Source organism: Enterococcus sp. AZ101 (assembly GCF_050499005.1).
Taxonomy (GTDB): Bacteria; Bacillota; Bacilli; order Lactobacillales; family Enterococcaceae; genus Enterococcus_L; species Enterococcus_L ureilyticus.
Genome location: NZ_JBMHEZ010000001.1, coordinates 749,730 through 865,072, shown reverse-complemented (window position 1 = coordinate 865,072; position 115,343 = coordinate 749,730). Strand labels below are relative to the sequence as shown.

At 36.5% G+C, this 115,343-nt stretch carries 108 protein-coding genes, 1 tRNA gene, 2 rRNA genes, 1 pseudogene and 1 riboswitch (1 of these 113 only partly in view); of the genes and pseudogenes, 13 read left to right on the top strand and 99 right to left on the bottom strand.

What is annotated here, in order from left to right; genetic code table 11:
- Positions 1 to 1,147 precede the first annotated feature (1,147 nt).
- The gene (locus tag IGJ50_RS04020; RefSeq protein ID WP_429949005.1) at positions 1,148 to 1,441 is read left to right on the top strand and encodes a hypothetical protein; all 294 of its coding nucleotides are present in this window, start codon (positions 1,148 to 1,150) and stop codon (positions 1,439 to 1,441) included.
- Positions 1,442 to 1,595: 154 nt separating this feature from the next.
- On the opposite strand, the gene IGJ50_RS04015 is transcribed toward IGJ50_RS04020, so the two are convergent.
- Positions 1,596 to 2,834 carry a chloride channel protein gene (locus IGJ50_RS04015; RefSeq protein WP_429949003.1) on the bottom strand — a complete coding sequence of 413 codons (1,239 nt, stop codon included), beginning with the start codon at positions 2,832 to 2,834 and terminating at the stop codon, positions 1,596 to 1,598.
- 220 nt (positions 2,835 to 3,054) lie between these two features.
- On the opposite strand from IGJ50_RS04015, the gene IGJ50_RS04010 reads away from it, so the two are divergent.
- Both IGJ50_RS04010 and IGJ50_RS04005 read left to right on the top strand, forming a co-directional pair.
- On the top strand, positions 3,055 to 3,813 hold the full coding sequence (locus tag IGJ50_RS04010) for an exodeoxyribonuclease III (protein WP_429949001.1): 759 nt from the start codon (positions 3,055 to 3,057) through the stop codon (positions 3,811 to 3,813).
- A gap of 285 nt (positions 3,814 to 4,098) precedes the next feature.
- Positions 4,099 to 4,632 carry a 3'-5' exonuclease gene (locus tag IGJ50_RS04005; RefSeq protein WP_111248188.1) on the top strand — a complete coding sequence of 178 codons (534 nt, stop codon included), beginning with the start codon at positions 4,099 to 4,101 and terminating at the stop codon, positions 4,630 to 4,632.
- Between the two features lie 47 nt (positions 4,633 to 4,679).
- Here the strand turns inward: IGJ50_RS04005 and IGJ50_RS04000 are convergent, their stop codons facing one another.
- From IGJ50_RS04000 to IGJ50_RS03905, 20 genes and pseudogenes are all read right to left on the bottom strand, one after another.
- A complete protein-coding gene (locus tag IGJ50_RS04000) occupies positions 4,680 to 6,368 on the bottom strand; it encodes an FAD-dependent oxidoreductase (protein WP_429948999.1) in 1,689 nt (562 codons plus the stop codon).
- A 95-nt stretch (positions 6,369 to 6,463) separates the two neighbouring features.
- Entirely contained in the window at positions 6,464 to 7,027 is a 564-nt protein-coding gene (ahpC, locus tag IGJ50_RS03995) for an alkyl hydroperoxide reductase subunit C (RefSeq protein ID WP_010760552.1), read from the bottom strand.
- 272 nt (positions 7,028 to 7,299) lie between these two features.
- Positions 7,300 to 8,145: an alpha/beta hydrolase gene (locus tag IGJ50_RS03990; RefSeq protein WP_429948997.1), complete on the bottom strand. Its 846-nt coding sequence runs from the start codon at positions 8,143 to 8,145 to the stop codon at positions 7,300 to 7,302.
- Positions 8,146 to 8,228: 83 nt separating this feature from the next.
- Entirely contained in the window at positions 8,229 to 8,855 is a 627-nt protein-coding gene (locus IGJ50_RS03985; protein ID WP_429948995.1) for an endonuclease III domain-containing protein, read from the bottom strand.
- Between the two features lie 75 nt (positions 8,856 to 8,930).
- Positions 8,931 to 9,611, bottom strand: a complete 681-nt coding sequence (locus IGJ50_RS03980) for an O-methyltransferase (protein WP_429950022.1) — start codon at positions 9,609 to 9,611, stop codon at positions 8,931 to 8,933.
- 210 nt (positions 9,612 to 9,821) lie between these two features.
- Positions 9,822 to 10,700, bottom strand: a complete 879-nt coding sequence (locus tag IGJ50_RS03975) for a phytoene/squalene synthase family protein (protein ID WP_206838230.1) — start codon at positions 10,698 to 10,700, stop codon at positions 9,822 to 9,824.
- Positions 10,681 to 12,177 (bottom strand): phytoene desaturase family protein, encoded by a 1,497-nt coding sequence (locus IGJ50_RS03970; RefSeq protein WP_429948993.1) that lies wholly within the window; start codon positions 12,175 to 12,177, stop codon positions 10,681 to 10,683. The genes IGJ50_RS03975 and IGJ50_RS03970 overlap by 20 nt, the downstream gene beginning before the upstream one ends.
- Before the next feature lie 215 nt (positions 12,178 to 12,392).
- A complete protein-coding gene (locus IGJ50_RS03965; protein WP_429948991.1) occupies positions 12,393 to 13,397 on the bottom strand; it encodes a lipoate--protein ligase in 1,005 nt (334 codons plus the stop codon).
- A gap of 12 nt (positions 13,398 to 13,409) precedes the next feature.
- Complete coding sequence (locus IGJ50_RS03960) at positions 13,410 to 14,150, bottom strand: MBL fold metallo-hydrolase (RefSeq protein ID WP_069641071.1); 741 nt, start codon at positions 14,148 to 14,150, stop codon at positions 13,410 to 13,412.
- Between the two features lie 144 nt (positions 14,151 to 14,294).
- Positions 14,295 to 15,185: pseudogene (locus IGJ50_RS03955) on the bottom strand (IS3 family transposase); the annotation flags it as partial.
- A complete protein-coding gene (locus IGJ50_RS03950; RefSeq protein ID WP_429948989.1) occupies positions 15,173 to 15,703 on the bottom strand; it encodes a helix-turn-helix domain-containing protein in 531 nt (176 codons plus the stop codon). The pseudogene IGJ50_RS03955 and the gene IGJ50_RS03950, both read right to left, overlap by 13 nt.
- Positions 15,704 to 15,958: 255 nt before the next feature.
- A complete protein-coding gene (locus tag IGJ50_RS03945; RefSeq protein WP_429948987.1) occupies positions 15,959 to 16,756 on the bottom strand; it encodes a DUF975 family protein in 798 nt (265 codons plus the stop codon).
- A gap of 21 nt (positions 16,757 to 16,777) precedes the next feature.
- Positions 16,778 to 17,860 carry a M42 family metallopeptidase gene (locus IGJ50_RS03940; RefSeq protein WP_429948986.1) on the bottom strand — a complete coding sequence of 361 codons (1,083 nt, stop codon included), beginning with the start codon at positions 17,858 to 17,860 and terminating at the stop codon, positions 16,778 to 16,780.
- 413 nt (positions 17,861 to 18,273) lie between these two features.
- Positions 18,274 to 19,542 (bottom strand): D-alanyl-lipoteichoic acid biosynthesis protein DltD, encoded by a 1,269-nt coding sequence (gene dltD, locus IGJ50_RS03935; protein ID WP_429948984.1) that lies wholly within the window; start codon positions 19,540 to 19,542, stop codon positions 18,274 to 18,276.
- Complete coding sequence (gene dltC, locus IGJ50_RS03930; RefSeq protein ID WP_069640965.1) at positions 19,542 to 19,778, bottom strand: D-alanine--poly(phosphoribitol) ligase subunit DltC; 237 nt, start codon at positions 19,776 to 19,778, stop codon at positions 19,542 to 19,544. The genes dltD and dltC overlap by 1 nt, the downstream gene beginning before the upstream one ends.
- A gap of 49 nt (positions 19,779 to 19,827) precedes the next feature.
- On the bottom strand, positions 19,828 to 21,033 hold the full coding sequence (gene dltB / locus IGJ50_RS03925; protein WP_069640964.1) for a D-alanyl-lipoteichoic acid biosynthesis protein DltB: 1,206 nt from the start codon (positions 21,031 to 21,033) through the stop codon (positions 19,828 to 19,830).
- Complete coding sequence (dltA, locus tag IGJ50_RS03920) at positions 21,030 to 22,547, bottom strand: D-alanine--poly(phosphoribitol) ligase subunit DltA (protein WP_429948981.1); 1,518 nt, start codon at positions 22,545 to 22,547, stop codon at positions 21,030 to 21,032. Before dltA ends, dltB begins: the two co-directional genes overlap by 4 nt.
- Positions 22,548 to 22,561: 14 nt before the next feature.
- Positions 22,562 to 22,711, bottom strand: a complete 150-nt coding sequence (locus IGJ50_RS03915) for a teichoic acid D-Ala incorporation-associated protein DltX (RefSeq protein ID WP_069640962.1) — start codon at positions 22,709 to 22,711, stop codon at positions 22,562 to 22,564.
- A 363-nt stretch (positions 22,712 to 23,074) separates the two neighbouring features.
- Positions 23,075 to 25,153: an FtsX-like permease family protein gene (locus IGJ50_RS03910; protein ID WP_429948979.1), complete on the bottom strand. Its 2,079-nt coding sequence runs from the start codon at positions 25,151 to 25,153 to the stop codon at positions 23,075 to 23,077.
- Positions 25,143 to 25,910: an ABC transporter ATP-binding protein gene (locus tag IGJ50_RS03905; protein ID WP_069640960.1), complete on the bottom strand. Its 768-nt coding sequence runs from the start codon at positions 25,908 to 25,910 to the stop codon at positions 25,143 to 25,145. Before IGJ50_RS03905 ends, IGJ50_RS03910 begins: the two co-directional genes overlap by 11 nt.
- 309 nt (positions 25,911 to 26,219) lie before the next feature.
- Between IGJ50_RS03905 and nrdD the strand changes: the two genes are divergently transcribed.
- From nrdD to IGJ50_RS03890, 3 genes are all read left to right on the top strand, one after another.
- Positions 26,220 to 28,412 carry an anaerobic ribonucleoside-triphosphate reductase gene (nrdD, locus tag IGJ50_RS03900; RefSeq protein ID WP_429948977.1) on the top strand — a complete coding sequence of 731 codons (2,193 nt, stop codon included), beginning with the start codon at positions 26,220 to 26,222 and terminating at the stop codon, positions 28,410 to 28,412.
- 218 nt (positions 28,413 to 28,630) lie between these two features.
- Complete coding sequence (gene nrdG / locus IGJ50_RS03895) at positions 28,631 to 29,233, top strand: anaerobic ribonucleoside-triphosphate reductase activating protein (RefSeq protein ID WP_429948975.1); 603 nt, start codon at positions 28,631 to 28,633, stop codon at positions 29,231 to 29,233.
- A gap of 198 nt (positions 29,234 to 29,431) precedes the next feature.
- Positions 29,432 to 30,220 (top strand): SDR family oxidoreductase, encoded by a 789-nt coding sequence (locus tag IGJ50_RS03890; RefSeq protein ID WP_429948973.1) that lies wholly within the window; start codon positions 29,432 to 29,434, stop codon positions 30,218 to 30,220.
- Positions 30,221 to 30,285: 65 nt separating this feature from the next.
- Here the strand turns inward: IGJ50_RS03890 and IGJ50_RS03885 are convergent, their stop codons facing one another.
- The 11 genes from IGJ50_RS03885 to tmk form a co-directional block, all read right to left on the bottom strand.
- Positions 30,286 to 31,704, bottom strand: a complete 1,419-nt coding sequence (locus IGJ50_RS03885; protein WP_069640956.1) for a cryptochrome/photolyase family protein — start codon at positions 31,702 to 31,704, stop codon at positions 30,286 to 30,288.
- A 102-nt stretch (positions 31,705 to 31,806) separates the two neighbouring features.
- Positions 31,807 to 32,946, bottom strand: a complete 1,140-nt coding sequence (dinB, locus tag IGJ50_RS03880) for a DNA polymerase IV (RefSeq protein ID WP_069640955.1) — start codon at positions 32,944 to 32,946, stop codon at positions 31,807 to 31,809.
- A gap of 43 nt (positions 32,947 to 32,989) precedes the next feature.
- Entirely contained in the window at positions 32,990 to 33,967 is a 978-nt protein-coding gene (locus tag IGJ50_RS03875; RefSeq protein WP_069640954.1) for an HD domain-containing protein, read from the bottom strand.
- A 125-nt stretch (positions 33,968 to 34,092) separates the two neighbouring features.
- A complete protein-coding gene (locus tag IGJ50_RS03870; protein WP_429948970.1) occupies positions 34,093 to 34,437 on the bottom strand; it encodes a P-II family nitrogen regulator in 345 nt (114 codons plus the stop codon).
- An 11-nt stretch (positions 34,438 to 34,448) separates the two neighbouring features.
- Positions 34,449 to 35,666, bottom strand: coding sequence for an ammonium transporter (locus tag IGJ50_RS03865; RefSeq protein WP_429948968.1), 1,218 nt, complete (start codon positions 35,664 to 35,666; stop codon positions 34,449 to 34,451).
- Between the two features lie 336 nt (positions 35,667 to 36,002).
- The gene (gene rsmI / locus IGJ50_RS03860; RefSeq protein ID WP_069640951.1) at positions 36,003 to 36,869 is read right to left on the bottom strand and encodes a 16S rRNA (cytidine(1402)-2'-O)-methyltransferase; all 867 of its coding nucleotides are present in this window, start codon (positions 36,867 to 36,869) and stop codon (positions 36,003 to 36,005) included.
- Positions 36,870 to 36,949: 80 nt separating this feature from the next.
- The gene (locus tag IGJ50_RS03855; protein ID WP_010773302.1) at positions 36,950 to 37,297 is read right to left on the bottom strand and encodes a DNA replication initiation control protein YabA; all 348 of its coding nucleotides are present in this window, start codon (positions 37,295 to 37,297) and stop codon (positions 36,950 to 36,952) included.
- Positions 37,290 to 38,129 carry a PSP1 domain-containing protein gene (locus IGJ50_RS03850; protein ID WP_069640950.1) on the bottom strand — a complete coding sequence of 280 codons (840 nt, stop codon included), beginning with the start codon at positions 38,127 to 38,129 and terminating at the stop codon, positions 37,290 to 37,292. The genes IGJ50_RS03855 and IGJ50_RS03850 overlap by 8 nt, the downstream gene beginning before the upstream one ends.
- Positions 38,130 to 38,143: 14 nt before the next feature.
- Positions 38,144 to 39,094, bottom strand: coding sequence for a DNA polymerase III subunit delta' (gene holB / locus IGJ50_RS03845; protein ID WP_069640949.1), 951 nt, complete (start codon positions 39,092 to 39,094; stop codon positions 38,144 to 38,146).
- Position 39,095: 1 nt separating this feature from the next.
- Positions 39,096 to 39,425, bottom strand: a complete 330-nt coding sequence (locus tag IGJ50_RS03840; RefSeq protein ID WP_069640948.1) for a cyclic-di-AMP receptor — start codon at positions 39,423 to 39,425, stop codon at positions 39,096 to 39,098.
- 14 nt (positions 39,426 to 39,439) lie between these two features.
- Positions 39,440 to 40,084, bottom strand: coding sequence for a dTMP kinase (gene tmk, locus IGJ50_RS03835; protein ID WP_069640947.1), 645 nt, complete (start codon positions 40,082 to 40,084; stop codon positions 39,440 to 39,442).
- Positions 40,085 to 40,494: 410 nt separating this feature from the next.
- Here tmk and IGJ50_RS03830 point away from each other — a divergent pair, with 410 nt between their 5' ends.
- On the top strand, positions 40,495 to 41,160 hold the full coding sequence (locus IGJ50_RS03830; protein WP_429948965.1) for an O-methyltransferase: 666 nt from the start codon (positions 40,495 to 40,497) through the stop codon (positions 41,158 to 41,160).
- A 77-nt stretch (positions 41,161 to 41,237) separates the two neighbouring features.
- Here IGJ50_RS03830 and recR read toward each other — a convergent pair whose 3' ends face one another.
- Positions 41,238 to 41,834 carry a recombination mediator RecR gene (gene recR, locus IGJ50_RS03825; protein WP_429948963.1) on the bottom strand — a complete coding sequence of 199 codons (597 nt, stop codon included), beginning with the start codon at positions 41,832 to 41,834 and terminating at the stop codon, positions 41,238 to 41,240.
- A gap of 501 nt (positions 41,835 to 42,335) precedes the next feature.
- Here recR and IGJ50_RS03820 point away from each other — a divergent pair.
- Entirely contained in the window at positions 42,336 to 43,451 is a 1,116-nt protein-coding gene (locus IGJ50_RS03820; protein WP_429948961.1) for an LPXTG cell wall anchor domain-containing protein, read from the top strand.
- A gap of 192 nt (positions 43,452 to 43,643) precedes the next feature.
- Here the strand turns inward: IGJ50_RS03820 and IGJ50_RS03815 are convergent, their stop codons facing one another.
- From IGJ50_RS03815 to IGJ50_RS03800, 4 genes are all read right to left on the bottom strand, one after another.
- Positions 43,644 to 43,958 carry a YbaB/EbfC family nucleoid-associated protein gene (locus IGJ50_RS03815; RefSeq protein ID WP_069640910.1) on the bottom strand — a complete coding sequence of 105 codons (315 nt, stop codon included), beginning with the start codon at positions 43,956 to 43,958 and terminating at the stop codon, positions 43,644 to 43,646.
- Between the two features lie 15 nt (positions 43,959 to 43,973).
- Positions 43,974 to 45,725, bottom strand: a complete 1,752-nt coding sequence (gene dnaX, locus IGJ50_RS03810; protein WP_429948960.1) for a DNA polymerase III subunit gamma/tau — start codon at positions 45,723 to 45,725, stop codon at positions 43,974 to 43,976.
- A 203-nt stretch (positions 45,726 to 45,928) separates the two neighbouring features.
- Entirely contained in the window at positions 45,929 to 46,207 is a 279-nt protein-coding gene (locus tag IGJ50_RS03805; RefSeq protein ID WP_069640908.1) for a YiaA/YiaB family inner membrane protein, read from the bottom strand.
- A gap of 118 nt (positions 46,208 to 46,325) precedes the next feature.
- The gene (locus tag IGJ50_RS03800) at positions 46,326 to 47,819 is read right to left on the bottom strand and encodes a helix-turn-helix domain-containing protein (RefSeq protein ID WP_429948959.1); all 1,494 of its coding nucleotides are present in this window, start codon (positions 47,817 to 47,819) and stop codon (positions 46,326 to 46,328) included.
- Between the two features lie 242 nt (positions 47,820 to 48,061).
- On the opposite strand from IGJ50_RS03800, the gene IGJ50_RS03795 reads away from it, so the two are divergent.
- Positions 48,062 to 49,066 carry an immunoglobulin-like domain-containing protein gene (locus tag IGJ50_RS03795; RefSeq protein WP_429948957.1) on the top strand — a complete coding sequence of 335 codons (1,005 nt, stop codon included), beginning with the start codon at positions 48,062 to 48,064 and terminating at the stop codon, positions 49,064 to 49,066.
- Positions 49,067 to 49,088: 22 nt separating this feature from the next.
- Here IGJ50_RS03795 and IGJ50_RS03790 read toward each other — a convergent pair whose 3' ends face one another.
- The 4 genes from IGJ50_RS03790 to IGJ50_RS03775 form a co-directional block, all read right to left on the bottom strand.
- Complete coding sequence (locus tag IGJ50_RS03790; protein WP_069640905.1) at positions 49,089 to 50,075, bottom strand: LacI family DNA-binding transcriptional regulator; 987 nt, start codon at positions 50,073 to 50,075, stop codon at positions 49,089 to 49,091.
- Positions 50,076 to 50,079: 4 nt separating this feature from the next.
- Positions 50,080 to 51,573 carry a UDP-glucose--hexose-1-phosphate uridylyltransferase gene (gene galT, locus IGJ50_RS03785; RefSeq protein WP_207121189.1) on the bottom strand — a complete coding sequence of 498 codons (1,494 nt, stop codon included), beginning with the start codon at positions 51,571 to 51,573 and terminating at the stop codon, positions 50,080 to 50,082.
- 137 nt (positions 51,574 to 51,710) lie between these two features.
- Positions 51,711 to 52,697: a UDP-glucose 4-epimerase GalE gene (galE, locus tag IGJ50_RS03780; RefSeq protein WP_069640903.1), complete on the bottom strand. Its 987-nt coding sequence runs from the start codon at positions 52,695 to 52,697 to the stop codon at positions 51,711 to 51,713.
- 58 nt (positions 52,698 to 52,755) lie between these two features.
- On the bottom strand, positions 52,756 to 53,916 hold the full coding sequence (locus IGJ50_RS03775; RefSeq protein WP_429948955.1) for a galactokinase: 1,161 nt from the start codon (positions 53,914 to 53,916) through the stop codon (positions 52,756 to 52,758).
- A 159-nt stretch (positions 53,917 to 54,075) separates the two neighbouring features.
- On the opposite strand from IGJ50_RS03775, the gene IGJ50_RS03770 reads away from it, so the two are divergent.
- The gene (locus IGJ50_RS03770) at positions 54,076 to 54,243 is read left to right on the top strand and encodes a DUF3042 family protein (protein ID WP_010760505.1); all 168 of its coding nucleotides are present in this window, start codon (positions 54,076 to 54,078) and stop codon (positions 54,241 to 54,243) included.
- A 467-nt stretch (positions 54,244 to 54,710) separates the two neighbouring features.
- Here IGJ50_RS03770 and IGJ50_RS03765 read toward each other — a convergent pair whose 3' ends face one another.
- The 16 genes from IGJ50_RS03765 to IGJ50_RS03690 all read right to left on the bottom strand — a co-directional run bounded on the left by IGJ50_RS03765 (position 54,711) and on the right by IGJ50_RS03690 (position 72,377).
- Positions 54,711 to 55,154 carry a hypothetical protein gene (locus IGJ50_RS03765; RefSeq protein WP_429948953.1) on the bottom strand — a complete coding sequence of 148 codons (444 nt, stop codon included), beginning with the start codon at positions 55,152 to 55,154 and terminating at the stop codon, positions 54,711 to 54,713.
- A 234-nt stretch (positions 55,155 to 55,388) separates the two neighbouring features.
- A complete protein-coding gene (locus IGJ50_RS03760) occupies positions 55,389 to 57,227 on the bottom strand; it encodes an FAD/NAD(P)-binding protein (RefSeq protein ID WP_207121598.1) in 1,839 nt (612 codons plus the stop codon).
- Positions 57,228 to 57,253: 26 nt separating this feature from the next.
- Entirely contained in the window at positions 57,254 to 57,622 is a 369-nt protein-coding gene (locus IGJ50_RS03755) for a DUF488 domain-containing protein (protein ID WP_429948951.1), read from the bottom strand.
- Between the two features lie 137 nt (positions 57,623 to 57,759).
- On the bottom strand, positions 57,760 to 58,158 hold the full coding sequence (locus IGJ50_RS03750; RefSeq protein WP_069640899.1) for a rhodanese-like domain-containing protein: 399 nt from the start codon (positions 58,156 to 58,158) through the stop codon (positions 57,760 to 57,762).
- 15 nt (positions 58,159 to 58,173) lie between these two features.
- Positions 58,174 to 59,145, bottom strand: coding sequence for an ROK family glucokinase (locus tag IGJ50_RS03745; protein WP_069640898.1), 972 nt, complete (start codon positions 59,143 to 59,145; stop codon positions 58,174 to 58,176).
- Positions 59,146 to 59,364: a YqgQ family protein gene (locus IGJ50_RS03740; RefSeq protein ID WP_069640897.1), complete on the bottom strand. Its 219-nt coding sequence runs from the start codon at positions 59,362 to 59,364 to the stop codon at positions 59,146 to 59,148.
- A 17-nt stretch (positions 59,365 to 59,381) separates the two neighbouring features.
- Positions 59,382 to 60,092, bottom strand: a complete 711-nt coding sequence (locus IGJ50_RS03735) for a rhomboid family intramembrane serine protease (RefSeq protein ID WP_207121597.1) — start codon at positions 60,090 to 60,092, stop codon at positions 59,382 to 59,384.
- Positions 60,093 to 60,101: 9 nt separating this feature from the next.
- The gene (locus tag IGJ50_RS03730; protein ID WP_429948948.1) at positions 60,102 to 60,641 is read right to left on the bottom strand and encodes a 5-formyltetrahydrofolate cyclo-ligase; all 540 of its coding nucleotides are present in this window, start codon (positions 60,639 to 60,641) and stop codon (positions 60,102 to 60,104) included.
- 223 nt (positions 60,642 to 60,864) lie between these two features.
- Complete coding sequence (locus tag IGJ50_RS03725; RefSeq protein WP_429948947.1) at positions 60,865 to 61,797, bottom strand: alpha/beta fold hydrolase; 933 nt, start codon at positions 61,795 to 61,797, stop codon at positions 60,865 to 60,867.
- Between the two features lie 290 nt (positions 61,798 to 62,087).
- The gene (locus tag IGJ50_RS03720; protein ID WP_207121596.1) at positions 62,088 to 63,821 is read right to left on the bottom strand and encodes a Na/Pi symporter; all 1,734 of its coding nucleotides are present in this window, start codon (positions 63,819 to 63,821) and stop codon (positions 62,088 to 62,090) included.
- 280 nt (positions 63,822 to 64,101) lie between these two features.
- Entirely contained in the window at positions 64,102 to 64,821 is a 720-nt protein-coding gene (locus IGJ50_RS03715) for an MIP/aquaporin family protein (protein WP_429948946.1), read from the bottom strand.
- A gap of 1 nt (position 64,822) precedes the next feature.
- A complete protein-coding gene (gene glpO, locus IGJ50_RS03710) occupies positions 64,823 to 66,658 on the bottom strand; it encodes a type 1 glycerol-3-phosphate oxidase (RefSeq protein WP_429948944.1) in 1,836 nt (611 codons plus the stop codon).
- Positions 66,659 to 66,675: 17 nt separating this feature from the next.
- Positions 66,676 to 68,184 (bottom strand): glycerol kinase GlpK, encoded by a 1,509-nt coding sequence (gene glpK / locus IGJ50_RS03705; protein WP_069640890.1) that lies wholly within the window; start codon positions 68,182 to 68,184, stop codon positions 66,676 to 66,678.
- 313 nt (positions 68,185 to 68,497) lie between these two features.
- The gene (locus tag IGJ50_RS03700; protein ID WP_429948942.1) at positions 68,498 to 69,970 is read right to left on the bottom strand and encodes a helix-turn-helix domain-containing protein; all 1,473 of its coding nucleotides are present in this window, start codon (positions 69,968 to 69,970) and stop codon (positions 68,498 to 68,500) included.
- Positions 69,960 to 71,294: an FAD-dependent oxidoreductase gene (locus tag IGJ50_RS03695; RefSeq protein ID WP_429948940.1), complete on the bottom strand. Its 1,335-nt coding sequence runs from the start codon at positions 71,292 to 71,294 to the stop codon at positions 69,960 to 69,962. The genes IGJ50_RS03700 and IGJ50_RS03695 overlap by 11 nt, the downstream gene beginning before the upstream one ends.
- 168 nt (positions 71,295 to 71,462) lie before the next feature.
- Complete coding sequence (locus IGJ50_RS03690; protein WP_069640886.1) at positions 71,463 to 72,377, bottom strand: LCP family protein; 915 nt, start codon at positions 72,375 to 72,377, stop codon at positions 71,463 to 71,465.
- Between the two features lie 150 nt (positions 72,378 to 72,527).
- Positions 72,528 to 72,697: riboswitch (M-box (ykoK) riboswitch) on the bottom strand.
- A gap of 251 nt (positions 72,698 to 72,948) precedes the next feature.
- On the opposite strand from IGJ50_RS03690, the gene IGJ50_RS03685 reads away from it, so the two are divergent.
- Positions 72,949 to 73,446: a DUF4303 domain-containing protein gene (locus IGJ50_RS03685; RefSeq protein WP_429948938.1), complete on the top strand. Its 498-nt coding sequence runs from the start codon at positions 72,949 to 72,951 to the stop codon at positions 73,444 to 73,446.
- A 181-nt stretch (positions 73,447 to 73,627) separates the two neighbouring features.
- On the opposite strand, the gene IGJ50_RS03680 is transcribed toward IGJ50_RS03685, so the two are convergent.
- The 9 genes from IGJ50_RS03680 to IGJ50_RS03640 all read right to left on the bottom strand — a co-directional run bounded on the left by IGJ50_RS03680 (position 73,628) and on the right by IGJ50_RS03640 (position 84,701).
- Positions 73,628 to 74,020, bottom strand: coding sequence for a DUF4809 family protein (locus IGJ50_RS03680; RefSeq protein ID WP_207121592.1), 393 nt, complete (start codon positions 74,018 to 74,020; stop codon positions 73,628 to 73,630).
- 349 nt (positions 74,021 to 74,369) lie between these two features.
- Entirely contained in the window at positions 74,370 to 75,131 is a 762-nt protein-coding gene (locus tag IGJ50_RS03675; RefSeq protein WP_069640883.1) for an alpha/beta fold hydrolase, read from the bottom strand.
- 95 nt (positions 75,132 to 75,226) lie between these two features.
- Positions 75,227 to 76,144 carry a hypothetical protein gene (locus tag IGJ50_RS03670; RefSeq protein ID WP_069640882.1) on the bottom strand — a complete coding sequence of 306 codons (918 nt, stop codon included), beginning with the start codon at positions 76,142 to 76,144 and terminating at the stop codon, positions 75,227 to 75,229.
- Positions 76,145 to 76,392: 248 nt separating this feature from the next.
- A complete protein-coding gene (rpmG, locus tag IGJ50_RS03665; RefSeq protein ID WP_002296119.1) occupies positions 76,393 to 76,542 on the bottom strand; it encodes a 50S ribosomal protein L33 in 150 nt (49 codons plus the stop codon).
- Positions 76,543 to 76,668: 126 nt separating this feature from the next.
- Positions 76,669 to 78,786 carry a penicillin-binding transpeptidase domain-containing protein gene (locus IGJ50_RS03660; RefSeq protein ID WP_069640881.1) on the bottom strand — a complete coding sequence of 706 codons (2,118 nt, stop codon included), beginning with the start codon at positions 78,784 to 78,786 and terminating at the stop codon, positions 76,669 to 76,671.
- Between the two features lie 350 nt (positions 78,787 to 79,136).
- Positions 79,137 to 81,077 (bottom strand): threonine--tRNA ligase, encoded by a 1,941-nt coding sequence (gene thrS, locus IGJ50_RS03655; protein ID WP_069640112.1) that lies wholly within the window; start codon positions 81,075 to 81,077, stop codon positions 79,137 to 79,139.
- A gap of 372 nt (positions 81,078 to 81,449) precedes the next feature.
- Positions 81,450 to 81,629, bottom strand: coding sequence for a 2-hydroxymuconate tautomerase (locus tag IGJ50_RS03650; protein ID WP_069640111.1), 180 nt, complete (start codon positions 81,627 to 81,629; stop codon positions 81,450 to 81,452).
- A 328-nt stretch (positions 81,630 to 81,957) separates the two neighbouring features.
- A complete protein-coding gene (locus IGJ50_RS03645; RefSeq protein ID WP_069640110.1) occupies positions 81,958 to 83,430 on the bottom strand; it encodes a L,D-transpeptidase family protein in 1,473 nt (490 codons plus the stop codon).
- A 395-nt stretch (positions 83,431 to 83,825) separates the two neighbouring features.
- On the bottom strand, positions 83,826 to 84,701 hold the full coding sequence (locus IGJ50_RS03640) for an aminoglycoside 6-adenylyltransferase (protein WP_069640109.1): 876 nt from the start codon (positions 84,699 to 84,701) through the stop codon (positions 83,826 to 83,828).
- 162 nt (positions 84,702 to 84,863) lie between these two features.
- Between IGJ50_RS03640 and IGJ50_RS03635 the strand changes: the two genes are divergently transcribed.
- On the top strand, positions 84,864 to 85,445 hold the full coding sequence (locus tag IGJ50_RS03635; RefSeq protein ID WP_069640108.1) for a YdcF family protein: 582 nt from the start codon (positions 84,864 to 84,866) through the stop codon (positions 85,443 to 85,445).
- Positions 85,446 to 86,076: 631 nt separating this feature from the next.
- Here the strand turns inward: IGJ50_RS03635 and IGJ50_RS03630 are convergent.
- From IGJ50_RS03630 to IGJ50_RS03565, 14 genes are all read right to left on the bottom strand, one after another.
- Positions 86,077 to 87,552 carry a glycoside hydrolase family 32 protein gene (locus tag IGJ50_RS03630; protein WP_069640107.1) on the bottom strand — a complete coding sequence of 492 codons (1,476 nt, stop codon included), beginning with the start codon at positions 87,550 to 87,552 and terminating at the stop codon, positions 86,077 to 86,079.
- A gap of 10 nt (positions 87,553 to 87,562) precedes the next feature.
- Positions 87,563 to 88,411 carry a carbohydrate ABC transporter permease gene (locus IGJ50_RS03625; RefSeq protein ID WP_207121210.1) on the bottom strand — a complete coding sequence of 283 codons (849 nt, stop codon included), beginning with the start codon at positions 88,409 to 88,411 and terminating at the stop codon, positions 87,563 to 87,565.
- Positions 88,408 to 89,292: a carbohydrate ABC transporter permease gene (locus tag IGJ50_RS03620; RefSeq protein ID WP_069640105.1), complete on the bottom strand. Its 885-nt coding sequence runs from the start codon at positions 89,290 to 89,292 to the stop codon at positions 88,408 to 88,410. The genes IGJ50_RS03625 and IGJ50_RS03620 overlap by 4 nt, the downstream gene beginning before the upstream one ends.
- A 16-nt stretch (positions 89,293 to 89,308) precedes the next feature.
- A complete protein-coding gene (locus IGJ50_RS03615) occupies positions 89,309 to 90,628 on the bottom strand; it encodes an ABC transporter substrate-binding protein (protein ID WP_242551036.1) in 1,320 nt (439 codons plus the stop codon).
- Between the two features lie 197 nt (positions 90,629 to 90,825).
- Positions 90,826 to 91,818 carry a LacI family DNA-binding transcriptional regulator gene (locus IGJ50_RS03610; RefSeq protein ID WP_069640104.1) on the bottom strand — a complete coding sequence of 331 codons (993 nt, stop codon included), beginning with the start codon at positions 91,816 to 91,818 and terminating at the stop codon, positions 90,826 to 90,828.
- A 185-nt stretch (positions 91,819 to 92,003) separates the two neighbouring features.
- Positions 92,004 to 92,720, bottom strand: coding sequence for a YebC/PmpR family DNA-binding transcriptional regulator (locus IGJ50_RS03605; RefSeq protein WP_069640103.1), 717 nt, complete (start codon positions 92,718 to 92,720; stop codon positions 92,004 to 92,006).
- A 94-nt stretch (positions 92,721 to 92,814) separates the two neighbouring features.
- Complete coding sequence (locus tag IGJ50_RS03600; RefSeq protein ID WP_429948933.1) at positions 92,815 to 93,984, bottom strand: nucleotidyltransferase; 1,170 nt, start codon at positions 93,982 to 93,984, stop codon at positions 92,815 to 92,817.
- 114 nt (positions 93,985 to 94,098) lie between these two features.
- Entirely contained in the window at positions 94,099 to 94,836 is a 738-nt protein-coding gene (locus IGJ50_RS03595) for a class I SAM-dependent DNA methyltransferase (RefSeq protein ID WP_069640101.1), read from the bottom strand.
- A gap of 1 nt (position 94,837) precedes the next feature.
- Positions 94,838 to 95,176 carry a ribosome silencing factor gene (rsfS, locus tag IGJ50_RS03590; RefSeq protein ID WP_069640100.1) on the bottom strand — a complete coding sequence of 113 codons (339 nt, stop codon included), beginning with the start codon at positions 95,174 to 95,176 and terminating at the stop codon, positions 94,838 to 94,840.
- 172 nt (positions 95,177 to 95,348) lie between these two features.
- A complete protein-coding gene (gene yqeK / locus IGJ50_RS03585; RefSeq protein WP_429948931.1) occupies positions 95,349 to 95,942 on the bottom strand; it encodes a bis(5'-nucleosyl)-tetraphosphatase (symmetrical) YqeK in 594 nt (197 codons plus the stop codon).
- Positions 95,932 to 96,576, bottom strand: coding sequence for a nicotinate-nucleotide adenylyltransferase (locus IGJ50_RS03580; protein WP_207121214.1), 645 nt, complete (start codon positions 96,574 to 96,576; stop codon positions 95,932 to 95,934). The genes yqeK and IGJ50_RS03580 overlap by 11 nt, the downstream gene beginning before the upstream one ends.
- A gap of 18 nt (positions 96,577 to 96,594) precedes the next feature.
- Positions 96,595 to 96,906 (bottom strand): ribosome assembly RNA-binding protein YhbY, encoded by a 312-nt coding sequence (yhbY, locus tag IGJ50_RS03575; RefSeq protein ID WP_069640097.1) that lies wholly within the window; start codon positions 96,904 to 96,906, stop codon positions 96,595 to 96,597.
- 32 nt (positions 96,907 to 96,938) lie between these two features.
- Complete coding sequence (gene yqeH / locus IGJ50_RS03570) at positions 96,939 to 98,054, bottom strand: ribosome biogenesis GTPase YqeH (protein WP_069640096.1); 1,116 nt, start codon at positions 98,052 to 98,054, stop codon at positions 96,939 to 96,941.
- Positions 98,051 to 98,578, bottom strand: a complete 528-nt coding sequence (locus tag IGJ50_RS03565) for a YqeG family HAD IIIA-type phosphatase (RefSeq protein WP_207121215.1) — start codon at positions 98,576 to 98,578, stop codon at positions 98,051 to 98,053. The genes yqeH and IGJ50_RS03565 overlap by 4 nt, the downstream gene beginning before the upstream one ends.
- Before the next feature lie 222 nt (positions 98,579 to 98,800).
- Here IGJ50_RS03565 and IGJ50_RS03560 point away from each other — a divergent pair, with 222 nt between their 5' ends.
- Positions 98,801 to 99,193, top strand: a complete 393-nt coding sequence (locus IGJ50_RS03560; protein ID WP_429948928.1) for a VOC family protein — start codon at positions 98,801 to 98,803, stop codon at positions 99,191 to 99,193.
- 44 nt (positions 99,194 to 99,237) lie between these two features.
- Here IGJ50_RS03560 and IGJ50_RS03555 read toward each other — a convergent pair whose 3' ends face one another.
- The 19 genes from IGJ50_RS03555 to IGJ50_RS03465 all read right to left on the bottom strand — a co-directional run.
- Positions 99,238 to 100,023 carry an acetyl-CoA carboxylase carboxyl transferase subunit alpha gene (locus IGJ50_RS03555; protein ID WP_242551037.1) on the bottom strand — a complete coding sequence of 262 codons (786 nt, stop codon included), beginning with the start codon at positions 100,021 to 100,023 and terminating at the stop codon, positions 99,238 to 99,240.
- 2 nt (positions 100,024 to 100,025) lie between these two features.
- Positions 100,026 to 100,892 (bottom strand): acetyl-CoA carboxylase, carboxyltransferase subunit beta, encoded by an 867-nt coding sequence (gene accD, locus IGJ50_RS03550; RefSeq protein WP_207121217.1) that lies wholly within the window; start codon positions 100,890 to 100,892, stop codon positions 100,026 to 100,028.
- 14 nt (positions 100,893 to 100,906) lie between these two features.
- Positions 100,907 to 102,277 (bottom strand): acetyl-CoA carboxylase biotin carboxylase subunit, encoded by a 1,371-nt coding sequence (locus tag IGJ50_RS03545; RefSeq protein ID WP_429948926.1) that lies wholly within the window; start codon positions 102,275 to 102,277, stop codon positions 100,907 to 100,909.
- Between the two features lie 7 nt (positions 102,278 to 102,284).
- On the bottom strand, positions 102,285 to 102,704 hold the full coding sequence (gene fabZ / locus IGJ50_RS03540) for a 3-hydroxyacyl-ACP dehydratase FabZ (protein ID WP_010760451.1): 420 nt from the start codon (positions 102,702 to 102,704) through the stop codon (positions 102,285 to 102,287).
- Between the two features lie 2 nt (positions 102,705 to 102,706).
- Complete coding sequence (accB, locus tag IGJ50_RS03535; protein WP_069640090.1) at positions 102,707 to 103,198, bottom strand: acetyl-CoA carboxylase biotin carboxyl carrier protein; 492 nt, start codon at positions 103,196 to 103,198, stop codon at positions 102,707 to 102,709.
- A gap of 1 nt (position 103,199) precedes the next feature.
- On the bottom strand, positions 103,200 to 104,435 hold the full coding sequence (gene fabF, locus IGJ50_RS03530; protein WP_069640089.1) for a beta-ketoacyl-ACP synthase II: 1,236 nt from the start codon (positions 104,433 to 104,435) through the stop codon (positions 103,200 to 103,202).
- 26 nt (positions 104,436 to 104,461) lie between these two features.
- Complete coding sequence (fabG, locus tag IGJ50_RS03525) at positions 104,462 to 105,199, bottom strand: 3-oxoacyl-[acyl-carrier-protein] reductase (protein WP_069640088.1); 738 nt, start codon at positions 105,197 to 105,199, stop codon at positions 104,462 to 104,464.
- Between the two features lie 3 nt (positions 105,200 to 105,202).
- On the bottom strand, positions 105,203 to 106,132 hold the full coding sequence (fabD, locus tag IGJ50_RS03520) for an ACP S-malonyltransferase (protein WP_429948923.1): 930 nt from the start codon (positions 106,130 to 106,132) through the stop codon (positions 105,203 to 105,205).
- A 24-nt stretch (positions 106,133 to 106,156) separates the two neighbouring features.
- The gene (gene fabK / locus IGJ50_RS03515) at positions 106,157 to 107,116 is read right to left on the bottom strand and encodes an enoyl-[acyl-carrier-protein] reductase FabK (protein ID WP_069640086.1); all 960 of its coding nucleotides are present in this window, start codon (positions 107,114 to 107,116) and stop codon (positions 106,157 to 106,159) included.
- Between the two features lie 182 nt (positions 107,117 to 107,298).
- Positions 107,299 to 107,526: an acyl carrier protein gene (locus IGJ50_RS03510; protein WP_025873142.1), complete on the bottom strand. Its 228-nt coding sequence runs from the start codon at positions 107,524 to 107,526 to the stop codon at positions 107,299 to 107,301.
- 50 nt (positions 107,527 to 107,576) lie between these two features.
- Positions 107,577 to 108,536, bottom strand: a complete 960-nt coding sequence (locus IGJ50_RS03505) for a beta-ketoacyl-ACP synthase III (RefSeq protein WP_069640085.1) — start codon at positions 108,534 to 108,536, stop codon at positions 107,577 to 107,579.
- 14 nt (positions 108,537 to 108,550) lie between these two features.
- Positions 108,551 to 108,991 (bottom strand): fatty acid biosynthesis transcriptional regulator FabT, encoded by a 441-nt coding sequence (gene fabT, locus IGJ50_RS03500; protein ID WP_069640084.1) that lies wholly within the window; start codon positions 108,989 to 108,991, stop codon positions 108,551 to 108,553.
- Positions 108,992 to 109,414: 423 nt separating this feature from the next.
- A complete protein-coding gene (locus tag IGJ50_RS03495; RefSeq protein ID WP_010773374.1) occupies positions 109,415 to 109,645 on the bottom strand; it encodes a YkuJ family protein in 231 nt (76 codons plus the stop codon).
- 100 nt (positions 109,646 to 109,745) lie between these two features.
- Positions 109,746 to 110,636, bottom strand: coding sequence for an NAD(P)-dependent oxidoreductase (locus tag IGJ50_RS03490; RefSeq protein ID WP_069640083.1), 891 nt, complete (start codon positions 110,634 to 110,636; stop codon positions 109,746 to 109,748).
- 72 nt (positions 110,637 to 110,708) lie between these two features.
- Positions 110,709 to 111,932 carry a glycosyltransferase family 4 protein gene (locus IGJ50_RS03485; RefSeq protein ID WP_429948919.1) on the bottom strand — a complete coding sequence of 408 codons (1,224 nt, stop codon included), beginning with the start codon at positions 111,930 to 111,932 and terminating at the stop codon, positions 110,709 to 110,711.
- 21 nt (positions 111,933 to 111,953) lie between these two features.
- On the bottom strand, positions 111,954 to 113,000 hold the full coding sequence (locus tag IGJ50_RS03480; RefSeq protein WP_069640081.1) for a glycosyltransferase: 1,047 nt from the start codon (positions 112,998 to 113,000) through the stop codon (positions 111,954 to 111,956).
- Between the two features lie 280 nt (positions 113,001 to 113,280).
- Positions 113,281 to 113,354: transfer RNA gene (locus IGJ50_RS03475), tRNA-Asn, on the bottom strand.
- A 7-nt stretch (positions 113,355 to 113,361) separates the two neighbouring features.
- Positions 113,362 to 113,477 (bottom strand): 5S ribosomal RNA (gene rrf, locus IGJ50_RS03470).
- A 97-nt stretch (positions 113,478 to 113,574) separates the two neighbouring features.
- A 23S ribosomal RNA gene (locus tag IGJ50_RS03465) occupies positions 113,575 to 115,343 on the bottom strand (it continues 1,143 nt past the right edge of the window).

Genomic DNA, 115,343 nt, shown 5'->3' with positions numbered 1-115,343 from the left:
GAAATAAAAATAATTTTCTGTTATTTTATCTTATATATAAGGAAACGATTTTTCGTGTTATTTAATGGCGTTTAAGAGGAAAATTAGGTTGCGTGTTCGCCTTCTTTTCGTATATACTTAGAAGGTAGAATAGAACAAAGAAAACAGCCCATCTATAAATGAGCTGTTCAAATCAGAATATAAAATAAATTGGCACTTCATTAATTGGCGACAACCAAATAATCGAAGCCTTGTAACGACAGCGAACACTGCCCAAACAAGTTGCCAATAGTGCTAGTAACATGTACTAGCTTCTTTCTTATACCTAAAGTTTACCTATTTTGCCATAGGTTTGTTAACTTTTGGGCTATTTTAGAAGAAGTGGTAGATGATTTTTAGAGACTATTGTTGACGATATTGGGAAATTTCCTGATATCGTTTTTTCTATTCTACAAATTCAAGTAAAGGAGGTTCACTTCAAATTAAAACAAATGATCAATTATAGATATAAGACAAGGAGACAACGTTCACTTCGTTCACCTTGTACTTTGCATCATCCACTCTGCCCTTTGGTCAGTCGTGGTCCTTCAATTCTTAGAGCTTTAGCTCTTAGAAATTGATGAGATCGAAGTGGAATGTAGTGGTGCAAAGCAAAAAGGCACTTCATCACTTGGCGACAACCAACTGATGAAGCCTTGCATAGACAGCGAACACTATCTATACAAGTTGCCAATTGCTAGCACAAAGTCCTAGCATTCTTTATTGTACCTAATTTTACTGGAATTTTCTAGTCTGTCTGGAAACTTTTTGTTAAAATCATGTACTTAATAAAGTCTGCATACTTTTTCTAGATAATTGATGGCGGTATTGGTAGTTTTAAGATGATAAAAAGTCATTAAGTTTTGAACAACTGGACTAAAAAGGAATCCATGCACTTTTCGGATTGAGGTATTTTTAGAACGTTGTTGAAAAAATAGCTTTTTCTCACTGACTGCTCCAATAGCGTTTTTTGTTTTATCCCAAAAAAAGCGATAGAAATTCTACCAGACTGACAATGATCATCCACAAGTCATTTCTACCGCTAATATAATAAGTTGCCTAAGTCAATGCGTACATTAAGAAGCGCTGAAGTACGAAATTCAGTGCTTCAAAAAAGGAGAGAACCATTATGAAAAACGAGCTACATACCCTAAAAGCAATCCCCTATCAAGATATTACTGATTTACAAGATTTACTAGATCATTTTGACTCATGGCAAGAACCTCTTGCCGTATTGGATCATTTCTTCCAATTCCGAACGGGTCCAATCAACAAGAAAAAAGTTATCAAAGAATATTATGCTTGTGGTCATTTGTTCCACGCTTTTTTCACAGAATTTATCCGTTTGGTGGAAGCTGAACAAATCAAAATTAAGAAGTTAGATCGTGAAAGAAAAGTAACTACTCATTTTGTTAAGAAGTAAAAATGAGGAGGTGTCCATTTAGTGGCATCTCCCTTAATAATAAGTAAGGTATGCTTGGATAAGGGTACACAAGTAAATATGCTTTTTGCACGATATTTATAAAATCGATAACGCCTATTTACATAATAATAATCTTAGTACGATACATGATATGTTATTCTATTTTTTGATTCACTGTTTTCTTTTGGATGAATCGATTTGACCCTTTTTTGGCGAAAAATAAAATAATTGCTACCGCTAAAATAATTGGGCTTAGATTTAGTGGGAAAAATAACATCATAAACACACCTACTGGAAACGGTGAATTTATGATTGCAATTGCAATACTGGTACTCACGATTGCAACAATCAACAAACGATCCGTTTGGGTAAATAACTGTGATACAGCAAATCCTTGAATGATTGCCGCAAATACAATAGGAAAAATATCGCCACCGATCCAACCTGTATTAAGGCATAGTTGCAAGAATACTAATTTGATCAACGCAATCATCGTTAACACTAAAAATGAAGCTTGACTTCCAACAAATGGTGCCAATGAAAGCGATAGTTGCCCTGAAAAAAGTAAATTAGGTAGAAAAACACCTATTAGAAAAATTGCGATAGATCCAATCAATGCTTTACGAATCGGAAACTCTTGCCAAAAATCTAACCGTTTCTTTAGAAAGATTTTAAACAGAAGATAACATTTTCCAACTATTACCCCAAAAAGCATCAACGGCAAGCCTATCCACAGCTCTTTCCCTATCCAATTTGATTCGCCCATTTTAGAAACAAAAGAAGGTTGTCCTGTCAGTTTCATTAAAAGGAAAAAAGTGATCAAGCCATTAATAATAAATAGCAGATAAAAAAACTTTTTCTTCGACTTTTGGCCTGTATCAGCAGCTCTTTTTTCATCATACGTCAACAAATAGTTTTTAGGATGAATCAGACGTGCAATCTGCTCTTTTAGAGACAACTCTTTCAATTCATTAAAGTGAAAGTAGTAATAGCGCAGTTTATCCGCCTGCCATACAGATAAATAAATAACCGCACTTAGTAACCCCGCTTCTGGTCCTACGCCTGCACCAAAAATCAATACGACAAGAGCTATCAACAAACTACGGAAAACACTACTATGATCGAGTGTTTTTGTTTGCTTTAATTCTGTTACAGAATCATGAACTGTATGAGGTAAATTCCCCCATCTTGCTCGTAAAAACCCTAGTAAAACGCCACCTGTTAACGTAAGCCCTAAAATATAGAACACACGTAAAGGAGTATCCGGCGAAACTAAATTCCAAAGTAATTCAGAACCTATTCCTTCCACTCTTAAAAAGATAAACGATATAACCCCAATCATACTGCTTAGTACCACGCCATAAACCAGCAACCCAATTTCTTTTGTATTCAATTTGATAGTTCCTTTCAGTTCAAAATATTTATAGTGTTTTCCATGACTTCCCTTTCACTTTATCATAAATCTAAATACCTGAATACAAAAATGATACTTGTTGATTTCAATCAGAAAGTCGACACAGAATACCAAAATCTGGATTATGTATGTTAAACTAATCTAAAGTCTCAGTTACAAAAATCAATAAATCGCGTCAATTTTGAAGGAGGTCCTCAAGATGAAATGTATTTCGTGGAATGTTAACGGCTTACGTGCCGTTGTTAAAAAGAACTTTATGGAAGTTTTCAACGAATTAGATGCAGATTTTTTCTGTCTGCAAGAAACTAAATTACAAGAAGGTCAAATTGACTTAGAGTTGCCAGGTTACCATCAATACTGGAATTATGCTGAGAAAAAAGGGTATTCAGGGACTGCCATTTTTGCCAAAGAAGAAGCACTCAGCGTACGATACGGCATGGGACTTGAAGAACATGATCAAGAAGGTCGTTTGATCACATTGGAATATCCAAACTTCTTTATGATTACTTGTTATACACCTAATTCGCAAAATGAACTGAAACGATTGGATTATCGTATGACATGGGAAGATGCTTTTCGTGCCTACTTAAATGAGTTGAGCAAAGAAAAACCAGTGATTTTATGTGGTGATTTGAATGTTGCTCATCAAAATATCGATTTGAAAAACTGGAAAACCAATCAAAAAAATGCTGGCTTTACACCAGAAGAACGTGGAAAATTTACAGAATTATTGGATAGTGGCTTTATTGATACTTATCGCTATTTCTATCCTGACCAAGAAGGCGTTTATTCTTGGTGGAGTTATCGTTTTAATGCACGGAAAAATAATGCTGGGTGGAGAATCGATTACTTTGTTGTTTCTGATGGATTGAAAGAGGCTTTAACAAGTGCGAAAATTCATACGGAAATTACTGGCAGTGATCATTGTCCAGTAGAGGTTGATTTAACGATTGCTTAGTGAGCGGGATAAACGGTGGGAGCAGAAGCAATCCCTTCGGAAATAAGCTGAAATTGCTGTAAAACACAACAAAGAACGAGTTGATGTTGCACAGTACCTACTTGGTCACAAAAATTTGAAGAACAATTTTCGTGAATTTCAGCTTATTTCTCGGGGTTTAACACTTCTGTCCCATCCTCTTTTTATTTAATTTCTGTTAATATTACTGAATGGGACTTACCCTGTATCTATTATTTTGTTATACTGCATGTATGAATTAATTTTGAACCGAAAGGGATAATGACTATGAATTTTTATTCCATAGACTTTGAAACAGCCAGTTACGCTAAACATAGCGCTTGTTCTGTTGCTTTAGTAAAAGTAGAGAATAGCCGCATCGTTGATGAATATTACTCACTAATTAAACCAGAAACCGACTTTTTCTGGAAAAATATCCAAATTCATGGAATCAAACCAGAAGATGTGGCGGATGCCCCTAAATTTCCTGATGTTTGGAAGCAGATCCAAGCCTGTTTTAAACCCAATAGTTTAGTGGTTGCTCATAATGCCCCTTTTGACTGTGGTGTTTTAGCTGGGTCCTTGGATTATTATGGGATCGAACAACCGAATTATCTTTCATTGTGTACAGTTAAAACGAGTCGCAAGTTATTTCCAGAGTTGCCGAATCATAAATTAAACACGATTTGTGATAATCTAGATATCCAGTTGAACAATCATCATGATGCACTAGAAGACAGCCGAGCTTGCGCTGAAATTTTACTGTATCAGGAAAAACATTTTGGTGTTGAACCGTTGAAAAAACTTGTTACAATCAAATAGAAAAAGCCGAATCAAGAACAATTCGTTCTTTTGATTCGGCTTTTTCTTTATTTTTCTAAAATCTCAATGATCTCATCCATATTTTTAGAACCAAAAACAATGTCTTTATCATCAATGATCATCGCAGGAACACTCATGATTTTCTTCTCTGTTTTCAATTCTGGGAAAACACCAATATCGATCATTTCTGCTTCAACATTATGATTAATAGAAGCAATTCGTTGACACGCTGCCACGACATCTGGACAGTAATGACAGGTTAATGAAACGAAAATCTGAACTTTCTTTTTCGGTAATTCTTTGATTTTATTCACTACTGGCTCTTCAATTGGCTGTCCAGCACTTCCTACATTATAGACAGCTAAAACGATTGAATTGACTTCATGCCCACTTGGAATACCGCTAAATTTGATTCCTGTGTACTCGCCTTGATCATTTAAGACAACAACACTTGGTAATTTATCAATGCCATATTTCGCTTCTACATCAGAGTCCGCACCTTTTTGAACAGTTTCCAACAAAATTTTATCACTTAATGAGGCAAATTCCGTTAGGAAAGAATTCAATTCAAGGGATTTCTCTTCGCTGCTATCCATCACTTGTAATAAGGTTACATTTTTCGTTAATTTACCAAAAATACCACCCAATTGTTCTCTCATTGCATCTGGGAACCATGTGTTATTTCCACTTGTTGCTTTAGCAGGTTTCTTTTCTGCTTTTGGTTGTGTTTCTTTATTGTCAGCATGTTGCTTCGCTAAACGTTTTTCCATCCGTTCATTGACGATTGATAGGCCTGCTTTTGTTTTTTCTTCGGTGATGTATTTTTGCGCATTCGTTGCGGCAATTGCACCATCAGCAACTGCTGTAACGATTTGACGTAATTCTTTGATACGTAGGTCTCCGGCAGCATAAACACCAGGAACATTGGTTTCCATGTTTTCATTGGTTGGGACATAACCACGATCTAATTCGACTTTTCCTTCAAAAATTTCTGTACTTGGTTTATTTCCAGCAAACACAAACATCCCAAATGTACTGTCAGTTGGTGCTTCGTAAGTCGTTTCTTCGCCTGTTTCATTATTGACAAAGACCGCTTTACGAACAAAATCATCACCTGTAATTTCTTTGACTTCTGTATTGTAGATGATCTTGATTTCTGGATGCTGTTTGGCTGCTTCTGCTGTTAATTTGGCACAAGTAAAATCAGGTTCACGAATGATCATTGTGACTGATTTACCGTAACGAGTTAAATAAACCGCTTCTTCTGCCGCCGCATAGCCACCACCAAGTACAAAAATATCTAAACCTTGGAAGAATTCACCGTCACAAGTTGAACAGTACGCAATGCCACGTCCTGTAAATTCAACTTCCCCTGGAAAGCCGATTTTTCGTGCTGATGCACCTGTTGCGATGATCACCGCATACGCTTGATAGGTTTTAGTCGCGGATTTGACTGTTTTGACCGTTTGGCTTAAATCGACATCAATGATTTCATCAGTTGTAAATTCAACCCCAAAATCTAGCGCTTGTAAACGCATATCTTCCATTAATTCAGGACCGGTAGTTGCTCGAATCGCTGGGTAATTCACGATTTCAGAAGTTGTGGTTACTTGTCCGCCAATCTTATCTTTTTCGATGATCAATGTATCTAACATCGCACGACCTGCATAAATTCCTGCTGATAATGCCGCTGATCCGCCACCAATTACGATCAAATCATATATTTCTTGGCTCATGTATGTTCTCCTTTTTGTCTATCTCATTATTTTGCTCTGTAAATTTTAAGAAAGACTTCCCATAAAGGAAGTCTCAAGGTTGTCTATTCAAACGTTTAGATTTTACCAACTAAGTCTAAACTTGGTGCAATTGTTTCTTCGCCTGGTTTCCAGTTTGCTGGACAAACTTTATCGCCATGTTTTGCTACGAATTGAGATGCTTCTAATTTACGAACTAGCTCATCTGCATTACGGCCGATTCCCATATCATTGATTTCGTATGATTTGATTTCGCCTTCTGGGCTAACGATAAATGTTCCACGGTATGCTTGACCTAAATCTTCATTTAAAACGCCGAAGAAACGAGCAATTTTTCCATTTGGATCAGCTAACATTGGGTATTTGATTTTACCGATTGTATCTGTCGCATCTGCCCAAGCTTTATGAACAAAATGGCTATCTTCTGATACTGAGTATACTTCACAGTTCAACTCTTTTAGGTGATCATAATGATCTTGCATGTCGCCAAGTTCTGTTGGACAAACAAATGAAAAGTCAGCTGGGTAGAAGAAGAAAATACTCCATTTACCTAATACATCTGCTGTTGATACTTTGATGAAGTCTCCATCTTGATAGGCGTCACATTCGAAATCTAATAGTTTTGTGTTAATTAAGTTCATCTACATATTCCTCCTAATTTTTAAAAGCTAGCCTGTGTAGCTAGACATTTTTCTACACTCTTAGCGTATCAATTTAAAATTATTATGTCAATAGAATTATTATAGTTTAGTTATTTTATTTTTGCTATTTTCGGCTTTTCTTTGAGAAAATAGCTCTTTCATTCTCATTAAGCTAAAAACCAATCGTTTTTACTTGTCTGATTATACTTACATCATAAAATGAAAACAGAACAAAGACAAGAGTCTTTATCCTATTTCATTTTCATTCTATTCTACCAAAAAAAATCTTTCAATAATTGAACGACTTTCTGATTTTCAACTAACTCGCTGTGACTTGTATTTTCTCCTTCGATCAACACTTCCTGATACTCCGCTACTTGATCCTGATAAATGTACCTTCCAGAAAAGACGCTTTGCACAGGAACGGTATTATCAGATGCCGTATCATCAACCTCTCCAGCAATATTCAACATCTCAATTGTATCAGGGATATTTTCTAGATTCGTTAAATAGCCTTTAAGCAGGTCGCTAGTTTCTTTTAGTTGGGTAAATGAAGTCACCGCTTCATTATATTTTTTTGACGTATCATTATAAGGCGTTCCTAGTGTGATTAGTTTGGCTAATTCAGGGTCACCAGTTTGTTGAAATTCTTCCAGATAAGAGGTAATGACTAATCCGCCATTGGAGTGCCCTAAGTAATTGTATGTTTCAAATGAGTATTTTTCTTGGATATAATGTAATGCTAATTGATACCATTTTCCTTGAACGGGTAGTGTCTCATCACTACTGTCTTCAAACGCGATCACGATGATAGGATGTTCTGCGGTACTTGTTAATTTTCCTTTAGAGGAAACCGTTCCGTCTGTTGCTACGGTCACTTTTAACACGTCAGCTTTTGAATCTAAGGCTTTGATCAAGCCATTGAATCGATTCACTGTCCCATTTGTGCCTGGAACAAAAATCGTTGGCGTTTGAATTGCCACGGGGGCACTTGTTGATGTAAATTTTTCGGCGAATGCCGTTAAGCTTTTTTGAAATAGAAGAAAGAGCATTAGAATAACACCTACAATCAAAAGTATTTTAGGAATCTTTCTTTTTATGTTTTTAGTAGTATTCATGACGTTTCCCTCCTCTCATAGAGAAAGTGTACGCCTTGAAACTTAAACGAACATTAAACACAATCGAAAGAAGGAAACTAAGCTTAGGAGATTAAAAATGATTCATCCATATTCTTGTCTTTGCCAAAATGCTTACCATGAACATCAATTACTGCATGCCATTCTTTACATAAATCATGAAGAATTCCATCCGTCAAATGATTGAAGTCTTTCCGCATTTCTTCGTACGTCTTATAGGGACCAAAACCCAAACGATTAAACAAACGAATGGCATATTGATCCGCGATAAAAACATTTCGTTCAAAAATATAAAGGAGCATCGCATCTGCTGTTTCTGAGCCAACACCTTTGATCGTTAACAGCTCTTTTCTTAACGCTTCAGTAGAGTAAGCACGAAATTTATCAAAATCACTATCATGGGAAATAAACCAACTGATCAATGCTTTGATATAGTTACTTTTTTGAGTGAAAAATCCTGCTGGACGGATCAGTTCTTGAAGTGTTTCTAATTCCATTTCATGAAGACTTTCTACTGTTAGATAAGGTTCCAAATTAGCCAATGCTTTATGCGCATTTTTTTCAGTCGTCTGCTGGATCAAGATCATCGAAACCCAATCAGAAATCCGATTTTCATTTTCCCACCAATATTGAAAACCGTAATGTGCAACCAAATTATTTAACACTTGAAGCTTTTCTTTATCTGATTTCAACTTTATCTACTCCTTTATCGTCACATAAAAAACTCAGATCAAAATAATTAAATCCTGACCCAAGTTGTCTATTCGTTATTCAGTTAGTTCTCTTTCTTTTGTGATCATGATCACGCCATCACCTAACGGCAATAATGTTGAGGTCAAATCTGGATGGGTCATAACTGTCTCTAAAAATTGATTCAATTTTCTATGAATCGTTCTTTGGCTACGAGGAATTTCTTCGATTGGGTCTAAAATCGTGCCTGCTTGAAAGACATCATCCACCATCAACACACCGCCAACGCGTAATAAGCGTAAGCATTCTGGTAGAAATTCGATATATTTAGATTTTGCACTGTCCATAAAAATAAAGTCATAAGGACCACTTAGTGTCGGCAAAATTTCCGCCGCTTGTCCTTCTAATAAAGTTACTTTGTCCGTTAGACCTAAACGTTCATAGGTTACTTTCGCTTTTCTGATCATTACATCAAATCGATCGATCGTCGTAACATGTCCGTCTTCCCCGACACATTGCGTCATAAGGCTAGAAGAAAAGCCGATTGCTGTCCCTATTTCTAAAATGTTCTTAGGTTTGATTTGACCTAAGAAAAATTGCAAGAACACTACTGTTTCATGGGGAATGATCGGTACTCCCGCTTCGTGAGCTTCTTCTTCGATTACGCCAAGTTCACCTTGGATTTTTTTTTGTTTATTTCGCATAAATTCAACAAGTTCTGGTTTCACAACTGGTCGATGCATCATTTCGTTGCGCACGTTATTCATCCTTCCAAAAGTCAATCATTTCTAGTTTTCACTACTAGTAATATAGCAGAAATCATTTTCGGTTAATAGCCTTTTTTAGCTGTTTTGAGAAAATAGTTTCGTTCATGTCTTTTAACAACGATGCATTCTTTTTAATCTACTACGATTTTACTAGACTTAAACTAAAAACAATCATGAAACATTTAAAGGGTATCCATTATCCTATAATGTTTTCAAATAGTTTTTTGCTTTTTGGTACAATTCAAGTTGCTGACTTTTCTTCACGAAGTTTCTCTTATTAAAACATTGATAGTTGCTTTGCCTAACTGAATTTAAAATACCTTTGTAAAAATAGATAGATAGTAACAGTGCTTCTTGACAATCTTTGTGGATAGAAGCTAGCATTGTTTGGGCTTTTGAGTATAGTTGCTCAGCTCTTGTTGCCTCGTATTCCCATAATTCTATAAAAGAATCATTGATGATGCCTTTTTCCAACGAATCAAGTGAAACATCAAATCTTTCCATGATTTCCTTTGGAAGATAGATTCGCTGATTATTGTAGTCTTCTCCGATATCTCTTAAAATATTCGTGATTTGCATGGCTTCACCTAATTGGATTGCTTGGCTTCTTATTTCATCAGGACGATCAGAAAGAATTGGCAACAACATCAATCCGACTGATCCTGCAACATAGTAAGAATATTCTTCTAATTCAGTCTGTGTTTCAGGTTGTTGAAACGTCCAATCCATCTCTTGCCCCAATAACATATCATAAAAAGACTGTTGATTCATTTCATAGGTTTCGAATACTGGCACTAAGGCTCTCCAAAAATAACGATCTGGAATTTTCCCTGCTAAAAAGTCATCTAATTCACGTTTTAATTTGTTTAAACGATCCACATCACGGTATACATCAATGCTATCATCTGCTTCACGACAAAAAGAATAAATAGCAAAAATACTTAGTGCTTTTTGCTTTGGAAGTTTAGAAAAGGCTTTATAAAAACTTTTTGAATGATTGCGAATCGTTTCCTCACACAAAGCGAAATCTGATTCATACATTGAAAATAGTTTTGTTACGTCATCTTTTCTTTTTATCATCTTTCAACAACTCCTCCGCAGCTAACTTAGCGCTTGTTAAAACAATCGGAACTCCCGCCCCTGGATGTGTACTACTACCGCAAAAATAAAGGTTATCTGCATAATCGAATTTATTATGAGGACGATAATAGTTACTTTGTTTTAAGGTCGGTTTCAGTCCGAATGTTGCACCATTATAAGCATTAAAATTTTGCTTGAACTCTTTAGGTGTATAGAGAGATTCATAAACGATATGTTCTTCTATATCAGAGAAAATAGTTTCTTTTTTGACTAAATCGAGAACGTTTTGTCGAAATGCCTGCGTTGTTGATTCGTTCCAATCCACTCCTTGTGAGAGTTCAGGAACAGGCACCAAAATATAAACTCCTTCATGCCCTTCTGGCGCTAAACTTTCATCGATTGAAGACGGAACATAAATATAAAATGAAGGGTCATCTGGTAATTTTCCATCTTCAAAAATATCATTAATATTTTTTTCAAAATCTTCAGCAAATCGAATCGTATGAAGTGAATCCACTGGATATTTTTTATCCAGACCAAGATAAAGAATGAAACATGAACAGGAATAATCCAACTTATCAATTTTTTTATCGGTATATTTTCCTCTAGTCTTTTCATCTGGTAACAATGACTTCATTGCATAAGGAAAATCAGCATTACACACGACGTAATCACTCGGGATAATGCCCTCTTCTGTCCTGATTCCTGTTGCTTGTTTATTTTCTATGATGATTTCTTTAACAGGTGTATTAAGGTGTATCGTACCACCAAGCTCTTCAAAAGCTTTGACCATTCCTGTAGCCAAGGTATACATCCCACCTTCAATAAACCAGATGCCATAAATTAGTTCAATCATAGGAATAATTGTATAAAGAGAAGGACCATTATAAGGAGAAACCCCTATGTAAAGAGTTTGGAAGGCTAATGCTTTCCGTAATCTTTCGTCTTTTACAAATTTTGAAATAGAACTATAGGCATCATTAAATGTGTGTAATCTAAACCCATCAATCAATGATCTCGGATTATAAAAATCCCAAAAAGAACGAAATGATTTCATGATGAAAGCCTTTTTCGCTATTTGATACCGTTTATAAATACTTGCTAAATATTCTAGATATCCTTGCATATCCTCTTCTGAAATACCTTCTAAAAGTGACGTTAAAGACACTAGATCCGAAGACATGTTCAACGTTTCTTCATTTGGAAAGTTCAAGGATAACATGGGATCAACTTTTTTCATCGGTATATATTGATCTGGGTCTTTCCCACATTGTTCAAAAACTTCACGATAAATTTCAGGCATCATTACGATGGTCGGACCTACGTCAAAAGTAAATCCTTGTTCTTTTATTTGGTACATTTTACCACCGACTTGTTCATTTTTCTCGTACAAATGAACATTATACCCTTCGTGTTGCAGACGAATAGCTGCTGCTAATCCTGCAGCTCCTGCACCAATTACTATAACTTTTTTCACTATTATACACCACCAACTCGTTTTTTTAAGTATATCCTTATCAATTGATAATGTAAATTATTTAGATTTTTTAGGAAAAAATCTAAATAAATGAGATAAAACGAAACATCCTATCCTAGTGCCTTATAATCTGAATGAGTGAGGTAAAAATAGAAGCGCGCATTGCTTGTTTTTAAATAAAAACAAGCAATGCGCGCTTTTCACTATTCTTTCGTTTAATACAATAAGTTTACCAAGTCTTCTTTTTCAATGTTACCAAAATATTTTTTGATATCAATCTGATCAACTGCTGCTTCGATTGCTGATTTTTTATATTTTGTACCAGTCAAAATATCTTCTACATCTTTGATTTCACCGAGTCCAAAGAAATCGCCAAAGATTTTGATTTCTTTGATTATTCCCTCTTCTACATTCATCTGAGCATCGATGGAACCAATCGGAAAACGCTGATGACGTTCTAAGTTAAACGCTGGTGACTTGCCATAATTCCAATCCCAATTACGATAGTATTCATCGGAAATTTTGTTGATTTTTTCCCAGTCTTCATCCGTTAATTCGTATGTTTTTACTTGATCAACGTCGTTTACACCAAATATTTTCAATAAAATATCTTCACGAAACTCTTCTGTCGTCATTTCTTGCTTATCCGCTGGTAAAAACGGTTTGATGTTTGTCACTCGAGAACGGACAGATTTAATCCCTTTTGATTCTATTTTATCTTTGCGAACTTTTAATGTGTTCACTACCTCATTGATATCACTATCAAACATCAAAGTACCATGCGCAAACATTCTCCCTGCCGTTGCATACATCGCATTTCCAGAGAACTTCATTCCATCAATAACTAAATCGTTGCGCCCTTTTAATTCAGCACCCGAAACACCTAGCTCATGGAGTGCTTGAATAATTGGTTGAGTCACTTTTGCAAAATCACGGAAAGAATTTCCATCATCTGGCATGATAAAACTAAAGTTCAAGTTTCCATGATCATGATAAACAGCTCCACCACCACTTAAACGGCGAACAACATGAATGCCATGTTCATCTACATATTCTTTGTTGATCTCAGCAATCGTATTTTGGTTGCGTCCAATAATAATGGAGGGATCATTAATATAGAATAGGAGAATCGGTTCATCTAACGATTTTTCTTTTAATAAATACGTTTCAATTGCTAAGTTGATTCTTGGATCATTATTTTCATTTGGAACAAAAATCATGTTTACCACTCCTTAAATTTTAATCACTAAATTTTTCTTTGCTAAACTAACGGACACATGGCTACCAGCGGCATTTTCAGCTTGTCTTCTTAGTTCTTCTAATGAACCATGTTGCGGTAAATGGGTCAGAATAAGATTTTGGACATGCGCTGCTTTGGCGATTTCTCCAGACTCTTTGGCAGTAAAATGAGCATGGTGGTGTTCGTTTCCTTCAAACAAATAAGTATCTGCTAAAAAAACATCTGCATCTTTCGCAAAATCAACAAAACTTTCCAAATAGCCCGAATCACCAGTGAAAACAAACACTTTACCTGTTTTTTCCTCTACAAAACGCATCGCATAACAAGGAACTGGATGAATGGTTTTCATGAAGGTTATGAGAAAGGGGCCTAATTTTAATTCCTCTGCTTCAAAATAAGGGACGGCTTTTGATACCCCAGACATATTCAACGATTCAAAATGAACAGCATCATCTGTATGTCCATAAATTGGCAATATAGGTGTTGGTTCCATCACTGGATATAATTGACGGTAATACTGCAGCACACCAAGATCAGCAATATGATCGTAATGATAATGGGACAAAATCACGGCATCTAGCTTTAAGGGATCAAGATGCTCCTCTAAATTGACTAAGGTTGTGCTTCCAGCATCTAACAACAGCTTAAAATCATCTGATTCTATCAGGTAAGAACTGGTTCCTTCTCCTTTATACGGATAAGCGCCTAAGCAGCCCAAAATGGTTATTTTCAATTTCATCTACCTCCTTGATTCGTCTTCACCTAATGGTAACACAAAAAAGGAAATCATTGACAGAAACAAACATGATAAATCAAAAAAAGAGTCTGGGACATAACTCTACGAGTTATGATGTGCGCCCTAAAAGTTGTACGTAGATTAACCTGTCATTCGACTGGTATGAATTCGGTATTGAACCGGACTCATACCAGTCAATTTTGCTTTTATCCGATGATGATTGTAATAATCAATATAATTTGTAACTGCTCGTTTTAATTCCTCAAAGCTAGAAAAACTACGGCCATAATACATTTCTTGTTTCATTAGACCAAAGAAATTTTCCATTAATGCATTGTCCAAACAATTTCCTTTTCGTGACATACTCTGGTATAACTTTGCTTGCTTCAATTGTCTAACATACTGTTGATTTTGGTAATGCCACCCTTGATCGGAATGGATTGTTGTTCGAACGTTGGTCTTTTTACTTTCTTTAATGGTTGTTTTTAAAGGAATCAATACGCAATCCAACGTTGGTTTTTGCTGAAATTGATAGGCAATGATTTCTCCATTAAAACCATCAAGAAAAGGACTGAGATAGGCTTTTCTTTTTAGTTTAATTCCTTCGGAATTTCGTTCAGTATAGTGGAATTCTGAAATATCTGTAAAGATTTTTTGTTTTGGAATCGTGCTAAAGAAGCGGCGATTCACCTTGTTTTTAGCCAAGGTTCCCACCAAACCTTTGTAAGATCGATACCTTCTTGAACGACGTGTAAAGCTTATACATACTAAGTTATATTTCTTCATAATTCGTCTGATTTTCTTATGATTGATTTGATAGCCCCTATTCACTAAAGCCAACTTGATTCGACGATAGCCATAATTGCGATCATTCTCTTCAAAAATTGTTTGAATCAATTTCTCTATGTGAGTCATTTTTTCTTCGCTCATTATCTTTTTCCAGTAATTGAAGGTAGAACGCGGTAGCTTAATCGCTTGTAATACATGATCTTGACGATACTTTCCAATAAGTTCTATGGCTATTCTGGTTTGAACTCGTCTTTTCGCTTCGCCATAATAGTCTGTTGGAAAGTCCGTAGCTTTTTTAAATACTCGACCTCGATTCGCAAACGTTCATTCTCACGCTCTAATTCCTTTTCACGAGATAGTTTGCTTGTTTCTTGCTGTTTTTTTGTTGGTTTGTTCATCCTTTTTTTGGGTCTCCCTTTTTGATTGGACAGAGCAGTTTGACCACCAGCGATGTATTTCCTTTGCCAACGAGAAATCATCGACCCATTAGGTAGCTTGAATTGTCTTGCTACTTCACCGAAAGAAGCATCTGTCGTTTCTATAAAGTGTAATACATCTCGCTTAAATTCACTAGTATATTTTGTCAGCGAACGGCGTCTTTTGAGCCCTTCTTTCCCAAATAATTGATAGGAGTGTTTCCAATTGTAAATTAAGGCATTTGATGGGAGTCCGTATTTTTTAGCCAAGGCTCGTCCGCCCAGAGGGCCTTCTAGGTACTCTTTCACTAGCTTTAATTTGAATTCTACCTCATAATAACTCATAAAAAATAACCTCCAAAAATTGTATTTTTCACGTACAACTTTTGGGGGTCACATCATTATCTCTCAGACTCAAGGAATTCGTATAAACGGTGCGAGCAGAAGTAATTCCTTCTTATTTCTCGGGATTAAACACTCCTGTCCCAACCTCTTTACTTTCTTACAAAGCACTTAGACTAAAGCTGTTGAACCAACGGTCGTTTGCTATTTTAATCTACTAAAGATATATTTTTCAATTATCGATAAGTTACTAAATACTTATTCTACAACTGCCGGTGCCCCTTTTTCTTCACGAGCTGTATCGTAAAAACTTGCGATAGCAACGTCATGATAAGGAAACACCCAAAACAAACCGATTCCAAAAACTAAAGCACCGATAATGAACCAGCCGATAAAAGAAATTTGTAAAAGTAAATATTGACCAAAACGGCCTTTCATCAAGAATAATGCGTATTTAAGAGTATCCCCGACAGATAGCTCTGGATCATCCATTTTTACCCAAATAGCAAATTGGAAGACCCCACTAATAAAGACCCCAATTAAAATCATTAAAAATCCAAAACCAATTAGCAGTAAACCCAAAAAGATATCTCCACCCATTTCAGATTGAATGTGATCAACAGAAACGGTGTTAAACATCAAGCCAAAATACAGTGTGACTCCTGAGAAGATAAGGACTGGTAATAACAAAATTAAATTCATCACTAATTCAACAAGGTATTGGATAAGATTGATCAGCAACATTGGAAGATAAAACTTGCCTTGAAAAATAGTTGTTAACATGCCCGACTGAACTTTTTTACCACGTAATACTTGTAACGCACAATAATAAGTACCATAGGTAATCGCAAAAAAGAGAAAGTTATTTAGCAAAAATGACATAACATTACTTCCAGCACTCTCTTTCGGTAGATTGGCAATACCGCCAACTACTGAACCAATCATAAAACGAATAAAGGCAGCTAAAAAGGTAATCCAGGCCATCGTTCCCCATTGATCTTTTAATGATATTCGAGCTTGCTCTCGATGCATTGCATTTGTAATTTGACTCTTCATGTGAAAATTCCCCTTTTTAGTTTAATAACTGCGAAGCTTATCTACAGTTTCTTTATCTAGTCGTTTCACTACTTCTGTTACTAATTTGACGGTATTTAAATAATCGTCTTCATGGATTATTGATGTGTGAGAATGTAAATAACGAACTGGAACTGTGATTGCTAATGATGGTACGCCATTTTTAGTTAGATGCATTCTACCCGCATCGGTACCACCACCTGTAATGACAGTGTATTGGAACGGAATATTATTTTCTTGTGCCACTTGGATCACAAAATCGCGTAATTTTTTATGTGGAATCATCGACGCATCGAAAATCAAGATTTGTGGGCCTTTTCCTAATTCAGAGTCTGCTTCTTTAGGCGTCATGCCTGGCGTGTCCCCTGCTGTTCCAGTATCAAGTGCAAAGGCAATATCTGGGTCAACTAAATGCGTACTTGTTTGTGCACCGCGTAAACCAACTTCTTCTTGTACATCACTTCCTGCAAATAAGATGTTCGGATGTCCTTGTGCGGCTAGATTTTCCAATACTCTTAGTGATACCGCCGTACCAATACGATTGTCCCATGCTTTGGCTAAGATAAACTTGGTCCCATTCATCCGACGATATTCAATGTAAGGCGTGATCATATCTCCTGGTTTGATGCCCCACTCTGCGACTTGTTTGTCACTAGATGCACCAATATCGATAAACATATCTGCAACATCATAAGGTTGTTTTCTCGCTTCTGCTGTCAAAACATGTGGTGGTTTGGAGCCGATCACACCATGAAATAAATCTCCTTTGCCTGTTTTGATTTGAACTTGTTGTGCCAGCATTACTTGTCCCCACCAGCCACCCAGTGTTTGGAATTTAATAAACCCTTGTTCTGTGATTTGAGTCACCATAAAACCAACTTCATCTAAATGTCCTGAGAAGAAAATTTTTGGTCCTTCTTTATCACCGACACGTTTTGCAATGATACTGCCTAAACCATCATACATGATTTTATCTGCAAAAGGTTCAGCATATTTTTTAAATAGCTCTCTGACTTCTTCTTCGTTGCCTGGTACTCCTTTAGCAGTGGTCAAGTCTATTAATAAACGTTCTTCTTTTTGATCCAAAATATTCCCTCCTAAATTTAAAAGTTGAACGAGCTCGTTCAGCCTTGGTCCGACTCAATTATCATTAATCGTATTATATCACTTCTTACCATTCTTGAAAAACTAACTGAATAATGAAAAAAGTGATAGAAACAGCCTCCAACTGAGGAGCTTCTATCACTATTTGGCTTTCACTAAAAAATTATCTTTTCTCTATTTTTTTCCAATTGAAGTTTCAGACGTTCCCTCTGATATTAACGGTTCAACCAGACTGATTACAGGAACCAAACTATTAGTAACCATGAAAAACATTACCAACACTACTAAAAATTTAATTTAAATAAGACTCAAGGAATCCGTATAAACGGTGGGAGCAGAAGCAATCCCTTCTTATTTCTCGGGATTAAACACTCCTGTCCCAACCTTGCTTTTAATTATTTTATCTTTGAAGGTTCTTTTAGTTGCCATTCTTTTGAATAATATGATGGATCGAGCTGATAACTTGGTTTTTTAGCTGACTCTTTTTCAAGAAAAGGTTGAATTCGTTGATCCGCAGCGAGCCAACCACGCCAACCTAAATGAATCGTATCTGCCATAAAATATTGCGTATCACAATCTTTAGTAAAATCTGCAATATTGGTGAATCCTTGACTAGTCAATTGATATTTGACCTTTTTTGCGAATTCTTGCAACATTTCTTGAGAAAGTCCTGTAAAATCCGACCAATGCTTGTTCACGGGTGGGATAATAAACAATACTTCAGCATTCTCCTGAGCCAACTGGCTTAACACTAGTTGTAAATCTGAGAACTCAGGCGAGAAACGATAATCATATTTCACCTGTGAATTTTCTAAATGATTTAATTTCTTTTTTAGTCGTTTATTATAAAAGGAATTAGAAATTTCAAAAGAATTATTACTAGTAGCCTTTTGACCAATCTCTGTCGCTAAGTGGTCTAATTCATTAATATTATATTCATTAGGTAATTTTTGTTCAGCTTTTTCAATCGCTTTATCTTTGCTTACCATACCAATTTTTCCAAATAATTCATCTTCATGGGAAAACATATTGATCATCAAATCAATGTACTGCTTGTCTGATTTACTTGGTAATCGTTCTGAGATAATATCGTTTAAAGCACTATCTAAACGTTTATCTTCTTTTACTTTTGGAAAATCCTTTAAGCGCTTAGCTAGATAAATATCATCTATCGTTATCTTTTTCAAATCACTGACCCACTGATAGGTTTGTAACTCAGAATAATAGGCATTGAAGTAATCATTGGTTACGCCGTCTTTCACAAACCACTGAGGTGAGAGAATAAAAACTACTTTTTTATGCGAAAGGTTCTCCCCCATGGATTGCATCATCAACGCCTGTGTTAAAGATTGTGTACCAGGAGCACCTAATAAAAACGGGCGATAATTCCGATCATATTTTTCTGCTAAAACAGAAGGATGAAACGGACTAATCCGACTCAATTCAGATGAGCCAAAGAATGGAATATAATCCTTTGAACCTATTGCCTTATTTTTGATTGCATTTCCTCTTAATACATTCGTTGCCATAGAAGTGGAAGCATTCGATAAAACACGTTTACTCCCCATATCAATTTTAAACGGTGCAAAGAAAAAAATGACTAACAGAACCGCAGAAATCAAGATTGGCCCAAAGATTCCAAAGATTTTTTTCTTCATGCTCATTATTGTAATGCTTTCACTTGTTCGATAACTTTATTAGGGGTGTTCCACAAATCGCGGTCAAATTCTGAAACTGGTACTTGTACACCTAATTGTCCATCGATTTCAACTAACAGCTGAACTGTTGCCAGCGAATCCATCAACCCTTCTTCAAATAAATCAACCTCTCTATTTTCTTTTACTTCATCTGTTCCCGCAATTTCTTCTAAAATATCTAAAACTGTTTCTTCTATATTCATGTGTTATTCTCCTTCATTGTACAGCTGTTAACTGTAAGTTATTTTGTTTTTATTTAAAGAATAATGTATCTAAAAATCCTGAAAAAATCAAGAAACTAAAGCAAACTGCATTAAACGTTAAGAAAATCGCAAACGCATGGGTGAATTTATTCGAAGGAATCTGTTTCTTATGTTTCTTTTTAAAACGCAGCCACGCATCTGTCAAACAAATCAGTGCGGCATGGTATAATCCGTAAGCCAGATAATACCATGTTAGCCCATGCCAGACACCCATTAACAAGAATAAGGCAAAATAACCAACATTTGAAGCAACGATTCTACTTTTAAAGACTTTTTTCTTGATCAAAGTAAACATTAAGCGCATATACACATAATCGCGGAACCAAAAAGATAAAGTCATATGCCAACGATTCCAAAATTCCTTGATATTCCAACTCAAGAAAGGTTTGTTAAAGTTAATGGGTGTATCGTACCCCATCAAATAACTTGTACCAACTGCAAACAAACTGTAACCAGCAAAATCAAAAAACAAATACATGCTGTAAATATACATATAAGCAACTAATTCCCAAGAGAAACCACCTGTCTTTATAGCCATCTTCGCTACAACTGGCATCAATACTTGGCCAAAATAATAGCCAATAATAAATTTATATAAAAATCCTAGAAAAAAATTATGAATTCCTTTTCCTAGAAAGTCGACATATTTTTCAGGTGTCGGCGGATTTTCCACATCTTTTTCAAAACGTCGGTAGCGGTCGATTGGACCCGACGAAATTGTTGGAAAGAATAATAGGAATTCAATATAACGAAAAATATTATATTCTTTGATCGAACCATCACGCATTTCCATAATGATTTGTACCGATTTAAACGTTAGATAAGAAATTCCTAAAAAGCCTAAAAGTGACGCATGACCTGAAACAAAAGGTACAACTTTTACTAAGGTCAGCGGCAAAATGGCTAAAAATACAGCTAAATAAAAAATTAGACTTGCATTTTTCTTTTGACGATAATGAAAGTAAAACCAGACTAGAATCGTCTGCCAAATAACATAAACGATCAACGCTACGCCTTGTTTCCAGTCCTCACCGCCAAAACTCATATATAAAAATAATAACGTGATCAACACTTGATACCATGCCCAGCGTTTTCCTTTGATCAATAAGGTGAGAATCATTGGTGCTAGAGCGATCAGTAAGTAAATAAAATAAATTGGATTCGCATAAGGAATCATATGGGGAAAGTCGATCATGTTGCGTTCACCTCATTTGTCAATCCTTTGCGGTCGATCTTTCCATTAGCTGTCAGTGGCAATTGTTCTACGTAAATAAATTTCTGTGGAATCATGTAATCCATTACAGATAAACTTAATTCTGCTTTGATGGCTTTTGTTAGCTTAAATTCCTTTTCAAACTCATGTGGATGGGCAACTACAAAAGCGACTAGTTGCTGAACTTTATGATTTTGGTATTTTGCCACGACTGCTGCCTGTTTCACATAAGACACACTCGCCAAATGATGATCGATATCTTCAAGTTCGATGCGATAGCCATGTAGTTTCACTTGAAAATCGATCCGTCCATCATAAATCAACATACCTTCTTGTAATTTTCCAGCATCACCCGTACGATACGCTGATTGACCTTGATACTCAAAAAAAGCATCTGCCGTTTTTTCTGGATTATGCAAATACCCTTTAGAAACGCTTGGCCCTGCGATCACGATTTCGCCTACTTCTCCAGCAGAAACTTCCTTTTTCCCATCCATGATATAAACAGTCGTATCCTCTTTTACATGGCCGATTGGTACACGATTATATTCGTTCAAAAGTTCTTGTGTGATCTTTACACTAGAGATAGCAACAGTGGCTTCTGTTGGTCCATACGTATTAAAAATATGTGCTTTAGGGAAACGTTCCAATAATTTCTGAGCCGTTGCTTTAGGCAACTCTTCTCCGCAAAACAGAAATAGCTTCAAACTATCAACATGTCCTCCATCAAATGTCGGTTCCATCAAACAAATATCTACAAACGATGGTGTCGAAACCCAAACTTCGATTTCTAAAGTCGGCAATACAGTAAACAATTGCTTAAAGTCGTTGATAATTTCTTTTCCCATCGGCGTCAACGAACCGCCAGAAGTCAAGGCAGGATATAAATCCATTACAGATAAATCAAATGAGTAAGGTGCCTGTGATAAAAAGCGCATCCCTTCAGTGATGCCAAAATCAGTCAGTTCCCAATTCACAAAACTTAAAAGGTTCATATGGCTAATTTGGACGCCTTTTGGGACACCTGTTGTGCCAGAGGTAAAAATAATATAATAGGTTTCTGTTTCCAGCACTGGTTTTAGAGCTGATTCAAGCGTCCACGTCTTAGCGTAAATAGTGTGAAGTTGTTCTAACGAAATGATTTCAGCATTCGTCTCCACCTTAGGCCATTCTCTAACAGAAAAGATCACTGCAGGATCTGCGACATCCAGTATCATTTCAACTCTTTCCTTTGGTGTATGTGCTTCAATTGGGATATAGGCGTGACCAGCTTTTGACGCCCCTAAAAAACACGCGACCATTTCATATTCTAATTCACCGTAAACGACTACTGGTCGAGATCGTTCTATGTTTTTTTGTAAATATGCAGCAATTGCATCGGAGTCTTTCTTCAATTCTCCGTAAGTATACGTTCGATTGTTTTCAATATAAACGGGGCGGTTTGGCTCCTTCATCCCCCAACGATCGATTGTTTCAATAATATTTAAAATCGTCATGAAGTATTTCCTCCCTAAAACTCATTGTAAATAAATGAGCCACCATCAATATTTTTGTAATGGTATAAATAAATCAACATGAGAAGTATTCCAAAATAGAAGACGGTCTTTAAAAAGAACTTCCCCCAGTATTGCACATTAGGTTGCTTAAAAAAATTCTTCATTCTATTTAATGCCTCCAAAATTCCACATATTCATCATTTTTGTACTGCTATTGTAATCAAAACAAGCTCGAAAAGAAACTAAATTCGTAAATAAACCCTAATTTTCTACTAACAGTTTTGTCACCTGTACATAAAATGAGGGCTAGAACAAAAGGAAAAAATTTTGTTCCACCCTCTTTTAAAGAAAAGAAAATACAAAAAAAGATTTTTCTCAAATGATTTTACTCTTCAAACCGCAACCTAATAAGACGCAATAATGGCTGTCTATAAATTTAAAGAGTTCATACACTGATGACCGCAAAATCCAGCTCACTATTTGTTTACTTTGCAAGCTTTAATTCTTTTTAAGAAAAGTTTAAGCTGTTATCTGTCTTTCCCTTGAATGATACTGGAATAAATCGCTGATGTTAAAAAGTAATACGCCAGATAAATCAAAATCAGTAAGCCACAAGAGAGATAGGCCAGCCAGTATCCAGAACTCGTGATAAATTTACTAAACACATAAATCGCAAAGGCAGCATGTAAGACACCGATAATCATTGGTGGAAAAAAGATGATACTATTTTGTTGATAAACTAACTTAGTGATTTCCTGTTTAGGAACACCCATTTTTTTTAATAGATCATAGCGTTCTTTTTCCCTTTCGGCTTCTGAAAATTGCTGCAGCATCAAGATACTGCCTGTAATGATCAGCGCTAAGACTCCTAAAAACATGGCAACATAAATAAATAATCCCATTTCTCGCCTCTCGTAGCTTAGCTCTGAGAAACGACTGGTATAATTCAACTGCCAATATTCCTGTTCGCTCTCTTCAGAAAACTCTTGATCTTTCTCAGCCTGTTGGCTGGTACTTGACGTGTAACCTTCCAACTGGTTATCACGCCATTGATATTGATAAAAAATAGGAGATATCCATTTGGGTTTTACACTTTCTGATAATTTATTTGCCAATGCTTCTTCATCTTTGGCCGTAATATTGAAAGCCATTAATTTATAACTTATGCCTGAATGGATCTCATCAAATTGCTCATCAGATAAAACGACTGTAGGAAAATTATACCTTAATAACTCTTGTCCTAAATAATCTGGACGAACATCTGAAACATTAAGCTTTATGCCATCTGGTAATAAAAATTCAGAACCATATTGAATAAAGCCACCTAATATATTTTGAATACTGTCTAAAATAACAATATCTTGCTTATTTGCTAAGTCAATCGTTTTCAAATAAGGATTTATTTTTTGAAATTCACGATAATTTGAAAGTGACAATATATTTATTGGACTGACATTATTTTCGTTTACTTCCTGTCCAATTTTAAGATGAAATTGACTACCCGTCAACTTATAATTCAATGTGACTGACGAATTAATTGATGTATCCGGTTCCTTTTCAATGACTTGGGTCACTTTTTTGAAATCCATTTCAGCGACAATAAAATCGGTTGGGGCTGTAATATTCACAGAATTCATCCCAATCGTATAAAGCGATGCTGCACCTCCGATCATTCCTAATGCAATCGCAATAAAAATAGTCACAAATGATAAGGTCGTTCCCACTCTTTTAATATGTACCTTCGTATTGCCCAATGCCAACATATTTAAGTTTCGATAATAATTTGATTTACTTTTCCCCAATAAATAGACAACTAAATACATTGTGTACTTAAAAAATAAATAGGTACCTAACATGCAGATAAACATGATTGCTATTGGTGCAATCAAAAAACCAGCAAAACCAAAAGCTGTCCGCATCAAAAATGTGGCGAAAGGGATCACATTATACGACAAAATATAGCCTATAAGGATCAATACTACGCCCAAAATACCCAAACAAATACTTAGAGTTGACACTTTATCTATCTCAGCTGTCTTTTTCCTTTTTTTGCTAAGTAAATCTGACACTTGATAACGATAAATCAACCAGCTACTTCGCAAAGATACTGCTAATAACATAAAAGCAAACGCAATACTTGTTTGAATCATCGAAGGGATCGAAATATAAAACAGACTTTCCACTTGTAAAAACATCGCCTTCGCTAAGATCATTGAGAATAGCTTTGAAAAAATAATCCCCAAAATAATCCCAGTGATCAAAGAAAGAGCCCCTAAAATCACCGTTTCGATAAAAAATAAAAAGGAAATTTGCTCTTTTCGCATGCCAATCAACTGATATAAACCTATTTCTTTCCCTCGTTTTAATAAGAAGAAATGATTTGCTGCAAACATAAAGCCTAAAATCATAATCACAACTAAAATACCGCCTAAATTCATGGCACCATCAATATGAATCTCTTGTTCTACTCTATTAGTTAAATTCCTGTTATACGTAATCGCACTAAAACAATAATAAACCACGACTGCAAAGGTCATGCTGACAAAATAAACAAGATAATTAAGAAATTGTCCCTTAAAGTTTTTCCAAGACAGATTAAAAATCATTGACCCGACCACCTCCGCCGATCGTCGCTTGCATATCGATTACTCGATTGAAAAATTCTTTCCTAGATCCTTGACGAACCACTTCTGAAAAAATCGCACCATCTTTGATAAACAAAATCCGATTGCAATAACTTGCTGTATACGGATCATGCGTAACCATCATGATCGTCGCGTCATCTTGTAGATTCATATTCGTCATATATTGTAGTAACTCAGCGGCTGATTTAGAATCCAACGATCCAGTCGGTTCATCTGCAAAAATAATTGTAGGTTTTGTGATAAGGGCACGTGCTGCCGCCACTCGTTGTTTTTGTCCTACTGAAATGGCATTAGGATAGTCTGTCAATAACTGATCGATTCCTAAAATACTAGTAACGTGCATCAAGCGTTTTTCCATCTCTGCCAGAGGCATCCGGTCTACTGCCAAGGGTAATAAGATATTATCTTTTACATTTAGGGTCTCCATTAAATTGAAGTTTTGGAATATAAAGCCTAATTTTTTTCGGCGAAAATCACTGATTTGATTGCCACGCATTTTCAATATATCTTGTCCATCGATCCTCACAGTTCCAGTCGTTGGTAAAGTAATAGTTGAGATGGCATTCAGTAACGTCGACTTTCCAGCACCGCTTGGACCCATAATGCCGACAAATTCTCCTTGATCAACAGAAAAAGAAATATTATTTAATACTTGTACTTTATTACTTCGGTAACCATATGTTTGACTTAGATGATTTACTTCTAAAATTTTTTTCATACGTTTCGCTCCAGTTTTTTCATTGTCCTTATTCTACCAATATTTTGTGTAACTGAACATCGTTTTCCCTTACAATTAAGTAATAATATAAAAAGATTCATCAATCATTTATTTTTCAAGTCCAAAATGTTGTGACAATTTCCACAAACCTTTTAGGTAGTTGTTTTCATTATTTTTTCATTTCTCATAAACACTATATGTAGTTGTAAAACAGGAATAAAAATTAAATTTCACACTACATATAGTTGAAAGATTCATTGAATTGATTTATGATAAGGATGGAATAAATCTATGAGGAGATGGGTAGTAATGATGGAAATGAAGTACACAAATAATCAAGAGGGTTCTACTGATTCGACCTTGCACACGATGAAAATAGTGAAAAGAGATGGACGGTTAGTTGATTTTGATGATCAAAAAATCTATGACGCTTTGATCAAAGCTGAACAAAAGATTCGTGGTTCTTTAGACCCTCTTGCCCATGAACGTATTCAAGAAATCGTCGAAAGAATCGATCAAGAAATTTCTGACCGTTTCACTGAAGATGTGAAAATCTATGAGATCCAAAATATCGTCGAACATATTTTACTCGCTAGAAACGAATATGAATTGGCAGAAGAATATATCAATTACCGAACTCGTCGTGATTTTGAGCGGAGTAAAGCAACCGATATCAATTTTACCATCAGTAAATTAATCAATAAAGATCAATCTGTCGTCAATGAGAATGCAAACAAAGATAGTGATGTTTTTAATACTCAACGAGATTTGACTGCCGGAATCGTTGGTAAATCAATTGGCCTTAAAATGTTGCCAGCTCATGTTGCAAATGCTCACCAAAAAGGTGACATTCATTATCATGACTTGGATTACCATCCATATACTCCAATGACTAACTGCTGCTTAATTGATTTTAAAGGGATGCTGAATAATGGATTCAAAATCGGTAATGCTGAAGTTGAAGCGCCAAAATCGATCCAAACAGCTACTGCCCAAATTTCTCAAATCATTGCAAATGTTGCTTCAAGTCAATATGGTGGCTGTTCAGCAGACCGTGTAGATGAATTGTTAGCCCCCTTTGCTGAATTAAATTATCAAAAACATTTAGCTGATGCAAAAGAATGGATCGAAGGTTCTGAACGGCAAGAAGCTTATGCTAAAAGCAAAACAAAAAAAGATATTTACGATGCCATGCAAAGTTTAGAATATGAAATCAATACATTATTTACCTCAAACGGTCAAACTCCATTTACTTCTTTAGGATTTGGATTAGGCTTGAATTGGTTTGAACGCGAGATTCAACGTGCCATCTTGCAAATTCGGATCAATGGTTTGGGTAGTGAACACCGAACAGCTATCTTCCCTAAATTGATTTTCACCTTGAAACGTGGCGTCAATCTAAATGAAACAGATCCAAATTACGATGTAAAACAACTTGCCTTAGAATGTGCCACAAAACGCATGTACCCTGACGTTTTAAATTACGATCGTTTAGTTGAGCTTACTGGTAGTTTTAAAGTTCCAATGGGTTGCCGCTCTTTTTTACAAGGGTGGAAAGATGAACAGGGTGAAGAAATCAACGTGGGCCGTATGAATTTAGGTGTCGTCACATTGAATTTACCTAGAATCGCTATGGAAGCTCACGGTGATAAGTCAAAATTCTGGACCCTTTTGGCAGAACGTTTAGAAACAATGAAAGATGCTCTAGTTTATCGCGTTGAACGCTGTAAAGAAGCTACGCCAGCTAATGCACCAATTCTGTATATGTATGGTGCTTTTGGAAAACGATTATCGAAAAAAGAATCTGTCAATGAACTCTTCAAAAACAAACGGGCTACTGTTTCACTAGGCTATATCGGGCTATATGAAGTCGCTTCTGCCTTTTATGGTGGTGATTGGGAACAAAATCCTGAAGCAAAAGACTTTACGATTGCGATCTTAAAAGATTTGAAGGCTCAGGCAGATGCTTGGGGCAACGATTATGGCTATCATTTTAGTGTTTACTCAACCCCTAGTGAAAGTTTAACTGACCGTTTCTGCCGTTTAGATTCAGAGAAATTTGGGATTGTTGAAAATATTACAGATAAAGAGTATTACACGAATAGTTTTCATTATGATGTTCGTAAAAATCCAACTCCTTTTGAAAAATTAGATTTTGAAAAAGATTATCCACAATATTGCTCAGGCGGTTTCATCCACTATTGCGAATACCCAGTTTTACAACAAAATCCTAAAGCTTTAGAAGCTGTTTGGGATTACGCATATGACCGCGTTGGTTATCTGGGTACTAATACACCGATCGATCATTGCTATGAATGCGGCTTTGAAGGCGACTTTCATCCAACTGAGCGAGGGTTTGAATGTCCCCAATGCGGCAATCATGATCCCAAATCATGCGATGTTGTCAAACGTACCTGCGGCTACCTAGGCAACCCGCAAGCACGCCCTATGGTTCACGGAAGACATAAAGAAATCTCATCAAGAGTAAAACATATGAAATAAAAAGGGGATCAAACCGGTAACTCTGACTGAAAAATAGGATCAATTGATTGTGACGCTTTTTGACACTAGCAATTGTTATCTTTTTTCCGAAGAGTTGCTTTGTGTAGCTAGATTCAATAAAAAGTGGATCAAACCAATCACTTTAATGAAATCCAGAAAAAACGATGCCCCCTGTGGCTCTATACAGGCATCGTTTTTCTTTGAAAGAAGGATTAGAAATGAGAAATCCCAAACCACAGGAATGGTTAGCAACAGAGCTAAGTCAAAATTATATCGCCGATTATAAAGCGTTTAATTTTGTAGATGGTGAAGGTGTGCGAAATAGCTTATATGTCAGCGGCTGTTTATTTGCGTGTGAAGGTTGTTTTAATCAAGCCGTCCAAAACTTCCGCTATGGCAAACCATTTACCAAAAAACTAGAGGAAAAAATTATCGAAGACTTAGCACATGATTACGTGCAAGGGTTGACTTTGCTAGGTGGCGAACCTTTTTTAAATACAGAAGTTTGTTTGACTATAGTTGATCGAGTTCATCAAGAATTTGGACATAAGAAGGATATCTGGTCTTGGTCTGGCTACACCTTTGAGGAGCTGTTAGTAGAATCAGCTGATAAACTTGAGCTACTAAACAAAATTGATATTTTAGTTGATGGCCGCTTTGAATTGTCAAAAAGAAACTTGAATCTACAATTCAGAGGTAGTAGCAATCAACGAATCATTGATGTAAAAAAATCTTTGGCTTGCGGGCAAGCTGTTGTCTGGGAAAAATGTCATGATGCCGAACAATCTTATGAACAAATTGAAAAAGCTAAATTGATTTAAAGACTATCCTTAGGTACTATTATTATCATTTAGTCCATAACTTAACCAATGGGGCCACAAGATTTCTCTTGTGGCCCCATTGGCTTTAGTTTGTCCTCCTATCAAATCATTCGCTCATCTTCTAAATGTATATTACAATAAAATAAACACTTACTTAATGATTAAAATCAATTAAAAATTTAGGAGGATAAACTTATTATGATATCAACTCTGTCTAACTCTTCAAAAAAGGCGATCATCACTGGTGCTGCTTCTGGAATTGGGTATGCTACAGCTAAACTATTCATTGAAAAAGGGTTTATCGTTGGCTTGATCGATGCTGATAAAAAGCGCCTAGCATCTATTTCGGAAGAATTTAAACAGGATACCGATGCCTGTTTTTACCGTAGCGTTGATGTAACGAATGAAGTTTCTTTAAAAAAAGCGATCGATGAGCTGACCGATAGTTTGGGTGGACTCGATATTTTTTTCAGTAATGCCGGAATCAATGGAACGTGGGCTCCAATTGAAACGCTAAGTATTAGTGAATGGGACCAAACAATAAATACAAATTTACGTAGTACCTTTTTATGTACAAAATTTGCCATTCCACACATGAAGAAAAACGGCGGCTCAATTATTATCACTAGTTCTATCAATGGTACGCGAATTTTTAATAATTTTGGAGCTTCCGCTTACAGTGCATCAAAGGCTGGACAAGTAGCCTTTACAAAGATGGCAGCTTTAGAGCTGGCCCGTTATAACATTCGTGTAAATGCAATTTGTCCTGGAGCAATCGACACTGCGATCAATGAAAAAACAACTTACTCTGATGCCTTAAAAGAAGTTGAAATCAAGGTAGAGTTTCCAGAAGGCGATCGCCCATTAAAAAATGACACTGGAACAAGTGAACAAGTTGCTCAATCTGTTTTGTTTTTAGCAACTGACGCATCCGCAAATATTTCTGGCACAGAGCTTTATGTAGATGGCGCAGAATCTTTACTATAAAATACAATTCGATAAAAAAAGTGGGGAGCTCAACCTAAAAACGGTTTTGTCTCCCCACTTGCTTTTTAAGTAATACTTGCCTTAAAAAAATCAAGAACCTCTGAACGAATTTTGCTGTGCTCTACAATTGGCTCTGGATAATCCTTTCCAATTGAAAGGCCATTTTTTTCTTGAAGAGCTAATGGCATCTTATTTGGTTCATGGATATATTCATTAGGTACATGTTTTAGCTCAGGGATAAACTGACGAATAAAGTCCCCATGATGATCAAATTTTTCACTTTGTCTCGTAGGATTGAAGATTCGAAAATAAGGCACTGCATCTGTACCTGTTGAAGCGGCCCATTGCCAACCACCAATATTACTTGCTGAATCATAATCAATCAACTTTTGTTGAAAATATTTTTCGCCCCAACGCCAATCGATCATTAAATCTTTCGTCAAAAAAGATGCGACGATCATTCGTAAGCGGTTATGCATCCAGCCGGTTTGATTTAGTTGTCTCATTGCTGCATCGACGATTGGAAAACCTGTCTGACCGTTTTTCCATCGTTCAAACAACTCTTGATTATCCTGCCATTTTAGTTGTCGATATTGTTCTTTGATTTCCTGCGTTTTTTGGATCGGATTCTCAAAATAAATCATATTGTAAAAATCACGCCAGCAAAGCTCAGAAATAAAAGTTTGGCGCCCGTCTGATTCTGGTTCAGCATTCAGAGCATGCCAAATTTTGCGAATCGAGATTTCCCCTGTTCTCAAAAATCTTGATAATTTGCTTGTCTGATCTAATGCAGGGTAATCTCTGGCTTTTTGGTAATCCTGTAAATGCTTACTTATAAATTCTTTTAACACATTTTCCGCTACATCCTCTCCGCATTCGTAATCGAATGGTAAAGCTATTTTTTCAACAATTTTTCTAAACTCTTTTTCGCCACGATGAAATAAAGGATGCGTAAGCGTTACAAATGATTGAGAATGCTTAGACATTTTCTCATAAGGACGTTTAGGCATTTGCATCCATTTTTTATAGTAAGGGGTAAATACTTTATAGCTTTCATTTGTTGGCTTTTTGATTTCCTCTACACCATGTAAATGACTATCTTGATACGCATTAACTTGAATAGCCATACTTTCAAAAGAATCAAGCATCTGTTGATCCCGCTCTCTGCCGAAGCCGCGTTCATCTTTATTAAAATAAATTGTACGCCAATCGGGATAAGCCTTTTTAAGTTCTGAAAAGGATTCTGCTACATTTCCATATAAAAAATGAAGGGTGATATGATGTGTTTTAAGATGTTCATAAAAATTACTTAAACTACAGAAAAAAGCCTCTTGATTGTAACTATTTTCTAAAAATTGTAATGGGTTTAATTGAAAAATACAGATAAGTTCCTCGGTCTTTTTGCTCTGTTCAATCATTTTATTAAAAGCTGTATTATCATCTAAACGAAGGTCTTTGCGAAACCACATAATTGTTTTACTCATTGTGTTTTTCCTTTCGTAACGATTAATCTCCTTTAATAGTAGCACAGATTTCACGAGACAACGAATAATCAGGGTTAGCGTCTTATATTACCCAAAATCAATCTAGTCTTCACCATTCTCATTTTTTTGTTTTTCCCATAAAGGTAATATCATATTCTCATACGACATGGGATCCAGGTTTGTCAACGTTATTCCTAATAATCGGATTCCTTGTTCAAGTCCTAGAATTTCTTCCCAGATCAAGTTTGCTTGATAGTACAATTCTTCTTTTTTAGAAATATATTCCGGTAGGGTTCGACGCTTTGTCACTGTTTTATAATCCGCATAGCGCACTTTTAAAACAACCGTTTTGCCATGTTTTTGGACTCGTTCTAAAGACTCCTCTACTCGCTGCGCCAATTGTCTTAGTTGAGCTGTCACTTGCGCCTCTGTAGTTAGTGGAGTTCCATATGTATGTTCTTTGCCTACTGATTTACGATCTCTTGTGATACTTACAGGTGAGTCATGAATTCCTCGAACTTTTCGGTAGAGAGAATACCCCATTTTACCAAAATGACGGATTAGTTCCATTTCATCTTGTTTATACAAATCCTCACCAGTATAAATACCTAAATCATGCATTTTAGGAACCGTTTTTTTCCCAACACCATGAAAAGCCTCGATCGGTAAAGCTTTCAAAAAAGTTTCGGCGTCTTCTGGCTTCACAACCGTTAGGCCTTTAGGTTTTTGAAAATCAGAAGCTAATTTAGCTAAAAATTTATTATAACTAACACCTGCTGAACAGGTTAAATGCAACTCATTCCAGATATCATACTGAATCAATTTAGCAACTTTAATCGCTGATTTGCTATTGATTTTATTAGCAGTTACATCTAAATAGGCCTCGTCGATTGAAACTGGCTCGATAATATCTGTGTAGCGTCGAAAAATTTCTCTAATTTGCTGAGAAATCTCAGAATATTTCTCGTAATTTCCTGGTTTAAAGATAGCTTCCGGACATAATTCATAGGCTTTTTGGGCACTCATTGCAGAATGAATCCCGAATTTCCGAGCTTCATAATTGGCTGTCGTTACCACACCCTTTCCACCTGTATCACTTGGGTGCCTTGCAATCACTAAGGGGTGACCGACGAGTTCAGGATGGTCTCGTTCTTCCACAGAAGCAAAAAAGGCATCCATGTCGATATGGATAATTTTGCGAGAAATGTCCTTTTTCAACGGAAAACGCAGTTCACCGATCATTTTGCCAGCCTCCTTCAAAACTTGATGTGATGATCTCTCACTCTTAATGAAATTTAAGAAAAATTCCTGTTTTACTATCATTGAGCAGGTTTTCAATCTTAGTTTGTGCAATTGTGGAAAGTGTAGAAACTGGAACTGTTCTATCGATTGTTTGAACAAGTGGATCGACAAATCTTATTTTCTTTTTTTGCCAGATATCATAATTGTCTTCACTTGAACAAATGCTATATTTTAGTGGCTGGCTCATGTTAGTCAACAGTTGAAGAATTTCAATCGAATTACTTGCTTGTAATCTCATCAAAAATGCTGAATCTGTCAACAATAAATCCTGAGGGGTAATATCCTGACTTTCTAACCCAAGCTGGATTGCCTTGGCCATCCATTCATAACTACATATATTTCGAGGATCATAAAAAAAGTCGATCACTATTTTTTTATATTGATCCATAAACCAAATAGCCCATTCCGATGACTCTAAAACAATTTTTTCATCGACAATGTTGATTGCAGTCAGAAATTGTTGAATTTCCTGTAATGGAACTGAAAAATAGCGATGAATTTCCCTCAATGTATAATCGATCCTGTCACAACATAATAATGGTGCTTCTTGTTCCAATAATTGCCATTGGGCATCATTAAATAAAATCTGCTGATAATCAAAACCAAATTGCTTCAAAATTGCTGGAATCGCAGATTCTTCGATCATTTGTTCTTTGATTTGCTCGTGATAATCATCTTGTTTATTGGCTAAAGCCAAATCAATGACATGAGAGAATGCTGTATGTGATACATCATGCAGTAATCCTGCAACTTGCTCTTCCAAGGAACCACCAAGCTTTCTGATCAACAACATAACGCCAACAGAATGTTCATATCTAGTTTCATTCCAAAAGGGATTGATCAGAAATGCTGGCCCCGCCATATGAACATCCTTTAATCGTTCCATCTCTTTCGATAAGAGTAAGGCTTTTAGAACCTCTTCTACTTCAAACGAACCATATAAGGGATCTTCAACAATCATTGCTTTCACTCCTAAATCGTTTACTCGCTTTTACACATATTATATACGAACGTTTGTTCATTTACAACTGATTATGGCTAAAATAAAAGAAGCAGTACTTTTTCAGTACTACTCCGCCTATGAGACTATCTTATCGCAGCTGATCCCCGTTCACCGGTTCTGATACGAATCGCCTCTTCTACATTGTACACAAATATTTTGCCATCCCCTACTTCTCCAGTCTGACAAATCGTTAAAATCAAGACAATCACAGCTTCTACATCGTTATCCAAAACAATCATACTAATTTTGACTTTAGGAAGTAATGTGGTGATAATTTCTTGACCACGTATGTATTCCTTTAACCCCTTTTGATTTCCAAAGCCTAACACTTGGCTCACGGTCAGTCCAATCGTTTCAAAATTGTCAGTCATTGTTGTTTTCAGCTCTTCTAATTTTTCTTGTTGAATGATTGCTTCTATTTTTTTCATCCATTTTCCTCCTAAGAATCTAGTCCCATAAATGTTGGATAAGCAGTTTCATCATGCTCGATTCTATCTAATCCCAAAGCTTCTTCTTTGGCGGATACCCTGATCGGTATAAACAATTGAATCCCTTTGATGATTATAAAACTAGCAACACCAGCAAAAAGAATCGTAAACACGATGCTAGCAACTTGAGCGATGAACAGCTCTGTTCCACCATATAATAGCCCAACTTTTCCACCTACAGCTGGATCTGCAAAAACACCTGTCATGATTCCGCCAAAAATTCCGCCTACACCATGACAACCAAAAGCATCTAATGCATCATCATAACCAATTTTATGTTTAACAAATGAAATAAAATAGTAACAAAACGGACTTACTAAAGCACCTAGTACAAAAGAACTCCAAAGAGAAACAAATCCTGCACCTGGCGTAATCGCTACTAAACCTACAACAGCACCAGTACAAGCACCCACAACAGTTGGTTTACCAAGCGCTAACTTTTCGATCAACATCCATGAAAGCATGCCACTAGCCGCTGCTGTATTGGTTGTCAACATAGCATGAATTGCTAGACCATCTGCCGCTAGTGCGGAGCCTGAGTTAAAACCAAACCAGCCAAACCAAAGTAAGCCAGCACCTAACACTACAAATGGAATGTTGTGGGGACGGTATTCTGTTTGTCGATATTCACGACGCTGTCCTAAAACAATCGCCAATACAAGACCTGAAATTCCTGAACTAATATGGACGACATTGCCACCAGCAAAATCGATCGATCCTATTTTATCTAAAAATCCACTGCCCCAAACCATGTGAGCCATCGGATAATAAACCACGATCGACCAAGTAGCGATAAACAAAAAGATGGCGGAAAACCGCATACGACCAACTACAGCACCTGTGATGATAGCAGTGGTAATTAAGGCAAACATCATTTGAAACCCTGCAAACAAGCCTTCAGGTATCGTATCTCCTTTGGTCATTGATACATGCTCAAAAAATAATTTATCTAGGTTACCGACAAATAGATTATCTCCACTAAAAGACATCGAATAGCCTAATATAATCCAAAGAACAGAAGCCAATCCCATTACACAGATCACCATCATCATTGTATTGAGAATATTTTTCCTTCGTTCTAACCCACCGTAAAAAAAGGCTAAAGCTGGTGTCATCAATAAAACCATTGCAGAACAAATCAAAATAAATGCACTATTTCCTGTTTCCATAAAACCCCTCCAATTTCCAAATTAAGCCAACCTTCATTTTAGCTTTGTCGGTTATTTTAGCATCGTTTATTAATTTATCCTAGCAAAAATCACTTAATCAACTAAAATAATTTCATTTTTCTGACAATTTACGTTATAAAAAATAACATCTATACCAATATAGCGTTTCCAATTAAAAATAAGGAATACTTTAGTGAACCAATAAAAAACGCGAAACAAAAACTAAAGGTCAGTTTTGTTTCGCGCTCTAAATCTCCGAAAATGGCAAGGCAAAAGCAACTCCTTTTTATTTCTCTGAGCTAAACGCTTTTCTCTCATCCTTTTTCACTATTCAATTCATTCGACATGAAATTCTTTATACACCTCTTGCTTTTTCAAGCCCCGCAACTTCGCTACTTCTTTAATTGCTTCTTTAGACGTACTACCTGTATTCATCAAAACGTCAATATGCTCCTTGATAGAGAGTTCCAGATCCTCATTTTCGATTGGTTCTAGTTCACTAGCTCCTTCAACTAAAAGACAGCATTCCCCTTTTAACGTATGTTCAGCCAAATAATCCCTCAATTCAGCCAATGTTCCGCGAAGATATTCTTCATGGATCTTCGTCAACTCACGACAAATCACGGCTTTGCGTTCTTCACCAAAAACATCAGAGAAATGCTTTATCGTTGTCCCGATTCGATGGGGAGACTCATAAAAAATTTGTGTTGGAATAGCCGTTTTCAACTGTTCCAAAATCTCAACTTGTTCTTTTTTCTTGCGCGGCAAAAAACCATAAAATGTAAAGGGTTGAGGCGACAAACCAGAAGCAATCAAGGCTGTGATTCCAGCAGTCGGTCCAGGCAAGGCAATTACTTTGATGCCTGATTCAATACACGCTTCTACCAATTCATGACCTGGATCACTAATTGACGGCATCCCTGCATCACTTACTTGTGCAATCGTTTCGCCTGCCTCTAAACGAGCTATAAATTGTGGAATTCGTTCTTTGTAATTATGCTCATGAAAACTAATTTGAGGCGTTGCTATTTCAAAATGATTGAGTAATTTTTGAGTATTTCGAGTATCCTCACTCGCAATAATCGTTGCTTCCTTTAAACTATTAACACAGCGAAAGCTCATATCTTCCAAGTTTCCGATTGGTGTCGGCACCAAATATAGTTGTCCAATGCTGGATGAATCGAAACTTTTTTGTTTTTGCATAACTGCTCCTTTTCAACATCTAAATGTAAAAGGGCTGAGACAAATATTGTCACAGCCTCTAAATTTGAATTGATTACTATTTATTTGTATCTTTCACCATAAATGACATCCAAACAAAACGCACATTCTTCATCATTTTCACGACGTGAGCCATATAAAATATTACAAACATGAAAGCCTTCTTCATAAAGCTTTTCCAAATTCATACGAGATTTAGATAGCTCTTGTTTTGCTGGATCATTCGGATCACTGGCTAGTTTTGTCAGCTCCTGCAAATGTTCTCGTAAGCGTTGGTTTTCAATTTCAAGCGTTGTATTCTTCTCTACTAACTCATGAAGTGCTTCTTTAATCTCTGATAATTGTCCTAAAGTTCCTTGTAAATCTGTCTCTAAAGAACTCAGACCGTCGTATAAAGAACGTTTATCCATTATGATCACCTTTTTCGGCTTGAGCTTTTTGCGTTGCTTCTTTAATTTCGTCATATTCATATTCTACAGCGATTTCACGACCTACTAAACGAACCTTGATGATTCGACTCAATAAGTTTAAGCCGACTACGCGACCTTTTCCATCTGGTGTGATCACATCTTTACCATAATCTGGTAATTCCTTTTTCGCTGCTTCGTATTCATCATTTTCATATTTTAAACAACACATCAAACGCCCGCATAAGCCAGAAATTTTCACCGGATTTAACGATAATCCTTGATCTTTTGCCATTTTGATCGACACTGGCATAAAATCACCTAAGAAGGTTGAGCAGCATAATTGTCTGCCGCAAGGACCAATACCCCCTAAAATCTTCGCTTCATCTCTGACACCGATTTGACGTAATTCGATTCTCGTACGGAAAATTGCTGCTAAATCTTTGACGAGTTCTCGAAAATCGATTCGTCCGTCTGCGGTGAAATAAAAAACCATTTTGCTGCGATCAAATGTATATTCAACACGAATCAATTTCATCTCTAACTCGTGCGCACGAATTTTCTCTTTGGCCACACTTAATGCCGCTTTGGCATCGTCTACGTTTTTTTGTTCCTTTTCTAAATCAGTTTCTGATGCTTTATTTAAAATGGGTTTTAGATCCTCAGGTAAATCTTCTGGATCGATCGTTTTTTTCGGTATGGCAACTGTGGCCAGCTGTTTAGATTGCTGTGACTCCACAAGCACTTTATCATTGTAAAAATACTCTGATTTTCCAGGAGCAAAATAATAGATATGACCTGCTTCGCGGAAGCGAACTCCTACTACTTCTACCATTTTCATCCTCCTATTTATGTTTTAGGGTGGATCATTCGTACCACTAATTGTTCACAAACACTTTGGAAACTAACATTGGCTTCCCACTTTTGGCGAGCCTTCAAAATCAGTTCAACTCGTTGTGCCTGTTGTTCGATCACACGTTTAAGCTGTTCTTTGGCCACACTGTCAGTGAGCTGTTTGCGATAATAAGCAAGTAATAAATCAAAACTCAACGCTTGTTGGTCTTTTTCTTTAAAGACTTTGATCATCTTTTTTTGAACATAGACAAACGCTTGTAAATCATCTTTTATCAAGTAATCAAACCATTGTTGAGTAATTTCCCTAGCTTCATTAAACCATTCATCTTGAGAGATTTCAACTGCTTTGTCGAAACTATTTGTCAGTTCAGCCAAAAGATTCGCTGTATTTTTATTGACCCCTGATTCAACTAGTGCATTGACTAATTTATCCTTAACCAGCGGTTGAAAATGAAGCACCTGACAGCGAGATTGAATCGTTGGGAGAATTTTCGCTAAAGAGGTCGTCTCTAAAATGGCTAAGACTTTTCCTTCTGGCTCTTCTAAAAACTTTAATAGACTATTCGCTGCGCCAACGCTCATCTTGTCAGATTGCTCAATCAAAAAAACCTTTTGGGCAGATTCAACGCCACTTTTACTAAATTCGGCTTTTAAAGCTCTGATTTGGTCCACTTTGATCGTTTGGCCGTCAGGCGTAACTCTTAAAACATCTGGATGCTCGTTCTCGTTGATTCGTAAGCAGTTATTGCAGTGGTTACAAGGATTATTCTCTGTCAAATTAGTACAAAAAACATGTTTTGCCATCCATAAGCCAAATTCTTTTTTACCAGTTCCTGTATCGCCTTCAAAAAGATAAGCATGGGCAAGACGACCATGCTCGAAGCTTTTTTGAAGTTGCTGGTATAGTAGTGGTTGCTGCTCATTTAAAACGTGAGCTTCATTCATCTTAATATTGATGGAATCCTTCTACTGGAAGAACAAAGACAGTTGCACCGCCTACTTCAACCTCTACAGGATAAGGCACTTGTCCATCCATCGTAATATCTAGTGTTACAGGAGTTGACACATATTGTTTACGAGATTGACAGGTTTGTTTGATCAATTCCAATGCTTCGTCAACACGGTCATCATCGATCCCAACGATAAATGTACTGTTTCCAGCTTTTAAAAAACCACCAGTTGATGAAAGTTTTGTTGCGCGGATATTGGCGTCAATGAACTCATTGGCTAAACGGTTGCTATCTTTATCTTGGACAATTGCTAAAATAATTTTCATATTCGGTCACCTTCCTAGTTTCTAAAGTATTCTGGATAACGATTTACGATTGCTTGAAAAGTTGCTTCTACAACATCGACCAAGCCCATTCTGGCATCGATTTTCGTAATTCTTTCTGGGTTTTCTTCCACTAGTTTTAAATATTCGTGGCGTACTCGCTGATGAAATTCAAGACCTTCTGAATCCAGTCGATCGATCTGTTGTGTACGATGATTTTTGATACGGTTCAAACCTGTATCTGAATCTACATCTAAATAGATTGTAAAATCAGGTATGGTGCCTTCGATTGCAAATTCATTGATTGCAGCGATTGCTTCAACACCGATCCGTCGACCAGCTCCTTGATACGCTAAAGAGCTATCCACAAAACGATCACACAAAACGATTTTGCCTTCTTCTAATGCTGGCAAAACTTTTTCCATCAGATGCTGACGGCGAGCAGCTGCATAAAGCAACGCTTCTGTCCGCTCATCCATCTCTTGATTTCTTGGATCTAAAATAATTTGACGAATCTTCTCAGCAATGGGAATGCCGCCAGGTTCTCTTGTTTTGATGATGCTTCGTTCTGCTGCCAAATCCAGCCTTGGGTATAACTCGTTCAATACACTCGTTTTACCTGCGCCGTCTGGCCCTTCGATTGTTATAAAAATACCTTGCACTTTACTAATCCCCTTACTTACTTTGATTCCTTTCATCTATTATACTTTATCTATCACTATCAGTCTAATTGAATTCCTTATTATTAAAATTTTCCTGACGAATCAATGAAAAAGTAGTGATTTTATAGCAAAAAAACTGGAAAGAATATCCTGACGGACTTCTCCCAGTTATATGGTGTTAAATCATTTCCACTTTTTTAATTCTGTTATATAAAATAAGTGTGGCAACACCCGTGCAAAGGCTTCTTAGTAAAAATAAACGACTCAATATATTTATTTTAGTAAAAAAATGATAAAAACATTTACAATAAAACCAACATTTCTCATTGATCAGACAAGAATATAATGGTTCCATTTCAAACATGCTATAATTATTTTAGAGTCACCATTAAAAACTGGGAGTGAGTTCTTTGAAAAAACTATTTGCAGCCGTTGACGATTATTTTATTGAAAAATTAGTAGAAAACGATCCCATCTTTGAGCAAATCCTAACGAATAATGAGAAATATCAATTACCTCCTCATGACGTTTCTCCTTCTCAAGGAAAATTTCTTTATCTTCTAGCAAAAATCAAAGGTGCGAAACGAATTTTAGAGATTGGTACGCTTGGCGGTTATAGTACTCTTTGGTTTGCTAAAGCGGTAGCTGAAAATGGACAGGTGATTTCTCTTGAATACGACCAAAAACATGCCAAAATTGCTCAAGAAAATTTAGCCCTTGCTGGTTTTTCTGAGAAAACAACTATTTTAGTGGGAGCTGCTGCTGAGACCTTAGCAACTATGGTCCAAACACAAACTTCACCTTTTGATTTGATTTTTATTGATGCAGATAAAGAAAATAACTCCCTTTACCTAAAGTACGCAATACAATTAGCACAGCCAGGAACGATTATTATTGGTGATAATGTTGTTCGTGATGGTGCTGTTATTGATTCGCAAAGTTCTGATGGACGAGTGATAGGAGTAAGATCCTTTATAGAAGATCTGTCTACTTCTAAACACTTAACTTCGACGGCTATTGAAACTGTTGGAGTAAAAGGATATGATGGATTTACAATCAGTATTGTTGAAGAGTAATGGCGAAAAATAGACTAAATAGAGGGTAAGACTCATCCATGGATGAATCTACCCTCTATTTTATTTTTTATGCTAATCTAAAGTTCCCGTCGTCCTTCTACAGCTTTTAACAAGGTTACTTCATCCGCATATTCAATATCACTGCCTACTGACAAGCCATGAGCTAATCTTGTCACGATGATTCCAGCGGGCTTGATCAAACGAGAAAGATACATCGCTGTTGCTTCCCCTTCTGTCGTAGCATTTGTTGCAATAATGACTTCTTTGACTTCATCATCGTGAAGACGTTGAATCAACGATGCAATATTAATATCTTCTGGACCTGTGCCTTCCATTGGAGATAAAACCCCATGCAACACATGATACATCCCATGATATTCACGCATCTTCTCCATTGCCATCACATCTTTTGGTTCTTCTACGACTAAAATGATACTGCGGTCTCTTGTGGTATCCTGACAAATTTCACAAGGATCTTCTTCTGTAATATTGCCGCAAATACTACAAAAATGCAGATCACGTTTCACACTGATCAAAGCTTTGGCAAAAGCATTGACATCTTCTTCTTTCATATCAAGTGTATAAAAAGCCAATCGAACAGCTGTTTTTTGACCGATACCAGGTAATTTCATATAACTTTCAACTAATTTAGCGATAGGTTCTGGGTAATGCATTTCAACAAATCCTTTCAAACACAAACGATGGACGATTGGTTGTAAATTATATATTCATTGTAGAACTAACATATATTATACCATTTTTTATAAGTCTTTTTACAGAATAATAACTTTTCTCTGCTTATAAATGCTCTCTCTTAGTTCAACCAATAATAAAAAATTCTCACTATTTTTTCATAAGTGCTGATGCATTTAAATTAAATGGAATCAAAAAAAGGACTAATCTTGAACAATCTATTTTATCAAATGTCGTTGGTCTAAAGTACATTCAACAATTTCATACGTTTACTTTAACATTTTGTTCCATTAATATATATGACTACTTTCACTCATAAATCCGGTGTTACATTCTTTTTAATACATAAATGTTAAAAAAAATTAAAGTTATCTATAAAATTATATTCTTTTTACTAAATAAATATTGACATTTATTACAGGTGTTATATATTAATTATGGGTGAGAAAATAAAAAATTAGAAATACTAAAGGGGAGTTTTTATGAAAAAGAGTTTAAAATTTTTAGCAGCATCATTATTATTCAGTTCAGTCCTTTTTACAACACCAACGTTAAACACGATTGTTCACGCTGAGGAAACAAGTGTTTCTTCAAGTGAAGATACTAGTGAACTTAGGGGACGCTTGGAGACTTTAGTAGCCCAAGCAGATTCTCTTATTGCATCATCTGAAGCTGAATACACTGCAGAATCTATTGAAAGTTTAAAACTTACATTATCAATTGCGCGAGATGTTTTAACTCACAATACAGAAGCTGGCTATGCTGGTTCTATCCAAGCATTGACATTTAAATTAGAGGCTTTAGTTGCAGCTCCAACTGTACCTAGTACGACTGAACCTAGTTCAACTGTACCTGAATCGACTGATTCTAGCTCGACTACACCTGAGTCGACTGATTCTTCAACTACACCTAGTTCAACTGACTCTAGCTCGACTGATTCTAGTTCAACTACGCCTAGTTCGACTGGTTCTAGCACGACTACACCTAGTTCGACTGACTCTAGCTCAACTGATTCTAGTACAACTACACCTAGCTCGACGGACTCTAGTTCAACTGACTCTAGCTCATCAGATGAGTTAAAACCAACGATTAAAATTGCTGACCAAACAATGTATGTTGGTCAATCATTAACCGAAGAAATGATTTTAAGTTGGGCGACTTTTGAAAATGCGGATGGATACATGGTAGGATTTGAAATAATTGGAGCGCCTATCCAAGTTACACAAATCGGTAATACCTTAGTTGATCCTGGAACATACTCAATCAGATACTACATCAGTGAACTAACACGTAGTACAGCAAATGTTATCGCTGAAAAAATCATTACCTTAACGATTCTTCCAGAAAATGCTAACCCATTAAAACCGGTTGCGCCAATTGAAGAAAATAATGAAACTAAAGCACCTGGTAACGATCTTCTTACACCAGTCGCAAATCCTGTTTCTAATAAAAATCAAAAACCAATTGCTTCAGCTCAAACAAAAGCAAAACAATTACCTTCAACAGGTGAAACAAATAATGGTATGATGGTTGCTTCAGCTGGCGTAATGCTGATTGCAGGAGCTTATATCTTCAGAAAAAAACAATTAGCTAAATGATCAGCTACTTTTTGATTTGATTATGTAATAATTGTGTTGATGTTCCATTGATTCTTGCCCTATCGCACAATTGTCACTAATCATACAGATCATTTTGTCTGCTGGAAATAGAGCAAAACAAAGAGCCAAAGGATAAATGTTTAGGCATTTATCCTTTGGCTCTTTTATTTTTTGGACCACTACTAGCTTTGATTAGAAACCAGGCATTCCTTTAGCATACTTGCCCATGGTCGCTTCTGTTTCTTTTTCTACTTTAGTCAATGCGTCATTGACTGCCATGATTACAAGATCTTGCAGCATTTCTGCATCTTCTGGATCAATAACTTCTTCTTTAATAGAGATATCTTTCATTTTACGATCCCCAGTAAAAGTTGCTGTAACAAGTTCGTTCGTTGCAGCTCCCACAAATTCTCGCACGTTTAGTTCAGCTTGTGCTTTTTCCATATCTTTTTGCATCTTCTGAACTTGTTTCATCATTCCTTGCATATTTCCCATACCACGCATCATAACTATCGTCTCCTCTTAATCATTTATTACTTCAACAAGCGCTTCGCCAAACATCGCGATTGCCTCGTCTACTACTTGATTATTAACTTCTTTAGCTGGTTCTTCTGCAGTCATTAGATGATCCTCATGAGTCGCAGATTGTTCATTACTTGATTGTTCTCCTGAATTTTCTTTATTTTGACTGATAAAGGACTGACGCAATTTTGGCCAGCTTTCTTTTGTGATACAAACCATGTCAGGCGCATAGTTATTTACTAAACGGCTTAAATTATTATGAATCGCTAATTGTAATTCTTCGTCATCCATTGCGCGACCGCAAACAATTTCATAATCGAAAGCGATCACTAAGCCATTCGGACCAGCAGCTACTGGTTCACTGGCTTTGAGCATCGCTCTTTGCGTCACCGACATCATTTGCAATAAGTCATCCCAAACATTTTTAACATTCATTAAATGATCCTTGGTTGCTTCATTCAAGACTTTATACACCAATTCTGTTGGGATCCGAAGTGCATTCTTACTACTGGTTACTCGTGTTGTTTTAACAGGTTCAGTCTCTTTAGCTGTAACACCATTTTTCTTTAGCTCTGCTAATTCTTTTTGTAACTGTTCGACTTTTTGCTGCAAGGCAGTCAGCTCTATGCCACCTGTCGGGTGTGTATCTGGAGCAATAGCGGTCAGTTTTTTAACAGATTTGGCTAGCTTGACAGTCGCTACCTCAAGATAAATATTGGCGTTGTTCGTAAAACGGATATCATTTTGAGTCTCGCTTAAAATTTGAATCATTTGATAGATTTTTTCTGCCTCTGTTTGTTCAGCTAAGCTTTTGAAATTTTCTGTTAGATTTCCAACTTTTTCGGTTAACAAATTAGGTGCTTGCTGAAACATAAGTAAATCACGACAATACAATAATAAATCTTCTAAAAATCGTCTTGCTTCTTTACCAGAGCTAAGAATATTCTCTAATATTTCGAGTGCTTGCTCGACATCACCCGTAACACAGCTGGAGATATATTGATCCATCATTTCATAGGTCAAGCTGCCAGTGACTTGCATCGCATCTATCAGTGTGACTTTTTCATCGCTGAATGAAATCGTCTGATCGAGAATGCTTAATGCATCCCGCATTCCACCTTCTGCTGCTCGTCCGATTACATATAACGCCTGCTCTTCATACTCGATAGTAATCTGATTTAAAATATAACCCAAATGATCAACGATATCTTGAGTACTGATTCGTTTAAAGTCAAAACGTTGTGTCCGTGAAATGATTGTCAGTGGAATCTTATGCGGTTCTGTCGTCGCTAAAATAAAAATGACATTTTGCGGAGGCTCTTCCAAGGTTTTTAGTAATGCATTAAAGGCTCCTGTAGATAACATATGGACTTCATCGATGATATAGACTTTATACTCCGCTTGTGTTGGTGCATATTTTGCTTTATCACGAATATCACGAATCTCTTCAACACCATTATTACTTGCCGCATCGATCTCAATTACATCGTTCAACCGTCCTTCTGTAATCGCAACACAGGTTTCGCATTCATTGCAGGGTTCCCCATCTACACTATGTTTACAGTTGATTGCTTTAGCAAAAATTTTTGCTGCGCTGGTCTTTCCTGTTCCTCTTGGGCCGGTAAACAAATAGGCATGCGAGGTTTTCTTTTGGATGATCGCATTTTTTAATGTCTGGGTGATTGCTTTTTGTCCAACAACATCATCGAAACGCTGTGAGCGCCAGACACGATACAAAGCTTGATACGCCATAATTTACCCCTCCCTCGAAATTTCACTATCTTCTATTATACGTGATTTTTATGGATAAGGCATTAAAAAAAGCAAACGGATTAAAAAAATCTTCAAAAAAAGTGGTTAGGCTATAACTCTACGAGTTACACTCTAACCACTTGGAAACTGAATAAACGGTGAAAACAAAAGCAAGCCCTTGTTCCTGTCTTCTTTTACATGGATTAAATATGCGTATCGGTGTCTTCTTTTTTTACTAATCCATCATTTGCTCGAAACATTTGATTGTAACGTTCTTCATCTTCTTGATTGTCTCTAATTACTTTTGAAAGTGTAAATGATGAAGAAATCAATCCCACCGACCCCATCAAATAGTATCCTTTAACCATCAATGGTTCTTTTAGTGTGTATAAGCCAATCAACATCAATGCCACAAAAAAGGCAAATGATCCCCAACTTAGAAAGACAAATGCAGGTGTGTTTCTGTACGCTTTCTTTTTCATAATTCTCTCCTTTAAAATTAATAATACTCTTTCAGTATAGCATTAGTATTTATTAAATGACAATAATTATTTTAATTTCAAAAGAAAAATCAGTTTTATAAATTCATTTAAATAACAATCAAGTATTTAAATAAGCAATATCTTTAGTTAAAACCAAACGTCTTTTATCAATGTATTTCCTTAGGTCTGTCAAGTTCTTGAAAGAAGGAATATCTTCGACGATCATATTGATTTTTTCATCTACGGTTTCAATTGCGTAATTGGATACATACAGATCATATGACTGCTCCGCACAATTAACCGATTGTTCATAAAAATGCGTTTCTTGAACAGACAAACTCACCTTATTCCGAAAGTTTTCTTTTAGGACCGAACTGAGTAATTGCGCATGTTCCTTACCTAGATCACTTAAAACTAAAACAGATAGTTGATGTCTCATTTCATCGGTCAGTCTACTCAAATCTTGCCAGCGAATCGCCATTTCATGCAAGATACCATCCAAATACATCGTTTTCCACGGAAACTTCATTTTCTTTTCCAACACACCTAACGCTTTGGACACTACTGCTGTAAAAACAATAAAATTCTGTTTGATGGCTTTACTTGAATATAAATAGCGGTCATAAACCATAAATTTTTTATATGGAAAAAGCTTATGTTTGGCATAAATATATTCAATCAAACGAATAATACTGACCTTGCTTGGTTCTGAAATAGAAATAGACAGTGCTTCTTGGATCGTTGTCACTAAATTTTCAGCCTGATAAATAACATTGACTTTCTCTTGTTCATTATCCCAACCGAAATCCCACCAAAAAATAGAATAACAAAAATCTTCGTACCAATTATCAGGTAAAACGACGTGGAGCGGCTCAGCAATTTCTTCTACATCTTTCTGATATTTTCTAACATCGATTGTTGTTTGAACAAAACTATTAATTGGATCCTTTCTATTCTGGATCAAAAATCCCTGACGTTCTCGAATAATGGTTACAGCGATCGAATAGGCTAAATGAACGATTTGACTATCATTCAACTCTAAATCGAATTTTTTATTGATCTTACTTGATAATTTAAAGATTTTTTCTCTATCTAAATGAAAAGGCCACTCACGAATACCATAAACCTCAATAAAGTAGCAGGTAAAAAAGTAACGAATTTGTCGTTCATCTTTTCCATGAACATAATACGGTGAGCGACTCATTTGAATATTCCGATCTTTTAAAGCCGAACTAATTACATTTGATAATCGATAGAGACTGGAATTACTTAAAAATAATTTCTTCTCCCAATATGCAGCCGCCTGTCTTGGTTCAAAAAAAACAGATTCTAATAAAGAAAAGGCATTTGATTCTTGAATGATTTCTATATAAATTTCGTGAATCGATCGATGGGGTGAAGTAATCAATCGAATCCCATGCTTTCTGGATGTCTCTATCGTCAAATAATCTGACCAGCGATCTTCTATGTACTGACAATCCAGCATAATCGTTTTTTTGGAACACTCAATACTCTCAGCTAAATAATCAGAAGTAATCCAGCTATTTGATCCATTTAATAAGTTCAACAACAACACTCTTCGATGCATAGATGGTGCTAACAATCTTTCCATTTTGTTCTCCTCTTTTCCCCTTTTTAACTGCATTCTTCAAAATTTTCCCTTGGTTAAGATTTTTTTGAAGAAATCCCTATATAACAGTCATTATAGCATCTTCCAGTCCTTTTTTGAATTAATCTAAAGCGCAACTCAATTGGTTTATTTAGAACGTGGTCTTATTATAAAAGTATAAAAAACGCGGATTTAAAATTTATCGATAAATGGAAAATCTCACCACATTTTTGGAGGGATTCTACATGAAAAAAAACACAATCAAACAAACGATCATCCTTAGTGTCATCAGTATTTTAGGTGTTGCTTTATTTATTGGTGGCTCTATTTTCACCGATAGCTTAAGCAGAGCTAATCCTTCGAATACGGAACCTAAAAAAGAAAAAATGACCTTGATAAAAAATGTGCCCACAAGCGCACAATTAAGTAAATTGGCAAATGTTTCAAAGAAAAAAGAAAAAATTGTTTCCGTAAACAATACAAAAGATACTACTGCGCCTACTATCATTGCACCAGAGGAAACCATTGAACAAAATGCTCAAGTCAATGTCTATGATGAAGTTACTGCTGTCGATAATAAAGATGGTGACCTTACAGCAAAAATAACAACTGAAGAAAATCTGGATACCTCTGTTCTTGGAACTCAAACAGTTCACTTCTCCGCAACAGATGCTAGTGGAAATACAGGAGTGGCCGATCGTATATTCCATATCATTCCTAAAAACGAGCCTGTAGCTAATGTTCCACAAGCTGAACAAGGAAGTGTCAATCCAGAACCTATTCAAGCAGAGCCAACTCCTGAAACCACAACCACAGCTGTTATTGAACCAACCTATGGTGCAACGACACTCACACTCAATGGTCAAACAATTCCTTATCAAAACGGTGGACAAGGTAGTGGACAAAGCATCATTGATTCAAATCCTGGTGGTCTTGCTTCAACTTGGGGAGGTGCAGCCGTCCAATCAGGTGACGATGGTCAAAATACTCACTTCATCGGTCATAATCCTGGTGTCTTTTCAACCGTCTTCTCTTTAAACACTGGCAGTCAAATCGTAGTCACTGATGCAAATGGAACACCTACAACGTATACGGTAAGAACGTTACTTCAACTGGACGATTACGGCGCTGAAGTTGGTACAGGAACGAACTACTGGGACCTTGTTGTAGGAACTGGCGGCGGTGAACGAATCACTCTACAAAGTTGTATCAATGATGATGTTAATTTGTTTGTGATTGCTTATAAATAAATCAACAGAGCATCTACGAGTCTTATCTCGTAGATGCTCTTTCTATCAATTCTGTCGCAATTGTTACTTTTCTTGCCACTGGCGCTCGCCCATGAATAATCGAAAGAAGCGTTTCAACAGCTAATTCTCCCATCCACTCTGTATGAATTTTGATTGTTGTCAATGGCGGACTAACATATTTTGCCACACTGATATCATTGAACCCGATCACCGAAATATCTTCTGGTACCTTAAGTCCTGCTTCATGAATTGCCTTTAAAGCGCCTATCGCCAAAGCATCGCTGGAAGCAAAAAAAGCGCTTGGGAAATCCGTTGGATATTCTAGTAAAAATTGCTTCATCACTTCATAGCCACCAATAACTGTAAATGGTGCTTTTAGGATATAATTATCATTTACTATTTTCTTTTGGGTCAGCATTTCTCTAAAAATAGTCAATCGCCTATCCTCAAGTGGCTCTTGGCTTCCAGTCGTATATTCTTCCCCAGCAATCATCCCAATTTTCTGATGACCATGTTGAGTAAGATACTCAAAAACTGACGACATACTTTGATGAAAATCAATCACTAGAGAATTATAACCAAGAGCCAATGCATCAAAATCAACAAATAAAAGGTTGGGATTTAGTTCGAATAAAAAGTCAGCTTGCTCTTTTGTAAACTTACCTAAAGCAAGGATTCCGTCTGCGCCTGCTTGTTCTACCTCTTCTAAAGAACGCTTGATTAGTTCAAGCCCCAATTCTTCCGCTTTTTTCTCGATCCCCAAGCGAATAGAAAGGTAATAAATATCCTCTAATTCCTCAGCTTCATCATACCATTGGACGAATAAGATTTTGGCTTTAGCACTTTTTATATTTTTTTTATGCTTTGTATAATTCAATTCTTCTGCGGCTTTAAAAATTTTTTGTTTCGTTTCAATGCCTACTGAAAGATCTGGATCATAGTTTAAAACTCTAGAAACTGTAGCTGGCGAAACATCCGCTAGTTCTGCAATATCTTTAATTGTTGCCATCTTTTCACCTGCCTTCATTCAAACTTTCAATAAATCGTTTAAAGGCTATTTGACCTTTTGTAGTTCGTTTATAAACACCGGCATCTGCTAAAACACGGGTAAAGATTTGTCCGACTTCTTTTTGAATAATGTCTGTCACATTTTTTTTAGTAAATGAATAAGTATTTTTCATCTGATCTGCCCATTTTTTATGGTGCTCTGCTAGTTGATTTTCTTTCGCTAACACATAATTTTCTACCTCTTTTAATTCTTCATTTAAGCGCGGAGGCAATACCGCTAATCCCATTACTTCAATCAAACCAATATTTTCCTTTTTGATATGTTGAACATCTTTATGAGGATGGAAAATACCATCTGGATGTTCAGTGGAGATATTATTATCACGTAAAACTAAATCCAACTCAAATAGTTGATCTTTGCGGCGAGCAATTGGTGTAATCGTATGATGAGAAGTCCCGTCAGCTGAAAAAGCTCGGATCGATACAGTTTCATCGGAATACTTGCGCCATTTTTCTAATATCAAGGTTGCCGCTGCAACTAAATCCTCTGAGTTAGGGCTTTGCAGTCGAATCACTGACATCGGCCATTTAACGATTCCTGCATTCAACAAAGGAAAATCCTTCAATTCAAAATAGTGTTCGATTTCAGCTTTTTCCATTGGAAAAACGTGTTTACCTGCCTGGTAATGATCATGCGTTAAAATCGAACCACCTACGATTGGTAAGTCGGCGTTGGAACCAACGAAATAATGCGGTAGCACTTCTGTGATTCGAATCAACCGCTGAAACGTTTCTTTTGAAATAATCATCGGTCGATGTTCTTCCGACAAAATAATCGAGTGCTCATTATAATAAGCATACGGTGAATATTGAAATCCCCAGCTCTCGCCATCTAAATTCATTCGAATAATTCGATGATTCGTTCTTGCTGGATAGTTGGATCGACCTTTATATCCCTCATTTTCCATGCATAAGAGACATTTTGGATAATCAATGTGTGTTGCTAAGCGCTCTGAGGCAATTTGTTTTGGATCTTTTTCTGGTTTTGATAAATTGATTGTAATTTCTAGTTGACCATATTCAGTCTCTGCTGGAAAGACAATGTTTCTCGCAATCGCCCGCGTTTTGATATAATCATTTTCTTGACTTAACTTATAAAAATAATCTGTTGCTTGTGCCGGATCTTTTTCATAGTGCTGGGCAAATAGAGCATTTACAACAGAAGGCGGGGGGGTTAAGAAATCCATCAATTGTGCTTCAAAAATTTCTAAATCAGTCGAATCTTTTTGAATGACTTCATTGGCTGTAGCCTGTGCTACCAAAATATCTAACAGATCCAACGAGTTTTCGGTCACAGGTCTTGGAGAAGACGATTCGAATGACTCTTCGCCGATCATTGCAAGAATACGGTTTTGTAAATAGAGACGATCTAACTCCATCCACCCACCAGCTTGAATCGCTAATGTCACAAAATCAGTAATCGTTTGGCTAATTGACATAACAGTTCCTCCTAAATTTAAAAGCGAAATGAGCTCATTCTGTCTCGTAGAAAAATAAGTTTATAGCGCTTGTTATTACAAACTTATTTATCTTCTTTATAGACACTATACCGTCACTCTATTTCGCTTTGACAGAATTATTCATACCCTTTTGGATGGCTGATATGCCAGTCCCAAGCAGTTTTAATAATTTGTTTGATATCTGTGATTTGGGGCTCCCAAGCTAGAGTCATTTTAGCTTTTTCACTTGAAGCAACCAATTTACTTGGATCACCTGAACGGCGAGGTAATACTTTAGCAGGTATTTCTTTGCCCGTCACTTCGCGCGCGGCCTCCAACATTTCTTTAACTGAATAACCATTATTACTACCTAAATTGAAGATATTGCTTTTATTGCCTTTTTGTAAATAATCCAAAGCCGCAATATGAGCCGCAATTAAATCTTCTATATATACATAATCACGAATGCACGTTCCGTCAGGTGTGTCATAATCATCGCCGTATATCCCCAGATACTCTCTTTGTCCTAATGCCGTTTGCAAAATGATCGGGATCAGATGCGTTTCTGGAACATGATCTTCTCCAATTGAAGCATCTGATTTTGCCCCTGCTACATTGAAATAGCGTAATGCAACATAGCGTATTCCATAAGCTTTATCGCACCACTTCATCATTCTTTCCATCATTAATTTACTTTCCCCATAAGGATTTTCCGGATGAGTTGCCATTGTTTCTACGATCGGCATTTCTTTTGGTTCTCCATATGTGGCTGCTGTGGAAGAAAAAACAATATTTTTTACACCAAATTCTTCCATGACTTCCAGTACGATTTGAGTTCCATATACATTATTATTAAAATATAGCAATGGTTTTTCTACCGATTCCCCCACCAATGAACTTGCTGCAAAATGAATCACACCTTCAACTGATTCTTTGGTAAAAACTTCCTGCATAAACATTTTGTCCCTGATATCCCCTTCGTAAAAGATTGCCTTGTCATGAATCGCCTGTTTGTGGCCTGTTTGAAGATTATCTATAACGGCTACTGTATAGCCTTTATTAATCAGTTGATCCACTGCATGAGAACCAATGTAACCTGCTCCACCTAATACTAAAATTGACATGTTTCCTACCTCCTTATTGGACTAGTCTCTATGACTAACCGTTTTCATCTTGTTCATTCTACAACTTTCTAGCGCCATCATCAACGTTAGCAATATAAAAATCTGCAGGATACCCGATTTTTTCTTGATAAGCTTTTCCAACCCGTTTAGTAAATCGATTGAATTCGGATTCTTTGACCAAAGCAATTGCACATCCACCAAATCCAGCGCCAGTCATTCTTGCACCTAATACGCCAGTTTGCTTCTGAGCAGCTTCTACTAATGTATCTAGTTCAATCCCTGTCACTTCATAATCATCTCTTAAAGAGGCATGTGACGCGTTTAATAATTGCCCAAACTTTCTTAAATCATTGTTGACTAGCGCTTTTTTTGCTTTGATCGTCCGCTGGTTTTCAGTAACTGCATGTTTCGCTCTCCTAATCAACCGTTCATCTACAATAACATTTTTATTTTGTTCAAAATATTCTTCAGTTAATTCACCCAATGACTCAATTGATCGTACTGTTTGTAAACGGCTCAAGGCCATTTCACATTCAGCTCGACGCTCATTGTATTTCGAATCAGCTAATTCCCTACGTTTGTTGGTATTCATGATCGCAATTACATACTCTCCAAATTCTGCAGGTACCATTTCATAATCCAAGGTATTTGTATCTAATAAAATAGCATGATCTAGCTGTCCCATACCAATTGCAAATTGATCCATAATTCCTGAGTTTACGCCAATAAAATCATTTTCAACGCGCTTCCCAATAATCACTAAATCTAGCATTGTAACGTTTAAATCAAACAAATCATTTAGAATAACACCTGTCAGTAATTCGATTGAAGCTGATGACGAAAGTCCTGCTCCATTTGGAATTGTGCCATAAAAAAGAATATCCATTCCCTGATCAATAACATGCCCTTGCTCTATTAGAAAGTGAATCATTCCTTTCGGGTAATTTGTCCAATCATCCTCATCTTTATAAGCTAAATCAGATAATGAAAGTTCGATAATTCCTAATTCAGCAAAATTTTTTGAATACAATCGAATCATTTGATCCTCACGTTTTCTAGCAACACCATATGTTCCAATCGTAATCGCTGCTGGAAAAACATAGCCACCATTATAATCGGTATGTTCTCCAATTAAATTGATTCTTCCAGGAGCAAAATAAACATCTTTTGACTCTACTCCAAAAAGTGTATGAAATAGTTCTTCTAATTCATTTTCCATCCTTGTCACCTCTTCATTCATTTTAGTAAATATATTGTAAAACATTTACTAAATTTTTACAAGTTTTTTTGTAAAACGATTACAAATTTCACTCTATTGGATTTTTTTCTTACTTTAGTTCATAATAGAAGTGTGTAAATAACAGAGAGGAGAATGTATATGAAAAAATTTATTTCAGGTATGCTTGTAGGGACAGCCGTAACATGCGCTGCAGTCGTTGGCTTTGCAGCTACCATCAAAAAAACGGTTCTTGATCCAATCGAAGAAAAAGAAGATATGATCGAGGAAAACCGTAAAAAAGCCATGCGTAAACGTATCTCTCGATAATAAGAAAAGCGAAACACGTTTGCTCAGATTTTGAGCGATATAAGAGAAATAATTTTAGCAGGGAGGTTTTCCCTGTGAATTAATTCTCGTTATCGTCGAAAAATCTAACGTGTGTAGCTAGATCAACGAAAAGCGAAACAAAGTGTTTAGCTTTCTTGAAAAAAGATAACCTGACTATGGACTGCTTCTTGTTCCATAGTCAGGTTATCTTTTTTCCGAAGAGTTAGTTTATGCGAAACAAAGTGTTTATCTGGGGTGAATAACTAAAAACGAACAACTATTGATCTGATTCCAATTAGCAATCGCTTTCTTTTTCTCAATAAATAGTTTTAGGTAGCAAATACTGGACCATCCATGTTTTTTCAAAATAGAAGTTTATAGTTACACTACATTTCTTAAACTACAAAATGAAAATCACAAGGAGTAGACACATGAAAAACACGACCCAATTCGTTATCATAGCAGTATTATTTGCTTCTGTTCTTTTTCTTACACAGGCAAAATAAACCTTTGCACAAGGAGCAGACAAAACGACCATCCATCTCGATGGACAAAACTTTATTGTATACGAAAATGGGGACATCATAGCCTAAAAAAAGTGATACAGTTATTGGAGCTGGCTTAGAAGCGGATATTTTAGGCGTTGCCAGATCACAAAGTCCAGATAAAGAGCTTTCGTCTTCTGAAGAGATAAATGAAACGTCCACATCTACTGATACAACTATTGAAACAACTGAGCAAAAAGTCTCCACGCCAAAAACATTACAAACTAGTTCTGAAAAAAACGTAGAAACAACGAAAGAGACACCTGAGCAAAGTGCTCCAGTTTCCAAATCAACAGAAAATAGCGCGAATAACCCCTTAACCTCACAATCTACTTTGTCAGAGCAACAAAGTTCGACTTCTGACACAACACCCAAAAGTGCTGTTACTGAAACTAAAAATTCCAAAGAAATTATTGGAAAGTAAAAAAAATAATAATTCTGGACGACCTGGTGTTTTTATCGTTTAATCTTCTGAGTCTGTCATAAGAAACACTCCTTTTTCCAATTAACTAGCCTTAATGTATACGAAATTTCTAGAAATTGAAAAAAATCGCTTATTTGATACCCTAAAAGTCGTATACCTTTCGAACAGTTTTTATCTTATTCTTCTTCAAAAATTTTACTAGCAATTACATCTGCCTCCCGCAAATTCCAAGCATCCGTTCCCGGCCTAGCCGTTGCTGCTGTCAACCAATGAATTCCCTCTGTTGGAATACCATAACAAAATAACTTAGCAATTATCGAACCGGTTTTTGTCTGTATTTGATTGGTTTTTCGATCAACTAAAAGTGCACCAGTTTGATGTTCTTTGCCTGAAGCTAGTTTCAATTGATGCAGACACGCTATTTCATCGCTTAAAAGCTGCTGTACTAAAGGATTTAAGCTAAATTGATTCGCCGTTTTTGGTAGTCTAGCTTCAATTAAAAAATGTGTTTTGTACTTTTTCAAGGGGCGTCTATCAGAGTAGCCAACAAATCTGCCTGCCTCAGTTTCTATCTTCATTTTTGGTCCAATCAATGTGACAATTCCTGCGTTGATCAAGGCTTGAAGCTCCTCAATTCTTTCAACTGGGGGACCGATCGACAAAAATGAATTTAGTGGTGTGAACCAATCCCATAACCATTTTTTGGTCTCTTCATCTGAAAACAACTCTTGATCCAACATAAAACGAACTTCATCACGCAAATCCTTCAAACTATCCAAAGCCGCTGCAAAAGGTCCAAATAGCGTTCCTTTCTGTGCCTCCAAAAAATCACGATGTAAATAATCAACGATAAGCTTCTGAAAATCTGTATGATCTTCTACTTGTTGTACAGGTTGTTGAATCATCGACCAGTTCCAAAAATCTTTAGACTTAATTCCATATCTTCCTAAAACTGATTGCTCACCTTTTGTTCGAATAAATGCTTCATTAAATCGTTGCTGATTTATGTTAGGATAAGAGGTCTCGATCAAGGTGGAATAATAGGCAAACTCAACTTCTTTTTTCATAAGTTCAAAAAATTGTTCAGCAGAAAAATGGCCTTTACGTTTAATCTTATTGAGACTCTTTTCCTTTAAAAAACGGGGTTGGTATTCTTGTCCATAGCCTTTTTGATTGCGCCCCCTAGCATGATAAGGAATACCTCTGCCAGAACCCGCAATAATTCGAGGCTCCTTCCCTGAAGGTCGATAAATCAATTTTCCATCCAACTCTTCAAATATGCCCCCGCGATCACTTGTTAATAGTGTAAGATAATCAAAAAAGACCAAGCCTAACCCTCTAAGCAATACTGAGGTATTCTCCGTTATTGCTTCAAGATAAGCATCAGCCGCATTTTTAGGTGAGGCATAAAACAAGCGATGTTCACTCGCATATGTTGCTAGCTCTTTTTCATTTCCGACTAATTCGTTTTCTTGATGACCTAACGCTAGAATAACGGTCTCTACTGTAGTCTCTACTGATTTTGTATAGACTAAAAATTGATTATCTTGCATTTTTACAGCTCGCACAGTATCTTTAAAGAATTTCACAGATGTTTGTTCTGTCATTCGAGTCTGCACATATTCATAAAACCATTTTTGATATACCCCATAAAGGACCCTTGTACAATGATCATTCGGTCCTAAGGTCTCACACTCTTCTAGCAATGCTGATTTATTTTTAATATTATGATTTTTGATAAATGGAATAGCGTCACTTTGTACCCATTCATAAAGATTTGGTCCTTTCGCTATAGGTCCTTTTGTACTCAGTGTTTCATCTGTAAATAAGGTCACATGAGCAGCGATCGAATTCATCAATAAAGATAAGGATTGATCTTCTCGCCAGATTTTGCCTCCTGGACCATAGGGATCGAACATCGTAATCTGTATTACTTGCTCTCCTCTTGACCATTCAACTATTCGCTCTAACACTGAAAGGCCTCTAGGCCCACCGCCAACAATCGCAATTTTCATTTTTTCCTCCCTTCAAACCTGTATCATTATGTAGTTTCTGACTGTATTGTTTCTAGCAGCTCTTTTAAGATTACTGCATTATTAAATTTTTCATCTTTGGCACTATAAACTAGCGTAATCACAGGATACTTTCTCGTAATATCCAGAAGTTCTTGAAGTGCAGATTGTGTCTCATCAGATTGCAATTCAGTTAGATATTTCTTCTTAAATACAGGAAATTTATCAGCCTCATGATTAAACCATTTACGCAATTCATTACTTGGCGCTATTTCTTTTAACCATAAATCTAAATGTTCTTTTTCTTTAGACACGCCTCTAGGCCATAAGCGATCGACTAAAACTCGATACCCATCTGTAGGTGCTATTTGCTCATATGCTCGTTTAATTTGAATCATTCTGATCACCTCATCTTTATTTTAACGTAATTAATCAAAAAAGAAACGACTTATGATGATCCTATAGATAAAAAAAAACAGAAAGACAAGCATTGTTCGGCTTTCGAACCAAGGTTTGTCTCTCTGTGTTTTATTGGTTAAGCATTTTTCTTTTTCGTTTTACCAGTCCAGCCTTCATAGCCGCCCTTTAAAATATAAAGATCTTTATAGCCATTTTTACGCAATTGATTTGCCGTACGAATACTTAATGATTTTTTTTGATCATAAATATAAACAGGTTGATCTTTACGAAGTGAATTTAATGTTGTTTTGATCGTTGTGTAAGGCATGCTGCGCGCACCAAGGATATGGCCTGCATCGAACGAGTCTTTTTCACGAACATCAATGATTTGCGCTTTTCTCATCCCCTCTTTAAATTCTTCTTCTGTAATGGTTTTAGCTGAGCGTTTTGCCATAATACGAAGATATAGCTCATTGATCCCCATTGCTAATAATATTGCTAATAGTATTCCGTTGATAATCCATAAAACGTTCATTCCAAAATCCCTCTCTTACACTTTCTCCATGAATTGTAAAGCTAGTGAAGCAGCACCAATGACGCCAGCTTCATTTCCTAATTGAGCCAATTTGACCTGGGTACTATTACGAACTTCTGGGAAAGTAAATTCTTCAAAATAGTTTTGAACACGGCTGCGTAAAAATTCACCAGCCGCAGATACTCCGCCACCGATTACTACGCTTGAAGGGTTCAAAGTGTTGCTTACATTCCCAACAGCGAGACCTAAGAAATAGCAGACACGATCAACCACCATCAAAGCAAATGCATCCTCTGCCTGCGCATAGTCAAAAACATCCTTGCTAGACACATCTTGCCCATCGTCGATTGCTTGTTTAAGCTGAGAATCTCCAGCATATTCTTCAGACATATGACGTGCAACCCGAACAACACCCGTTGCACTAGAAACAGTTTCTAAGCAGCCACGTTTACCGCAAGTACATTCAAAACCACCAGGATCAACTGTTACGTGACCAATCTCGCCAGCACAACCGTTAACGCCATGTAATAAATTGCCCTCAGCAATAATACCGCCACCAACACCTGTTCCAAGTGTGATGAAAACAACATCAGGATTGTTCTCTCCAGCACCTTTCCAGCGTTCACCTAAAGCGGCTACATTGGCATCATTATCTAAAACAAAAGGAATTCCTGTTGCCTCTTCGATTTGTATTTTTACATTTTGCTTTTTTGTCCAGTTAAGATTGTAAGCACCGACTACGGTACCTTTTTTTATGTCTACACTGCCTGGGGTGCCCATCCCGATTCCGATAAAATCTTCCTGTTTCATCTCATAAAGAGAAATTCGGTGATTGATTGATTCGATGATATCTGGCACAATATGACGGCCTTCATCTAGACTATTAGTTTCGATACTCCATTTTTGCTGAACATCTCCATCAGTTGTTAAAATCGCAAATTTGATCGTTGTTCCGCCTAAATCAATCCCGATCAATTTCTTATCCATTTACTCGATTCCTTTCTCAGTCGTCCTGCTTTCTTCAATCCGGTGTTCTCTTTGCAAGATACTTCTTGCGTGTAGATAAGTGTCTCTATCAATCAAGTGACCTTCATAAATGTTTTTCAATTCAATCATCATCAACTCGATATCATAAATTCTGGCACCTACATAAATGTAAATGCCAAATTGTTTAAATAACTGTTGTACATCATATAACGTTTCCATTTGAATGCACTTCCTTATTATACAAGTAAACTGTAATTTTTAAAACCCAAGACTAAGAAAACACCTAACAAAAATACGAATAGAATTCCAGCTATGATTCGTTCGTGGATATTAAACTCTTCCGAGCGCTCAGGAACCGCTAGAGCAGATGCTACTAAAAGTCCGCCAATCAAACCGCCGATGTGCCCCATGATATCAACAGAACTACTGAATAAATTAAAAATCAAGTTGATTCCAATGAACGTTGCATAACGTTGAACCATGAATGAGATAGCCGGATTCGTTCGGAAATGACGTCCAAGAATAATAAAAGCACCAAACAATCCAAATAAAGATGTACTTGCTCCAGCTGAGATACTTGTTTGCGTACCAAAAGTAAAGCTTACAATATTTCCAGCCACACCACTCAATAAATAAATTGCAAGATAACGCCAATGACCATAAATACTCTCAACTTGTGACCCAACATAATACAACGTCACCATATTTATAACAAAATGCAGCCAGCCGATATGAAGAAACATAGGCGTGAAAAAGCGCCAATATTGATGACCATAAAAGATATGTGGACGTGACATCGCCCCCCAATCAACTAATACTTGTCCGACTGTTGAACCTCCGGAAACTTCAGTTCCTAAAAAAACAATCGTTGTAATCCCTAATAAAATATACGTGACCAACGGTTGCTTCAATATTCTTTTGATCTTCATTTGCGTTTGATAATTCATGTGTTCCTCCTAGCTGATAAATAATCGTTTCACAGGTAGATCGAAAGGCTCTACCTGCCAGTTTTCTTGGATCTGTTCACTAAATACCAAACTACACGTTTCCCCCTGATACTGTTCTAAAAAGCGATCATAATAGCCACCACCAAAACCAATTCGAAAACCTTCAAGGGTAAATACAATTCCCGGCACGACAACTAAATCAATTACCTCAGCTGATACTTCCGGCGCAGCTACTGGCTCTTCAACACCAAATAGCGATTTTTTAAAAATAGTTTCTGGGGTTATTGAATGAAACGTTAACTGACGTTTAGCCCCTGCGATCGGCATCACTATTTGTTTGCCTTCCTGCCACCCTTGATCAAGTAAAATATGAGTATCAAATTCAAAATCTAATGGTTTCGTGACAGCAATCGTTTGGGCATTTTTCCAATAAAAATCGTTGAATAACGCTTGACTGATGTCCTGTTCCTTTTTTGCTTTTACTTCAGACTGTTTATGGAGCCATTTCAAATTTGCTAACCCTAATTTTCTTAAATGTGTCTTCTCCACAACAAACCCCTCCTAAGTTTAGATATTTGCTGGGATTGATTCCGACCAGAAAAATAAGGAAAACTGAGTTCAATATCCTTCCATCTTGCGTTTTTCTAAGAGAATCGCCCGAGAAGCTAGATTGAAAAATCCCCACAATAAATTGGCTTTAATTTTAACTCCTATATCTTTTTAACCTTACTCTGTAGTTTATAGAAAAACTGCTAAAATAGCAAACGGATTTCTAGTCTTTTCCTTTGAATTGTAGTCTTTTTTGCAGCCAGTTAGTAATTGCTTTATAGACCTCCAACTTTTCCTCTTCCAATAAAATTTCATGACGCAAATCGGTGAACAAAGCAAGTGAAACATCCTTTATTCCAGCCTCATTCAATTCTCTAGCGATCCGTCTAGGTCCCTTGCCAAAATCTCCTACAGGATCTTGTTCTCCGCTAATAACTAAGATTGGTAAGTCTTGTTCAATATTATTCGCCCAACCGCTGCGATTTGCGCCATCAACCAAACGGAATAAAGTATAAAAACCATTGTTTGTAAATGTAAAGCCCGTTAACGGGTCCTCTTCATAGCGTTTCACATTTTCCTGATTTTTACTTAGCCAGTTGAAGCTACTTGCTTCAGGAAATTGTTTGCTAAAATTACCAAAAGCCATTCTATCCAACCATTTGTTTTGTTTTTCAGGTGCGGTTTTATTTAAACCTTTTGTTAAAGAAAGAGCTAATGGCAACATAGACGCTTTTTGACCTGTTCCCATAAAAATAGCTCCCTGAATAGCTGCTTTGTACAATTGTAAATAATTGCGTAATGCAAAAGAACCCATGCTATGTCCTAACATAAAATGCGGCAAATCAGGATAGCTCGTTTCGATCCATTCTTTGATTTGATCGATATCCTCTAAAATGAATGTCACAGGATCATCCTTGCCAAAATAACCGTGTTTCGGTTCTATCTCGGAAACAGATGCACCATGTCCCAAGTGATCATGTCCGACCACTATAAAACCTAAGTTATTTAAAAACAGAGCAAAATCATGATAGCGTTCGATATATTCCGCCATTCCATGGATGATCTGAATCGTTCCGATTGCTTTTTGTTTAGGTTTCCAACAGATAAAATGACTGGTTGTTTGTTGATCTGATGACAAAAAAGTATTATGTTCCATATTTTTCCCTCTTCTCAATTGATACCTTCTATTATAAAGTATTCTTAATAAATGAAATAGTCAAATGGGCTTTTTTAAGTATTATTCTTTTAAAGCTAACTTGAAAAGAGTAAACATGAAAATACAACGAATCGGATACTCTGACATTGGTTGGATCATTAGTGTAACTAAATCAAGCATTCTAAAAAAACAGTTTTGATACTTGACAGCATTCAATCACCAGCAATTTCACAAATAGATCAAGCGAAAAAATCCTTTATGACTTTCTAGACAAGACATAAAGGATTCTTTTATTTTTGTGACTGGAAAGTAATCAAGGGATTGACCGATTGATCCACCGAGATTTCTTCTGTTCCATAACGTTCACCTAAAACATATTTAGCAATATGAATCGTTCGATCGCTCATACGTTCTAAATTGGAGGCAGTATCAATAAACAAGACCCCATCTGCTGCACGCCCTTTTCCACTATTCATGATCGAAATATATTTTTTGCGGAGCATTTTAACCATTTGATCAATTTGTGCTTCTCGACTCAGCATATGCTCAGCCATCTCTTTATCATCCTGTTCAAAAACAATCAAGGAATCTCGAATATTTTTCAGAACTTTTTCAAACAAATCTACCACATCTTCATCATATAAAATCAAGGTGTCACGGTCAGAAACCTTACCGGCTTTTTTCTCTTTTGCTTGTTGTTTCTTTTCAAGTTGAATCGCTTCATTAAGATTTTGAATGATATTGCGGCAGTGATCGCCGATTCGTTCTAGGTCTTTGGTCAATTCTAACATCATTGTCTGCTCATGGCTTTCAGAAATGGTTAATTCGGTTGCTGAAAGCTGAACTAAATATTCAGTCAAACGATTGTCAGTATCATTGATCGCCGTTTCATACTGACTTGCATTTTCCATATCGATACTATTTTGATTTTCATAATAAGCCTTCGTTGCTTCAAAAGCACCTAAGACGTACTCACCCATTTGCAGCAATTCTATTTTTGCCTGATTTAAAGCTAAAGTAGCTGAGTTTTGAATAATCGATTCATTCAAATTGGATGGCTTAAAATCAATGCTTTTGTCTTTTCCAGGAATAATTTTGCGCACAAGCAGCTCGATTTTATCGATAAACCAAAATTGAATCAGTAAATTAGATACATTAAACAATCCATGGGCTACAGCAATCTGCATTGCTGGTTTCAAATTTAGCACAGTAGAAATACGAACCACCACTGCTGTAAACGGAGTTAATAGTATTGTGAAAATAATCGCACCAACTAGGTTAAATACAACATGAGATGCTGCCGTTCGCTTGGCAGCTACACTAACGCCGAATGCAGCAATCACAGCGGTGATCGTTGTACCAATATTATCGCCAAACAGAATCGGTAAAACCGATTCAATTGCCATACTTCCTTGACTATACAATTGTTGTAAAATACCAATCGTGGCACTGGAACTTTGTAACACCATCGTAAGGAGCGTACCGATTCCTACTCCTAAAACTGGATGATGAGAAACATCCACCATTAAATCTGCGAATTGCGGTAACTGGCTTAGGGGAGCCATGCCTTCACCCATTAATTTCAGTCCATAAAATAGACAACCGAAACCAAATAAAATCTGTCCAATATTATTGACTCGCTCTCTTTTCGAAAAGAAAAGCAAGATCGAGCCCACACCAATGATCGGTAAAGAATAAGAGCTTAAATTAAATCCAATGATAAATGCGGTGACTGTGGTTCCCACATTAGCTCCCATAATGACACCAATTGCCTGGCGTAAAGTCATGAATCCAACACTAACTAAACCAACCGTAAGTACTGTAGTACCTGAACTACTTTGAATAATAGCGGTGACGATCAATCCTGCTAAGACTGAACGTAACGGCGTTGATGTAAACGTATTTAAAATTTCCCGCAGCGAATCTCCCGCAGACTTCTGCAGACCATCCCCCATATACTTCATACCAAATAGAAAAATCCCTAATCCACCGAGAAAAGGAAATAATATTTCTTGATAGGACACATTTGTTCCTCCTTTATATTAGAAGTATCATAGACTAGTCATGTACTCTTTAGCTATCAGAAAAAGCAACTTCTTTTTAAGGGTACAAAAAATCAAGCCTTTTGTAAATGGAATATTGAATTCTTTCACATAAAAATTAATCAGAAGCTAACTTAATAGTAGTATAAAACAAAATAAAGAGACTAAGACGCAACTCTATGAGTCACCCCCAGTCTCTTAAAATCTCCCTAAATCTTGAAGTAAAAATAACAACTAGTCAGGTTGTTTTATATGAAAACAATCAAACCATCATCATATAGACGCCAGAAGCCACAACTGCTCCCACAACTGGTCCAACAATAGGAACCCAGGAATAGCCCCAATCAGAATCACCTTTAGTCGAAATCGGCAATAACTGATGTGCTAAACGAGGGCCGAAATCACGCGCTGGATTGATCGCATATCCTGTTGGGCCGCCTAAAGACAAACCAATTGATAAAATCAACGCTCCCACAACCAATGGATTTAACCCATCTGTAAAACTATGTTGTGAAAATGACAGCAATCCTAAAACTAAAACAAAGGTACCAATCACTTCAGTAATCATATTCGCTGGATAATTTCGAATAGCTGGACCTGTGGCAAATGTTCCCAAGATTGCACCTTGATCTTTTGTGACCTGCCAGTGAGGTAAGTAAGCTAACCACACTAAAACTGCACCTAATAGCGCACCTAATACTTGTGCAATGATAAACGGTACAACCAAACTCCATTCAAAACTACCCGTCATCGCCATTGCAACCGTCACTGCTGGATTCAAGTGCGCTGGTCCCATGTACCCTGCAACATAAACAGCAATCGTCACAGCCATCGCCCAACCAAAAGCAATCACGATCCAGCCAGAAGCTTCAGCTTTACTTTTCTTTAAATTAACAGCCGCACAAACACCATCACCTAAAAGAATCAAAATCATTGTCCCTAAAAATTCACTGAAAATCTGTGTCATATTGGAAGTATCCATGTTACTTCGCCCCTTCTTTCAAAGTACTCAAGTCAGATTCTGCTATCAATTGATTTAACTCACGTGTATAGTGTTCTTTTTGTTCTTTAGACCACTCATAATAATGACTCATTTCTAAAATCACGCCTTGTTTGACTTCATCGAGCGTATCTCTCATAAAGAGCAAGTGATTCGTTCTACGCACAAGATAATCGGCTGGTGTCAGCACCATCTCATTATCTAAAGCATAGTGTAAGGCTAACGTTTCAGCCAAACTTAAACCGGCTACTGGTTCAGTTACTTTGATTTTTTCAAAAAGTTCAGTCACGTTTGAACCATAGAGATGAACCAAATATTCTGCTGCATCTTGGCTCAACCCTTTTTCCAAACCAATTGTGGCAAGATTATTTAATTCTGTCTCCACGTTTGCTGCATCAAGATTTCCTCCAGAAACAGGATATGTTTTAGAATCAATCAACTCAAATACACAATCAAATTCTTCTTTCAAAATACGTTGAATTTCTTTCAAAGCACCCTCAGCCATCTTACGGTAATCGGTAATTTTACCACCAGATAAGGTCAACAAACCATCATCTGAGCGTTCTAACAAACTACCACGAGAAACTGCAGAAGGATTTTCTTTACTTTCAGCCAGTGAATCTTCTAAGTGATTCAAGACATTTTCCACATCAAAACGGGTTGCTTGCTGATGTTTATACTTATCAACGATATCAATTACTTGATCGAAACTTTCATCGGAGACTTTGCCATTATTACCGCCATTGTAATCTGAGCCGCCATTTTCTGAAATCAACGGTCTAAGTCCCGCCCAGCTTGCTTCGATGTCATTGATCGTCACGTTTGCTTTAGGATAATGACTATTGACGATTTCTAACAAATAATCGACATCTTCTTGCGTAACAGTAGGATGTTCATAATCTCCAGTATAATCTGTATCCGTCGTGCCAAAATAGGTTTTCTTTTCTCTAGGAACAACGAAGACCATCCGCCCATCGTGTTTACCTGTATCAAAATAAGTTGGTTGTGGGACATACAATTTGCTACTGTCTACCACAAGATGGACCCCTTTTGTCGGACGCATTTGCGGCACTAGCTTCTCTTTCGCATCCAAACCACGAACTTTATCGGACCAAGGCCCTGTCGTATTGATAACAACTTTCGCTTTGATATCAAATTGTTCACCAGCCAGTAGATCTTCTGCTTTTACACCGATGATTTTGCCTTGAGCATTTTGAATAAAGCCTACCGCCTTAACTTTACTGACCATCAACCCACCATCTGTTGCAGCACGCTTGATATTTTCGATGACAAGACGAGCATCATTATTTCTAAAATCTAGATAGACGCCGCCACCTTGTAAACCTTCACTTTTCAACTGAGGTTCTCTTTCTAATACTTCCTCTTTGGTCAGTGTATAATTCTCATATTTAGTGCCGATAACATTTGCTAGGCGGTCATAAAGATCCATTGCCACTTTGACCGAAAACATATTGAATGTTGCTTTTGGCTCATCATAAATTGGTAATAGCATTGGATCAGGCTTTGGAATATGAGGTGCAATGGCTTGAACAACTGACCGCTCTTGAACTGTATCTGCAACAACTTCTACATCAAAATTTTTCAAATAACGAATCCCGCCATGGACTAATTTCGTCGAGCGTGAAGAGGTTCCTTCCGCAAAGTCCTGCATTTCGATCAACCCTGTTTTCATGCCAGCAGCACTAGCTTGTAAGGCAACACCCGCACCTGTAATACCACCGCCAATGATCAATAAATCTAATTCTTCAGACTTCATCTTTTCAATGGATGCTTGTCTGTTTTTAATTGAAAATGACATACCACTCACTTCTTCCTTTATTTTGATTTATGTTTGAACATTTGTGTGGCAGCGACAGCTTGTTGCCAGCCTTCGTATAAATCATCACGTTCTTCATCAGACATTTTCGCTTCAAACACTTGGCCATCTTCGTAGAACGCTTTTAATTCATCAAGATCTTTCCAAAAGCCAACCGCTAAACCTGCTAAAAAGGCTGCGCCTAAGGCTGTTGTTTCCAAATTTTGGGCTTTTTGAACAGACGTATTTAAAATATCTGCTTGGAATTGCATCAATAAATCATTATTAGCGGCGCCTCCATCTACTTTTAAGATGGGAATAGCGATACCTGTATCTTTTTGCATCGTATCAATGATATCCCGCACTTGATAAGCGACCGATTGCAGTGTTGCTTTTACAAAATCTTCTCTGGTTGTTCCACGAGTTAAACCGAACACAGCACCTCTTGCATCTGAGTCCCAATAAGGTGCCCCCAAACCTGTAAATGCTGGTACGACATAAACTTCATTTTTATTATGTGATTCATTTGCTACAGCTTCTGATTCTGCAGCCGTTTGAATCATCTTCAAACCATCACGCAGCCATTGAATCGCTGAACCAGCTACGAAAATACTTCCTTCCAAAGCATAATAGACTTTTCCATTGATACCATAGCCTACTGTGGTTAATAAATTGTTATCAGAAAGCTGTGGTTTTTCTCCTGTATTCATCACAATAAATGAACCTGTGCCATACGTATTTTTGACCATTCCAGGTTCAAAAGCCATTTGTCCAAACAATGCTGCTTGTTGGTCACCTGCCATACCTGAGATGGGAATTTCGCTTCCATAAAAATGATAATTTTTTGTCAGTCCATAAACTTCAGAATTTGATGTGGCTTTTGGTAACATTACACGAGGAATGTTTAAAATATCTAAAATCTCTTGATCCCAATCTAAATCATGGATATTAAATAGCATCGTTCGACTCGCATTAGAATAATCTGTTACGTGCGTTTCCCCACCTGTCAGCTTCCACACTAACCAAGAATCAATGGTTCCAAATAACAGTTCACCTTTTTCAGCTCGTGCTTGGGCTCCTTCAACATTATCTAAAATCCAGCGAATCTTTGTTGCTGAAAAATAAGCATCAATAATCAAACCAGTTCTTTCATGAATCATGTCCGCATGTCCATCTTCTTTTAATTGATCAGCGATTGGTGAGGATTGTCGAGATTGCCATACAATCGCATTATAGATCGGCAAACCTGTTTGCTTATCCCAAACGACGGTCGTTTCACGTTGGTTCGTAATACCAATACCTGCAATATCAGAAGGTTTAACTCCTGATTCAATCAATGCGCCCGCGATAACAGACTGAACAGAATTCCAAATTTCATTTGCATTATGCTCTACCCAACCAGCCTTAGGAAAAATTTGTGTAAACTCTTTTTGTGAACTACCAATATTATTCCCTTTTTTGTCAAAAATAATTGCTCTTGAACTCGTTGTCCCTTGGTCGATCGCCATGATGTACTTTTGCTCTGTCATTGATGATTCCTCCTAATTTTAAAGCTGAACGAGCTCGTCTTACCTCGACTGAAAAATAGGAAAAATTGATTGAGGTGTTCTTTGCCTCACTCCATTTTTATCTTTTTTCCGAGAGGTTAGCTCGTAAAGCCAGCTTTTTTGTAAACGCTTTATATCCTATGTATTCATCATAATCGCAAATGCTTTCTTAAAAACGTCATTTTTTTTTTTATTTCCAAAATAATTGAAAGTTTTTCCGTGGATCGCTCTTTTAGCAACAAAGAACCAAGAACAAAATCAACCAGCATTTTGTTTTTGGTCCTTTTAAACGAATTTATTTTTTATGACGCAACGCTCGAATTTTCATTCTAATTTGATTGATATCATAGGTCGAACCTAATTCGGACAACACATAAACCTCTTTTACAGAACGATAAGCATTCGGCTTACTAACATTTGTAATAATCAAATCATACTTTTTTTTTGAATCATATGCCTCTATTGTTAACCCATTCAAATTTTTCAAACTCAAAACTAATACTTGTGTCAGCACTTCTTTATATAAATGATCCATTTTCAAGTCAATACCGATCCATGTTTCACCAACAATCTCAAAATCAATGATTGCTAAAACGCTTAAATATGTTACTAATGACCATTCATGTAAACTATTACCCTCTTCATAACTTTCATCAAAATATTCCAAACTTTTCTCCAAAAGTACATGTGAGAAGTCTGCTAATTGATAACTAGAAAAGTTCTGTTCTTTTTGCCAAATATTTTCTCGATCAAACAGTTCCAATTCACCCTTAAAAAAGTATAAACGACTATGAATTTGAGAAAAATAATAAAAAATCTTTTTCTCTAATGCTGGAAAAAATTTTTGTGGACGATAATATAAAATCACATGTTCCAACACAAACGTATCCGCCAAAGATGTTGGTGTCCGTCGCCCTCGAATCAAACTATAGTCAGCAAAATCCGTTTCTGTCAACACTGACATGCTTGTTAAAAAAATAAAATGAAGTAAGCCCTCTTCTTCATCGATTTCTAATGGATAGCGACTAAAAAAGCGTAAAACAAAAGAACGAACTATTTTAAAAAAGGGGTCCTGTTCATATAACTGACTTTTACTAGACAATTCTTTAAATATTTTGTGTTGCACTACGATTCGTTTTTTACTGATTGTCAGCCATAAACTGATTTTTAAGCGACCATGCTCTTCAAATGAAAGATTCAACGCTTTTTCTAAAGATTCGATAATTCTAGCATTTTGAACCGTCAGTGTTTTTTCTTGATGAACTTCATATGGCGTTAAAAACCAATAGACTTGAAAGTAAAAATAACGTATTTGTAGTTCTTCCCCTTTTAACTGACCATTGCGGATTTTAAGACCAAACTCCTTTAATAGTTGGTTTAGCTCTTTAATTTTTCGAAATAATGAAGACTCACTGGTCATAAACTTCGTGGTCAACTGAGCGATTGTAAATTCACGATAATGGAATAAATAATCGATCAGTTCAAATTTGATTGAGGCACGAAGATAATCGTCCAAGACTTGACTTATAGAAAACTGGTCTGACATCTGAACGACCACACATTGTCCATCATAAAATAGCGAGCATTTATTTTCATATGGTTTTAAATGATAGGCTAGTTCTTTTAAATCACTTTCAAAAGAAGCCTTTGAAACACCTAAATGATCCAACAATTCAATATCAGTGATTCGTCCGCCTGCTAAAATCACCTTTTTTAAAATCTCAACTTCTCTTGCTTCTTTTTTATCTAATAATTCTTCAATTTTCATCCGCTTCACTCCACAAACCTTCTAAGCCTAACTGATTCGTGATATCGAGAACATTTGAATAATAAGGATGATATAAAAAATCTTTCTGATAAAGTTCCTCAAGTGTTTGCTCCATTTGAATACTCATTGCTAACGTATTGATTTTCTCTAATATATCGGCTTTTGAAACCAGCTGTGCCCCTAAAACCTTGTGACTTTCCTTTTCAAAAATAATTTTTCCGTAAATCGTTTCACTTCCCAAAAATAACGAACCTTTTTGCTGTACATGTGCTGTAGAAATAGGCTGATCATGAAAAGAACCTTCTGCTTCCGTCAGTCCAGTACTTGCTATGTAATAATCAACAAGTTTTGTTCCAATCGTTCGAATCGAACCAACAAATGGTCTTGTAGGTTGCATTAGATTTTCAGCCACGACTAATCCTGTCCTAACTGCATTGTTGACTAAGGGAATATAAAAGGACTCATCTGACAGACTATAAGGTACCTGAATGCAGTCGCCTATTGCAAAAATATCCACATGAGAAGTTTGTAAGTACTCATCCACAAAAACTGTCTGATCCGTATGCATTTTAATCTGACCATCCAAATAAGCTAAGTCTGGGCGCACATTCATGGCAAAAATTGCACTATCACATAACAACTGGGATTTTTTGGTTTCGATCATAAGCCCCTCATCTCCATCTGTTATCTTTGCAACAGTTTCATCGAAATGAAACACGACACCGCGGTTGGTCATTTCTTCTTGGACCGGTCTAATCATTTCTTCATCAAAATATTTAAACAATAAGTAATCCATACGCTCAAAAAGATGAACTGCTTTACCCATCTTTAAAAGCGTATCTGCCGCTTCTCCGCCAATTTGTCCCCCACCGATTACGGCTACTTTATCACTGTTTTGTAATTGCTCAATCGCCTTTAACACACCAGATAAAAATTTATATTTTAACACTTTCTCCGAATCACTCCCCGGAATATTCTGAGCCCATTGACTAGAACCTGTTGCTAAAATTAATTTATCGAACGACATCACACATTCTTTTTCTTTTTCCATGTATTTAACAATATGTTGTTTTGAATCTATGCTAATTACTTTTGCACTTAGTAGTAAAGAAATGCCCCATTCTTCTAGTTGTTGCTCCGAAATAAATTGCGCTTTTTCAATAGGATCGATCGTTTCATTAAAATAAAGATTGATGCCGCCAGGTAGATAGCCAATCGTTGCTTGCTTTTCAATTAAATGAATTTCAGCTGCAGGGTGTTTTTTTCTGATTGCCACAGCGGCCGACACTCCTGCAAAAGAAGCCCCAATGATGACGATTTTCACAATAAGACCTTCTTTCTGTATAAGTAAAACGTTTTCTTAAAGGATAGCATACGCTTGACCTAAACGTATAGACATACGCTGATTTGTGTTGATTTTTTAATAAAAAATGACCTGTTTGCTCTATTCTACTCCAGAGTCAACAGGTCATTTTAATTTTCCAGCTATGTGTTAATTGTCTTTCATAAACGCTTTGATCGCTTCAGCATTTTGCTGTTCATCTAACTCGATCACGCTGCCAGAATCTGTATAATCGTTAAATTGCCATGATCCTTCGACTGGAACGGATAATGATTTTAAAGGTTTAACCTTGCCAGTTAAAAAATCTTTTGCTAAATCGATCAAAAGGCTGGTCGGTACATTCGTATCGATTTTCCCAACCATTTTCCCTGCTACTTGAGGCAATTCCCAAATCGGAATCAAATCCTTTGATTGTTCAACTAGCGCATCCATCACTTGCTGCTGACGTCTGATACGGCCGAAATCGCCTTCTTCATCCATCCTAAAACGCGCATACTGCAATAAACTATTACCATGTAATGTTTGCTCACCTTTAAAAATATCCACACCATCTAAATTGATATCTTTTTCAGCTTCGATCGTGACACCCTTAGGATAAAGCTCATCAATAATATCACTGAACTCTTTAAAATCCATGACCACATAATAATTGATTGGTAAATCAAAATTATTTTTTAGTACATCCTTGGTCATTTGAGCCCCGCCATATGCATAAGCTGCATTGATCTTGTCTTGTCCACCATCGGGAAATGTTACATAGCTATCTCTCATGATTGAAATCAATTTGGGTTGCTTCGTTTTTCCATCATAATGTGCGACCATCAAGGTATCCGAACGACCTTGATCTTCATCATCATCTCTAGAATCATTCCCAACGATCATCACGGTTAATTCCTTATCACTTGTTTGTTCGTCACCAGTAAAATTTTGGTTTTTAGTAGGTAGTTTTGCTTCACTCTCTTCTTTGGCTGTTTGAAATGATACTGCTGCATAACAGCCTGCACTCACAACGATTAGCAAAACCGATAGCAAGCTAATGATCATTATTTTTACAGATTTTTTCATTGTACATTCCTTTCTAGACATCAGCGTTAGATGGGCTAGCTCAACTATTTTCTTGACTAAAAGAAAAAAACTTCACCAAGAAAACTCAGCGAAGGGATTAGATTACAGTCTCTTAAACACATGACAAACAACATGTATCGACAAATTACCTAGATCATCTCTTCGTGGAGTTTTAGCACTATATAACGTAAAAAGCATTGCTTTTAGCTACTTTGAAACACGCCTTAATTCGACGAATTTTGTCCTACCCGTGCCAGTCTTTCGACATTTCTGAGCAGTAGCCTGTGTTTATATAGGAGCCTCACCTAACAAGTATTTAATTCATTTTAAACTATAAGCGTATCCAATCACAAAGTCAAATTAAATTCTACCTGAAACCTTTAGGATAATAAGTCCGCTACCCCGTTATCATTGCTACAACGTAGCTGGGGGCTAGAAGAATAAATTTTTTTTAAGAGTAATCTTTACCCTTTCTTAAAAATTCGTTTATCCTCTTTAAATTCAAATTTTAGATAGACATTCTTTGCGTTATCTGTTTCAATGTTTAAAAGACAGATACTTGGAGGATACCATGGAAAATTTTTTAGAAAAACAACAAGCATTCTTTTTTAATTTTTTAACAGATAGTATCGATAACTTTTTACTCGATCATTCTGATGAAACCTACTATGCATTTGCCTTAGTTTGTAATATTCATGAAGAAGGCGAAATCAACGTATACCTTAATACTGTTGAGCTTTGGCAAGACACAACTGACTATTATGCAACTAAAGGATACACTGACCAACAATTACAAGAGATGAAATATAATGCAAAGGATTGGGATGAAGACCAACAATTTGCTTCTCTTCACCTATTCGATGATTGGGTGGAAGATCCACAAGCCATTGAAATGGTTCTTGAATGGATTAGTCAACAACTCATTTTGCTAGTTGATAGCGACACCTTTGAACGTATTCCTAAAGCAGCTGATTTTAAAGTATTAGTTTACGATCATGATGAAGAAGCAGCTGACTCGCAAGAACGCTTTGAAAAATTAACAACATCTGACTATTTCCAATTAAATTGATCAAAAAGCGAGCAGCAGATTTTATTCTTGGGCTCTTTTCAAAAATGCCTACTTTAGGAAGAGGCGTTTTAGCGCTCAAAGATAAGAAAATTCTTGTTTCTGCTCGCTCTCTTTAACGTAAGCCGACATTTGTAACTCTCTTTATCTAAACAATATTTGCTCTTACTATACTAAACCTCTTCTAAAAACAAAGCATTAACTCTTCGATTCCAAAAAGTCTAGTCGTTATTTCATTCACCTTTGTGATTAATTCCTTTTTATCTAAAATTTGATCTTTTGTTTCAATTTTGATTGTTTCGTTTGCATAGGTTAAAAAATCATACTCCTCTTTCATTCTGACTTGATAATCCTCTTTTTTATATAACGTATAATCATCGAGAACGTCTATCTCATATTCTCGTTTATAACCATTATTTAAGGCAATCGCAGTAACAAGTGAATTGACAGTCAGCTCATCTAACAGAATAGACTTTTCATCTATTATTAATGTATAGTTTTCATTTTCAATTATCCCGCAAACATTACAACCTCCGTCTAATAAATCAACTGTTTTAGTAATTGTTGCTTTTTTCATTTTTACTGCTCCTCTCCTACAGCTTCTATTCCTTCTTTGACTATTATATCAAAGATGAAGACATCATGAAAAACAAATTTAGTTTTTCCACTTTGCTATTTAATACGACAAAGTAAAGTGATAAATTCCTACAAAAATCCATATATTCAGGTCATTATAACGATCAAATCATTTATAGTTATTTTATATTTCTTTTGTATAAATATAGGTAATCTACTACATACAATTAAACCGTAAAAAAAAGTAACTTATAGGAGCTGCCATACTCGAGCACATTTTCTTAGAAATTTAATCGACATCTTCTTCTCTCAATAAGATGTGTGCACTTCTAAAACACAAGGTCTTCCTATTACTTTTTTAATTCTCTTTCAAAAAATGCTGCTACGACATCCATCATTTCTCCCTTGACCAAATGCCCCTCACCTTCACCTACAATAAACTGACTATTTTCAGCATAAGGTTCCGCTTCAATCATTTGATAAAAGTCCGCTGTATCTTCATAAGGAATTTTAGGGTCATCCGTTCCATGCCAAAATAGGACAGGACGTTGTGCCAGCTTTTCAGGTGCTTTTGAAAGATCATAATTTACTACCCAACTAAGTAATAGGGGTAAATCTTGCGGCACAAAAAAATCCATTTCAACTGAACGCTCCATTACCCGTTCAACATAACGCAAAGGCGCTGGTGTCCCCATCATACAAGCAGCAACACTGATTTCTGGATGCTGAGTCAATAAAGCACTGGTTGTGATCCCTCCCATTGACACACCACCTACGCCAATTTTTCCATCTTCGATCAGCTTTTGTTTCTCAAAATGACGCACTAACTGAACAAATTCAATAATATTGTATTGAATACTAGACCAAAATGTCACTGAAGGAATCGATGAAATAGGGCCCGATTTTCGTTCCCCATGATTCATTGCATCAGGTAAAATCACACGGATTCCTTTTCTTGCCAACTTCCTAGCTTGAGTCAGAGATAACTCTTTTGCTGACTGCCAGCCGTGATAATAAATGACAAGTGGTAAAGCATCACTTTTCTTCTCTTCTAAAACAACTTCCAGTAATGGAATTTTTTTGATATAGCGATGTCTAATACTAATTTTCATCCTACTCACTCCTAAAAATGTACTCATTTATTTATCTAAGTATACACCTCAAACTAAAATAGACCATCACCTTTTGTTTATTCGAAAAAATTATATCATCTGTTTTTATTATATTTTTTTCTTCTATGCCTTTTTAAAATAACTCTTAAGCGTAATAATATTAAAATAGTAACAAATATTCCTAAAAATCTAAGGAAAATAATCTTAACCAGTGCTAAGAGAGACTTCTCCTTTTTCATCTTCTTATAACTCGCCTCAATCACTTTTAAATTTTCTGGCAAAACTTGATAGGTCGTACGCCCTTGCCGTTCAATATCACATGCATCTGCATAATTACCTAATCCATCACTTGCCCGCAAATACAGTTTGCCTTCAATTGCTTCTCTATTTAACTTGAACATAAAATTGCCCTCTCTATCAGCAGAAGTTTCTTGATAATGATATTCATCATTATCTGTATAAAAAAGTTCGATTTGATAGGTATTTTTAGATGCTGGCATTTTGATTTCACCAGATATTATAGAATTTTCTTTAGCAAAATTTATCTCTGAAAAAAAGACAGTAGGTTTATCACTGAAAACAATGTATGGCACATTCTTATAATGATAAATCGTGCCTTCTTCAGAAGTAAAACAGAGATCGGTTGAGTAAAGACCAATTTTATCTGTTTTAACAGGGTTATTCTCATAATACATATCTCTGATTTTAATATTCTCTCGATAAAAAATAGTTTCAATAAAACCACTATAAATATGAACTGGCCCATTTAATACAAAACGTGCAAAACTCATATACGGGCTATGTTCAAAAGGAAACTCCAAATAAACGCCATCTTTCTTTGCCTTAATTCTTGTTGTCTCCCCATTTAGAATTTGTTTTCGAGCATATCGACTCGTCAAATCAAAGGAAGCCTGAAAATTCAATTCAGGAGTAAACTCACCAATTTCTTCTCCATAGCAAATAGTAGGATGAAATACAAATAGCAGACCAAGGACCAATAAACTCTTTTTCATATAAAAACTCCTCCAACAAAACCATGATCTCATTGCACTATAAATGACATTGCATAAACATCAGCAAGAACTTAAATATTTCTTGAGATGGAATCATTAAATAACAAATCATATCATTAACAGTATAAATAAATTCTATCATAAAGAAAAGTTTATTTTTATATTTTCTTCCTTTTTACTGTAAAAGTAATAATAAAAAAGCTTTGAATCCTGTTATATATGGATTCAAAGCTTTTAGGTTAAAAACCTTATTTAGTTTCACGGTGTAAAGTAACTTTTCTTTCACGTGGGCAATATTTTTGTTTTTCCAAACGATCAGGATTGTTACGTTTATTTTTGCTTGTAAGATAGTTACGTTCTTTACAAGAAGTACATTCTAAAGTAATGTTTACGCGCATGTGTTTTCCCTCCTATATCTAATTTCGTATTTCTAAGAATTTCTTAGCCTCAAATATCATATCATGTTTATCTACGAATTTCTACCCTTTTGACGAAATTTGTAAAGGAAAACTACTTTACAAATCTTATTGTGCTTTATATTCAGCGTAAGCATTGACGATCGCTGTGACCATTGATTGGTTTGGTCTAGTACTTTCGCTAGTTAAATGAGGTAAAATGACACTCACAGCAATCTCTGGATCATCTGCTGGGGCATAAGCGACAACGTTACTATTCACTGTAACATGTTCTCCCACATTAGTCTCAGCAGTACCAGTTTTAGCAGCAATATCAAGGGCTGCTCCTTGCATATACCGACCTGTCGTAAAGACACCTGTCCCGTGTACTACATCATAGAAACCTTTTTGAATAATGTTCATTTGTTCTGCACTAATATCAACTTTATTTAATTCCTTTGGTTTCATTTCTTCTTTTAAATCACCGAGTGTTCCATCTGACTTGTTATCATAAATACCTTCAACGACATGTGGCGCAATCCGAGTACCACCGTTTGCGACTGTTGCAGCATATTGCGCCAACTGCATTGCTGTATACGTGTCATATTGCCCAAAGGATAAATCGAGTAAATGTCCTGGCATAGGTGCTGCGTCAGTATCAAAAGCTGTATTAGATAAACCAGTCTCTTCCCCTGGTAAATCGATGCCCGTAGAAACACCCATTCCATATTCACCAAATGTCTTACGCAACACATTAAATAATGTTGGATCCCCTGTTTTGTAAGGTAAAACCATATTGTATTGATAATCTGTGTTCATCATTTTCAAGACTAATTTCATCATGTACGCGTTCGATGAATATTCTAATGCTTGTTCTGCATTAAGTGGTATTTGGTTCCCTAGGGTTTTGTTAAATACAGATGACTTTTGTTCACTTCCATAAATTTGTAATGGCTCATCGATCAGTACATCATTTCCACTGATCACACCTTGTTCATAACCAGCTGAAATCGTGGCACCTTTTACCACAGATCCAGGCTCAAAAGCTTTGTTGATTGTGGCTAGTGGATTAGAGGTCACTTCATTCGTGGCCACATCACGATCTAATGCTACCATCGCCATAACAGCTCCAGTTTTCGGGTTCATAACAACAACGTAGGCACCGTCTGAATAAGCAGCATTTCCAGTTGCTAATAGTTGTTGATATTGCTCCCGCACTACTTCTTCTATTTTAGCCTGAAACGCCATATCGATCGTTAATTTCAAATTTTCACCTTTTTTACCTTCTGATACAGGTGTTTGTGTAACGATTTTACCATTACTATCCAGTGTTACTTCTGATATCGCTTTTTGACCTTGAAGAACGTCTTCATATTGTTTCTCTAAATAACTAGTCCCTACCCGATCATTTAATTCATAACCTTTTGCGATATACTCATCAGCTTCTTCAGCTGGTAAACCAGCTTTTTGAGAAGATACTTTTCCGACTAAATTCGTAAGATCGGTGCCGTTTGGGTATTCCCGGTCCCAATCCACTCCAGTTGAAACACCTGCTATTTCTGAGGAGTTTTCGCCAATTATTGCGATCTCATCTTGAGTGACCCCTTCATTTTTGATAAAGGCTGTGTTTAATTCCCCCACAGAATTCATGCGTTTAAAAATGGTCGCAGCTTGTAACGTTTGCTCATCAAAATTGATTTCTTCAGGAGTGACTTTTTCAACTGTTTTAATATACAACGTTGCTTCATCTGTAATTTTATTGCCTTTTTCATCCACCTTGTCAGCATCAGTCAAACGCTTTTGCGCCGCTTTTAAATTTTCAGGATCTGCTAACCAGAAATCCTTCTTATCGCGTTCACTCAAGTCATCTGCTGGTACGTGGATCAACTCATTTACTTTGAGTGCAATAGGAACGAGGTCTTTGGGTTGAACCTTTTTCCCACGAGTATAGGTAATCGCAAGGTTGGCTTTATTGCCGACCAATATGTTCCCTTTTGCATCGTAAATCTGTCCTCTAGGAGCAGTACTTTTGATTTTTAACGTTGAATTTTCTTCTGCTTTTTGTGCATATTGCTGTCCTTCAGCAATTTGTAAGTATCCTAAGCGAACGATCAAAGCCACAAACAAACCAAAGATCACAAAAAACAGTAGGTTTAGTCGAAAGGGGATATGTGATTTTTTACTTTTTTGTGTCATAGGTTCTTCATTATTATTTTTTAATTTATCTAAAAAGCTCATTTTTTTCATTTATTGTTAATCCTCCATATGAGAAAATTCTCGCTTCTCTATTGTAACGAAAAAACACAAAAAAAAATAGAGGGAATCCTCTTACTAAGAAAATATTTAACTTTTATTGAATAAAAACGTCTGGGACATAACTCTACGAGTTATATCTCAGACTCAAAGAATCCGTATAAACGGTGGGAGCAGAAGCAATCACTACGCTTCGCTTCGATCACATCAAATTCTAAGTGCTAAAGCACTAAGATTTGAAGGCTTCGGAAATAAGCCGAAATTCACAAAAATTTGAAGAGCAATTTTCGTGAATCCCTTCTTATTTCTCGGGATTAAACACTCCTGTCCCAACCTCTTCTTGATTATTTTCTACTATAATTTGCTACATCAGCAACCATACTATCCACAAAAATATTCAAGTCGATCACTTCTGTTTCTTTACTACCGTAACGGCGAATATTCACAGTTGCGTCATCCATTTCTTTATCGCCGACAACGATTTGATATGGAATTTTTTGTGTTTGAGAAGCACGGATCTTGTAACCCATTTTCTCATTACGATCATCTACTTCAATACGTAAACCTTGTTCTTGCAGCCGTTTTTTCACTTCATAAGCGTAATCTGAATGAGCTTCAACGGATACAGGAATAATTGTTGCTTGGATTGGTGCCAACCAAGTTGGAAATGCCCCTTTGTATACTTCTGTCAAGTAAGCTACAAATCGTTCCATAGTTGAAACGATTCCTCTATGGATAACTAATGGACGATGTGTATTTTCACCATCTTCACCAACATAAGTCAAATCAAAACGTTCTGGTAATAAAGCATCGATTTGAATTGTTGATAATGTTTCTTCCATACCCAATGCCGTTTTTACTTGAACATCCAGTTTAGGTCCATAAAAGGCTGCTTCACCTTCTGCTTCAAAATAATCAATTCCGGCTTCATCAGCAGCTTCTTTGATCATTGTTTGTGATCTTTCCCACATTGCATCATCATCGAAATATTTTTCTTTGTTGTTAGGATCTCTTAAGCTTAAACGGAAACGATAATCTGTCACATCGAAATCAGCATAAACTTCAACCATCAATTTCAATGTACGCAAGAATTCTTCTTTGATTTGATCTGGACGAACAAAGGTATGGCCATCGTTCAATGTCATTTCGCGTACACGTTGTAAACCTGATAACGCTCCTGATTTTTCATAACGGTGCATCATCCCTAATTCAGCAATTCTAATTGGTAGTTCACGATAGCTGTGTATATCATTTTTATACACCATCATGTGATGTGGACAGTTCATTGGACGAAGTACTAACATTTCGCCATCGCCCATATCCATTGGCGGGAACATATCTTCATGATAGTGATCCCAGTGACCTGATCTCTTGTAAAATTCAACATTAGCCATAATTGGTGTATAAACATGTTGATAGCCTAGGCTGATTTCTTTATCTGTGATATAACGCTCAATCGTACGACGGATTGTTGCACCTTTTGGTAACCAGAAAGGTAATCCTGAACCAACATCTGGATTAAGCATGAATAAATCAAGCTCTTTGCCCAATTTACGATGATCACGTTCCTTGGCTTCTTCACGCATTTTAATAAATTCTTTTAGGTCTTTTTTATCGAAGAAAGCCGTTCCGTATATACGCTGCATCATTTGATTGTTAGAATTCCCTCTCCAATAAGCACCAGCCACTGATAATAACTGGAATACTTGAATACGTCCTGTTGAGGGGACATGGACACCACGACATAAATCAACAAAATCTCCTTGATCGTAAACAGTGATGGTCTCCTCTTCTGGAAGTTCAGAAATCAATTCAACTTTGTAAGGATCATCTGCAAATAATTCTAACGCTTCGTTTTTAGAAACAACTTTACGGACGATTGGGTTATTTTCTTTGACGATTTTCATCATTTCAGCTTCGATTGCTGGTAAGTCTTCAGCTGTGATCGGGTTTTCACCATTATCAGTGTCATAATAAAAGCCAGAATCGATAGCTGGTCCCACACCAAATTTGATTTTTGGGAATAGGCGACGTAAAGCATTGGCCATTAGATGAGCTGATGAGTGACGTAAAATTCCTAGTGCATCCTCGTGATCTGGTGTTACGATTTCAATTGAGCCATCTTCTTCGATTGGGCGAACTAAATCGATTAAGTTGCCATTGAATTTCCCTGCTAAAGCTTTTTTAGCTAAGCTGTTACTAATACTTTTAGCAATGTCTAATGTCGATGATCCAGACTCAAATTCTTTAACTGCACCATCTGGAAATGTAATTTTAATTAACATGTTATTTCCTCCAATTTTTTTATCATTGATTACGAGATTTTACGACTTTCCAACAATATAATCTCACTTGAGCAAAAAAATAAGTCCTAGTATCGGATAAAAATATCCGATACTAGGACGAAAAGTTCGTGGTTCCACCTATTTTTAAACACAGCAAACAGCCGTATTCCTCAAGCGTGTTAACGGTACGACCGCCTTTGTTTCGACAAAGGTTGGAAAAAGTGGTCATTCCTTGTGCGGGTCTGGAAAATTTTCAGCCAAGATTTTCCTCTCTAAAAGACTGCTTACAAGTTCAGTTGTCTTTCTCATCAATCATTTATGTGTTAATTTAAACACTTCTTAATCCAAAAAGCAAGTATTTCTTTAAATAACTTATTTTTTCCATTGTCCACCTTGCGCATAACGATCTTTTTTTAATTCATTCACAAAAACATGAATGTTTTCTTGAGGTGCCCCTGTATTTTTCGATACGGCCTCAGTAATGTCTTTGACCATATTTGTTAGTTGCTCCTCGCTACGACCTTCTATTAAATCAACATGAATAAATGGCATCGTCTTTCCCCCGTATAATTTTTAATTTTTAGTATAATCATAACATATTTTATGATTATAAAGCTTATTTTTTAGCTGTCAATATGAACTTTGACACATTTTGCTTCATATAATTATTTCCTATGATCAAACGTTCTACTAGTTACAGATTTGAACCCAATTACTTCAAAATGGTTTAGAAGTTCAACCTGCGAAAACCCATTATAATGGTGCGCAGCTTTGTCAAAAACAGTCATACACAATCTCTTCTTTTATATTTCTTAACTTCCTAATAATTCATGTTTTGTCATAAAAAAAGAAGCCCAATCGGACTTCTTTTTCATTCCCTTTAAGCTGGTTCACCATAATCAACTGGTTTGTCAAATTCTCCAGGTGCATCGTCATAGATGTGTCCATAAATAATAACTGGCATTCCAGCATAAGCACCGTTAAAAATTTGAGCAGCTGCAGCTCCTGGGGTATTGATACAACCATTACTACCAAAATTGGTTTTATAGGCTTCTTTGTTCCCAAAATATTCTGCTTTATAATCTGCATCATGAATCCCGATTTGTGTAACAACACCACCAAAGCTCTTCAACGGCATCCAATATTTTACAGGTACACTATAACTTGAACCATCAAGCATTTCGCCTTCTAACTTTGTATCCGTATCTTTGTATAAAATCGTATGGAAACCTGGAACTGTGGCGGTTCCTTTGTTATAACGACCAGTAATAACATCTGTTTCGACAACTTTTACGCCATCTTTAAAGAAATACATCTTTTGATCGTTTAAGTCAATTTCTACATAGTCCTTATTAACAGTTGATGATTGTGTCACATCACCATCAATCGGTACTGTGATTGTTTCTGTTTCTTTATCACTGTTGATTGCTTGGACAAGTAAATCTCTTGTTTGCGGCATATTGATATCCCAACCATAGCCACCGTTGTTTTTGTATTTTGTTGTTACACCATGAACATTTTTAAAAATGATTGGTTTGAAGATCGAACCATATTTTTGGTTTGTTTGTTCAACCCATGCGTAAACTTTATTGTCATCAACATTTCCTGACGTATCCATAAATGATTGCAACTCTTCTTTGGTTAAGGTCAGTTTTTCACCATTGATGTCTAACGTGATTGCTTTGTTTTCTTTTTTCGACAACAATGTTAATTTTTCTTGTAAGCCTTTATCTTCTTTAGTCACTGCTGGTTTTTGATAAAATTCTTTAATATCGTATACGTAATTCCCTTTATTAGCCTCAACATCTTTAAGTACTTGATTCATCAACGCTTCTTTATCAACCGCGGTCCCTGTCTGTTCCGGAATGATTTGGTAATTACCATCGACTTTCTCAATCCGAGCATCTTGACTAGGTGTCCCCTCTTCAAAGCTAAGTTCATTTAGTTTATTTTTCAATTCAGTCTTGTACTCTTCATTGACTGGTAGCTTAATCGAGCGGTCCCCGATGTTTTGTTTTAAATACTCTTCTGAGATTTCATATTTTTTAGGTAATTCGATTTTTTCTTCTTTATCGTTCACCTTGATCACAACAGCTTCTGACTTGTTCAATTCCTCAAGTTTGCTTTTTGCATCTTTGGCACTTAATAAACTAATATCAACACCATTAGCTTTCGCCGTTATGAAAAAATGAGATTGAAAATAAACAAGGCCACCAGTAAATACCAGTGCTAAAAGAATCAATACTCCCACTATTGGAACTAGCCATTTTTTCTTTTTCTTGCTTGACTGATTTTTATTTTTGGATCCCTTCGCATTCTTGGTCGAGCGACTAACTGATTCTTCATTTTCCATTGAGCTATCTTCCTTTTTTATGATTTATATGCTTACTTTGACGAAATACTTTTTTCCTGTTCAAAAACTAAAGTAAAAGGAAGCTCCTCTTCCTCTTGATATCGTTAAAATTTCTATTCGTACTAAATTAATAACTGTATTTTAAAGCTAGTTTAGTTAAAATTTCCTCAGTGTTCAATTAATCTGCTTACACATGAGAAAAAATTCATGTTTTTATGTATAAATGCTGAACTTTCATTTTTTCTGACAAACAGGATGAGTAACAGTCAAAATTTTGATACAGTGTACTTATCATTCTACCACATATATAGGAGAGGAAAAAAGACCATTTAGCAATATCTTTGATTAAATTCTAATTTATTTACAATAAACTTAAAAATGGCATGGAAATTTCTCTAATTTTCTTTAAACGCAAGTTTACTTTGTTTAGTGAACCAATTATTTGTATAAAGCTTGACTTTTTCAGCTGTTTTTTGGTCATAAATGAAGTGATTTTTTTGTGAAACTATCCGAGCATAATAATCAAATTGCTTTTGTAAGGACAATAGAGCTGACCACGCCAAAAAAATACTAGAAATATTCATTGTTTTTACTAGCTGTTCATACTGTTCTTCTGTCAAATAATTAGGCAAGTACTTATAATTTTTCCCAATACTGAAGTGATAACCATGCTTTCCCGCAACTTGCCAAGACAGTAAACGTAATAATTCTTTTTGGCAGTTATCATGTAAATGATCCGCTGCATAGAATAGCTCGTTACGACACAAACCTTTCACGACATACGTACTGACCCACCAAAATTCATTACAACAATCTGAAAATTCTTCTTGGGTAGGCTTTTTGATCCAATAATTTTGATCCGTTGCTTCCATTAAATTAGGCAATAAGTGGTTTTTATCTAATAAAATCTCAGCCAAAAGATCTCCTTCATTCCAGTATGCAGCTTGCTCTTTTGGACACAGGGTCAGATCGATTCGATTTCCATCTTCAAACAGCATTAAATAGGCAAATCTTCCATCCTTTGTTGGTGGAAACAATACCATATCTTCCGGCGTCTGCATGATCAAACGCGGTCCAAACTCAGCTAACCATGACTGATCTTTGCGAAATACTTCAACCGACTCCACAATATAAACAATATCATAATCCTGAAATAAATCTTTCGGTGCATTTTTATTTGTTCGCGAACCATTCATTCCAACTGCGAGTATTCTGGGATCCTTTTCAGCAATCGTTAAAATCAATTGAAACATCTCTTCTTTTGTACGCATAGCTATCCCTCCCCATTTTAGCTTATATAGATAAAGTATAAAGCAATCTCATCAATTGTGTTATACTTTATCTTAAAAACGTTAAAAAAAGATTAAAAAAGAAAGGGCAAGTACCGTTCAACTTGTTCATCTACTAAAATAGATGAGAAAGGTTGTGAGGTTATGAAATGGATAAAGAGAATCATGTTACTAATTTTAGGAGTAGGGATTATTTATGCTGGCTTTGTTTTATTTCTGATTTTCAGCGGAACAAAAGACCAGCCAACAACAAAGCCAGATACGGTACTTATCTTGGGAGCACAAGTAAAAGGCACTTCAAAAAACAATGCCTATCCGAGTACTGTTTTAAAAGAACGATTAGATGCGGCTATTCCTTATTTAAAAAAATATCCGAAAGCAACAGTGATTGTTTGTGGGGGGCAAGGATCTGACGAACCAGATAGTGAAGCTAATGTCATGGCAGAGTATTTAAGAAGCAATGGCATTTCACAAAAACAAATTTTAATAGAAGACACATCCACACGTACCAAAGAAAATATTCAAAATGCTCAAAAGAAACAAGCATTAGGAAATACAGTTATTGTCACAAGTGATTTTCATATGTATCGGTCAAAATTATTGGCAAAACGACTGGGAATATCTGAAATCAGCGGACTTCCTTCTGTTTCCAAATCATCTGCTACATTCAAAACTTACGTTAGAGAGATTTGTGCCTTGGGCTATGGGTTGCTTTTTGATCATTAGACAAAAATTATAAGAGTGATTGGGACTCTTACGTTCCAAGCTCAAAATAGTTACGATCGCTATTTTTGAACGATTTGGTTAAGATTATTATTCTAAAAATAGCTTTTTTATAACTCTACAAAAGAACGGGCCAAAAATTTAGTTTGGATCATTTCTCACTTGAAGTTTAGATATCTAATTATCTTTACAGATAAAAATCTTGAGACACATGTTTTTTCTATAATAAACTAACTAAAAGTATTCTTTTTCTTTCTGATTCGAAATGAATTCTCAAAAATTTACATAAAATGCTAAATATTTGAGAATTGTAAATAAAAATGCTACTATACTTATGTTCTTAGTTTTTTCATATTGTGTTTCCCTTCATATAGTGTGTGTATGAAGGGTTTATTTTTTTTATGACTACTTATATGATACATTCCGTTACTTGTTTTTCTTGTCGCTTAGATTAAAAAATAGGAATATTCTTTTAAACGCTAAATATAACTAAATAATGAGACTAAAAGAGAGCACATCAAAACTAAAAATCAGTTTTGTTGCGCTCTCTATATCCGAATAAACGGCGAGAAAAAGCAGATCCTTCGGAAATAAGAGGAGCTACCCCTTTTAATCTCGGCTTCTTCCTGATAGATTATAATTTGATCGTTCCATAATTTATTTTTAGTTTTTCAATCATACCAGTAACGGATACGCTCGGTGGTTCACTTTGCTCTTTTTCATAAAAATTCATAGACATCGTTGCTACGCCATTAGCAAATACTTCTATTGATGATGTATCTCTGAATACCTCTAGTAAAAGGCTATTGTCTATTAGGGGAACTCTTGTCGTTCGCTTTGTTAATTGCTCTGTTTCAATTCCTGTAATCTTAAAACCAAAGCTATCACGACTAATAGATAAATAACCAGTAGCAGGCTCATAGATTAGTTCAACGGCAGACTCATTTGTTCTCAGAACCTTTATTGCTAAATTTTCAGTTTGTGTTAGGGTTCCACTTAACTCAATATAGAATTGCTTGGCTTCAATATTATCTAGTTCAATGGATGAATTCTCTAATTTTTCCTTTTTGATTCTTTTTTTATCTGTGATTAATTTATAAATTGTATTAATCGGTTGTTGAATCACTTGTTGGTCTACTACATGGAGCTCACGTGGCAAGGTCATAGTTCCTGCCCAAAGATGCCCCAACTCATTCGTCGGCATATTACGCCCCCACATCTGCATCCAAGCAACCATAATTCGCTTTCCTTGTTCATCAAAACAAGTTTGAGGAGCATAAAAATCTAAGCCAAAATCAATTTCATGATGATTATCTACAGTAAAACGACCTGTTGACCAATCTACTTCTCCTATAAACGCCACAGTAGAATTGATATTTTCATAAGAGTTCTCTTTTTTCTCCATTTCAATAGGAGAAATCAATAAGACATCTTTTCCATCTAAATGAAATAAGTCGGGACATTCCCACATAATCCCCTGTTCCTTTTCTCCTTTAAGAAGTATAGAAGTAAACTGCCAATGAACTAAATCATCTGACTGAAATAATAAAATCTGCCCTCTTTGTTCAGCTGTTTTTGAGGCAACTACACTATAATATAGACCATCATGTTCGACTATTTTAGGATCACGAAAATCATCAATTGCTGCAACTCCCTCAATATGTTGTTCCGAAATTACAGGATTTTCGAGAAATTTTTCAAAATGAATACCATCTTCTGACACTGCCATACACTGAACTTCTCGTTTAATTCCTTCACGTTCATAATGACCTGTGTACATTAAATAGAGTTTTCCATCTTTTTCAATTGCACTTCCTGAAAAGCATCCGTCTATATCATATTCCTCACTTGGTGCCAGTGCTACTGGTAAATCTTCCCAATGGAGCAGGTCTTTTGATTTAGCATGTCCCCAGTGCATTGGCCCCCAAATACTATCATATGGGTAATACTGATAAAACAAATGATATTCACCTTTGTAATAGACAAAGCCATTCGGATCATTGATCCAGCCTATCGGTGCCATCAAATGATAGCCTTGACGATAAACAGGATCAATTCTACCTTTATTTTCTTTAATATATTGATTAGCTTGTTCGAGTTTTTCTTTCATTCTCTCTCTCCTATTTGATTCCTGTACCAGAACCGCCCAACCCTTGCAGGATATATTTTTGAGCGACAATATAAATAATGATTAGTGGAATCGTTGAAATTGTTAAAACCGCCATAACCTGATTGATATAAACGGGTTGTGTCGTATTAATCGTTGTAATTGCGACTTGCATGGAAAACTTACTTTTATCTGTCAATACCATTAATGGCCAAATATAATCATTCCAACTTCCGATAAATGATAAAACCCCGACGGTCGCTACCGCTGGTTTAGACATCGGTAGCATGATTGAAAAAAAGATTTTAGCGATACTTGCACCATCAATTTTAGCGGATTCAATGATTTCTTCCGGTATTGCAATAAAGAAATTTCTAAATAAATAGATGTTAAACGCACTAGCCATAGCTGGTAAAATCACAGCAATACGACTATTAACTAATCCCAATGCATTGACAATTGTAAACTGAGGAATCAAGACTGTTTCCATTGGAATAATCAAAAGTGCTAATAAGAAACCAAAAATTATTTTTTTTCCTGTAAAATTGATTTTGGCAAAGGCAAAACCTGCTAATGAATTAACAATGATCGATCCTGCTGCAAAAGTAATGCCATAAAAAATACTATTTAGCAAATATGTCCAAATACTGAATCGTTCAATGACTTCTTGATAAGTTTTAAACCAATTTGCAGGATTTAGACTAGGTAAAAAAGCTTTAAAAGAAGAAAGGTTTGTATAAACTTCTGCATTTGATTTCATAGCAGAAACAATCATCCAAAGCATTGGAAAAATAAACAATGCCGCTAAAATAAATAATAAAACATATTCAAAAATCATTAGTGGTCCAATCTTTTTTTTCATTCGTCTTTGTCCTCCTTAATTAATTTTCTTTGACCGATCGTAATCAAACCAATCAAGGTTGTAAAAATCAGCGCTATTGAGCTAGAGTAGCCCACCATTCGATCGGTGAAACCTGTCTGATAAATATAATAAACCATGGTCATTGTAGAATTCATTGGTCCGCCTTGGGTCATGACCATTGGCTGAACAATCAACTTAAACGCTGAGATAAGTGTTGTTAATAAGACAAAGATAGCTGTCGGCTTTAATAAAGGCAGTGTAATATAACGAAATTGTTGAAATTTTGTGAAGCCATCCATTTCAGCGGCTTCATAAACATCTTGCGGGATATTCTGCATACCACCTAAAAACAATAACATTTGATAACCTGCACCTTGCCAAGCAGAGACAAACACGATCGTGTACATTGCTTGTTTAGGACTCGTTAAAAATGGTTGAGCAGAGATCCCTATTTTCATTAACAAGGAATTGATCAGCCCCTCATTCGGATTTAATAAATACAACCATAAGATGGAAATAACTACCAAAGACATGACAACTGGTGCAAAAAATGCTACTTTAAATAATAAATTTCCTTTTCTTTTTTTGTTGATAATCAAGGCCATTCCTAATGCTGCCCCCAATTGGACTGGAATGATCCAAATGACAAACTTAGCTGTATTCAGCATACTTTTTATAAAAATTGGATCATTAAATAATTGTTTAAAGTTATCTAAACCAATGAATTGCCGATTATCTGGGGTCAGTAGATAGTAATCTGTAAAAGCATAATAGGCAACCATTCCCACTGGAATCAAAAGAAAAATCGTCAATAAAATAAGTGCTGGTGCTAAAAAACTATATCCTACTAAATTTTCCTTGACTGTTGGTTTCCGATTCATTTTTTCTCCTCCTTTATCACTTCAACATCCTGTCGATAACTTGCTGCATTTCTTCTGCGTGAACATCTACGATTTTTTGTACATCAGGATTTTCTTTGTAATAGCTCGCATCTTGAATTGATTGTTGAAACGCACGGGAAACTTGAGGATACGCTACTACAACAGGACGCGCATGACCTGATTTTTGGTTTTGTTCCATTAGAAAGCGCATTTCCTCAGACACATCGTTTTTGATCAATTCGATCGTTGACTTTCTAATAGGTAAAACGCTATTGCCTAAACTCATGATTTTACTTGATTCTGTATTTGTTACATACTTAATAAATGTAGCTGATGCTTCTTTTTCTTTTGTTTTAGAGGACATCGCTACTTGCCAACTACCTGTTGGTGAAACTAATTTTTTTGTTTTATTAGATACAGGATATGGTAAAATACCGTATTCAAGTTCTTTATAATTTTCATTTAAATCAGCAATCGTCCATGATCCGCTTAAAAGCATCGGATATTTTCCAGTTTCAAAGCCTTTTTCAATAGGCGTATTAGTAGTGTACCCTTTTTTTACTAAGTCCTGAATAAATTGAAGTGCTTCTGCACTTTTTGGATCATTAAAATAACCTAAAGCTTCTGTCCCAGATTGATTTACAACTTCTCCTCCGTTTGACCAAATAAACGGCGTGTAGGCATAAGTCAGCATTTCATCTTTAGAAGCTAACTGAATATTTATCGCTGGTAACTCATATTCATCCACTAATTTTTGACAAACTTCTTTAAACTCGTTCCATGTCCAAGGTTTATCTAACGTTGGTAGTTCGTCCTCTTTGATGCCCGCCTTTTTAAATAGTTGCTTGTTGTAATAAATCCCTACACTTGATTCAGAAAAACCAAATGCATAGAATTTCTCATTGTAAGTTCCTTGTTGAACGATACTATCAAGCACATCATCCATATTTGCATCATCTAAGTATTCATCTAACGGTTCAATTACATCTGCATTTGCATAGGCAGCAGTATTTGGACCATCTAGAGTTAGAACGTCAGGCAAACTATTCGTTGTGATCGCAGCATTCACTTTATCTTCATAACCACCACCGCTGCCGCTTCTTGGAATGTATTCAGTGATTGCCTTATATTTCCCTTGATACTCTTTATTAAAGTTATCCACAATTGTCTGCCAAGCCTTTCCTTCAGGAGTTTCGTCTGAAAACTGAACCCAAATTTTTATGTCCCCAGTATTTTTTATTCCATCTTTCGATTTTTTTGAAACGTTTCCACAACCAGAAAAAATAAAGAAAACCACAATGATCACAAGCATGAACTTGCAAAAATACTTCTTCATTAACATCTCTCCCTTTAATTTGAAACGTTTCCATTTTATTGAAAAAAATATAATGGAAACGTTTTATTAATTGATAAAAAAAGAATAGCATTGAAATCGCTTTCTGTCAACTGGATTTCAAATAAAAAAAATAGTGTTTAGAATAGCACGAAAAACGCCTATTCTAAACACCTCAAACCATTTTATCATCAAACAATTCACGTTATAGCATCTTTATCATTTTCAATCGTCGTATAATTAGAAACAAAAGTCACAGGTAAAATAATTCTTTTAGGAACCTCTACTCCTTTTATTTTATTCAAAATAGCATCTACTGCTGTAACAGCCATCAATGGAACAGATTGAGCGATCGTTGAAAGTGCATACTTTCTTTCCTGTGCCATTCTCACTCCATCAAATCCGATTAACTGAAAATCCTTAGGTGCTGTTTTGCCGATTGTCTCTAGCGTTTCTAAAACATTTAATCCCATAAAATCATTCACTGTAAAAATACCGTCAATCGTATCATTTTTTTTGATAAACTGTAAAATTTGCTCACGTAAATCTGTGATTGGTTCTGGCATATCTAGGATTTTATACGTTATCTTTTTGTCTCTACAATATGCTAAAAAACCTTCTCGCCGATTAACAGTTTCATTGGGAAATGGTGAAAAACCGCCTATATATGCTACTGTTTTACATCCTCGCTTGACTAATTCTTTTGCAGCTAGCCTTCCACCAGCAAAATTATCTGAGGTAACATAAGTCACATCTTCTGAAAAATGTCGATCAATACTAACAAACGGCAAATTAGACGATACGTATTTATCTACATCTGAATAAGTAATCCCAATAATTCCATCAACCTTATTTTGCTTGACCATTTGGATATATTCATATTCTTTTTCTGGATCACCATCTGCATTACACAAATAAAGTTTATATCCTTTTTTGCTGAGTTCCTCTTCAATATAATAGGCAAGCTCTGAAAAAAAAGGATGCCAAATCGTTGGAAGAATTAAGGCTAAAGTATTACTCCGATTGGTTTTTAAAGCCCTTGCATATTCATCAGGTTCATAAGATAATTCATTGATGGCAGCTTCAACTTTTTTTCTGGTAATTTCTTTGACTTTTACTCCATTAATGACTCTAGATACAGTTCCAACGCCCACCCCAGCTAATGCGGCAACATCTTTCATCGTTGCTTTCATCTTATCCCAGCTTTCTTAATAATGATCTGATTTGAATTGTAACATATAATTTTGAAAATAGGGAAACGATTCCAAAAAAACTTCTTAAGCTAATTTCTTAAAATAATTTTTATAAAAAATAAGCTATAACTCTTTCGTAATCTCAAAATTAGATTACAAACAAGTTATAGCTCAAGCTTATCGAACTAATCTAACTCTACGTTATGATAAACTTTTTGAACATCATCTAGATCTTCTAAAACATCAATCATATGTTCAAATTTTTCTAAATCTTCTCCAGCTAATTCAACGTCATTTTGAGCAATCATTTCTAATTCAGAAACGGAAAAGTCTTCAATACCTTTTTCTTTTAAGGCCTCTTGGACTGTATGGAAATCTTCTGGTTCTGTATAGACAATAATTTGACCTTCTTCTTCTGTAACATCACGTACATCAATGTCTTTTTCCATCAAGTACTCAAGAATTTCATCAGCATCCTCACCTGCAAATCCAATCACACCTGTATGATCGAACATGTATGCTACAGCTCCGCTGACACCCATATTTCCACCATTTTTACCAAAAGCAGCACGTACATCTGATGCTGTTCGGTTTACGTTATTTGTCAAAGCATCAACAATGACCATTGAGCCGTTAGGTCCAAATCCTTCATAACGTAATTCAGAGTATTGTTCATCGCCTGAACCTTTGGCTTTTTCAATTGCTCGGTCAATGATATGTTTTGGTACATTATATGTTTTTGCGCGTTCGATCACAAACCGTAATTTCTGATTTGCTTGAGGGTCAGGATCACCCGATTTCGCTGCTACGTAAATTTCAATTCCGAATTTTGCATAAACTCGGCTGTTATTTGCGTCTTTGGCAGCTTTTTTCTCTTTAATATTTGCCCACTTACGACCCATATTCTCACTTCGCTTTCATTCATTATTATTTTTTGTTTATAGCGCCTTTCTTATTATACTTGCCAAATCAACTTTTGTTAAGTGTTTTTTATTTTTAACGGATACGAATCGGAAATCGACCAAAATTCTGTTCTAAAATACTGGGATGTCCTAACTGATAGAGTTGATTACTGCGAATATCTATCGCTAATTGGGTCTTCAAACTTTTCGATACTTTTGTAATCATAGGCAATGTTAGCTGTTTTTTTTCTTCTCGCAAAAAGCGTTGGCCTTGCTCTGTGAAACCCAAAACTTGTATGTGAGTGTGATTCCAAGAGTTTGTTATTTCTTGTTGTTTAACGTTATTCAAAACATACGTCGCCAATCTTTGAAGACGTGTCCAAGTATATCGTTTTGTTTTTGCTTGCTCCATAAATGTTTGGAAAGAATCCGAATTTTTAGCTGCTTCTTGTAAACGATATTCGATTCCTTCTTTCATTTGGTAAATCTCTTGTAAATCCGAAGTTGAACTGCTGATTAATTTATATTTTAATAGTGGCCAATAATTCTCCCAAGAAATGGTCGGTAAAGTGGCCAAATCGATTACTACTTTTTCTGGCAGTACTTTTGTGATTTGAGCTAATTCATCTGAGAAAACAGCTTTCCTAATTGCAGTAGCACTGGCAAAATCTTGATAAATATTTGTATCATGGTAACCCGCTTGCTCTCGTTTTAAAGGATATAACTTCATTGGCTTTTCATAATTTGCATTCTCTTTAGCATAGCTTAACCCTAATATATGATTAGGTGAAGAAAAGTCTAATCCACTACTTGGGTAAAGCCTGCGGAAAACTTCTGTCATTTGCTGAGGATAACTCATACCGTTATTTTTGATTGTTTGGTACAGTTGATTGATCTCAATCTGATTATTTTTCACAAAATTTCCAAATAATTCATAATCCATCTCTGATTGATTATCAGTACCAAAGCATAAAGCTTCACAATTTAGAGCATGAAGTAATTTGATGCCACCTGCAGCAAAATAATCAGCAGATTGTACAGCATAAGCGAAAGGTAATTCAATCACTAAATCGACCCCATTAGTCAACGCTTCATTTGCTCGTGTCCATTTATCGATAATGGCTGGCTCTCCACGTTGTAAGAAGTTCCCACTCATTACTGCAATCACAACATCTGCTCCGCTCATTTCTCGCGCCATTTTTGCATGGTACTGATGCCCATTGTGAAATGGATTGTATTCAACAATAATGCCGCAGCTTTTCATCTTTTTTCTCCTTCATCTAGATTATTTCTATTTGAATTCCATCATACCATTTTTATTTTGGTACGGAAACAAAATAAAAATGAGTGGCCAGTTTTGCGTCACTCATTTCCATAACTATTTTTTACAAACAAAAAACCAACGTTTACTTTCTTTGTTTGGTATCTCATCTGTGAAATCAGCATAGGTTTCCACATCCATAAAACCAGCACTTTCCAGCATCATCAAATAGTTTTCCATTGTATAGGTACGCTCTTGATGCAGTTCATCTTGTCGAATAAACACTTCGTCATTTCCATGCTCTTTAACGAAAAATGTTAAAAAGTGTTCGATACTATGCTCTTTTTCTCCAGGATAGCTATCCCATAAAAAGGCAAATTCTTCCGTTTGATAATGGTAGCTATATTCTGGAAATACCTTATCTACTTGATAAATTGAATGGACATCAAAGATAAAGACCCCTTCATCCTCTAAGGCTTGATATACATCATCAAATACTTGTTGAACTTCCTGACGATTGGCCATATAACAAAGGGAGTCAGAAAAACAAGTAATCGCATGATACTGACCCATTTCAGACAAATCCATCATATTCCCTTGCACAAACTGAACATGAACTTCTTCTTCTGCCGCTCTTTTACTGGCCATCATCAACATTTCTTCTGATAGATCTAAAGCTGTGACAGTAAAGCCTGCTTTGGCAAAATTAACAGCTAAAGCACCTGTGCCACAAGCCATCTCTAAAACATCTTTTTTCTCTTCTGGTAAATGACGTTTAGAAAATTCTAACCACTGATCGTAGAGGCTGTCATCCATTACTTCGTCATATACAAAAGCAAATGTTTCGTATGCCATATTACTCGACCCAAGCGTGTAGATCGACCATAGGCGCATCTGACCACAGTTTTTCTAAGTTATAAAAACCACGTTCTGCTGATTGGAATACATGGATGATGACATCACCTAAATCGATCAAGACCCATTTACCGCCATCTTTTCCTTCAATTCGTTTTACTTCTACATCTGCTTCTTCTTCTTTTTCGATAATTTCTTCCACAATGGCATTGATTTGGCGTTCACTTGCTGCTTGGCAAATCATAAAGTAATCTGCTAAAAGTGAAATTTCATGCACATCTAAAGCGACAATTTCCTCTGCTCTTTTTGAATCAGCTGCTTTTACAGCGATTTCTAAAATCTGTTGACTATCTATGATGGTTTCCTCCTAATTTTTAAAACATAGCTGACTCAGTCAGCTTTTCCCTTGATCCAGCATCTTGAGCTAGCACCTCGGAAAAAAGATGAATTCTGCTTGTGACATGGACCATCACGATCAGTATTCCCTATTTTTCTGTCGGTGCTAATTAAGCTCAGTCAACTTTTCCTACTACCCAATAATTGTATGTCTCAATTGTTTTTGGATAAATTCTTTGTTCTTGTTCAATAAGGTGTTGTAATGTATGCTTTGTTTCATATGCGACAGCTTCGTCCAAATCAATCAAAGCAATTTCACGGGCTTCTTTTACTCCTGGGAATTTGCGGCCTGGTTCGATATAATCAGCAACATAAATGATTTTATCCAGCAAACTCATGGCAGCCGCTCCTGTCGTATGGAGACGAATTGCTTCTAAAATTTCTTCATCTTCAATTCCAAGCTCTCTTTGAACCATACTAGCACCAATCAGTCCATGCCAAATTGCATTTCCATAAGCCAATAACTGTTGATCATAGCCATCGCGTTTGATGATCAACTCAAACTCTTCATCCGGTCGTTCTTTAGCATAATCATGAGTCAGCGCTGCAATACTCGCCTTTTCCTTGGAGGCTCCATATTTAGCTGCTAAAGCAACAGCCATTTCTTCCACACCTAGAACATGTTGAAATCGACGTTCACTCATATGCATTTGAACTTCCTGCATCAATTCTTCACGCTTATACGTAGTATATTTTCCACTAAAGTCCATCTACATACAGCTCCTTTTCTTCTATGTAGTGTATCACACTATCAGGGAGTAAGTAACGTGTAGAACAACCATTTTGGATTTTTTCTCGAATCAGTGTTGAACTGATATCCATTTGTGGAACATCGACCCAGATGATTGGATAAGGGGTAATGGTCCCATAATGTGGCCGACGGATACCCACAAAATTGACCAGAGTTACTAATTCATCGATTTTATACCACTTTGGTAAATATTCTACCATGTCTCCACCAATGATAAAATAGTAATCTGTATCCGGATTATTTTGTGTTAAAGCTTTCATCGTATCATACGTATAGCTCTTTCCTTTACGAAATAATTCGATCGGCTCAACAGCTAAATTTTTATTATCAGCAATCGCAAGTTCTAACATTGTTAATCGGTGTTTACTATCGATCGTTTTTTTTTCATCTATATGAGGCGGTAAATAAGTAGGCATCAAATAGACTTTGTCAAGACCAAGTTGCTGTTGCACTTGGTCGGCCATTACTAGATGAGCCAAATGAACCGGATTAAAATTCCCACCTAAAATCCCTACCTGTTTACGCTTTTGAAAAAGCTCTGCTTCTTCAACAACTACTTCTGCTTTTAATGCTGCATTCGTATTTGTCCCCATTTTTCTTACCTCCAAAATTTAAATTGCTTTAACTTCTTTAGAGATTTTTTGATATTTTTCTTTTGATGATGGTTTGAATAACACTAATACCCGACCGATAATTTGAACGATATCGCAATGAATATCAGCTTCTAAAGCTTTTGCAACTTCTTCTGCTATCTCATCGGTATTTTGGAGTAATGTGACTTTGATCAATTCACGTTTTTCTAACGCTTCATTGATCTGAACCACCATCGCAGCGTTTAAGCCACCTTTACCGATCTGAAAAATCGGTTGTAAATGATGCGCCTGACTGCGCAGATAACGCTTTTGTTTTCCTCTTAAATCCACTAATTTTTCCTTCTCTCTGTTCTCACTTGTGGTTAAATCAACGCTTTTCTTCTTAAAACATCGACGCCTTTTGGTGCCCAACCAGCAACGACGCAAGGCTCTGTGATCGTGATCCAGCCTAGTCCAGCAAAAACAATATCTGTTTTTTCCTTGATAGAAAATTCAAAACGAACCAACTCTGGAAAGTCTGCGACTTCATCAAGACGTGGCGGTTGCAATAAACTACCAACATGCTTTTCATAAAAGGCATCCGCTGTAGCTAGTTTAGTCCGATGAATGGTTAAATCATTTGAAACATAAGCTATAAATGAGCTTCGCTCTCCTTGAATGACGTCAAAACGAGCTAATCCACCTAAAAACAACGTTTGCTCTGGGTTTAGTTGATAAACTTTTGGTTTGATTTCTTTTTGTGGCGCAATGATCTTTAAATCTTTTTTACCAAGATAATGTGCCATTTGATGGCGGTGAATGATCCCTGGGGTATCAATCAAGAAATGTCCGTCATCTAAAGGAATTTCAATTTTATCTAATGTTGTCCCAGGAAATTGTGATGTTGTGATTACGTCTTTTACTCCTGCTGTCTGTTTGATGATTTGATTGATCAATGTTGATTTCCCTACATTAGTCACACCGACAATATAGACATCCTTCCCCTCACGATATTTTTCGATCGTTTCAAGTAAATGTTCCATTTCCTGCGGCTTTTTGGCACTTGTCAACAAGACATCTAAAGGACGCAGCCCTTCTTCATAGGCACGTTCTCGCATCCACTGGATCATTTTCGGTCTTTTTAATGATTTAGGTAGAATATCAACCTTGTTACCTACCATTAAGACAGGGTTATCTCCAATGAAACGATGAAGCCCTGGAATCAACGAACCATTAAAATCAAAAATATCAATGACATTCACGATCAAGGCATCCTTTTTCCCTAGTTCATTTAATAAGCGTAAAAAATCATCATCTGTCAATTGAACATCTTGGATGTCATTATAATGTCTTAAACGAAAACAGCGTTGGCAATAAACTTCCCCTGTCTCCATTCCTTTTTCAAACGCAGCCTTTGGTGTAAAGCCTAATTCATTTGGATGTTCTGTTTGAATGGCTGCACCGCAACCGATACAGTGAATTACTTCACTCTCACTCATTCTAGTCCGCCTTTCCATATCATATCTGGATGTTTCTTCCCTAAATGTTTCATGATCTTTCGTTCAAAAAATCGATTGATTTTCGTATTCCAGCCATCAGTATCCACAATTGGGCGTACTAAAATATTCCTGATTCCAGCCCCATTCGCTCCGCGAATATCTGTCATAATCTGATCTCCAACCATTACTAACTCTTCTGGTTTTAGATTTAGCTTTTTTTCAGCCTCTCTAAATCCTCTTGTTGAGGGTTTTAATGCTCTGGACACATATTCTAAATCAAATTTCTCTACTACACGTTTAATTCGACTAGATTTATTATTCGAAACAACTATAACTGGAATCCCAGCATTTTTCATTTCCAGAATCCAAGTCAATAATTCTTCGGTCCCGTCTGGATTATCCCAGGCAATCAATGTATTGTCTAAATCAGTCAACACAGCTTTGATACCTAATTTTTTTAATTGGCTCGGTGTGATTTTGTAAATCGCATCGACCATCCAAGTTGGTTTAAATTTTGAAAACATAGAAACTCCTCTCATCTCCACGATGATTCTTTTCGTAATGAAAGGAGCACTAAGCTAGTACTCCCCAAGTTGTATTATACTGCATTTCTCTAAAAAATTCTATAAATGCTCGTCATAAGTTTTTAAGAAGCTCAATCATTAGCTTATATCGCAGAAAACTAGACTTTTCACAACTTCTAGTTTATATGATAAACTTTTTTTAAAGATGAAAGAAGATTTCATATGACAATCACCATAAAAAAAATTAATCTATTTGTTCCTGACACAGAACAAGCAATGAGCCTTTATCAAAGAATATTCGATGCAAATGTAATCGAGTTATCAACTGCACAGGAAATAAAATCTGGCTGTTTCAGTATTCGTGAAAGTTTGTTTGCACTAGCAGATGAGCAACCAGATCAGAGCGGAAAATCACCTTTATTATTAAATGGAACTCCTTTTTGTATCCAATTGATTTGTGACAATGCTGAAAAACTTGTGAAAAAAACATTAGATGCAGGCTGCATGTTAGAAATGCTTTTAACTATTGTTCCTAATAAATTCAAGGTAGCAAATATTCAAGATCCTTTCGGTTTTGTTTGGTCTATTTCTGAGATCTATCCTTTAGCTGATTAAATAAAAATATGGAGCTAGCACATTCGGCTGGCTCCATATTTTTATTAATATTTACGAAAGCGCTGATAACGATTCTCTAATAGTTTGTCTATGTCTAGTTGAGAAAGTTCAGTAAATTTACTAATAAGTGCTTTTTGAAGGATTCGATTGATTTTTGCCTGTTCTAATACTTCACCATTCATCTCTTCAGGGATCACACGATCAATGATCGTCAATTCTTTTAATTCCGTTGCTGTGATCTTCATCAATTCAGCTGCTTCTTTAGCTCTACTGCCATCTTTCCATAAAATCGACGCAAAGCCTTCCGGTGACAATACCGCATAAATCGTATGTTCCAGCATCCAAACTTCATCAGCCACAGCCAGTGCTAATGCACCACCACTACCGCCTTCACCAATAATGATTGCGATGATTGGTACCTTAAGATCAGACATTTCCACTAAATTTCTAGCAATTGCTTCACCTTCACCGCGCTCTTCTGCTTCAATCCCGCAATAAGCACCCGCAGTATTGATAAACGTCACTATTGGTCGACCAAATTTTTCTGCTTGTTTCATTAAGCGTAATGCTTTCCGATATCCTTCAGGATGAGGAGCGCCAAAATTACGTTCAATATTCTCAGGTAAATTACGTCCTTTTTGAATACCAACAACAGTTACTGGTTTTTCTTCTAAAGTTGCAATGCCACCCACAACAGCTAGATCATCTCCAAAATAACGATCCCCATGAAATTCCATAAAATCATCAAAAACAGAACTGATATATTCTAAAGTAGTATAACGATCTTGTGCTCTAGCTAAGGTGACAATATCATTGGCTGTTTTTTCCATGTCTATTTCCACCCTTTCATCGTATGAATCTCGACTAATTTGCTGAGTACTTCTCGTAACTGATTTCTAGGAATGATTTTATCAACAAAACCATGATCCAGTAAAAATTCAGCTTTTTGGAAATCATCTGGTAACTCCTGACGAATCGTTTGCTCGATCACTCGACGTCCAGCAAATCCAATCAGACTTTGAGGTTCAGCTAAAATAACATCACCATCCATCGCAAAGCTAGCAGTAACTCCACCAGTTGTTGGATCGGTCAATACGGTAATATAAAGTAATCCTGCATTACTATGACGTTTAAGTGCACCAGAGATTTTTGCCATCTGCATTAGAGAGAAAATCCCTTCCTGCATCCGAGCTCCTCCCGAAGCAGTAAAAATAATTACTGGCAAATGTTGCTCTATTGCTCGCTCAAATAAACGAGTAATTTTCTCACCGACAACCGTTCCCATACTTCCCATAATAAAATTGGCATCCATCACTCCAATAGCGATTTCTTGATTATTAATTTTAGCTTTCCCTGTCAGAACTGCTTCATGTAGTTCAGTTTTTTCCTGCATTATAGCTATTTTATCCAAATAAGCCGGAAAGTCTAAGGGATCTTTAGTCACTAAATCTGTGTCCCATTCTTCAAAACTTTTCTCATCTACCGTTAATGCAAGACGTTCCCAAGCACCAATTCTAAAACTATAACCACAATAAGGACAGACTTTTTCTGCCCCCATATCTTTTGTATATAGCGTACGTTTGCAACAAGGACATTTAGCCCACATATTATCTGGAACTGTCGGTTTTTTTACAGAAGATTGGTCGCCTGTGCGATTTGGATTGATTCGAATGTAGTTTTTCTTTTTAAATAAAGCCATACACCTGCTCCTTTTTAATTATCGCTTTCTGGTTCCCAATTTGGTAAAAATGTTTCTTGTAAAAAGCTCGTATCATACTCACCATCTAGCACATTTTCATGCGTAATCAAATCTAACTGAAATTCTGCATTCGTAATGATTCCATCTGTTACGATCTCATGCAAAGCCCGTTGCATCTTCATTAACGCATCCATCCGATCATTTCCGTGAACAATGACTTTGGCAATCATTGAATCATAATAAGGAGGAATCGTGTAGCCAGAATACATTGCGCTGTCAACCCTTAATCCCATACCTCCACTTGGAAGCAGTAAATTTTTAATTTCCCCTGGAGATGGCGCAAAATTGAAAGCAGGATTTTCAGCATTTATTCGGCATTCAATTGCATGACCTGTGATCGTAACATCCTCTTGTGTATAAGGTAATTCTTCACCCGAAGCCACTTTTAGTTGTGCTTTAACAAGATCAATCCCAGTCACCATTTCTGTAACAGGATGTTCAACTTGGATTCGAGTATTCATTTCCATAAAATAGAACTCACCTGATTGATCCATTAAAAATTCAATTGTTCCAGCGTTCTCATAATGAACAGCCTTAGCTGCACGTACAGCCGTTTCACCTAATAACTGACGCTTTTCAGGAGAAATTGCGATCGATGGCGATTCTTCCAGAACTTTTTGATTATTTCTTTGTAAAGAACAATCACGTTCACCTAAGTGAATCACATGTCCATACTGATCACCTAAAATTTGTACTTCGATATGACGAGCTGGATAAATAATTTTTTCCAAGTACATATCATCATTACCGAAAGCCGCTTTTGCTTCTTGTTGGGCAGAGGTAAAATGTTGAGGTAATTCTTCCTTATTCAATACTTTACGTATTCCTTTACCTCCACCACCTGCTGCTGCTTTCAGCATAACTGGATAACCGATATTTTCAGCAATCGTTAATGCTTCTTCAACAGAGCTAATCACACCTGTACTGCCAGGAATAACTGGAACTCTGGCCTTTTGCATCAATTCACGTGCGTTAATTTTATTACCCATTGCATCGATTGTTGCAGCTTTTGGACCAATAAAGGTAATATTGCATTCTTCACACATTGCTGCAAATTGACTATTTTCTGATAAAAAACCGAAACCAGGATGAATCGCTTCGGCATTGGTTACGATTGCTGCACTTAGAACATTTTGTACATTTAAATATGAATCAGCTGCTTTGGCTGGTCCAATACAAATAGCCTCATCTGCAAGCTGTGTGTGTAACGCTTCTTTATCTGCTTCGGAATATACCGCAACGGTCTGTACACCTAATTCACGACATGCGCGAATGATCCGAACTGCGATTTCTCCTCTATTTGCAATTAAAACTTTTGAAAACATAGCTCACCTATCCAATCATAAAGGTCAATTCTGCTTCCGCTACTTTTTTCCCATTCACAGTCGCAGTTCCTTTGCCGATACCGGCTATTGATTTTACTTTCATAATTTCTACTTCTAACATCAAAGTATCACCAGGAACAACTTTTTGTCTAAATTTAGCTTTGTCGATACCACCAAAATAAGCTGTCTTTCCTTTAAAATCAGGCATAGACAATAGTGCTACCGCACCAGCTTGAGCTAATGCTTCAAGAATCAAAACGCCTGGCATCACAGGTTCTCCTGGGAAATGACCTTGAAAAAAAGGTTCATTAATCGTAACATTTTTCTTGGCAATCACTTTTTCACCCACAACGATTTCTTCCACTGTGTCTAACAATAGAAAAGGATATCGATGCGGAATGATTTCTTTGATCTCTTGAATATTCATACCTACACTCCCTTAGATACACGGAAAAGCGGTTGATTAAATTCAACAACCTCTTCATTTTGTATCAAGATTTCCGTAATCACACCATCTACAGTTGACGTGATTTCATTCATAAGTTTCATTGCTTCAACAATACAAACGACATCACCCTTTTTCACTAAATCGCCAACTTGCTTAAAGTTTGCTTTATCAGGAGCCGGCTTTAAGTACACAACTCCGACAATTGGAGAAATGATTTCTTCGATATTTTCAGGTTTTTGTTCTGCTTTTACAGTCTCATTAACAATTTCTTTTACTGTTTGACTCGTAACTTCTGTTGCTTCTTGGCTCACTGTATTATTGTTCATTGCCTGTTTTGCTTCACCTGAAGAGGGTTTTTGTGTCACTTTATTTTTATTCATGTAAAGACCAAACGAACCTTCTCTAAGGTCAAATTCAGTTAGAGTAGATTGGTCAAATTGCGTCAATAATTCTTTTACTTCATTGATATCCATCTTAATCCTCCCAACGTTTTAAACAAAGTACTGCATTGTGACCACCAAAGCCAAAAGAATTTGTTAATGCATAGTCAAATTCATGTTTTTGACTTTTATTTGTAACAATATCGATTTCGATGGCTTCATCCACTTGCTCGATATTGATTGTTGGTGGAATAAATTGATGTTGCAATGCATTCAGAGTAGCAATGGCTTCAATACCACCGGTTGCTCCTAATGCGTGTCCGGTCATACTTTTCGTACTACTGACACGAACTGTTTTAGAAGCTTCTCCCAAAGCAGTTTGAATTGCTTTGGTTTCTGCAACGTCATTTGATGGTGTACTTGTGCCGTGAGCATTGATGTACCCGACATCAGAAGCTTTGATCGCAGCTTCATCAATTGCTAACCTCATTGCTTTAGCAGCCCCGCTTCCGTCAGGCCTAGGAGACGTCATATGGTAAGCATCACAATTTGAGCCATACCCTACGATTTCACCTAAAATCTTGGCACCTCTGTTTTTAGCATGTTCTAATGATTCAAGAACTAAAATTCCTGCGCCTTCTCCCATCACAAAACCGCTACGGTCTTTGTCAAAAGGAATCGATCCCCTATTCGGATTTTCCTCAGACGTTACAGCAGTTAATGAAGCAAAACCAGCAATCCCTATTTCAGTAATCGAAGCTTCTGTTCCTCCTGCTAGTAAAACATCAGAATAACCATGCTTAATATTTCTAAAGGCTTCACCAATTGAATTATTCGCCGTAGCACAGGCTGTGACGGTTGCGGTACAAGTCCCTCTTGCACCTACGCGTAAAGCGATATTACCTGCCGCCATATTTCCGATTGCCATTGGTATAAATAAAGGTGCTACTCGTTTAGGACCTTTTTCACGCATTCGTGTTACTTGATCTTGAATCGTCTGAAGTCCACCAATACCAGAACCTACCATAACACCGAAACGGTCAACATCAATTTTTTCTGTCTCTAGTTTACTCATTTCCATAGCTTCTAACGCTGCATAGATACCATAAAGGGAAAATAAATCCATTCTCTTGGCATCTTTTTTGGCAAAGTATTTATCAAAAGGAAAATCCTTTACTTCTGCTGCTAATGTAATACCTGTTTCGCTTGCATCAAATTTTGTGATTGGACCAATGCCATTTTTTCCCATTTGCAAACTTTCTAAAAAGGCCGCTGCATCATTTCCAATTGGAGATGCTACACCATAACCTGTAATAACTACGCGATTCATTCAACCGCTCCTTTCAAGTTTGTTCGCTAGCCGTGCATGACTAGACCACCATCTACATTCAAGACTTGTCCTGTAATATACGAACTTTTCGCTATGAAGATAGCTGTATTGGCAACGTCTTCTACTTGCCCAAATGATTGTAATGGAATTTGCTGACTCATTTGTTCTTTTACTTTATCGGATAACACTTCTGTCATTTCAGTTTCGATAAATCCAGGTGCGATAGCATTACAAGTAATTCCTCGTGCTGCAACTTCTCTTGCAACAGATTTTGTTAGACCGATAACTCCAGCTTTACTTGCAGCATAGTTCGCTTGACCGATATTTCCCATCAGCCCGACCACGCTAGACATATTGATGATCCTGCCACTGCGTTGCTTCATCATTTTTTTGATTGCATGTTGCGTCATATTGAATGTTCCGGTTAAATTGATTTGGATACATCGAGTAAAATCTTCTTCTGTCATTCTTAATAATAGCTTATCATTTGTGATCCCTGCATTATTCACTAAGACATCAATCGATCCTAAACCATCAACCACTGCTTGAATCATTTTTCCAGCAGACTCAAAATCGGCAATATTTCCAGAAACACCGATACATTTAACCCCAAAAGATTCTACTTCAGCAATTAAATCAGTGCCAATTTCACTGCGTCCATTCAAAGCAATGTTTGCTCCTTTTTTTGCAAAAGCCAAAGCAACAGCCTTTCCTATTCCACGTGTGCTTCCTGTAACAAACACATTTTTTCCTTTTAGATCCATGTGTTACCTCCTATTTAGAAGAGCTTCAGTTTCAGACAACGTTTTTTCGTCTTCAACACGAGCCGTTTTTATCTCTTTGTCAATCTTCTTGATAAAACCAGTCAATGTTTTCCCCGGTCCAACCTCTATTATTACATCAACGTTCATTTTTTTGATTGTTTCAATGCTCTCAGCAAACCGAACAGCCGACATTACTTGTTTCTCTAACAAATATTTAATTTGTGATTGCTTCATGACTTGAGCTGTGGTATTACTAATTACAGGAATCGTCATTTCTGTAAAATCTACTTTCTCTAACTCAATAGCTAATTTTTCAGATGCAGTTTTTAATAAAGCTGTATGAAAAGGACCACTAACTTTCAATGGAATCATTCGCTTCACACCTGCTTCTGTCAATAATGACACCGCCTTGTCAACTGCAGGAGTTTCTCCTCCAATTACGATTTGCTGTGGAGTATTATAATTTGCAGGTGAAACAATTCCCAACGCGCTGGCTTCTAAGCAACATTCTTCTATTAAAGATCGCTCAGCGTTCATTACAGCCACCATTTTTCCTGTCCCAGAAGGTGCCGCCTCAGTCATAAATTGTCCTCTTTTAGCAACAAGTTGAACAGCTTCTTTGAAGGAAATCGCTCCGCTTGCCACAAGTGCACTATACTCTCCTAAACTAAGACCAGCTACAACATCTGGCTGATATCCTTTAGCTTGTAAAAGTCGATAAAAAGCAATACTAACTGTTAAAATTGCTGGTTGAGTATATATAGTTTCATTTAATTGGTCATTTTCAGTAAAGCAAATCTCTGCCATGTCATAGCCTAAAACATCACTAGCTTCTTGAAATGTTTCTTGAATAATTTTCTCTTGGTCAAACAATTCCTTACCCATACCAATATATTGGGCACCTTGTCCGCTAAATACAAAAGCTGTTTTCATTTCATTACCTCATAAATAAATTTTTTATTTTATCCAGTGACTACATCTAGAAGCCATGATTTCTTTAGTTTCATTCATATAAGATTCAATGATTTCTTTAGCTGTTTCTTCTTTTTTTATAAGTCCGGCAATTTGTCCAGCCATGATTGAGCCATAATCTATATCGCCTTCAACAACTGCTTTACGTAAAGCACCTTGCCCCATCTTTTCAAATTTTTCAAGATCAGGTGTGTCGCTTCTCAATTCTTTTTTCTCTAATTGATCGTACTCTCTAGTCAATTTATTTTTGATTGTCCGGACGGGATGACCGAAATGTTGACAAGTAACCGTTGTATCAACATCTCTTGCTTTGATAATTCTAGCTTTATAATTTTCATGTACAGTACATTCTTTTGCAATTAAAAAACGGGTCCCAACTTGGACGCCATCTGCTCCTAGCATCAATGCTGCAGCCATCCCACGGCCATCACCAACACCGCCAGCCGCGATGACTGGGATCGTTAGTGCATCTACAACTTGAGGTACCATGCTCATCGTCGTTAACTTACCGATATGTCCCCCAGCTTCCATTCCTTCAACCACTACTGCGTCTGCTCCGATCTTTTCCATACGAGCGCCAAGTGCAACAGAAGGAACAACTGGAATTACTTTAATCTTATGTTCTTTAAAACGCGCCATATATTTGCTGGGATTTCCAGCTCCAGTTGTAACAACTGGGACATTTTCTTCACAAACTAAATCTACGATATCTTGTGCAAAGGGTGAAAGCAGCATAATATTGACCCCAAATGGTTTATCAGTAATTTTTTTGATTTTTCTAATTTCAGCTTGCACCACTTCTCTTGGCGCATTGCCGCCTGCGATGATTCCAAGACCACCTGCTTCGGATACAGCTCCAGCTAAAGAAGCATCTGCAATCCAAGCCATTCCCCCTTGAATAATAGGGTATTTAATTCCTAATAACGCACATATCTTCGATTGCATAAATGACATCCTTCAAACTATAGAATAATTAATCAAAAAAGAGCTGGAACAAAACTCTATAAGTTTAGTACCAGCCTTTCGAATTCCAACGAACGGTGTGAAAAAAGCTAGACTCTGTAGCAATTGTTGAGAATCGCACAGAGCCTTGCTCATCCAACTTTTAATTTACCTAATCGCTTTGATTATTCTGCTTTTTGTTTTTCTACATATGTTACTAAATCTTGAACAGTCGTAATACCATCTTCAGACTCGATTTTTATGTCAAAAGCATCTTCGATTTCATTGATGATTTGGAATAAGTCTAAGCTATCCGCGTCCAATTCTTCTTGAATGTTGGTTGTTAATTTTACTTCCTCAGGCTCTTTACCTAATTCTTCTACAATAATTGCTTGAATTTTTTCGAATACCATGTGTATATTCCTCCAATAATTTTCTTTTTTAGTTTATATAGTCACAGTTCTCACAGCGTTAAGAGGATCGAACCCCACGTTAAACCGCCGCCGTAGCCTGTTAACACAATTTTTTGTTTAGAGCCTAGTTGAAGCACTCCGCTTTCTACTGATTCATCCAGTAATAAAGGGATGCTTGCCGCAGAAGTGTTTCCATTATACTCCATATTTGTTAAAAATTTTTCTCTTGGGACTTTTAGTTTTTTCGATATTTTTTCAATGATTCGCTTATTTGCTTGATGCAGTAATAAAAAATCAACGTCTTCTTCTATGATTTCTCGAATATTATTCGTCACATCACTCAAGGAAAAATCATAAATATCTCTACCAGTCATTTGTAGATGTACACTAGTCTCACTACTTCCCGTATAAAAAGGGCTCTTATTTTTTAAGTAACCAGAAGTAAGCGAGTTTGCACGCTGACCATCAGCTTGTAGCTTTTCATTTAGAAAATGTTCTTCAGTACTTGCTTCTAGTAAAACTCCGGCTGCTCCATCACCAAACAAAACAGCTGTACTACGATCATTCCAATCAAGTACTTTAGATAAAGTTTCTCCACCAATGACCATACCTAATTTTTTTCCTGTACGGATCAATTTTTCACCCATGCTCAAAGCATAAACAAAACCACTACAAGCAGCACTGATATCAAAGGCAAAAGCTTGTGTTGCAGAGATGCTACCTTGAACTTGACAAGCGACAGAAGGTGTCCCATAGTCTGGAGTCATCGTTGCTACTAGAATAAAATCTAAATCAGCAGCTGACTTACCAGATTTTTCTAATAATTTATTGGCCACTTCAATGCACAAGTCTGACGTATTTTCGTCAGTAACTATATTTCTCGACTTTATTCCAGTCCGGCTAGATATCCATTCATCTGATGTATCCATCATCGTTGAAAGTTGATGATTTGATACGGGATTTTCAGGAACATATCGGCTCGTACAAGTTATTTTTGCATATTGGTTCATCTTGTTCCTCACTTTTATTTGTATTCCTTTAAGAAGTCGTGAAGATTCTTCAATGCTTTCAATAAAGCTTTTTCTTCTGCTTTATCCATTCCATTTAAAATCCGTCTAACCATTTCTTTATGGAAGTGCTGATGGACACGAAAAAGTAATTTCCCTTTTTTAGTCAAACCTAACTTAACTACCCGACGATCATCTTCACTTCGTATGCGCTCAACATATCCTTTTTTTACTAGATTATTGATTGCTACGGTCAGAGTTCCTACAGTGATCGATAACTCTTTAGCGACTTCAGAAGAAGTTTTCTTCTTATACATTCCGATTGCCTCTATTGTATGCATCTCAGTAATGGACAAGTCGTTGAATTGTGATTTTTTCAATTCAGATTCTTCGATCGTCAAAATATCATTAAAGACACTGACAAGATAATCATTGACTGTTTCTAAATTAGGTTCCATGTGTGTGCACCATCCATATACTTTGATTATCAAATCATTTGATGTTCAAACTATATCGCATATGAAAAAATATTGCAAGTAAAATATTAAATTTTTAATTTTTCTTAATCCATAAATACATTCTCTTACTCTAAAAAAAACAACCTTTCAAAAACACTTAATAGATTGGACTGAATTGGTTATCATCTATTTTAGTTTGACTATCAAAATATTTGCAATTTAAGAAACTCTAAACTCATGAGAATTGGGAACCATTCTTGCCATATTACTGAAATAGTATTGAATATAGTAATCAGACACAATTAAGTTTGATCGAACTCTGGGTGATATAAGAAAAAAATCCTGTGGCGCACAAAATTGTACGCCACAGGATTTTTGATTATTGTCATTAATTTTTGTTAAATACAGACTGAAATTTGCTAATTATTGAATTAAATCATAAATTTCCATCGCAACAATATCAATATTATCAAATTGATAACTTTGTTGAGAATCTGTTTCAGTTAATTCAAACGTTTCAGTTGATTTATCATAGTTTACGATGCATTTTTCTGCACCCTCACGTTCAAAACGACGAACTTGAATTTCGTTATCTGTAGCTTCAGTCATCGCTTCAAGTCGCTTGATAATCGCCACAAGTTGTGAATGTTTCATAAATGGGCCTCCCTTTAAAAACTAGTTCTGTACCATTGTATCAAAACATTGTCGTTCTTGCATGATATTTCGTCATTTTTTTTAATTTTTTTGCTGTTCTTTAATTTTTGACTACAGGCTGCTTTCCATCTCCCCACCAAAGCTTGATCAAAGCCTGCGTCCCATCGTTCTCAAAGCCTTCATTCGCAAGCTTTTCATAGAGTTCTGTTGCCAATCGAGTCGCTGGTAATTCAAGATCCATTTTCTCAGCTTCATCTAAGGCAATTTTTAAATCTTTTATAAAATGTTTTACAAAAAAGCCAGGAGAATAATCTTCTTTTAATATTCTCGGACTATAATTACTCAATGACCAATTTGCTGCGCTTCCTCCCGACAAAGTTTCAATTACCTTATCCAGATTTAAGCCAGCTTTGTTAGCATAAACCATCATTTCTGTCATACCAGTCATGGTACCAGCAATCATAATTTGATTCGCCATTTTAGTATGCTGTCCTTTACCAGAAGCACCATGTAAAGCAAACGTTTTTCCAAATGTTTTAAAAATAGGTAACACTTGCTCATAGGCTGTCTGATCGCCACCAACCATGATCGTCAATGTACCATTTTTAGCTCCTAAATCTCCTCCAGATACGGGTGCATCTAACGCTATACCACCCAATTCACTAGCCTTTAATGCTATTTTCTCAGCTAATGTTGGCGTACTTGTAGTTAAGTCAACAATTATCTTATCTGTAATATTCACTGAGAAAATACCATTTGCTTCAAAATAAATTGCTTCGACCTCTTTTGGAAACCCCACCATTGTAAAAATGATATCACTACTTGCGGTAATTGCTGCCGGTGTATCTTTCCAAAGAGCGCCAGCTTTTACTAATTCATCTGTTTTACTCTTGGTTCGATTATAGACATTTACCTCTAGTCCTTGCCTCATCATATTTCTAACAATTGCAGCACCCATGACACCTGTTCCAATGAATCCAATTTGCGGCATAATGATACTCCTCCTCTTAGTATAATAAAAACTTCTTATCTTAGTATAAACTAAGATAAGAAGTTTTAACATTTATTTTCTTAATGAGGTAAATTTCACTTTGATTCGTTCAATAGAAGCCGCAGTATCTTTTTCCAAAGTACGTTGGTCGTAGTATTTGATCATGTCTTCATAAAATTCAACCATCACATTACCAAAATGAGTTGCAGATATCTCATAAAGCTTTTCTTTTAAAATAGCTTCATTCGATGGGATTTCCGCCTCAACATACTCTATGAAGGTTGAAGCAAAATCAGCATCGGTTTTAAACGTTCTTCCCAAACTTTCATGATCAAATAAATTATTCAAATATGCATTTCCTTCAACAATACATGGAACACCTGAAGCCATTGCTTCAGTATAAGTCAAGCCTTGCGTTTCTGAGGTCGAAGCACTAACGAAATAATCTGCAGCCTTATAGTAAATGGCTACTTGATCATTCGGTACCTCACCAATAAATTGAATCTTATCTCCTATACCTAATTCTTCACCCAAATAGCGAAGCTTACCTACGTAAGGACCATCTCCTACAATCACAAAGCGAGCATTTGGAAAGCGTTCAAAAATAGTTGGTAATCCTGTTACAATTGCTTGAATATTTTTTTCGTATGAAATGCGACTCAAAGATAATAACATCAAACTATCGTCTGTTAATCCTAATTCTTTACGAAGCGCTTTTTTCATTTGGATTGTAATATCGGGTCTTTCAAATTTTTGGATATCAATACCGGTCGGAATGATCCTCATTGGTGATGTCACACCATATTCTTTTAACTTATCAATTACTCTTTCACTTGGACAAACTACTCCCGTTGTATGATTTGCAAAAAAACGAGAAAAATATTTAACATGTGTAGGACGTACAACTTTTCCATTTGCAATATAGTGTAAATAATCTTCATACATCGTATGGTACGTATGAATAACAGGAATTTTAAGCTTTTTACCGACCATCTTACCTAATAATCCAGCCCCAAACTCAGTATGAGTATGAATTAAGTCTAAATCCAACTCTTTAGCAATCAAATAGGCGTACCACATACCTCTTACAACAATCCTGCGATCTTTGAATGAAACAAAAGGAACACTAGGCATTCGAATGACATCTTCCTCAAATTCTTTTGCATTAGGATCTGTCGTCGTAAAAATATAAACTTCGTGTCCCTTTTGTTCTAATTCTTCTTTAAGTGTTTTAATAGATGTTGCAACCCCACTAACTTGGGGAAAATATGTATCTGTAAAGAAACCAAATTTCACCTTGTTCCCCTCCATTAATTTCTAATTCTTTTGTTGCATTTGTTCTTTTTGTTCTACTATATCAATACTTAGAACTTTTTCATAAACTTTTTTTAGCTCATGACCAATTCGTTCAATACTTTTTTCCTGTGCAACATTGTAACCTGCTTGACAGGTATTTGGAATTTCATCATTAACAAGTGCTTTAATCAAATAAGTAAATTCTTCATTAGAATGCCCCATATAACAGTTTACTTTATTTTCAAGCCAGCCTTTATATACTGGGATATCTCTTACTAGAACCTGCTGTTTACTTGCTAGCGCCTCTAATATAACGATTCCTTCTGTTTCCTCATAAGAGGGGAAGAAAAATAAATCAGCTGCGGAATAAGCTCCTTCAATAATATCACCCTTGATATAACCTGGGAACTCTACGTTTTCAGGATGTTCTTCTTTTACGATCGTGCGAATGTTTTTAGGTATTGAGTACATAGGCGTGTGCCCAAACCAGATAAATCGGTAATTAGGAAATTTTCTAGCTAATGCAACAAAATCAATAATGCCTTTTCTTTCAAAATATAAACCTACACAAATAATTACTTTTTGTTCCTTTTCAATCTTAAAGTACTCTCTAAATTTTGATTCTTTTTCTTCTGAGCGCTCAAATCGTTTCAAATCGATTCCATTAGAAATTGAAACAATCGGAACAGTTATGCCATAACCTTTTAATAAGTCCTTTGAATACGGTGTAGGTGTAATCAAATAATCTGCTTTAGAATATAAGCTCACTAAGTATTTTTTAACTAAAGGAGAAATTTGATTGGAACCAATAAATGAATTTCTAAAATCTTCTTCGGTTGAATGGGCATGATAAATAACTTTCTTACCTAATTTTTTAGCTTTATTTACCATGTTATGGCTGTTGATTCCATAAGTATTAATATGTAAAATATCATAATCTGTACAATCAGCGTCTAATGTATACTCTATCCCAACTTCAGAGAGTGCCCGCTTCTGATGGTCTAACGCGCGTCCTATTCCAGACTTCGCTAATATTTTTTCACCTTCAAAATATAATAAAACCTTCACGTTGCCACTCCTAACTTATTTAAGTTATTATACCATAGGTTAAAGAGACCTTACTCATTCTAAAGTCTTAGTTCACTCAGCTTACATTTATTATATCAAAAAACAGCGTAGGAAAGCCATTATTCCATAAAATAGATGCTTCATATGACAAAACTGTTAGATAAAAGTAAGCAACTTTACTATCTCATAATTCCATTTATTATTAATTCTATCAAATAATAAAATTTATTTTACTATAAAACAAAAAAGAACGAAAACTTATTCAGTCTTCGTTCTTTTACTCCGGCAGTAGGACTCGAACCTACGACATCATGATTAACAGTCATGCGCTACTACCAACTGAGCTATGCCGGAATAATTAGCGTGGCGACGTCCTACTCTCACAAAGGGAAACCCTTCACTACAATCGGCGCTAAGAAGCTTAACTTCTGTGTTCGGCATGGGAACAGGTGTATCCTTCTCGCTATCGCCACCACACTGGGTGTTGTTGCTATTTAGTTGAGTGATTATTCACTCAAAACTGGATTGAAGTAATAGAATCAAACATTCCGAAAAACTTTTTTATTTCGTTTCTTTGGTTAAGTCCTCGACCGATTAGTATTGGTCCGCTCCGTACATCACTGCACTTCCACTTCCAACCTATCTACCTCATCATCTCTGAGGGGTCTTACTTTCTTAAAGAAATGGGAAATCTCATCTTGAGGTGGGCTTCACACTTAGATGCTTTCAGCGTTTATCCCTTCCCTACATAGCTACCCAGCAATGCCCTTGGCAGAACAACTGGTACACCAGCGGTAAGTCCATCCCGGTCCTCTCGTACTAAGGACAGCTCCTCTCAAATTTCCAACGCCCGCGACGGATAGGGACCGAACTGTCTCACGACGTTCTGAACCCAGCTCGCGTGCCGCTTTAATGGGCGAACAGCCCAACCCTTGGGACCGACTACAGCCCCAGGATGCGACGAGCCGACATCGAGGTGCCAAACCTCCCCGTCGATGTGGACTCTTGGGGGAGATAAGCCTGTTATCCCCAGGGTAGCTTTTATCCGTTGAGCGATGGCCCTTCCATGCGGAACCACCGGATCACTAAGCCCGACTTTCGTCCCTGCTCGACTTGTAAGTCTCGCAGTCAAGCTCCCTTCTGCCTTTACACTCTGCGAATGATTTCCAACCATTCTGAGGGAACCTTTGGGCGCCTCCGTTACTCTTTAGGAGGCGACCGCCCCAGTCAAACTGCCCACCTGACACTGTCTCCCACCACGATAAGTGGTGCGGGTTAGAGGGTTCATAACACAAGGGTAGTATCCCACCAGCGCCTCCACCGAAACTAGCGTTCCGGGTTCATCGGCTCCTACCTATCCTGTACATGTGGTACAAACACTCAATATCAAGCTACAGTAAAGCTCCATGGGGTCTTTCCGTCCTGTCGCGGGTAACCTGCATCTTCACAGGTACTAAAATTTCACCGAGTCTCTCGTTGAGACAGTGCCCAAATCGTTACGCCTTTCGTGCGGGTCGGAACTTACCCGACAAGGAATTTCGCTACCTTAGGACCGTTATAGTTACGGCCGCCGTTTACTGGGGCTTCAATTCTGAGCTTCGCCGAAGCTAACCCATCCTCTTAACCTTCCAGCACCGGGCAGGCGTCAGCCCCTATACTTCATCTTTCGATTTTGCAGAGACCTGTGTTTTTGATAAACAGTCGCTTGGGCCTATTCACTGCGGCTGACCGAAGTCAGCACCCCTTCTCCCGAAGTTACGGGGTCATTTTGCCGAGTTCCTTAACGAGAGTTCGCTCGCTCACCTTAGGATACTCTCCTCGACTACCTGTGTCGGTTTACGGTACGGGCAGTTGTTTTCTCACTAGAAGCTTTTCTTGACAGTGTGACATCAGGAACTTCGGTACTATTATTTCCCTCCCCATCACAGCTTGTCCGTACAGAGTAAAGCATTTGACTCTACTCAAGACTTACTGCTTGGACATGCACTTCCAGTCGCATGCATTCCTTAGCCTCCTGCGTCCCTCCATTGCTCAAACAAAAACAACTGGTACAGGAATATCAACCTGTTGTCCATCGCCTACGCCTTTCGGCCTCGGCTTAGGTCCCGACTAACCCTGGGCGGACGAGCCTTCCCCAGGAAACCTTAGTCATACGGTGGACGGGATTCTCACCCGTCTTTCGCTACTCATACCGGCATTCTCACTTCTAAGCGCTCCACTAGTCCTCACGATCTAGCTTCGACGCCCTTAGAACGCTCTCCTACCATCACACCAGAGGTGTGATCCACAGCTTCGGTAATATGTTTAGCCCCGGTACATTTTCGGCGCAGGGTCACTCGACTA

Coding starts and splice junctions, on each gene's coding strand:
- IGJ50_RS04020 (WP_429949005.1), top strand. CDS start 1,148: ATGAAAAACGAGCTACATACCCTAAAAGCAATCCCCTATCAAGATATT.
- IGJ50_RS04010 (WP_429949001.1), top strand. CDS start 3,055: ATGAAATGTATTTCGTGGAATGTTAACGGCTTACGTGCCGTTGTTAAA.
- IGJ50_RS04005 (WP_111248188.1), top strand. CDS start 4,099: ATGAATTTTTATTCCATAGACTTTGAAACAGCCAGTTACGCTAAACAT.
- IGJ50_RS04000 (WP_429948999.1), bottom strand. CDS start 6,368: ATGAGCCAAGAAATATATGATTTGATCGTAATTGGTGGCGGATCAGCG.
- ahpC (WP_010760552.1), bottom strand. CDS start 7,027: ATGAACTTAATTAACACAAAACTATTAGATTTCGAATGTGACGCCTAT.
- IGJ50_RS03990 (WP_429948997.1), bottom strand. CDS start 8,145: ATGAATACTACTAAAAACATAAAAAGAAAGATTCCTAAAATACTTTTG.
- IGJ50_RS03975 (WP_206838230.1), bottom strand. CDS start 10,700: ATGATAAAAAGAAAAGATGACGTAACAAAACTATTTTCAATGTATGAA.
- IGJ50_RS03965 (WP_429948991.1), bottom strand. CDS start 13,397: ATGATTTTTGTTCCAAATGAAAATAATGATCCAAGAATCAACTTAGCA.
- IGJ50_RS03950 (WP_429948989.1), bottom strand. CDS start 15,703: ATGAGTTATTATGAGGTAGAATTCAAATTAAAGCTAGTGAAAGAGTAC.
- IGJ50_RS03945 (WP_429948987.1), bottom strand. CDS start 16,756: ATGAAGAGTCAAATTACAAATGCAATGCATCGAGAGCAAGCTCGAATA.
- dltD (WP_429948984.1), bottom strand. CDS start 19,542: ATGAGCATGAAGAAAAAAATCTTTGGAATCTTTGGGCCAATCTTGATT.
- dltC (WP_069640965.1), bottom strand. CDS start 19,778: ATGAATATAGAAGAAACAGTTTTAGATATTTTAGAAGAAATTGCGGGA.
- dltB (WP_069640964.1), bottom strand. CDS start 21,033: ATGATCGACTTTCCCCATATGATTCCTTATGCGAATCCAATTTATTTT.
- dltA (WP_429948981.1), bottom strand. CDS start 22,547: ATGACGATTTTAAATATTATTGAAACAATCGATCGTTGGGGGATGAAG.
- IGJ50_RS03915 (WP_069640962.1), bottom strand. CDS start 22,711: ATGAAGAATTTTTTTAAGCAACCTAATGTGCAATACTGGGGGAAGTTC.
- IGJ50_RS03910 (WP_429948979.1), bottom strand. CDS start 25,153: ATGATTTTTAATCTGTCTTGGAAAAACTTTAAGGGACAATTTCTTAAT.
- IGJ50_RS03905 (WP_069640960.1), bottom strand. CDS start 25,910: ATGAAAAAAATTTTAGAAGTAAATCATCTAAGTCAAACATATGGTTAC.
- nrdD (WP_429948977.1), top strand. CDS start 26,220: ATGATGGAAATGAAGTACACAAATAATCAAGAGGGTTCTACTGATTCG.
- nrdG (WP_429948975.1), top strand. CDS start 28,631: ATGAGAAATCCCAAACCACAGGAATGGTTAGCAACAGAGCTAAGTCAA.
- IGJ50_RS03890 (WP_429948973.1), top strand. CDS start 29,432: ATGATATCAACTCTGTCTAACTCTTCAAAAAAGGCGATCATCACTGGT.
- IGJ50_RS03885 (WP_069640956.1), bottom strand. CDS start 31,704: ATGAGTAAAACAATTATGTGGTTTCGCAAAGACCTTCGTTTAGATGAT.
- dinB (WP_069640955.1), bottom strand. CDS start 32,946: ATGATCGGTGAACTGCGTTTTCCGTTGAAAAAGGACATTTCTCGCAAA.
- IGJ50_RS03875 (WP_069640954.1), bottom strand. CDS start 33,967: ATGATTGTTGAAGATCCCTTATATGGTTCGTTTGAAGTAGAAGAGGTT.
- IGJ50_RS03870 (WP_429948970.1), bottom strand. CDS start 34,437: ATGAAAAAAATAGAAGCAATCATTCAACAAGAAAAATTAGAAGAGCTG.
- IGJ50_RS03865 (WP_429948968.1), bottom strand. CDS start 35,666: ATGGAAACAGGAAATAGTGCATTTATTTTGATTTGTTCTGCAATGGTT.
- rsmI (WP_069640951.1), bottom strand. CDS start 36,869: ATGCAAAAACAAAAAAGTTTCGATTCATCCAGCATTGGACAACTATAT.
- IGJ50_RS03855 (WP_010773302.1), bottom strand. CDS start 37,297: ATGGATAAACGTTCTTTATACGACGGTCTGAGTTCTTTAGAGACAGAT.
- IGJ50_RS03850 (WP_069640950.1), bottom strand. CDS start 38,129: ATGGTAGAAGTAGTAGGAGTTCGCTTCCGCGAAGCAGGTCATATCTAT.
- holB (WP_069640949.1), bottom strand. CDS start 39,094: ATGAATGAAGCTCACGTTTTAAATGAGCAGCAACCACTACTATACCAG.
- IGJ50_RS03840 (WP_069640948.1), bottom strand. CDS start 39,425: ATGAAAATTATTTTAGCAATTGTCCAAGATAAAGATAGCAACCGTTTA.
- recR (WP_429948963.1), bottom strand. CDS start 41,834: ATGCATTACCCAGAACCTATCGCTAAATTAGTTGAAAGTTATATGAAA.
- IGJ50_RS03820 (WP_429948961.1), top strand. CDS start 42,336: ATGAAAAAGAGTTTAAAATTTTTAGCAGCATCATTATTATTCAGTTCA.
- IGJ50_RS03815 (WP_069640910.1), bottom strand. CDS start 43,958: ATGATGCGTGGTATGGGAAATATGCAAGGAATGATGAAACAAGTTCAG.
- dnaX (WP_429948960.1), bottom strand. CDS start 45,725: ATGGCGTATCAAGCTTTGTATCGTGTCTGGCGCTCACAGCGTTTCGAT.
- IGJ50_RS03805 (WP_069640908.1), bottom strand. CDS start 46,207: ATGAAAAAGAAAGCGTACAGAAACACACCTGCATTTGTCTTTCTAAGT.
- IGJ50_RS03800 (WP_429948959.1), bottom strand. CDS start 47,819: ATGGAAAGATTGTTAGCACCATCTATGCATCGAAGAGTGTTGTTGTTG.
- IGJ50_RS03795 (WP_429948957.1), top strand. CDS start 48,062: ATGAAAAAAAACACAATCAAACAAACGATCATCCTTAGTGTCATCAGT.
- IGJ50_RS03790 (WP_069640905.1), bottom strand. CDS start 50,075: ATGGCAACAATTAAAGATATTGCAGAACTAGCGGATGTTTCGCCAGCT.
- galT (WP_207121189.1), bottom strand. CDS start 51,573: ATGTCAATTAGCCAAACGATTACTGATTTTGTGACATTAGCGATTCAA.
- galE (WP_069640903.1), bottom strand. CDS start 52,697: ATGTCAATTTTAGTATTAGGTGGAGCAGGTTACATTGGTTCTCATGCA.
- IGJ50_RS03775 (WP_429948955.1), bottom strand. CDS start 53,916: ATGGAAAATGAATTAGAAGAACTATTTCATACACTTTTTGGAGTAGAG.
- IGJ50_RS03770 (WP_010760505.1), top strand. CDS start 54,076: ATGAAAAAATTTATTTCAGGTATGCTTGTAGGGACAGCCGTAACATGC.
- IGJ50_RS03760 (WP_207121598.1), bottom strand. CDS start 57,227: ATGAAAATTGCGATTGTTGGCGGTGGGCCTAGAGGCCTTTCAGTGTTA.
- IGJ50_RS03755 (WP_429948951.1), bottom strand. CDS start 57,622: ATGATTCAAATTAAACGAGCATATGAGCAAATAGCACCTACAGATGGG.
- IGJ50_RS03750 (WP_069640899.1), bottom strand. CDS start 58,158: ATGAACGTTTTATGGATTATCAACGGAATACTATTAGCAATATTATTA.
- IGJ50_RS03745 (WP_069640898.1), bottom strand. CDS start 59,145: ATGGATAAGAAATTGATCGGGATTGATTTAGGCGGAACAACGATCAAA.
- IGJ50_RS03740 (WP_069640897.1), bottom strand. CDS start 59,364: ATGGAAACGTTATATGATGTACAACAGTTATTTAAACAATTTGGCATT.
- IGJ50_RS03735 (WP_207121597.1), bottom strand. CDS start 60,092: ATGAATTATCAAACGCAAATGAAGATCAAAAGAATATTGAAGCAACCG.
- IGJ50_RS03725 (WP_429948947.1), bottom strand. CDS start 61,797: ATGGAACATAATACTTTTTTGTCATCAGATCAACAAACAACCAGTCAT.
- IGJ50_RS03715 (WP_429948946.1), bottom strand. CDS start 64,821: ATGGATACTTCCAATATGACACAGATTTTCAGTGAATTTTTAGGGACA.
- glpO (WP_429948944.1), bottom strand. CDS start 66,658: ATGTCATTTTCAATTAAAAACAGACAAGCATCCATTGAAAAGATGAAG.
- glpK (WP_069640890.1), bottom strand. CDS start 68,184: ATGACAGAGCAAAAGTACATCATGGCGATCGACCAAGGGACAACGAGT.
- IGJ50_RS03700 (WP_429948942.1), bottom strand. CDS start 69,970: ATGAAAATTGAAGAATTATTAGATAAAAAAGAAGCAAGAGAAGTTGAG.
- IGJ50_RS03690 (WP_069640886.1), bottom strand. CDS start 72,377: ATGAAAAAATCTGTAAAAATAATGATCATTAGCTTGCTATCGGTTTTG.
- IGJ50_RS03685 (WP_429948938.1), top strand. CDS start 72,949: ATGGAAAATTTTTTAGAAAAACAACAAGCATTCTTTTTTAATTTTTTA.
- IGJ50_RS03680 (WP_207121592.1), bottom strand. CDS start 74,020: ATGAAAAAAGCAACAATTACTAAAACAGTTGATTTATTAGACGGAGGT.
- IGJ50_RS03675 (WP_069640883.1), bottom strand. CDS start 75,131: ATGAAAATTAGTATTAGACATCGCTATATCAAAAAAATTCCATTACTG.
- IGJ50_RS03670 (WP_069640882.1), bottom strand. CDS start 76,144: ATGAAAAAGAGTTTATTGGTCCTTGGTCTGCTATTTGTATTTCATCCT.
- rpmG (WP_002296119.1), bottom strand. CDS start 76,542: ATGCGCGTAAACATTACTTTAGAATGTACTTCTTGTAAAGAACGTAAC.
- IGJ50_RS03660 (WP_069640881.1), bottom strand. CDS start 78,786: ATGAAAAAAATGAGCTTTTTAGATAAATTAAAAAATAATAATGAAGAA.
- thrS (WP_069640112.1), bottom strand. CDS start 81,077: ATGTTAATTAAAATTACATTTCCAGATGGTGCAGTTAAAGAATTTGAG.
- IGJ50_RS03650 (WP_069640111.1), bottom strand. CDS start 81,629: ATGCCATTTATTCATGTTGATTTAATAGAAGGTCGTAGCGAGGAGCAA.
- IGJ50_RS03645 (WP_069640110.1), bottom strand. CDS start 83,430: ATGGAAAATGAAGAATCAGTTAGTCGCTCGACCAAGAATGCGAAGGGA.
- IGJ50_RS03640 (WP_069640109.1), bottom strand. CDS start 84,701: ATGCGTACAAAAGAAGAGATGTTTCAATTGATTTTAACGATTGCTGAA.
- IGJ50_RS03635 (WP_069640108.1), top strand. CDS start 84,864: ATGAAATGGATAAAGAGAATCATGTTACTAATTTTAGGAGTAGGGATT.
- IGJ50_RS03630 (WP_069640107.1), bottom strand. CDS start 87,552: ATGAAAGAAAAACTCGAACAAGCTAATCAATATATTAAAGAAAATAAA.
- IGJ50_RS03625 (WP_207121210.1), bottom strand. CDS start 88,411: ATGAAAAAAAAGATTGGACCACTAATGATTTTTGAATATGTTTTATTA.
- IGJ50_RS03620 (WP_069640105.1), bottom strand. CDS start 89,292: ATGAATCGGAAACCAACAGTCAAGGAAAATTTAGTAGGATATAGTTTT.
- IGJ50_RS03615 (WP_242551036.1), bottom strand. CDS start 90,628: ATGAAGAAGTATTTTTGCAAGTTCATGCTTGTGATCATTGTGGTTTTC.
- IGJ50_RS03610 (WP_069640104.1), bottom strand. CDS start 91,818: ATGAAAGCAACGATGAAAGATGTTGCCGCATTAGCTGGGGTGGGCGTT.
- IGJ50_RS03605 (WP_069640103.1), bottom strand. CDS start 92,720: ATGGGTCGTAAGTGGGCAAATATTAAAGAGAAAAAAGCTGCCAAAGAC.
- IGJ50_RS03600 (WP_429948933.1), bottom strand. CDS start 93,984: ATGAAAAGCTGCGGCATTATTGTTGAATACAATCCATTTCACAATGGG.
- IGJ50_RS03595 (WP_069640101.1), bottom strand. CDS start 94,836: ATGGCATACGAAACATTTGCTTTTGTATATGACGAAGTAATGGATGAC.
- yqeK (WP_429948931.1), bottom strand. CDS start 95,942: ATGGACTTTAGTGGAAAATATACTACGTATAAGCGTGAAGAATTGATG.
- IGJ50_RS03580 (WP_207121214.1), bottom strand. CDS start 96,576: ATGGGGACAAATACGAATGCAGCATTAAAAGCAGAAGTAGTTGTTGAA.
- yqeH (WP_069640096.1), bottom strand. CDS start 98,054: ATGAGTGAGAGTGAAGTAATTCACTGTATCGGTTGCGGTGCAGCCATT.
- IGJ50_RS03565 (WP_207121215.1), bottom strand. CDS start 98,578: ATGTTTTCAAAATTTAAACCAACTTGGATGGTCGATGCGATTTACAAA.
- IGJ50_RS03560 (WP_429948928.1), top strand. CDS start 98,801: ATGACAATCACCATAAAAAAAATTAATCTATTTGTTCCTGACACAGAA.
- IGJ50_RS03555 (WP_242551037.1), bottom strand. CDS start 100,023: ATGGAAAAAACAGCCAATGATATTGTCACCTTAGCTAGAGCACAAGAT.
- accD (WP_207121217.1), bottom strand. CDS start 100,892: ATGGCTTTATTTAAAAAGAAAAACTACATTCGAATCAATCCAAATCGC.
- IGJ50_RS03545 (WP_429948926.1), bottom strand. CDS start 102,277: ATGTTTTCAAAAGTTTTAATTGCAAATAGAGGAGAAATCGCAGTTCGG.
- fabZ (WP_010760451.1), bottom strand. CDS start 102,704: ATGAATATTCAAGAGATCAAAGAAATCATTCCGCATCGATATCCTTTT.
- accB (WP_069640090.1), bottom strand. CDS start 103,198: ATGGATATCAATGAAGTAAAAGAATTATTGACGCAATTTGACCAATCT.
- fabF (WP_069640089.1), bottom strand. CDS start 104,435: ATGAATCGCGTAGTTATTACAGGTTATGGTGTAGCATCTCCAATTGGA.
- fabG (WP_069640088.1), bottom strand. CDS start 105,199: ATGGATCTAAAAGGAAAAAATGTGTTTGTTACAGGAAGCACACGTGGA.
- fabD (WP_429948923.1), bottom strand. CDS start 106,132: ATGAAAACAGCTTTTGTATTTAGCGGACAAGGTGCCCAATATATTGGT.
- fabK (WP_069640086.1), bottom strand. CDS start 107,116: ATGCAATCGAAGATATGTGCGTTATTAGGAATTAAATACCCTATTATT.
- IGJ50_RS03510 (WP_025873142.1), bottom strand. CDS start 107,526: ATGGTATTCGAAAAAATTCAAGCAATTATTGTAGAAGAATTAGGTAAA.
- IGJ50_RS03505 (WP_069640085.1), bottom strand. CDS start 108,536: ATGAACCAATATGCAAAAATAACTTGTACGAGCCGATATGTTCCTGAA.
- fabT (WP_069640084.1), bottom strand. CDS start 108,991: ATGGAACCTAATTTAGAAACAGTCAATGATTATCTTGTCAGTGTCTTT.
- IGJ50_RS03495 (WP_010773374.1), bottom strand. CDS start 109,645: ATGAAACATTCACAACTTGTGGCGATTATCAAGCGACTTGAAGCGATG.
- IGJ50_RS03490 (WP_069640083.1), bottom strand. CDS start 110,636: ATGCCGCAAATTGGATTCATTGGAACAGGTGTCATGGGTGCTGCAATT.